This is a genomic window from Halomicrobium urmianum (genome assembly GCF_020217425.1).
In the GTDB taxonomy this organism is placed as follows: domain Archaea; phylum Halobacteriota; class Halobacteria; order Halobacteriales; family Haloarculaceae; genus Halomicrobium; species Halomicrobium urmianum.
Genome location: NZ_CP084090.1, coordinates 1,289,408 through 1,398,378 on the forward strand (window position 1 = coordinate 1,289,408; position 108,971 = coordinate 1,398,378).

Consider the following 108,971-nt stretch of genomic DNA (forward strand, 5'->3'; position numbering starts at 1 on the left):
CTAGCGACCGTCCTTCATCTTAAAAGCGGAAATAGCGCGACGACACTACCGCCCGCGTCAGACCGGCTCCCCGAACGCGTACACCGTGTTGTGACTGGTGATCTCGCAGTCGACCATGTCACCTACCGCCAGCCCGCGCTCCTCGGCGTCGGCGATCACGACCTGGCGGTAGGCCTCGTCGTAGCCCACCAGCGACTCCTCGGTGCCGTCCTCGACGAGCAGGACCTCGCTCTCCCGGCCGATCATGGACTCGTAGGCCTCGCCGGTGACCTCCATCTTGCAGTCGGTCATGGCCTTCGAGCGGTCCTTCTTGGTCTGGCCGCCCAGCCCCTTCATGTCGGCGGCGTCGGTGCCGGGGCGCTTCGAGAAGCGCGTGACGTTGATCTTCTCGGGGCGGGTCTCCCGCAGCAGGGCCATCGACTGCTGGAAGTCGCGGTCGGTCTCGCTGGGGAAGCCGACGATGAAGTCCGTCGACAGCGTCCAGTAGTCGAGGCGGTCGTCGAACGTCTCGACGACCTCGACGTACTCCTCGACGGCGTGCTGGCGGCGCATGTCGGCGAGGACGTCGTCGCTGCCGGACTGGACGGGCGCGTGCAGGAAGTTGTACAGCTCGTCGTGCTCGGCGAAGACCTCCGCGAGTTCCTCGCGGACGCCGTGGACGCCCTTGGGGTTGGCCATGCCGACGCGGACCCGGAACTCGCCGTCGACCTCGGTGCAGATCCGGTCCAGAAGTTCGGGAAGGAGGCTCTCGCCCTGGTTGCGGTCCCAGCCGTAGACGCCGGTGTCCTGACCGGTGATCCGGATCTCCTTCGCGCCGGCGTGGACCAGCGCCCGGGCCTTCTCGACGTTCTCCTCGACCGAGGGCGACTCGATCCGGCCGGTGGCGTGCTTGGTGATGCAGTACGAGCAGTCGCTCATGCACCCGCGTCCGATGGGGAGGATGCCGACGACGCCGTCGAGAACGGTCTCGGTGTCGGGCGTCACGGTCGGGCACTCCCCGTTGAGGACGTGCTGGGGGACGTCGTCCCAGTGGAGGATCTCGGCGTCGACGCCCTCGTCGCGGAACTGCTCGCCCTGGGCCAGCGCCATGCAGCCGGTGATCACCAGGTCAGCGGGCGTCTCCTCATCCAGCTCTTTGGCCCGCCGGAGCATGTTGCGCTCCGTCTTCTCGACGACGGTGCAGGTGTTGAGGATGGCCACGTCGGCCTCCTCGGGACCGTCGGCCGGGTGGTGACCCCCGTCGCGGAGCGCCTGCTCGATCTCCTGGCTCTCCCCGCGGTTGGAGGTGCACCCGTACGTCTCGATGTGGTAGCGGGCCATTGCCGTGCCTAGGCGTTGTCGCTCGCGGCCAAAAGCGCGACGGATCGGAGCGACCCGCGGGGCCTTCGCTCCACCGGCCGGGGACTATCGGACGTTCTCCAGAGCGCGAACGGTGTCAGACATCAGCCAGGCGTCCTCGTTGGTCTCGTCCTCGATGCTCAGCGCGAAGAACGAGTCGCGGCCGCCGTCGACGGTGATCTGGAAGCTACGACTCCTGAGCTCTGCGGTCTCGGGAGTGCCCGGTCCGGAAGTGGTCACGTTCCCACTCCGAGTCTGAGAGGGAAAACTCGCACGATCGGAATTCCGACGGTAGAAAACTTCTCGCTGCCACCTGGCGACTATCCGAAGGAGCGTTTCCGGCGACCGGACGCCGCCGGCCGCTACCGGACGGTGTAGCCGCCGTCGATCAGCAGCGAGGCGCCGGTGACGTACCACGACGCCTCGCTGGCGAGGTACACCACCAGCGGCGCGACGTCCTCGGGGCGGGCCATCTCCGACAGCAGCATCTCGTCGGTCCACAGCGCCTCGAGTTCGGGGTCCTCGGCCAGCGCCTCGTCGACGGGGTCGGTGCGGACGTACCCCGGCGCGACGGCGTTGACCCGGACGTCGTGCTCGGCCCACTCGGAGGCCAGCTGGCGGGTGAAGGCGTCGACGGCTCCCTTCGAGGCGTTGTAGGCGACCTGATGCTGGGGGTAGTTCGCGACCCGCGCCGACATCGAGGAGAGGGTGACGACGCTCCCGGCGCCGCCGCGGCCGTCGCCGGGGTTCTCGATCATCACGCGGCCCGCGTGCTTCGCACACCGGAAGGCGCCAGTGACGTTCACGTCGAGCACGCGCTGGAACTGCTCGACAGTCATCTCCTCGGCGGGCGCGTGGATCGTGATCCCGGCGTTGTTGACGAGGACGTCCAGCCCGCCCAGGTCCGCGACGGTCGCTTCGACCAGCGCCTCGACCTGCGCCTCGTCGGTGACGTCGACCTCGTAGGCGCGCACGTCGGCACCCGTGTCGGCGGCGATTTCGTCGGCCGCTCGCCGCCCGCTCTCGGCGTCCCGGTTGCCGATGGCGACGTCCGCGCCCGCCTCCGCGAGCGCCTGCGCGATGGCCCGCCCGATCCCCCGGTTCCCGCCGGTGACGACGGCCACGTCGCCGTCCAGCCGGAATCGGTCGAGGACCGTCACCGGTCGCCCTCCGCGCCGTCGGCCGCCGGGTCCGCCGCTCCCGACTCGCCGCCCGCCCGCAGGGAAGCCAGGCTCGGTTCGCCGGCGTCGCGCCACTCGCGGACGATGGTCGCGCCGCTGGATGCCCCGATCCGGTCGGCACCGGCGCGGAACATGGCGGCCGCCCGCTCCCAGGTGCCGATCCCGCCGCTGGCCTTGACCGGGCGGAACTGCGCGAGCGCCTCGACGTCGCCGACGGTCGCGCCGCCCTCCGAGAATCCGGTCGCAGTCTTGCAGTAGGCGGCGTCGGCCTCCGCGGCGAGTTCGCCGATCCGGTCGAGTTCGGTGTCCGACAGCAGCGGGGCCTCGACGATCACCTTCACTGGGATCGGGACGGCGGCGACCACCTCGGCGATCTCCGTCCGGACGGCGTCGTCTTCGCCGGCCTTCAGCCGGCCGACGTTGGCGACGAGGTCGACTTCCCCCGCGCCGTCCTCCCAGGCCTGGCGGGCCGCCTCGCAGGCGACCTCGGGCGTCCCCTGGCCGTGCGGGAAGTCGATCACGGTCACCAGCGGGACGTCGGAGTGTTGCTCAGCCTGGGCAACGTAGCAGGGCGGGACACACGCGCGCATCCCGAGGTCGGCCGCCTCGTCCAGCGCCTGCCGGACGTCCGTCCAGCGCGTCGTCGGGCCCAGCACCGTGTGTTCGATCCGCTCGGGGACGGTCTCCATGCGCTGCTCCACGCGCGGTCGCAACGTAAACGTCCCGCCGGGGCTCCGCACGGACCGGTGGCGTCCCGCTCCGGCGGTTGCATTCGCGCCGGATTCGTCGCAGAGAGCGTCTGACGCTCTGCGGATCACCCGGAAGCTTTTTTCCCGGGTCGAAGCCACGTTCGTCCACATGCTCGTGCTCCCGTCGGGTTTCGCGCTGCCGCCGCTGCCGTACCTCGCCATCCTCGTGGGAGTGGTGCTCCTGGTGGCGGGGTTCTTGGTCGCGGTCGAGCCGCCCGTCTCGCAGACGACGGCCGTGGCGCTGGCCCCCTGGATAGCCGTCGGCGGGGCGCTGCACGCCTTCTACCAGCTGGACGCGTACCCGCCGGCCGCGGAGCCGCTCTTTGGCACGCCGGCGGTCTACCTGACCACGTTCGTCGTGACCGGGCTCGCCTGGCTGTTCGTGATGGCCGTCGACGTGCTGGGTCGGCGGGCCGACAACGTCGACCGGAACTTCGGGCTCGTCGGGACGGGCGTGCTGACGGTCCTGTTCGTGGTGGCGGTCTGGCGGGGCAGCAAGGGCGGCGGCGTCGAGCCGCTGTGGCCCGCCGTCGCGGTCGTGGCCGCGACGTTCCAGACCGTCCTGATCGTCGCCGGGATCAGCCTCTGGCGGACGCCCATCTTCTACCGGACCCGCTACGTCGGCCCGGTAGTCGTGTTCGCCCACGCGCTGGACGGCATCTCGACGGCGATCGGCATCGACGTCCTGGGCGTCACCGAGCGCTCGCCGCTTCCCCGGCTGATCATGGACGTCGCGGCGCAACTCCCCACCGCCGAGACCGCCGGCGTCGGGTGGCTGTTCGTCGTCGTGAAGCTGTTCGTGGTGACGGCCGTGGTCGTCGGCTTCAACCGCTACGTCGACGAGGAGCCCGTCGAGGCGACGCTGGTGCTCTCGCTGATTACCGCGGTCGGCCTCGGCCCGGCGACGAACAACCTCTTCCTGTTCCTGACGACGGCGGTCTAGGCGGGACGCCGGTCGCCGCCTCGACTACGCAAGTTCGCCGCCTCGACTACGCGGGTTCGGCGAGTCGGACCGCCTCCAGGCTCACCTCCTCGTGGCCGTCCGCCGCCGCCCGTTCCCGCGCCGCTTCGACCGCCGGTCCCGGACGTTTGAGCGCGCCTTCGACCACGTACGTCTCCACGCCCGCGTCCGTCCTCAGCAGGACCTCGAGCTCTGGCATACGCGAACGTTCACCACGACAGACAATAGCTATTCGGGTGGGTGCGGGCCGACGCCCCCTGGCGGTCACGGCGGGCCGCTCACAGGTAGCCGAGGTCCTGTAGCTGATCGCGGACGTCGGTGGCCGACCGCTCGGCCGTCGCCCCCTCGTAGCGGTGGCGCTCGGAGACGTCCGGTTCGTTGGCGTCGCGAGACGGCGCAGCGTCGTCGAGCACGTCCTTCACGTCGAGGACGCTCTCGACGCGCTCGACGATCTCCGGGTCGTCGCTGGCCAGCGTGGCGGCGTGGGTGTGGTCGCCGCCCTGCAGCCCGTGGTCGGAGACGCAGACGAGCGTGTCGCCCTCGCCGATCTGCGTGGCGACCTCGTTGGTCCAGCGGGCGGCCTGCTCGTAGTGGCGCCGTTGATAGCCCGCCTCCTCGACCACCGGGGCGATGTGACCGATCGTGTCGAGGTAGCCCAGCCAGGCGAAGACCACGTCGTACCGACGCTGGACGGCCTGTCGGACGACGCCGATCTTCTTGCCGGCCTGGCCGGCGACGACCTCGTCGAGGCGGTGGATCGGGACCGTCGGCTCGTGGCTCTCGCCGTCGTCGCCCTCCTCGATGCTGAGGTAGCCCGACAGCTGCGCGCCCCGGTCGAACGCCAGCCCGAGGTCGCGGTCGGCCTCGGTCCGGTAGTTCGGGACGGCCAGCGAGAGCGAGCGTCGACCGTCGAACAGCGTCTCCAGCCCATGCTCGTCGTAGTAGTCGGCCGTCTTGCTCTCGCGCTCGACGCCCAGGTTCGTCAGCAGCCGGCCGACGCCCTGCTGCATCGAGTCGGGGACGAAGCTGCTGCCGACGTCGGTGATAGCGTCGACGAGGGGGTTCTCCCACTCGGTGCCCTCGTCGGCGGAGAGGGCCCGGATACCGGTCTCCTCCGGCGGTCGGCCGGTGACGATGCTCGGCCACACTTCGTTGGTGTGGGGCTTCTCGAGGATCGGGTTGTCGAAGGTGTCGATCTCCGTGACGGCGGTCCCGAAGGCGTCGGTCAGTTCGTACGCGTCCAGCAGTTCTGCGTCCAGTGCATCCCAGCCGAGCACGACCAGCGTCATATCCCATCATGGAGTCAGCGTAGCATCATGACACCGATCCTAGTAATCTTCCCGAAGCCACGTCGTCACGACGTGGTACGTTCGTACGGCCGAAGCGGAGCGACGGGATGGCTTTAGGTGGCCAGGCGGCGACCACACGGACATGGCCAAGCAGCCACACCTCCTGGTCGAACCGGGCGATCTGACCGATCTCGCGCTCGTTCCGGGCGATCCCGACCGCGTCGATCGGATCGCGGGCCTCTGTGACGACAGCGAGACGGTCGCCGAGAACCGGGAGTACAAGGTCGTCAACGCCACCTACGAGGGGCGCGAGCTGACGATCTGTTCGACGGGCATCGGCGCGCCCTCGGCGGCTATCGCCGTCGAGGAACTCGCCGCGGTCGGCGTGGAGACGTTCGTCCGCGTCGGCACGACGGGCGCCCTGCAGGAGGGCATCGAGATCGGCGACATGGTGGTCGCCACCGCTGCCGCCAAGGACGAGGGCACCACGAAGCGCTACGAGGCCGCCGAGTACCCCGCCGTCGCCGACTACGAGGTGCTCTCGGCGCTCGTGGACTCGGCGGAACGTGCGGCCCAGGGGGCCGCAGACGGAGCGAGCGGCGACGCCGCGAGCAGCCGAGAGAACGTCCACGTCGGCCCCGTCGCCACGGACGACGCCTTCTACGCCGAGGACGAGGCCTACTTCGAGGACCGCGAGGCCGCCGGCCTGCTGGCCGTCGAGATGGAGGCCGCGGCCGTCTTCTCGCTGGCCCGCCGGAAGGGCCTGCGCGCCGGCGCCATCTGTACCGTCGACGGCAACCTCGTCGAGGGCACCCAGAAGGGCGAGACGGAGGACGAAGAGCTCCCGGAGAAGGCGAAGAACAACGTCGAGCGCGCGATCCAGCTGACGCTGGACGCGACGACGGCGCTGTAGCGGACCCACGAGCGGGCCGGCCGCGCCCCCGGATTTAAGCCGCCCGTCCGGCAAGCGAGGGGTATGCGCGACCGGGCGCGGGCGGCCCTGCGGCGGCTTCGGCGACTCGAACGCCGCGAGGGGCGGGACCTGCGGGCGTGGCTGGAGACGACCAGCGCCGTCGTCCACGTCTCCGCGCTCCTGTTCGTCCCGCTGCTCGTCGCCCTGGTCACGTACCTCTCGACGCAGCTGGAGGCGCTGTCCTTCCTGCTGTTCCCGCCGCTGGCGGCCGGCAGCTACACACTCTTTACCGATCCCAAGGGGCAGTACGCCTCGCCGGTCCGCTTCGTCGGCGGCCTGACCGTCGGCGCCGTCTGCGGGCTGCTCGCCGCGACGGCGTCGGACGTCCTGCTACCCGGCGCGTCGGCCGGGGCGCTGGAGGCGATCCCCTTCGAGGCCGCGCTGGCGACGCTGCTGGCCGGGGCCGTCACCTGGCTGTTCTCTGTCGAGGAGCCCTCGGCCTACTCGGCCGCGCTGCTGGGGCTGCTGGTGCCCCGCGGCCAGCGGACGGCCTTCGTCGCGAGCGTCCTGGCCGCGTCGCTGCTGGTGGCGGCCGTGTTCATCCTCTGGCGGCGCCACTTCTACGAGCGCCGGGCGCAGTTCCTCTATCACTCGCTGCACGGCGACGACCACGTCCTCGTGCCGATGTGGGGCGACCGGGCGGACGCGACGGCGATGCTGGCCGCGCGGCTGGCGGCCGCCCACGACGCCGGCAAGGTCGTGCTGCTGGACCTCGCCGAGAGCCCCGAGCGAGCGCGTGCCGAGCGGACCCGCCTCGCCGCCGACAGTGACGTCCGGCTCCCGACAGACGTCGAGGGCGAACCGGCCGCGGAGGGCGACGACGGGGTCGCCGCGGCGGTCGAGGCCATCGAGGAGCGGGCCCGCCGGATCGAGACGAAGGCGGGCGTCCCCTGTCAGGTGGTCGTCGCCGACGCCGGCGGCGACGTGAGCGCGACGATCCGCGAGGCCGCTGACCGGACGAACTGCGACCTCGTCGCCGCGCCCTACGAGAGCCGCCACGGGAAGCTCTCCGGGTGGATCCGCGACCTGTTCCGGGCCGACGTGGACGTGCTGGTCCACCGGTCGACCGGGGACCGCCGCCGCTGGAAGCGAATCCTCGTGCCGGTCCGCTCCACGAGCGACGTCGCCCACAGCATGGTCGACTTCGCCCAGCGGCTGGCCGGGCAGTCCGGCCGCGTCAGCGTCGCCACCTGCGTCCGATCCGACGCGAGCCGGCGGCGGGCGGAGAACATGCTCGCCGACCTCGTCGACCCCTTCGACGCGCCGATCGAGACTCGCGTCGCCCGCGCGTCGATCGAGTCGTTCCTCGCCGACGAGGCCGACCGCTACGACCTGGTGTTCATGGGCGCGAGCCGCGACCGCAGCGCCGCCTCGCGGCTGATCGCGCCGCCGACCTTCGAGCGGATCAGGGACCTCGACGCCGACGTCGCCGTCGTCGACCGCGGGTGAGGACGGCCATTCAGGCCGTCGTCGACAGGCGGTGACGGGGGCCGCTCACTCCCGGAGGATGCGGTCGGCGATGGACTCGGAGTCGTCCTCGCCCAGCGCCGACTGGACCAGCAGGTGGCTGCCGATGACGGCCGGGCTGATGACCGAGTCCGCGCCCGCCCGCCGGAGCTTCTCGACGTTCTCGCGGTCGGTCGCCGCCGCGACGACGCGTACCTCGGGGTTGAGCTGCCGGGCCGTCAGGATGGCCAGCGCGTCCTGAGCGTCGTCGTTAGTCGCGGTCACGACCGCCCGAGCGCGCTCGATACCGGCCCGTAGCTGGGGCTCCTCGTCGCTGGGATCGTCCGTCAGGACCGGGATGTCGCGGCTCTGGAGCCGCGAGGCCCGCTCCTGGCTGTCCGTGACGACCACGAACTCCACGTCGGCCAGTTCGTCGATGATCGGTTCCGTCAGGTCGCCGTAGCCGAGGACCAGCAGGTGGTCCTCGAGCAGGTCGAGTTGGGTTTCGGTCATGGTTCCGAGCGCTCGCGTGATGCGGCTCTGGATCGCCGGGCCGAGCACCGACCCCAGCGCCAGGGCGAAGCTCGCGGTGCCGATGACGACCGCCGACGTGGCGAACAGCCGAGCCGACTGCGACTGCGCCGCGATGTCCCCGTAGCCCACTGTGCTCGACGTCACGACGGCGAAGTACAGGGCGTCCGTGAGCGTCTCGATCCCCCCGAAGCTCTCCCGGAGCGCGTACGAGCCCACTGTGATGTAGATCTGCCCGCCGGCGAGCGCTGCGATCGCCGCCAGCTGCGTCGTCGAGACGTCCCACCGCCGATCGAACAGCCGGCGGTTCATCAGGACCGTCGGCAGCGACACGATCGACAGGACGACCAGCGGCGCTGACACGGGGAGCGGCTGTCCGACGCCCGGAACGGCGACACTGGGCTGCAGGAGTCCCTGGACCGCCGTCAGTGGGAGCAACAGGATAGTCGCGTACCAGGCCGCGCGCAGCCGCCGCCGGAGGCCGTAGACGCTGGACAGCAGCAGAAAGCCCGTCAGCGTCCCCGTGAACCCGACCGTCCGCTCGACCGCGGTGGGCAGGTACGGCGCCAGCGGCCCGGACACCGTCGCGGCGCTGATGTTCGCCACGCCCGTCGCGAACGACAGCACCGCGACCAGCGTCGGCAACAGCAGCGTCGCCCTGACGCCGAACCAGTCCCGCGGCCCCTTCATGCACGCCGGCAGGCGATACTCCGAGTAAAACTTGGCGTCTCGGCTAGGGGATGTAACTGGTGCCAACAGGACGACTGTCGTTACTGTGAACGACCAGAAAGCCCCTGCTGTCGTCGGGCGCTTCACGCCCGACTGCTCGGGAGACCTCCGGTCTCCCGGTGGCTGAACTCGGGGGGCTCGCTGCGCTCCTCACTACGTTGCGGTGCTTACATCGCCCGCCGTCCTCAGAAGCGCGAAGCGAGTCGCAGCCCGTGAGCGAGCGGGGCTTTCCGGTTCTCCTCGATGGCTGCAACGACGTTCCTTTCTAGCCCCGATACTCCTCGAACCAGTCGACGGCGAAGTCGACCAGTTCGCGCTGGCTCACCAGCTTCGCGGTCGCCTGCCCGACCGCCCCCTCGGTCAGCCCGACGTCGCGCCCGAAGTCGGCGCCGAGGTCGGCGAAGTCCCCGTCGTCCCACTCGACGTCCTCGTACTCGGTCCAGACGCGCTCGCCGTCGCGAGTGACCGGCGCACCGACCGTTTCGGTCTCGGTCGGACAGTCGGCGCGGTACTCGGCGAGGTGGAGCGAGGTGCAGGTGTCGTGGTCGGTCCCCAGCATGAGGACGTCGGCGTCGAGGTCGTAGAGGGTCGCAAGCGGGGAGTCCTCGCCGAGGGCGTGGTCGAGCGAGTGGTCGGCGACGACGCGCTCGGCCTCCGCGCCGCGGGCGGCGAAGGAGACCTGCGGGTGGTCGCTGCGGACGGCGCCGGGATAGGAGCGGAAGCACTCTGCAATCGCGCCCATCCCTCGCGTCGGCGTGGCCTCGGGGCGGAAGGCGGGCATCGACGCGCGGATCTCGTCGAGCCAGTCGTCCGGGACGGGCGGGCTCGACCAGCCCGCCGGGTCGCAGAGCTGTGGCGAGTGAGTCGGCATCGCGAGCGTCCCCGACTCCGTCACGGCTGAGAGGAGCGCGTCGACGGCGGCCTGCTCGCGGCCGGGGACCCAGCCCAGCGACGAGAGCGACGCGTGGACGAGCAGGGCGTCGCCGGCTTCGACGCCCAGGTCGCGCAGGTCCGACGCGATGCGCCCGGCGGTGACCGGCTCGTCGGTCCGGTCGACCACGTCGTCGTCGGTCATGGCCCTACCTGTGTAACGGCCGGCATGTGTCTTCCGGTCCCTTGACAGTGTCACAGCGGGACAGCGCGGAAGCCCACCCCTTTAGGGATGGGAGGAAGCACATAAACTTGAAGCGACTTCGTGTCATATAATTTAATATGTCCCGCAGGCGCAGAAGCCGTCGGTGGGACGGGCTGTCCGTCAGCCAGCCCCGAAGTCGGGAATAATGAACGCACCACTCCGATTCCCACCCGAAAGCCACCTGAGAAAGCCCCTTCTTAGAAAGGACGGAGCGTGGGGCTTTCGTGCGGGAGCGCGAAGTGTGGGAGTCCACCGACAAGCCCACGAGTGTACTCGTGGGTAGCTGGCAGGCGGAGACTGGTACTCTTTTTGCCCCTGCCGGTCGGAGAAGGCCACATGACGAGCAAACAGGAGACCTACGAGCGCATCGTCGAGAGCGGCGTCACCGCAGTCCTCCGGGGCATCGACGAGGACGACATCGTGCCCGTCGCGAAGGCCATCCACGAGGGCGGCGTCACCGCACTGGAGGTCACCGCAGACGGCAAGCGCGCGAGCGAGAAGATCGCGGCCATCGACCGCGAACTGGCGGACACCGACGCCGTCGTCGGCGCGGGCACGGTCATGGACGCCGCGGCCGCCCGCAACGTCGTCGAGGCCGGCGCGCAGTTCGTCCTGGCGCCGAACCTCAACGAGGACGTGATCGAGGTGTGCAACCGCGCGGGCGTCGTCTGCGTCCCGGGCGTCATGACACCGACGGAGGCCGACCGCGCGATGGCCGCCGGCGCGGACATGCTGAAGATGTTCCCCGCGTCGACGGTCGGCCCGGGCCACATCGGCGCGATCCAGGGCCCGCTGGGCGACGTGCCGATCATGCCCACCGGCGGCGTCTCGACCGACAACGTCGCCGACTACTTCGATGCCGGTGCCGTCGCAGTGGGCGCGGGCTCCGCGCTCGTGGACTACGACGCGATCGAGCAGGAGGACTGGGACGGCGTCCGCGAGTCCGCCGCGGAGTTCGTCGCGGCCGTCGAGGCGGCGCGCGAGTAGCTCACGCCGCCGCTGTATCGTCGGACGGGCGCTCGACGCACGGAGACACCGGGAGCCGCCACGGACCGGCGGGCGACGGCGTCACTCCCCAGCCAGCGCCGCGTTCGCGGCCGCGATAGCCTCTTCACACGTCGCCGAGGCCGGCTCGACGAGGTCACGGCGGAACTCCGCTCCGAGTACCCCTGCCGGAGACAGAGCCGTCGCTCGTCGGCCCAGTATTCGACGTGCTCGCCGGAGTCGCCCTGCCGCTCGAGGAACCCGGTCGCTGCGGCCACCGGTGCCGGGCACGCGGTCGGGGCCGTCGACTCGGAGACGGCGATCAGGTCCAACGCCGCGTCCCGGAGCTGGTAGTCGGCGAGCGTGTCGAGCACCGCCACCGGCAGCAGGTAGCGACCGCGCTGGTCCACGTCCACCTCCCGCACCTCGCCGGCGCCGACCTAGTCGACTACGACCGGCAGGCACGGACGGTTCGACTCACCGAGGCCGCGGAGCGACTGGAATCGATGGTGGCGCCGCTGCTGGCGTAGGGGCCGCCGCCGTCCGGAGTTGGTGACGTCGTCGACCGTCACGAAAGCGACCGAGCGGGTTCAATGCCCCGCCTCCTGGGGGTTCAGTTCGGTCCCGTAGTGCTCGGCGTGGTCGGTGTACTGCCCCCGACGACTACTCCTCGGGGAGCAGGCGGTCGACGACTTCCTCGGGGTCGAACCGTTCGAGGTCGTCGTAGTCCTGCCCGGTCCCAAGGAAGAGAATCGGCTTGCCCGTCACGTGGGCGATCGAGATGGCCGCGCCGCCCTGCGGGTCGGCGTCGGCCTTCGTGAGGACGGCGCCGTCGATCTCGGCGGCGTCGTCGAACTCGCGGGCGCGGTTGACCGCGTCCTGGCCGGCGACGGACTCGTCGACGAAGATCGTCATGTCCGGATCGATGACCCGGTCGATCTTCTCCAGTTGCGCCATCAGGTCGTCGGAGGTGTGGAGGCGACCGGCGGTGTCGCCCAGCACGACGTCGACGTCGTTGGCCTCGGCGTACTCGACGGCGTCGTAGAGCACGGCGGCCGGATCCGAGCCCTGCTCGTGAGAGATCAGGGTCTGGTCGAGGTTGTCCGCGTGCTTCTGGAGCTGCTCGTTGGCGCCGGCCCGGTACGTGTCGCCGTTGGCCAGCACCGTCGAGATACCCTTGTTCTCCAGGCGCTCCGAGAGCTTCGCGATGGTCGTGGTCTTGCCGACGCCGTTGACGCCGGTGAACACGATGGTGACCGGCTTGTCCGCGTCGGAGATGCGCTCCTCGAAGTCGAACTGGCCGACGCTGATCACGTCGTACAGCGCCTCCCGGAGCGCGTCCTGAACGAGGTTGCCGGTGCTCTCCAGCCGACGACGGGTGTCGCCCACGAGGTTCTCCTTCACGCCGTCGAGGATCTCCTGGGCGACCCCCATCTCGACGTCGCTGGACAGCAGCGCTAGCTCGAGGTCGTCGAGGTGCTTCTCGAGGTCCTCCTCGTCGATGACGGACTTGCCCGTCGCGAGGACCTTGGCGCGCCCGAGGACGCCACGGCCGCCGTCGTCCTCGTCCTCGTCTTCCTCGTCGGCGTCGTCGGACTCGGCGTCGACCGTGTCCGGTTCCGTCTCGTCGGCGTCCGCCTCGCCGGCGTCCGCTTCCGCTGTCTCCGACGCAGCGGCGTCCTCGACGCCCGGCTCGGCCGCTTCGTCGGCCGCCGCCTCGGACGACTCGGCTTCGGGAGTCGGCTCCGCCTCGGGCTCGACCGTCTCGGCCGCAGCGCCGGCCTCGACGTCGGCCGCTCTGGACTCGGCTTCGGGTGTCTCAGCGGCGGCTTCCTCGTCAGCGGCGGCTTCCTCGGCAGCCGCCTCCTCCTCGGCAGCCTCGGCGGCCTCCTCGTCCACGTCCTCCTCGACGTCGGACGTGAACCTGCCGAGCTTGTCTTTCAGTCCGTCGAACATGTAGCCCCCTTACTCGTCGCCCTGCTCTTCCTGCTGCATCATCTGCTGCATCTGCTGCTGCTGCATCTGCTGGGCCTGCTGCTCCAGCTGCTCCTTCTCGGACTCCAGCTCCGCGATCTGGGACTGGAGCTCCTCGATCCGGTCGTCGATGGTGTCCTTCTTGGTCTCGAGGCTGTCGACGGCGCCGTCCTGGTCGCGCTCGGCGGAGTAGCCGCCGCCCAGCGAGACGACGATCTCGTCGATGTCGGCGATCTCGGCGCGGGCGTAGGCGTCGCCGCCCAGCGGCACCTGCACCGTCGCGCCGGACTCGAGGGTGTCGATGGCCTCGATGGCCTCGTCGATGTCGGTCTGCTCCTCGCGGAGTCCCTCGATCTCCTCCTCGACGGCCTCCTGCTCCTGCTCGATCTGCTCGATCTCCTGTGCGACCTGCTGCATCTGGCCGCCACCGCCGCCACCACCGAGGCTCATGCTGCCACCTCCTCGACCTCGATCTGCGTGCGCTTGAGGTTGTGCCGGGAGCCGAACTCGGCGTAGGCGCGCTCCTCGGCCACGTCCTCGTTCGGTGCCTCGATGCCGGTCTCGAATGCCTGCCAGCCCTCTCGAGCCTTGAACGAACCCGTCACAGTATACTCGGTCATGTGTTCCCGTGCGTCTGGGGCAGGGAAGTATCTTCCGTCTCCCGGTCTCCCGCCCGCTCGCCCGCTTCGCGGCGATAGCGCGATTGACAGCGCCGATCAGCGCTCTGTCTGGTCGTCTCGTGCACTGTGCCCGCCGTAGTGATTTCTCTGCGTCGGGTGGCGAGAGCAACGGCGAGGACAGCCGTGCACGTGGGTCGGTGATGGGAACGGACGGAGTCGGGAGCGGGCGGCCGGTTCGAGGGCCGCGGGGAGACTGTCTCCGACGAGCACGGCACCGACGACGACAGCGGTATGAGAGAGACTACGCGGATCTGGTCGATCCGCTCGAGCGGGTCCGGAAAGCGACCGCCGGGTCAATCGATGTAGCCCAGCGCGTCCTCGATGCGGCCCAGTTCCGGTCCGGTCGTGTCCCGGCCGACGACGTAACCGCTGTCGTTGGCCAGCAGGCCCGAACCGACGAGCGGCGCGCCGTAGTTGACCGTCCCGATGTCCGCGGGGACGCCCAGTAGCTCCTCGAGGGCGTCGAGTTCGGGGTCGGTGGCCTTGGGGTGACAGAGCACGCCGCGGTCGGTCGCGACGGCGGCGGTCCCTACTGTCTCGACGTCGGCCAGCGTCCCGCGCTCGACGGGGACTTCGAGAGCGTCCTCGACGGCCTGGACGGCCTCCCGCGAGAGGTCGGCGTGGACGTACGCCCCCGCGTCGTTGCAGAGGACGACGTTGCCGGCGGCGTTGATCCGCCCCGGCAGTTCGTAGACCGGCAGGTCCACGGCCGCAGCGATGCGCTCGCGCTCCGTCTCGCGGACGCGACTGGAGACCAGCAGGCCGTTGTCGTTGCCGACCGCTAGCGCGCCGACGGTGCCGGACCCGCCGATGGTCGTGGGGACGACCGGGACCTCCAGTTCCGCCTCGAGGTCCGCGGCGAGGTCGTCCTCGACGTCGGGACGGACCAGCAGGCACTGGTCGGTCGCGCGCGCGAAGACGCCGACGTACGCCGAACCGGAGAAGGCCGCGCGGAGCAAGATTCTACGCCGTCTCTGCCTCGACGATGCTCTCGCCCTCTTCGTCGAAGCGGGCGGCCCGGACGCGGAGCTTCCGCGGCGGGTTCGAGCGGCCCTGCTCCCAGATCGTCTCGTTGATCGAGGGGTCCAGGCGCACGGCGTCCTCGTCGACTGCGAAGTGCTTGGCTAGGTGCTCGCGGACGATGGACATCGCCTTGTCTGCCCGCTCCTGGCTCGGTGCCGCGTTCGCGTCGCGGAGCGGAACCGTGACGACCCGCTCCTCGAAGTCGCTCGCGCTCATTATTCGTCCGTGCTGCTACGCCGCCAGTTGCGACGCTTGGGGTTGCGCTGCGTTTCGCGGTCCGTCTTGAGGATGACCCACGCCGGGACTCGGCTGTTCTGGTTGTCGAGTTTCGCGAGGCGCTGTTTCTTGGCCTTCGACTTCTTACCCATGGTGTAGGTGACTTCCGCGGCGGGGCATAAATGGGTTTCTTTTGGGTACGAGGCCCGCCCTTCGGGCGCGCCTCGGTAATGCGAGCGGGAGCCGAACGGATGCCGCTCGTTATCAACCGCTGGAATCGGGGCCCGAGAGTTATACCGGGAGAGCCGAGAGGGGAGAGAGATGAGGCGGCGGACGCTGCTCCGGTCGCTCGGTGCGGGCGCGGCCGCGTTCGGAGCGGGCTGTCTGGGATTCGGCGGGGAGGTCCTCGTCAGCGTCCAGAAGAGCGTGCGCGTGCCCGCCGGCGGCGGCTGGTCCCGGGAGCTACCGGACGTGTCCGACCAAGGCGGAGCGATTTCCTACGAGGCCACGTCCGAGGACGGGTCGTTCGACGTCTACCTCTTCCGGGAGGCGGAGTTCCGGTATTACGACGAGTACGTGACGGGGCGCGACCCGGAGCGGACGCCGAAGGGCCTGCAGCAGTTCAGCAAAGTCGCCGTGGAAGCCGACGGCGGCGTCTACGAGGCCGCGACCGAGAACGACGGGGCGCGGGAGCCGCTGGACACCGAGGGACCGTACCACTTCGTCGTCGACCACTCGAATTACCGGCTGGGACGACGGATGGACGACCACGCGGAGCGGCTGTCGGCGTTCGTCGACCTCGAACTCGTCGAGCAGCGGATCGGGCTCTAGACGAACGCCAGCGGGACCATCGCGAGGACGCCGGCTGCGACGCCCGCCGTCAGCTCGCGGCGACCGCCACCGGGGAGATCTCGGCCCTGTTCCAGCGCCTCCGGGAGGAACTCCGTAGCGACGAGGTAGACCATCGCGCCGGCCGCGAAGCCGAAGCCCAGCGGGAGGAACTCGCGAGCCAGCGAGACGAACGCATAAGCGATCACGGCGCCGATCGGCTGAGGCAGCGAGGAGAAGACGGCCCACCACACCATCCGCCACTCGCTGACGCCCATCGATCGCAGCGGGATGGAGACGGCCACGCCCTCGGGGACGTTGTGAATCGAGATGGCGACCGTCATGAACGCGGCGAGCACCGGAATCGAGACCCCGAGCGTCTCGACCGTCTCGGCACCCCCCAGACCGAGTTCCGCGAAGGAGACGCCCACCGCGACGCCCTCGGGGAAGCTGTGGACCGTCAGCACGCCCAGGATCAGCAGGAGCTTCCTGAAGTCCGCGCGCTCGTACTGCTCGGGATGGTGATCGATCCCCTCCGCGACCTCGTGTCCGACCGCGACGAGAGCGATGCCGGCGAGCGCGCCCGGCACCAGTAGCCAGGTCGACCCGTAAGCCAGCCCCTCCTGGACCAGCCCGAACAGCGACGCCGCGAGCATGATGCCCGACGCGACCCCCCAGAGTGCGACGTTCCACCGGTCCGAGAACTCATCGACGACGAAGAAGGGCATCGCCCCGAGCCCCGTCGCCAGCGCGGTGACCAGCCCCGCGACGAAGACTATCGAGAGGTACTCGATCGAGGCCATACCGGCGCTTGGCGGCGGCCGCAAGTAAGAGTTATCACTAACCTGATTACTTTCGGTCAGCCTAGATCGGTCGCGGAGCGCGTGCACGGACGGTGGCTGCGGCGTCAGCTGGGCAGAAGTGATACGCGAATTTCATTATCTCCCGGCCGCCGGCGTAGCGCGCAGTCAGTTCTCGCCGTCGAGCGGAATCCGCTCCAGCGCCGTGTACTCGGGTCCCTCGCTCCGCAGCACGCTCTCGGTCAGCCGGATCTCGTCGACCCACAGCGTCCCGACCTCGGGGTGGCGCTCCTCGACGACCTCCTGAACCAGCTCCTTGCCGCCGGCGTGCTCCATCCGGGCGAGGGTGGCGTGCGGCGTGAAGTCGTGGTCCTCCGGATCGAAGCCCATCGCCGTGGTGCGGTCCTCGATGGCCTCGTGGAGGCGGGTCAGCTGCTCGCTCCCGTCCTCGACGCCGAGCCACACCACGCTGATGTAGTCCAGGCTCGGGAACACGCCCAGCCCGGCGAAGCGGGCCTCGAAGGGGTCGACGCCGGCGTCATCGACCGCCGACGCCAGTTCCGTCGCGAGGTCGTCGGCGCGGTCCGGGTCGGTGTCCCCGAGGAACTTCATCGTCACGTGGGCCTGCTCCGGGTCCGTGAAGTTCAGCCCCGACGCGTCGGTCAGCATGTCCTGCACCGCGGCGACCTCCTCGGCGAGGCCGTCGAGGTCGACGCTGACGAACAGTCGCTTGCCCATAGCGGCGGTCCGGGCGCTAGCGTCTTGAGTGTTCGACACCGGCCGGCTTTTTTCCGGACCGCCGGGGAAACATTCATCGACGACCCGGCAGGCGGCGACGAACACGGATCCGAGCGGCCGTGAGCGTGACGTAGCCCTTATTCGGCTGCCCCAACAAGGGGCGTTCATGACTGACCGAGAGCGCGACGACCACGAGTTCTCCTCGGGGCAGGGGTTCGACGACCCCTACGAGGGGTTCGACCTCGAGACGCCCGAACTGTCCGTGGACACGGACAAGGTCGATCCCGTCGACTCGCGGGTCCTCACGGACATGCTCGACGAGGACAGCGTCGCCACCGAGGAGGTCGACGCCGAGCAACTGATCGACGTCGGCGTCTCCTACGTGCACATCAACCGCCACGAGCAGGCCGCGGACACCTTCGAGCGGGCCGCCCGCTTCGCGGAGGACGACCGGCTCGAACAGGAGGCCTGGACTAACAAGGGCGCGGCCCACGCCGAGATGGAGGAGTGGGACGCCGCCGTCGGCGCGTACAGGGAGGCGCTGAACGTCGCCGAGGAGTCCGACCACGCCGCCACGGCCGAGACGAACCTCGCCTACGCCCTCTGGGAGTCCGGCCGCACCGAACAGGCCCTGGAGCACGCCGAGCGGGCCGTCGAGATCGACCCCCGCTTCGCCGAGGGCTGGTACAACCGCGGATTCTTCCTGCTGGAGCGCGGCCTGGCCGAAGACGCCGTCAACGCCTTCGACAACGCCATCCGCCTGGGCTTCCGGAACGCGGACATCCTGGAGGAGAAGGCCCGCGCGCTGGAGGAGATGGGCGAGTACGACCGCGCCGAGGAAGTCGCCGAGGAGGCCGAGGAGCTGCGCGAGGAGGCCGAAGAGCAGCTGCTGGAATGATACTCAACGAGCGCGAGACCGAGGAGGGGCTGCTCGTCTCCGTCTGCGACCCCGACGTGATGGGCGAGACCTTCGAGAGCGGCGCGGTCTCGCTGACCGTCGACGAGGAGTTCTACGGCGGCGAGGAGGCCGACGAGCAGGCGGTCGTCGAGAGCCTCGCGAAGTGCACGACGGCCAACCTCGTCGGCGAGGAGAGCGTCGCCCTGGCCATCGAACACGGATTCGTCGACGAGGAGAACGTCCTCGACCTCGGCGGGACCCGCCACGCGCAACTGCTCTGGATGTGAGCGCCGCTCCCGCGACGTCGACCGCCACTCCGGCGACGGCCACCCGACGTGGGAGCTACTCGATTCGCAGCGAGCTCAGGTTCCAGCCGCCGGTGAGGACCACCAGCCGCAGCGTGTGCAGGCCGGCGGGGAGTTCGACGGTCGTCCCGGCGGTCTCCCAGTCGTACCACCCGCCGGTGGCGTCGAACGTGACGGCCTTCAGCGGCGTCCGGTCGACCACGACGCCGAACGTGCCGCCGCCGTAGTCGGCCTCCGCGGCGACCCGGGCGCTGACCTCGTACTCGCCGGCGCGCTCGACCTCGACGTCGTAGGCGAGCCACTCGTCGCTGGCGAGCCAGCCGACCCCGCCCTCTTCGGCGATGGGGCCGTCTTCGTTCTCGCGGACGTAGCGGTACTCGTGATAGCTCCCGCCGGGGACCCGCCCGGGGACCCCGTGGCGCTCCCGACCGGGGCGCTCGTCGCCGCCGCCCCGCTCGGTCCGGTCGTCCGACGGCTCCGACGGGCCGGTCTCGCTGACGCTCCCCCCGCCCTCCCGACCGGTCGAACCCACCATCGTGGGTTTTTCTCATCAGTAATCGACAATACTTTTTCGGTCTAGTGGGTAATGCTACGGTCGCGGCCGGAGGATATTTCGGCCGTCGCCTCCGACGCCCCGGCATGTACTCGCGGGATCATCTGTTGCTCTCGATCGCCGTCGGCGCCGTGGCGACCCGTCTACTCGACCTCCCAGTGCCCTGGTGGGTAGCGATCGGCATCGCCGCCGTCGTGGGCGTCGGCATCGACGTCGATCACTTCCTCGTGGCGCGGCTGACCACCGGCGAGTGGGCGGCCGTGCGACGGGCGCTGGCGAACCCGCGGGCCGTCTTCGTCGATCAGGATGCCCTCTTCGAGCCCGGCGAAATCTGGCCGATCCAGCGGCTCTGTAGCCACGTGGCGCTGGCGGGACCGCTGGTCGGTGGCACCTGGCTGGTCGACGCCGGCCTGGGAGTCCTGATCGCGGTAGTCCTGTACGCACACCTCCTCTCGGACCTGCTCTGGGACGTCGCTCGGCTCGACGTCTATCGAGAGCGACACGTGGCGTACGCTCGCGAACGGAGAGACTGATCCCCCACCCGGCACCGCCGGACCGCACCAGATCCGCGGTGCCGCCGGGAGCGCAGCAGGTGTTGTGCCCGTGAGGGGGTCGCCGTCGGTCGGGTTTCCCTGATAACTCCCGGCACCCCACCGGGAGATGCCGCTACCCTCGCATAAGCATTGTGCTAGTTTTTCATTATCGATATCGCCAGGATGTTTTGGCGAACCGAAATAATGTTCCCCGTCGAGCCCCTCCCCATACGTAATGGGACAGAGCGAACGGGACGGGCTAGACGTGGAGCGCATCCGCGAGGACTTCCCGATCCTCCAGCGGGAGTTCCGGGGCGAGCAGGTGGCCTACCTCGACAACGCGGCGACGAGCCAGACGCCGGACCAGGTCGTCGACGCCATCGCTCACTACTACCGGCAGACGAACGCGAACGTCCACCGCGGGCTCCATCACCTCAGCCAGGAGGCCTCCATCGCCTACGAGGAGGCCCACGACCGCGTCGCCGAGTTCGTTGGTGCGGAGGGCCGCGAGGAGGTCGTGTTCACCAAGAACACCACGGAGGCGATCAACACCGTCGCCTACGCCTGGGGGCTGGCCGAACTGGGCCCCGGCGACGAGGTCGTCCTGACGGAGATGGACCACCACGCCACGCTTGTCACCTGGCAGCAGATCGCGAGGAAGACCGGCGCGGAGGTGAAGTTCGCCCGCGTCGACGATGACGGCTACCTCGACGTGGACCACCTCCGGGAGCTCGTCACCGACGACACCGAACTGGTGGGCGTCCCCCACGTCTCGAACACGCTCGGGACGATCGCGCCCGTCGAGGAGATCGGCGAGATCGCCCACGGCCACGGGGCGCTGTACTTCGTCGACGGCGCCCAGTCGGTGCCGCACATGCCCGTCGACGTCCAGGCGATGGACGCCGACTTCTTCGCCTTCTCCGGGCACAAGATGTGCGGCCCGACCGGCATCGGCGTCCTCTACGGGAAAGAGCACCTGCTGGCGGAGATGCAGCCGTACCTCTACGGCGGCATGATGATCGAGAAGGTCACCTTCGAGGAGTCGACCTGGCACGAGCTGCCGTGGAAGTTCGAGGCCGGCACGCCGCCCATCGCCCAGGGCATCGCGCTGGCGGAGGCCTGCGACTACCTCGACGACATCGGCATGGAGCGGGTCCAGCGCCACGGCGAGCGCCTGGCCGAGTACGCCCACGACCGCCTCTCGGAGTTCGACGACGTCACCATCCTCGGCCCGCCGGCCGACGACCGGGCCGCGCTGGTCTCCTTTAACCTCGATACCGTCCACGCCCACGACGCCTCCGAGATCCTCAACGACTACGCCGTCGCCGTCCGCGCCGGCGACCACTGCACCCAGCCGCTGCACGACAAGCTCGGCGTTCCCGCCTCCACCCGCGCCTCGTTCTACATCTACAACACGGAGGAAGAGGTCGACAGGCTCGTCGCCGCCCTCGACGAGGCCCGCCAGCTGTTCGCCTGACCGCGAGCGAAGTCCGTTCCTGCGTTTCCGTACCGATTCCGGGCCAGTTGCGGCCGTCTCCGTCGCATTTATGTGATTATGTATCAAACCCCACTGGCCGGAGCAAGTATGTCAGAGCAAAGCACAGAGGACTTCCTGATCCTCCGGTCGCTGGATGACCCGATCACCGAGGAGGAACTACGAGCGGCGGGCGAGGAGTCGGGGGAGGCCCTGAAAGCACTCCGCGATGACGGGGTCGACATCGAGTGGGTCGAGTCGGAGGTACTCACCGACGAGGACGGACGGGTGACGGGGACGTTCTGCCACTACCGCGCCGAGGACGAGGACGCGATCCGGGAACACGCCGACCGGGCCGGCCTCCCCGCCACTCGCATCGACCGCCGCGGCGAGCCGCTGGACGGCGAGTGACGCGGCGAGCGCCAGCCCACCACGAGCCGTCCGTGCCCGGTACGTGAGTGTCTGAGGACTGTCAGTAACGATGTGGCGGTCGACGACGCGCTCAGGACAGGGTGATATCGAGGACCGGAGACAGCAGGTCGGACGGTTCACCTGGATCCTGAAGGCGGGGTTCGGGACGATCCTGGCCGCCTTCCCGCTGACCGCCGCCGGCAGCCTGCCGGCCAACCTTGACGGCGTCGCCAGCCCCGTCGAGGCGGTCCTGCTGCCGCTGATCTTCGTCGGCGTGGGACTGCTGCTGTTCGGACCGGCACGCACCTTCGCATCACGCACCTGAACCTCGTCCGGCAACTGGCGATCGGGACGACTAGTGGTCGAGCAACGGCCAGGCACGTAGAACGGGGAGCCCGTCGGGAGTGCCGTCAGTACTCGCCCGTGGGCGCGACGTCGCCCTGGTCGATCGGATCGTCGAGGTCGCCCATGATGGCCTCCAGCATGTCCGTCACGGTGACCATGCCGACGACCTCGCCGTCCTCGATGACGAGCGCGAGCTCCTGGTTCTCAGCCTGGAACTGGTCGACGGCGTCGCTGACGTCGACGTCGGGCGAGAGGGTCATCGGCGGCGCGGCCAGCGCCGCGAAGTCGACGTCGCCTTCGGTCAGCGCCTCCCGCTGGCCGCCCAGAACCGGCGTGTAAACGATGCCCTCGAACTCGGTCAGCTCCTCGCCGATCAGCGGGTAGCGCGTGTGGGGGTTCTCGGCCATCCGCCGGAAGTTCTCCTCGGGGTCGACCGCCGTCGAGAGTGCGACGATCTCCTCCGACGGGAGCATCACCTCGCGGACGGGCTGTTCGCCGACGGCCAGCGCGTTCAGCACCTCCTCGCGGCGCTCCTCGGAGACGTCGCCCTCCTCGAGGACCGACCCGACCCGGTTCCGGAGATCGGCGCGGGACTCGATGACGTCCTCCTCGGTCTCCAGCCACGCGCCGGTCATCTCGACGCCCATCAGCCGCAGCGTCCACTTGGCGACGGCGTCGCCCAGCGTGATGACCGGCGAGATCAGCCAGTGAAACCAGTACAGCGGCGTCGCACCGTACCGGCACACCGTCCGGGAGCGCTCGACGCCGAGGTACGTCGGCGTCTGCTCGCCGTGGGTCAGGTGGACGAGGTTGATCAGCAGGAAGGCCAGGATGCCGCCGGAGCCGATCGAGGCCAGCACCGTGTTCGCGAACAGCGGCTCGAAAATGGCTGCCAGCGCCGGTTCGGCCACGATACCGACCGCGATGCTGGAGGCCGTGATCCCGACCTGGCAGGTGGTGAGGTATATCTCCAGGTCCTGGGTCATCTCCCAGGCGCGCTCCAGCGCCCCGTCGGCGTCGCCGACGAACTCCGCCTCGGTGTACTGTCTGGCGCGAGTCAGCGCGAACTCGATGGCGACGAAGAAGGCGTTCGCCAGGATGAGCCCCACGCCCGCTGCGATCCGTACCGCCACCTCGAGTGTGTTCATCGTACGGGGGTTGTCGGCGGACCGTCAAATGAGCGGCGGAACCTGTCGCTCGGCTCGGCGCTATAGCAGCAACTGAAACTGTCTACACAGAGTCACTGCGTCCAATTTCTACGTTAGTCGGCCGTGCCCCACTGCCACTGTGCCAGTTCGAACTTCTCCTGAACGCGGTCGAGGGGCTCCTCGAGGGCGGCGCCGCTGGAGTGGGGATGCTCCCGGGCGAGCCGGTGGGCCCGCCGGAGCCAGTCCCGGGCGGCCTCGTAGCGGTCGGCGCTGTCGTCGTGGTCCTCGCCGAGGTCGTCGCCGGCGCGCTCGCACTCCTCGGCGGCCGCGACCAGCGCGTCGATGAGGTTGCCGACGACCCAGGCCAGCTGGAAGCGCAGCGCCTCGGGGTCGGGACCGACCGCACCGGCCCAGTCGGCGGCCAGCGCGGCCCGGTACCGGTCCAGCGCGTCCTCCCAGGCCGCGACGGCCTCGGCCGGGTCGTCGGTGTCGAGCCCGACGTGGCAGGCGTCCTCCGCCTCGTCGAACAGGTCGGCCGCGACCGCCTCCAGGTCGGCCGACAGGTCCTCGATCGTCCCGGCGAGGTCGCTGTCCGCGGAGGCGTCCGCCTCGCTGTCACCGAGCGCCTCGCGCGCGGCGTCGATCCGGTCGGCGGCCTCGACTGCGACCTCGAACGCCGCGTCGTAGTCACCGCTCGCCCTCGCCTTGCGGGCGTCCTCGAGCAGCTCGGCCACGCGGTCGGTCCAGGTGACCACCTGCAGGTTCTCCAGTTCGTCCTCGATGGGCTCGATGGCTGCCTCCATCAGCTCGGTGGGCGCCGCGTCGTCGTGGGTCGCGCAGTGGTGGGCCTTCGAGAGGCGCATCTGAGCGCGCTGGACGTCGCCGGTCGGGTCCTCGCCCGCCCGGATCGTCTCGCGGGCCTCGGCCATGGCCTCGCGAGCGCCGGCCAGCGTCCCCTCGAGGTCGGCCCACGCGGACCCGACGCGAGAGACGTACGACGCCAGCGCCTCGGCCCGGTCGGCGTCGACCGGCGAGAACCGGACTGACTCGTCGGCCGTCCTGACGTGCAGCGTCGAGCTGAGCAGCCCGTCGCGCAGCTCGGCGCCGGTGACCGCCGCCAGCCGGTAGGTGATCTCCGGCGACTCGGGCTCGCCGCCCAGCAGGAAGTGGATACGCCGGTTCGTGGCCACGGCGTAGGCGTGGCTGCCGTCCTCGGGTTCGATAGTCGTCGTGCGATCGTCGGTAGCGTGCTCGATCCCCTCGGCGCTGGCCGCCGCGGCCTGGACGGCCTCACCCTCCGCGAGCAGCGGTGCCAGCCGGTCGGCGTCGACCTCCGCCGCCGTCGACCCGGAACCGAACGCGTTTGCGATGTCGACTCTGTTTAGCATGACCAGCCCCCGGTATCAATTGGCACACTGACTCAATTATAAGCTTCGATGAGGTCGAAACCAAGGCCCACGAGCTGCCCCGGAACCCTTTTGCCCCGCACTCGCCTATTTCGGTCTACGATGGGCATCGGCGGCTCCGACATGTACCGACAGCAGATTCTCGACCACTACAAGAACCCGCGCAACTCCGGGGAGCTGGAGGACCCCACCTTCACGCACATCGGGGAGAACCCCATGTGCGGCGACGAGATCGAGATGGACGTCCGCCTCGACGACGACGAGGAGACCATCGAGCGGGTGGCCTTCCGCGGCGACGGCTGCGCCATCTCGCAGGCCTCCGCCTCCATGCTCTCCAAGAAGCTCCACGGCATGAGCGTCGACGAGCTCGAGGAGCTGGACCGGGACGACGTCGTCGACATGCTCGGCGTCGACATCTCCCCCATGCGGATCAAGTGCGCGGTACTGGCCGAGAAAGTGGCACAGGACGGCGCGGAGATCTACTTCGGCGAGAAGGACCTCGACAAGACATCGACAGAGGACGACGAAGAGACGCCCGACGAAGCGTAGCGGCTGTCTTCTGCGGTGCTGTCTCTGCGGTTCCAAGCATACCGCGAGCGAACGAAGTGAGCGAGCGGTTTCACCGCAAGCGCGCCGGAGGCGCGCTTGCGGGTGTTTTTCGCGCACGTTTTTGCAAGGGGGGTTCCCGCAGCGAGCGCAGCGAGCGAGGAACCCCCCGCAGTAAAAAGGTGATAGGCCAGGAACACGTGCCGCGGCTGGTCGGCCAGCACCTCGCAGCCCCGACACCACCTTTTTTCCCGTCGGGTGCGCTCCTGGCGTCGCGCACCACTCGGGCAAAAACGTGGGCGAAAAAGCGGACACTCGCTTCGCTCGTGTCCGGACTCTATGCCAGGAACACGTGCCGCGGCTGGTCGGCCAGCACCTCGCGGCCCCACTCGACGGTCTCGCGGAACTCGTCGCTGCGGAAGAACGCCATGGCGTCCTCCTTCGAGTCCCACTGGCTGGCGATGAACATGTCGGTCTCGTCCTCGCGGTTGGCCAGCAGCGTGGTCTCGCGGTGGCCGTCCATCTCGGTGAGCATGCCGCCGACCTCGCGGAAGGTGTCGACGAACTCCTCGCGGTAGTCGGGCTCGACGGCGTAGAACATGCCCATAGTGCCGAAGCCGTCACCGGCGTCGGGGCGGCCGACGACCTCGGGGAGGTCGGTCAGGAACCCGGCGGCGGTGTCCGCGGCGTCCTGCGTCTCCCAGAGGCTGACCACGGCGGTCCGGTCGCCGTCGACGGCCCCGTAGACGGCAGTCTTGACGTGGGTGTCGTAGTGGTCGAAGTTCCCCCGGAGGTCGGTCACCTCCTCGAACAGGTCGTCCGGGTCGGCCTCGGAGTACAGCGCCAGCGCGTACACGTCCTCGCCGTGGGGCTGGCCGGCGTAGACGTCCTCCTCGGCGAGCTGCTCGCGGATAGCGTCGGCGTCGCGGTCGCCGGTCCCGGCGGCGTCACTGCCGTCTGGCGCGGCCGCGTCCCCGCCCGCGTCGTCCGCGGCCAGCGGCCCGCCGTAGCGCTCGTCGACACCGGGCAGGTCGCCGAGGAAGCCCGCGGCCGTCTCGGCGGCCTCCTTCGCGGTCCAGACGCTGACGGCAGCGGCCCGGCCGTCGCTGGCGCGGACGCCGGTCAGCACGTGGCGGTCGTAGTGGTCGAAGTTCTCGCGCAGGCCAGAGATCTCGTCGGCCAGCTCCTCGGCGTCGGCGTCGGAGTAGAAGACCAGCCCGTAGTCGCCGGGGTCGTAGTCGGCGCCGGGGCGGACGCCCAGCGTCGCGAGGCGCTCGGTGGCGTCGTCGACGTCCCGGAAGTCGCCGCCGCCGACCGGCGGACGGCCGCCGGAGGACGCCGAATCGTCGCCGTCGTCGTCCGCTTCGTCGCTGCCCTCGTCGGCGGCTCCGCCGTCGTCGCCGGCGGCCTCGCCGCCGTGGGGGTGGTCGCCCTCGGCGGCGGAGCCGGGGTGGGCGCCGCCCGCGTGGCCGGCGTCGGCGGCGTGGCCGTCCGCGGCGGTCGCGCCGGCGGTGGACGCCGCGGCCGGGGACGACCGCTCCTCGCCCTCACCGGTGGGCACGCGATCACCGGCCAGCACGGCCGGCAGGTCCTCGGGCGGGAAGCGCCGGCCCACGTAGAAGGGGCCGAACTCGGCGTACTTCGAGGAGGAGGGGTCGAACCGCATCCGCGTCAGCAGATCCTTGATGTCGGTCACGTCGTCGGCCCACAGCGTGATGCCCCACTCCCAGTCGTCCAGCCCGGTCGAGCCGGCGATCATCTGCTTGACCTTGCCGCCGTACTCGCGGCCGATCTCGCCGTGGCGCTTGATGTGCTCGGCCCGCTCCTCGAAGGGCAGGTCGTACCAGTTCTGGTCGGGCTGGCGGCGCTTGTCCATCGGGTAGAAGCAGACGAACTCCTCGTCCGGCACGTCCGGGTGGAGCCGGGCCTGGATGTACTGGGCCAGCCCGGAGTCCTCGTCGAGGTCGCCCTCGAAGTACTCCCGGGACTTCTCGGTGTAGCCCGACGCCTCCGTGACGGAGACGTAGGACTCCGTCCGTTCCGTGAAGCGGGCGAACTCGGTCCGCTCGAAGCGCCGCTCGGCGGCGTCCAGGTCGGCCATCGTCGGCCGGAGGTGCAGGACCATGAGGTCGGCGTCGGCCCCGAGGACGGTGTAGACGGCCGACTGGCCCTCGTCCGCGTCCTCGACGGCCTCGTGGGACCGCAGGTACTCGACGCCCTCTGCGAGGGCGCGTTCGCGCTCGCGGTCCGGGGCCGCCCGCCAGGCGTCCCAGTCGACGGACCGCAGGTCGTGGAGGACGTACCAGCCTTCCTCCGTCTGCGGCGGCTCTCGTTGCATGCGTTACCCTTGCGGACGCCGCGTTAGGAAAGTTGCCTTTCCGGGCTATAGTAGCAATCGAGCGCAGTGACACACTCGAGGGGTACCCGGGGTGCCCCTCGATGTGTGAATAGTTTCAATTTCTACTATCCGCGCTACAGCGGCCGGATCACGGAGACCGCGTAGCGATCGACGGGGTGCCCCTCAGACGCCCCAGGGGAAGGTGTCGGGCGCCTCCGTCCGGTAGGGCTCCATGTGCATCGGGTGCAGCGCCGAGGACTCCTGGACGTGGAGGTAGGCGTCGTAGCGCTCCGGCAGGTCCGTCGGGACGTAGTTGCCCAGCTCGCGCTTGGGGTGGTACACGACGCCGATGGCGCGGTGGCCGCGCTCGCGGGCCAGCGGTTCGGGGTCGTCGACGTCGTCGAACAGCAGGTAGGAGTCGCCGACGCCGGCGCGGTCGAAGACGTCCTCGTAGCTGGTGTCCTGCGCGCGCGGGACCGTCATCTCCTCCATCGGCGCGTCCCAGGCGTCGCCGGCGACGACGGAGCCGTGGTGGGTGCCGAAGCCCACGAGGAGGACGTCGTCCGCCCCGTGGCGCTCGCGGGCCAGCTGGCCGACGTTGAGCCGCCCGCGATCGACCATGTCCGTCGCCCGCGCGTCGCCGACGTGGGTGTTGTGCGCCCAGACGACGGCCGTGCCGTCGATCTCGGGCCGGTCCAGCAGGCGGTCGACCGTCTCCATCATGTGCTCGTCGCGGACGTTCCAGGACTCCTCGTCGGCCGAGACCATCGCACGGTAGTACGCCTCGGCGTTCTTCGCGACCAGCGCGTTCTGCTCGGCGTCGAACTCCGCCTCGGGGCCGTCGGCGTCGTAGCTCCGGGCCCGCTCCCGGACGTCCGTCAGCACGTCGAGCACCTCGGCCTCGCAGTTCTCGGGGACCAGTCGCGTCTCCCGGGCGTACTCGCGGGCGTCCTCGCCGTAGGGCTCGAAGCAGTGGTAGGCGTCCCGGGCGCGCTCGGCGCCCTCGAGGTCGACGCCCTCGAGGTAGTCGACGACGGCGTCCATCGACTCGAACAGGTTGTAGACGTCGATCCCGTAGAATCCGGTCTGGTCGCCGAGGTCCCGGCCATCGTTGTGCTCGCGGAGCCACTCGACGAACTCGGCGACCTCCCAGTTGGCCCACATCCAGGTCGGCCAGCGGTCGAACTCGTGTAGGACCTCCCGCGTCTCGTCGGGCGCGTCGTCGTACCCCCGGACGTGGCGGTTGACGGCGAAGCAGTCGGTCCAGTCGCCCTCGACGCCGACGAACGCGACGTCGGTCTCGCGGATCAGCCGCGCGGTCAGCCGCGCCCGCCAGCGGTAGAACTCGCTCGTGCCGTGAGAGGCCTCGCCGATCAGGACGTACGACCGGTCCGCCGCGGCCTCGACGATCGGGTCGAGGTCGGCCGGCTCCGCCAGGCCCCGTGCGTTCCGCCGGACCGCGTCGACGGCCTCGTCCAGCCCCTCCTCGCGTCGGTTGCCGCGCTGGAGCGAACTCATCGGTCGACGGTAGCCCGCTGCCCGACAAGAGGGCGCGGCAAGCTATGGCAAGTCGGGAGGCGGGTGGGCGGGAGGGGCGAATCAGTCCGCGTCGCTCCGGTCGAGGGCGACCCTCCGGGTCTCGTAGTTCTCGAGGAAGGCGGCGTTCCCGCCGACGCTGACGACCTCGTCGCCGCGGTCGACGAGCAGCGAGTGCTCGACGGGGAAGTCGTTGGTCGCCGGTTCGACGAGGCCCTGCCTGGTGTCGACGACCGTTCCCGAGAGCGTGTCCCACTCGTCGCCGTCGACCGGCCGGGCCGTGGCCTCGACGGCGAGGGACTCGCCCTCGCGCAGGCGCAGCGTGGCGTCGAGGACGGCGTGACGGAAGTTGTCGTAGACGGCCGGCAGCGGTCGGGGATCGGCGACGTACGTCTCGGCCCCCATCGGCCAGTAGTTCCCCATGAACGAGCCGACCAGCACCGGCACGATCTGCTCCTGGCCGAAGGCGATGGCCTCCTGGTCGGACTTCGTCCGGGTGACCATCTCGACCGGCGCGACCACGCCGTAAGTGGCGTCGACGGTCAGCAGCAGGGGCGTCGGGTACTCCCAGGCCCGCGCGACCGTCGCGATGCCGTCGACGTCAGGCGACTCGTCGGTCGGCGCGTCGACCACGAGCACTCGGGAGACGACCCCGCGGTCGACGGCGGCCCGGAGGTCGGGAGCCAGCTCCTCCAGGTGGGCGTGGGGGATCGAGAGCGTGATCTCCGTCTCCGCGCGGGCGACGAACGCCGAGATGCGATCGAGCATCGTCGGCCGCGACTTGACGACGTCGAACTCCCTGACGTCGGGGTCGACCCGGGCGAACCGGTCGTCCAGCGCCGACTCGATGGCCGAGAGGTCCCCGGTCAGCGCGTCGATGGCCTCTTCGGGCGGGCGGGCGCGGATCTCCGTCGGGACCGCGTGGTCGGCGACGTCGACAAAGCCGCGCTCCTCCAGGCGCTCGCTGATGCTGTAGACGTACCGCTTCGATACCCCCGTCGCGTCGGCGACCTCCGCCGCCGTCCCCGACCCCCGCTCGAGGATCGACAGGTAGGTCTCCACCGCCTTCTCGGAGAACCCCAGTCGTTCGAGTCGCTCTACGAGCGTCGCGTCGTCCATCATCTTGTACCGATCGGTCGTTAGCAATTAATGGTACGTCTCGGATCGGCCCGCGGTCGCGATGCCGCCGGGCCCGGTTCGAACCGCGGCGGGGACACCGGGGAAACGGCGCGGCGGTCGACGCCGGCCGCGAGACCTCGGGGCCGTCGTGGCAGACAGCTCCGGTCGTGCGCCTACTCGCCGGCGTAGCTCAGGTCGCCCTGCTTGGTGAGCCAGTAGGGCGCCCAGTGGACCTGGTAGGCTTCGGAGCCCTGCTCGGGGACGTCCCACTCGTCGTTCGTCAGGAACGTCTGATCCTGCTTCTCCATCACGGTGATGATCGGCAGGTCGACGTTGGTCACCCAGGCGAGTTCCGTGATGATCTCCTGGGTGAGCTCGTCGTCGGTGGTCTGGGAGAGCTCCTCCAGGCGGTCGCTGGGGTTGACGGTCATCTCGTTGCCGTCCATGTCCGGCACGGTCACGTCACCCTCGGACCCGCCCTGTGCCTCTACCAGCGACGGGTAGTTGAACGGCACCGTGTTGTGCTGGAGCAGCTGCTGCTGCAGCGAGAAGTAGGGGAACGCCGCCTGGGCGCCGCCGGGGATCCAGGCGCCGGCCGTCAGCACGAAGTCGCCGTTGGGCCAGGCCGTGCTGGCCAGCGAGTCGAAGCTCCGCGCGTCGACCGTGGCGTCGAAGCCGAACGAGGCGAGCTGGTCGACGATGGTCTCCGTCGCCGTCACCCAGTCGCTCCAGCCCTGTGGGGCGCTGACGGGGAGCTTGACCGCGTTGCCGTCCGGATCCTGCCAGGTACCGTTGTTCTTCGAGTAGCCGGCCTCCTCGAGGACGGCCGTCGCCTCGTCGGTCATCGACTCGTCGACGCCGTACGCGTTGAAGTCGCTCATGGCGTCGCCGAGCCACCGCTCCTGGTCGGCGGAGGGAATGGCCACCGGCAGCGGCGGAACCGTCTTCAGCGTGTTCCCGACGTTGTTTACGACCTGTTCGCGGTTGATCACGTACTGGATAGCCTGTCGCACCGCGCGGTCGCCGGCGTGCTCGTGGTCGTGGTTGGGGACGAGCCCGTACCCCCACTTCCCGGGGATGGTCTCCATCTGGACGCTGTCGGGCATCTGATCGACCACCTCGGGGGAGGCGAACAGCGTGTGCACGGAGTCGATCTCCATGTTGATCAGCGCCTGGTGGGTCTGCTGGTTGCCATCGATGTACCGGAACGCGAACTCGCTGAAGTTGATGTTCCCCGAGTCGGGGTGGTCGTCGCGGCGGGTAGTGAGCAGCTGCTGCTGGCCGGCCCGCTCCAGCGAGAACGGTCCCGAGGCGACGACGTCCTGGTAGGCGAACTCCTGAAGCTGTCGAGCGGCCTCGTCGTTGCCCTCGTTCTCCATGACCTCCAGGTACTCGCCGAAGATGTCGGCCTTCTGCTGGACCCAGTTGTCCGTCAGCGCGTCGTACTCGACGATGGTCGGGTTGACGTCGCCGTCGATGTTGAGCACGACCGTCTTGTCGTCCGGCGTGTCGATGCTCGACACGTAGTTCCACAGCGAGCCGCCGGTCAGCTGGTTGAGCCGGAGCTGGACCGCGAGGTCCTCGCTCGTGACGTCGTCGCCGTTGTCCCAGGTCAGGTCCTCCCGGATCGCCATCTCGAAGGTGTCGCCGGTGAACTCCCAGTCCTGGATGGCGTGGGGCGTCATCTCCCCTTTCGCGTAGTTGAACTTCACGAACTCGTCGAAGAGGACGTTGAACGCGACCGCGGAGTAGCTGTTGGGGTTCTGCTCGTTGAACTGGACGTTCGCCGGGACCAGATTCGCCCAGCCGAGGTGCGTGACGTCGTGGACCTGCTGGCTCCCGCCGTCGCCGCCGTCTCCGTCCGATCCGTTACCGCCGTCCGACCCGTCGGACCCGTCACCGCCGTCGGACCCGTCACCGTCGTCGCCGCCACCGCCGTCTCCGCCACAGCCGGCGAGGGCGGCCACACCCGACGCGCCCGCGAGTCGCACGAACTGGCGGCGGTTGAGGAGGTCTCGGTATCGGTCATATGTCATGGTCTACCACGGTTCGAGGATTGAGGAGATAGATAATAAAAATTTGGTCCATATTTGCGTCGTCACCCGCGACCTGTGAGAGCAGATCGCTCACGTCCGATTCAGTTGTACGCCGTTTACCGGGTGCGAGAGCCCTGTTCCGAGATGCGATCCGTTTCGTGACCAGTCGGCTGAGACACTGCTGTTCGAATCGCGAAAATCGAGTTCAACACAGACAGAACCTTCTATAGCCGGGACGGCGAACGATCAGGCATGACAGACCGCGCGTGGTGGAAGGAGGCCGTCGTCTATCAGGTCTACCCGCGGAGCTTCAACGACACGGACGGCGACGGGGTCGGGGACCTCCCCGGCGTCGTCGAGAAGGTCGACTACCTCGACGAGCTGGGCGTCGACGTCGTCTGGCTCAACCCGGTCTACGAGTCGCCGATGGCCGACAACGGCTACGACATCGCCGACTACCGGTCGATCCACCCCGAGTTCGGGGACATGAACGTCTGGGAGCGGCTACTGGACGAACTGCACGACCGTGACATGCGGCTCATCATGGACCTCGTGGTCAACCACACCTCCGACGAGCACGAGTGGTTCCGGCGCTCGCGGGAGGGCGAGGACCCCTACGACGACTACTACTACTGGGCGGACGGCACGCCGCCGGGCGAGGGCGACGCGGGCGACAGTGCTGACGCAGACGGGGCCGCCGGCCAGCCCCCGAATAACTGGGAGTCGTTCTTCGAGGCCTCCGCCTGGACCTACGACGAGGAGCGCGGCCAGTACTACCTCCACCTGTTCGACCGGAAGCAACCGGACCTCGACTGGCGCAACCCCGAGGTCCGCGAGGCAGTCTACGACATGATGACCTGGTGGCTGGAGAAGGGCATCGACGGCTTCCGGATGGACGTGATCAACCTCATCTCAAAGACCGAGGGGCTGCCCGACGGCGACCCCGACGCCGGGATGACCGGCGCCGAGCACTTCGTCAGCGGTCCCCGCTTCCAGGAGTACCTCGACGAGATGGTCGACCGCACCGTCGGGAACTACGACGTGATGACCGTCGGCGAGATGGTCGGCGTCGACGCCGCGGAGGCCCGCGAGTACGTCGGCGAGAGCGGCCTCTCGATGCTGATCCACTTCGAGCACATGACCGTCGACACCGGCGACGGCGGCAAGTGGGACGTCACCGACCTCGACCTGCTCGAACTCAAGGACGTCGTCACCGACTGGCAGGAGCAACTGGCCGACGAGGGCTGGAACTGCCTGTACCTCAGCAACCACGACCAGCCGCGCGCCGTCTCGCGGTTCGGCGACGACGGGGAGTACCGCCGCGAGTCCGCGAAGATGCTCGCCACGTTCCTGTTCACCCTGCAGGGCACGCCCTTCGTCTTCCAGGGGCAGGAGATCGGGATGACCAACGCGACGTTCGAGTCGCGCGAAGACGTCCGCGACGTCGAGGCGGCGAACTTCGTCGACCGGGCGCTGGCCTCCGGCGAGTACGATAGCTACGACGAGGTCCGCCCGCTGATCGAGTCCCGGAGCCGCGACAATGCCCGGACGCCCATGCAGTGGACCGACGGCGAGAACGCCGGCTTCACCGAAGGCGACCCCTGGATCCACGTCAACGAGAACCGCGACGAGGTCAACGTCGCGGCGGCCCGCGCCGATCCGGACTCCGTCTGGCACTACTACCGGAAGCTGATCGACCTCCGCGAGGAGCGGGACGTGTTCGTCTACGGCGACTACGAACTGCTGTTGCCCGACCACCCCGACGTGTTCGCCTACCGGCGGACCCTCGAAGACGATGCCCTGCTCGTCGCCTGCAACTTCTCCGGCGAGGAACAGGCCGTCTCGCTGCCCGCCCCCGACGGCCGCGTCGGCCGGGTGATCGGCAACTACCCCGAGGCGGACGAGTCGCCCGGCGACGCCACCCTCCGGCCGTACGAGGCGCGCGTCTGGGAGCGCTGATCCGGCGTCCCCGGGCCGCTCACTCGCGCCGGAACTCGTCGGCGTAGTCGCGCACGTAGTCCCGGATCGTCCGGGGCGGCCGGTTGAGGAGGCGCTCGACGTCGCCTGTCACGCGGTCTGCCAGCCCCAGTCGTGCCGTCGTGTAGACGCCGACCATCAGCAGGGCGAACCCGAGCGGCCGGCCGCTGGCGTATTCCCGTCGGATGAAGGCGGGTATCGAGGGGTCGCCGTAGGTGATCCGACGCCCGAGCGCGTCCGAGAAGGCGGCCGCCACCTCGTCGTAGGTCAGCGCCTCGGGACCGGTCAGGTCGTACGCGACGTTCCGGTGGCCCCGCTCCGTCAGGACGGCCGCACCGACGGCGCCGACGTCGCGGGCGTCGACGAAGCTGGTCGCCCCGTCGCCGGCCGGCACGGATATCTCGTCGCGCTCGACGACGTCCCGGGCGTGGACCTCGTGCAGGTTCTGCGCGAAGAAGGAGGCCCGCAGGAACGCGTGATCGACCGCCGCGTCCGCGAGGTGGCGCTCGATCCGGTGGTGGGGGATCAGGGGATTCCGCTCCGCGCCCAGCGTCGAGAGGTAGGCGACCCGCCCGACGCCGACGCGGGCGGCGGCGTCCGCGAAGTCCGTCAGGCGGCCCCGGGCCACGCCCGGCGGACGGACGAGGAAGAGTCCGTCGACGCCCTCCAGCGCGGAGCCCCACGTCTCAGGCCGCTCGAAGTCGAATGCGACGGGTCGGGCGCCTCCCGAGAGCGCGTCGCCGGCGCCGTCGGGGTCGCGGGTCCCGGCCAGCGCCGTCGCCCCGCGGTCGACCAGTTCCGTGACGACGTGCCGGCCGACGGTGCCCGTCGCGGCCGTGACGAGGACCGTCTCGGCCATCGGTCACCGCCCTCCCGTCCGTAGCGGTCGGACGGGCCGCCCGGGGCAGTCGCTCCGCACTGTCGCGCCGAACTCCGTGGTACCCATGTCACCCCGTAGGGCGCGAGCCGTGAAATGCGTGAAGCTTCGCGGGGCCGAAGCATCGAGCCGCTCTCCGGGGGTCGCCGACCGCGACGCCCGAGTCCCGCCCGGCAGCTATAGCCCCGCCCGCTCGAAGGCCTCGTCCAGAGACTCTTTCGTCCGCCGCGCCGCCGCCTCGTCGTCCATCGCCTCGACCTCGTCGCTGAACGGTTCGACCGTCACCGCGCCCTCGTAGCCGATCCGGTCGAGGTGCCCCAGGAACGCCTCGACGTCGATCACGCCGGTCTCGGCGGGGAGGCGCCGCTCCGTGTCGATCTGCTCCTCCCGGGGGATCCCCTCGGGCGCGTCGTTGAGGTGGACGTCGACGACGTCGTCCCGGTCCAGCGACTCGAGCGCGTCGATCGATCCGCCGGCGGCGTACCAGTGCCAGCTGTCGAGCTGGAGTCCCACGGTGTCGGGGTCGACGGCGTCGCACAGCTCCAGCATCCCCTCGGCGGTGTGGACGAAGTCGTGCTCGTGGCCCTCGCGCAGGGTCTCCGGCCCGAGGAACTCCAGGCCGAGTTCGAGGCCGTGGTCAGCCAGGATCCCGGCCGGTCGCTCCAGGCGCTCCCGGTGGAACCGGAAGTTGTCCTCGAAGTCGCGCTCGTCGCTGAACGACCAGATGAACTGGGTCGCGCAGTCGCAGCCGATCGCCGCGAGGTCGGACGCGACGGTCTCCAGCGCGTCGACGTCGTCCTCGTACTCGTCCTCGTCGGCCGTGACCGCGACCGGGAGCCCGGCGCTGCCCGTCCGCAGGCCGTGTTCGTCGAGCACCGCGCGGTACTCGTCGGGCCCGTGCTCGGTGAGGTAGTCGAGGTCGACCTGAATCGCGTCGAAGCCCGCGTCAGCGGCGAGTTCGGCCGCCTCGGGGAACGGGCGGTCGATGCCGATGTCGCCGGGACCGAGTGAGGTGTACATCGATCCACACCACGGCGTGGTGCCTGTTGCATCTTGCCATTCGTAGCCCGTCGCGTGATCGGACCGGCGACGGGATGGACTGGCAACGGAGACTGGTGACTGGAGAGACTGGCGACGGGAGGGACTGGCGGCGGGGACCGAGCAGAAACCGTGTCGGTCCCGGCCGAATTGTCCGGTGACGGGAGCGTTTTGACTGAACGTCCAGTCAGCCGCGGTATGGCCGATCGCTTCCAGTTCTATCCCCTCTACCTGACGCGGTTCGTCGCGAGTCTCGGCTACATCACGCTACTGACGCTGTTGCCGACGTACATCGAGGCCCTGGGCGCGACGGGCGTCGTGGCCGGCCTGTTCGTCACGGCCCTGGGGGTCGGCCGGACGGTAGCCATCCTCCCGCTGGGCTGGGCGGCCGACCGCTACGACAAGCGCGCTATCCTACTGTTCTCGCTGCTGCTCAGCGGCGTCTCCTACGGCCTCTTTACCCTCGTTGACTCGTCGCTCGGGTTCATCGTCGCCCGGACGCTCCAGGGTCTGGGCATGGTCGGCACCGGGATGGTGAGCCTCGCGCTGGTCGGCGACCTCGCGGCGGCCGACGACCGGGCCAACCAGATCGGGAAGTACAACTCCTGGCGGATGGCCGCCGGCGTCATCGGCACGCTCGGCGCGGGCGTCCTCTACGACTACTACGGGTTCGACCCCATCTTCGCCGTCCTCGTGGTGCTGTTCGCGCTGGCGCTCGTCGGCGTCTGGTGGCTCGTCGACAGCGACGACACGACGGTCACCTCCTTCGCCTTCTTCGACCTGGCGCTGAACGACCGGATCCTCACGGTCACGAGCTTCCGGGCGCAGTACGCCGTCTCCGTGACGCTGGTCCGCAACTGGATGCCCATCTTCGTCGGCGTCGCCGTGGCGCGGGGCGGGCTGGCGCTTTCCGCCACCGCCGTCGGCGTCGTCGTCGCCACCGAGAAGTTCACCAACATGCTCGGCCAGCCGTTCGCAGGCCGGCTCTCGGACCGCTACGGCCGCGGCCTGTTCATGGCGGTGGGCGGCGGCGCCTACGGGCTGGTCGCGCTGGCCATCCCGCTAGCGCCCGCCGCGGGCGAGGCGCTGGGGCTCGCCGCGACGCTCCCCGTCCTCGGGACGATGCCGGCCGCCTTCTTCGTCGCCGTCGCGCTCAACGGGCTGCTCGGGCTGGCCGACAGCCTCCGCGAGCCGGCCAGCATGGCGCTGTTCGCCGACGAGGGGAAGGGCAGCGGCATCACCAGTAGCTTCGGCATCCGCGGGCTGGTCTGGCGGCCCGGCGCACTGATCGCGCCGCTCGTGGGCGGGTACCTGATGGACACCGCCGGCATGAACTGGGTGTTCGTCCTCGCGGGCGTCACCGCGCTGACCGGCGTCGCGACGTTCCTCGGCATCGTCTCGAAGCGGTACGGCCCGCGGGAACTCGCGCGCTGGTAGTCGCCCGGGGGACCGCGGGAGAGGCCAGGACGACCGTCCGGCGGCTGGCGGGACTACGTGCTGCGGAACAGGTCGTGGTAGAACTCGAGGATGTCGTACTCGTCGACCGTGCCGTCGCCGTTGTAGTCGTGCTGACTGGCGTTCGACCTGATCTCGTCCGACTCGTACCGGTCGGCGAACGCCCGCATGTCGTCGATGTCGTGGTCGCCGTCGCCGTCGACGTCCTCGACGAGGTCGTCGCCGTCGAGGTCGCCCGCGGGTCCGGACGGCTCGTCCGCCGACTCCTCGCCGGTCGAATCGCCGTCGGCCGAAGGTGAGTCGGCCGACGCACCGTCGGGCGCGAGCAAGTCCTTGACCGTGTCGCCCATGTACTGATCGCCGGTCAACAGGGTCCACTCGGCCGGCCGCTCCGAGACGAGTTCCGGGACCTCCTGGTCGGGGTCGTAGGGGTTGGTGAATCCCTCGCCTTCGAAGTCGCGCTCGAACATGCGCGGCGCCCAGATCGGGTCGAAGTTCCGGGCCGTCGAGTGGACGGGCCGGGTGGAGAGCCACTCGGCGACGTGCTTGCCGTAGTCGGGGTCGTGCTCCGCCCAGTTGGCCTCGCGAGCGCCCTCCATGGTGATCGCGCCGCCGACGGCCACGGAGGCGTCCGGATCGAATCCCCAGGAGGTCAGGACGACGGGGGCGACGTCGTAGGCGGGCGTCTGGTCGTCGTAGGACACGTCGCCGTCGTAGTTGACCGGGACGAGGAAGTCGTCGTAGTCCTCGGGCGTGGTCGGTCCGTGAGCCGGGTAGAGTTGCAGCGTGTACCCGATGTTCTCGCCGTCGAACTCCTCGATGACCGCGCCGAAGGTCGCCTGCGAGTACCGCGGTGATCCCATCAGCGTCAGGTTGTCAGCGTGGTTCCGGATGGCGTCGACCCACGGCTGGGCCGCGTCCAGCCACTCGTTCCACCAGTCGACCAGCGCCTGGCCGCTGACTCCGTAGTTAGAGTTGCCGTGCGGCGTGTGAAACGGCTCGAAGACGACGTGGTCGCGGTCCGCGTACCGCTCGGCGACGACGTCCCAGAACAGCTGGACCTCCTCGCTCAGCGTCTCGTCCGTCCACGCCCGGTTCGTGTCGCGGTGGTAGCTGACGAGCGCGTACGCGCCCTCCTCGGCGCACTTCCGGACCGTCGGGTCGAGGTAGGCCCGGACCTGGGCCTCGTCGAAGGCGACCGGCTCCGGGTTCCCGTCCGACTCGTGTTCAGCGATGTCGAAGGCCTTGACGGGCAGTCGGATCACGTTCGCGTGCCAGCCCCGCTCGGCGTCGGTCGCCAAGTCGATCACCTGCTCCGTGTTCTCGCCCCGGGCCTGCGCGGTCACGTCGATCCGCTTCGGGTCCGCGATTGCGACCCCGTGCAGTTCCACCTTCTGGCCGTCGGGATCGACGATCTCGTTCCCGTCCCGCTCGAGGCCGCGGCGGCGATTCCCCGTCGTGGTCTGCGGCGGCGCTGCCCGCCGCGCCGGCACCCAGTCCCACCGCGAGCGCGCCCGCGCCGGCGGCCGTCCGCATGAAGTGCCGCCGAGACGCAGTGGCTCGCTCCCGGGTTCGCATCCGATCCGTATCGCCAGTCCGTTCGATGTCGTCTGCCATGGTATCGATCTCCCTCCCTTGATCCCCAGTCCGTCCCTGGAAGGTTACCAGAACAATCCACTCCAGTACTAAATAACTAGTTGCGATTCGGAAACATATCTCCCGTTCCGATTCAGGTCAGTGACTGATACCGCCGAAGAAGCGGGTATCAGTCCGTTTTCCGGGACCGACGGCAGGAGGACGATCACATATTATTTTTTATACGTGTGGCTCGCAACGATCGAGGGGTGTATCGGCTTCCGGCCGGTCAGTGCTCGACAGACGCGGATCGTCCGGGCCGGGTCCCGTCGGTCCGGGCGATCTCGAGCACCGTCATCAGGTCCGTCCGGGAGACGAGGCCGGCGAGTCGGCCGTCGGTGTCGGTCACGAGCACCCGACCGACCCCCTCGCGCTGGAGCGCCGACAGCGCCTCGGTCGCCTCGGCGTCGCGGGGGACCGTGACGAGGTCCGTCGACATCACGTCCGCGACTGCGGCCCCGTCGCGGGCTCCTGGGGACCGCTCCTGGACGTCCTCCAGCGTGACGACGCCCGCCAGTTCGCTGCCCGCGAGCACGGGGTAGCCGGTGTGGCGCTCGCGGAGCATCCGGTCCAGCAGCTCGTCTAGCGGGGTCTCCGGCGCGACCGTGTCCAGCTCCGCGGCGGGCGTCATGATCTCGCCGACGGTCAGCCCCTCAAAGGCCGCCTCAACGAGGACCTGCCGGGTCTCGCCGGAGGCGGCGATGAAGATGAAGAAGGCGATCAGGACCCAGAAGAGGTTGAAGGCGAGGACGCCCGCCAGACCGAGCAGCACGGCGAAGCCCTTCCCGACGGCGGCGGCGATCTGCGTCGCCTCCAGCCGCGAGCGGTTGCGCGACAGCAGCGCCCGCAGCACGCGGCCCCCGTCCATCGGGAACCCCGGCAGCATGTTGAACGCGGCCAGCGCCACGTTCAGAATCGCCAGGTAGCCGAAGACGAACAGCGCGGCGGGCGCGGTGGGCGGCAGCGCGACGACGGCCGCGTAGCCCGCCAGCCCGAGGGCCACGCTGACGGCCGGCCCGGCGACGGCGATGACCAGTTCGTGCCGCCAGTCGTCGGGCATCTCGGCGAACTGCGCGAGGCCGCCGAGGAACCACAGCGTGATCGACTCGATCGCCAGGCCGTACCGCCGCGCCACCAGCGAGTGGCCCAGTTCGTGTAGCAGGACGCTGACGAACAGGCCGAGGGCGGCGGCCGTCCCGAGTAGCCACGGTTGAGCCCCGCCGGTCAGCGCTGCGGCGTCGATACCCGCGTCGAAGAGCCCGTTGAGCAGCTCCGCCGTCGGTCCCACCTGCGCGCCGATGAGGTAGGCCAGCACCGGCAACACGAGCAGGAACGACGCGCCGAGCTTGATCGGGATGCCGAACAGCGATCCGATGCGGACACTGGCCATGTTCGGGTATAGGGGCCCGAGCCCTATACGGACTGTTGTATAGTAGAAATTGAAACTATTTACACATCGAGGGGCACCCGGGGTGCCCCTCGAGTGTGTCAGTGCGTTCGATTTCTACTATAGCTCAGCACCGGTACGACAGCCTGTCCTCGGCGGACGAACCGGAAGACGGCGACGACAGTCCGTATCAGCCACCGCCTCGCGTCCGAAGGCGATACTGGTCCGCTCCCGGCCGTAACTGTCGGGTCGGGAACAGCTCTTTCCCGCTGGCGACCGAACCCTCGCGCGTGTACGACCGCGTGCTCTACCCGACCGACGGCAGCGACGGCGCGGAGGTCGCCACGGCCCACGCAATCGAGGTCGCCCGCAGGTTCGAGGCCCCGCTGCACGTCCTGTACGTCGTCGACGTCTCGGCCGCCCAGTCGACCGACGCCTATGACAGGGTGCCGCTGGACGCGACCGTCGAGGCCCTGGAGGGCGCCGGCGAGGAGATCGTCGACCGCGTCCGCGAGCGGGCCGCCGAGGCCGGCCTCGCGGTCGACGCCTCCGTCGTCGAGGGGATGCCCGCCAGCGCTATCGTCGGGTTCGCCGAGGCCGACGACGTCATCGTGATGGGGACCCACGGCCGCACCGGCCTCGACCGGTACCTCATCGGCAGCACGACCGAGAAGGTCGTCCGGACGGCCGACGTGCCGGTGGTGACCGTCCCGATGACGGAGACGCAGGCGCCCGACGACGCCCCCGGTGTGGGGGACGGGGACGCGGTCTGAGACGGGCGGCGACGGGAGCGCGGTGCGGTCCGGCGTTCCACGTGAGCCGCCGACCGCCGCGACCCGGCGTCTGACGATCGTCTGACGCCGATCGATCAGTCCGGCCGCCGTCACCCGATTTTCACTTCCGGGCCGGCAGGCAGACATATATACTCGTCAGTCTCCTGTGGTCGACCATGATCGAGACGCTGCGGCGGACCGTCACTGGCTGTTACCCGTTCAGGTCGGGGCAGTTCCGCGAGTGCCGGCGGTGCGGGACGACCGTCGACGACGACCGGGACTGTCCGGCCTGCGGGTCGTCGGACATCGTGCAGTACGACCTCTGAACGGTCCTCGTGCCACAGTCAGCGCGTCCGAACGCCCGGCAGCGGCGAGTCCGGAGCCCTACGAGAACGACGGGAGGACCTCCTCCTCGTAGAGGTCGAACAGCGCCGCCTGATCGTCGCCGATCTGGTGGACGTAGACGTGGTCGTACCCCGCGTCGACGGCCTCCTGGATGCTGTCGATGTGCTGTTGAGCGTCCGGGCCGGTCATCGTCGACCCCTCGGCGATGTCCTCCTCGTCGACCATCTCCACCGCCTGCTCGAAGTGCGCGGGCGACGGTAGCTCGGCGCTGAGTTCCCCCGGCAGGCTCGTGTTGGGCCACTGCTCGTGGACGGTCGAGATCGCCTCGTCCTCGCTGTCGGCGACGCAGGCCGACAGCTGGCAGAGCCGCGGCCCCTCGCCCCCGTTGTCCTCCCACGTCTCGACGGTGTCCTGCGGCCCGACCGACCAGAAGCCGTCGCCGAAGTCGGCCGCGGCCGTCGCCGCCTTCGCCCCGTAGGCCGACACGCAGATGGGCGGCTCCTCCTCGGGGAGCGTGAACAGCTTCGCGTTCTCGACGGTGTAGTGTTTCCCGTGGTGGGAGACGTTCTCCCCGCTCCAGAGCTTTCGGATCACCTCGACCGCCTCCTCGAGCATCTCCAGGCGGACCTCGTGCTCGGGCCAGTGGTCGCCCAGCACGTGCTCGTTGAGGTTCTCGCCGGTGCCGACGCCGGCGAAGAACGTCCGGCCGTCGAACATCGCCGCCGCCGTCGCGGCCGCCTGCGCGTAGATCGCCGGGTGGATCCGGATGATCGGCGCCGAGACGCCCACGCCGACGTCGACGTCGTCAGTCGCCGCCGCGACGCCGCCCAGCGTCGACCAGACGAACGGCGCGTTCCCCTGCGCGCTGACCCACGGGTGGAAGTGGTCCGAGGCGGAGACGAAGTCGAAGCCCACCTCCTCCGCCCGCGCGGCGTGCTCGACCAGGTCGTTCGGGCTGTGCTCCTCGCTGGAGAGAGTGTATCCGATCTGGGGCATTGATGACTCCGGGGCGGTCTGGCGGCCGCCGACTCCCTCCGCTTCACGTGTCAGCAAGGTAATTCTATTGCCGGCGTGAGCGGGGTGCTTGTGGGGCGGGCGTGTGGTGACGGACAGGCCCGCCCTCGCCGAGTGAGTCACCCGCAACGGTATTGGTTACGCAGCCAATCGGCTGTAATCGGAATGGGGGTGCCCTCCGCCCGGCGGAGTCCCACCGCGTTGATCGCAGTCAACGTCTTCCTGATCGCGATCATCGCCGCTGGGCTCGGATTCCGGGTCGCCAGCGGGGCGGAGCTGTCGGGCGCGTGCCTCGCCAGCGTGGCCACCGGCGTCCCCGCCCACGTCGCCTTCGCCGTCGGCGCCTATCGGCTCGGCCGCTCGGAGGTCACACCGGAGTCCTATCCTCGGATCGTCCGGTGGACGCTCGTCGGCGCGGGACTGCTCGCCGCGCTCGTCGGCGTCTTCGCGGTCACGCTGCACGAGTCGTGGGTCGCGGTGGCCGGGACGATCAGGTGGGCGGTGGGGATCGGCGGCGGCGCTGGCTTCTTCGCCGGCTTCGTCAGCGCTCGCCTGACCGAGCAGCGCCTCGCGGCCGAGCGTGCCTCCGTCCGCGCCGAGGAGGCCAGGCGGCGACAGGAGTCGCTGGAGTACCTCAACGCGCTCCTCCGTCACGAGGTCCTGAACGCGGCGACCGTCGTCTCGGGGCGGACGGCACACCTCCAGTCGCAGTCCGAGGACGACGACCTCGCCGAGCACCTCGCGGCCATCAGGCGCCAGGCCGACGACATGGCCGCGACCGTCGACGACGTCCGCACCCTGATTCAGGCGAGCACGGACGCGGCGGACCTCGAACCGATCGACGCCGTACCGATCGTCGAGGAGCAGCTCCGGACGCTCGACGAGCAGTACGACCGCCTCCGGACGGAGTCGGACCTGCCGGCGACGGCGGTCGTGCGCGCCGACGACCTCCTCGGGCGGCTCTTCGAGGAGCTGTTCCGGAACTGTATCGAGCACGCCGACGCCGCCCCCGTCCGCCTCACCGTCACGGGCCGGACGACCGACGAGCACCTCGTCGTCGAGGTGGCCGACGACGGGCCGGGGATTCCGCCCGACCTGCGCGAGGGGTTGTTCGCGCAGGGCGTCGATCGGCTGGACGAGAAGAGCCGGCTGGGAGCGGCCATCGTCGGCCAGCTGACCGAGACGTACGGTGGGGACGTCGAACTGACCGAGACTGGCCCGGACGGGACGGTCGTCACGGTCCGGTTGCCACTGGCGACGCCGCGGACGGGGAGCGGCGGAAGCCGGTCGACGACGGCGGACGACGGTCGCGAGTAGCTGCGAAAGCCTGTTTTGCCTCGGGGCGCTGGTCCACGACAATGAGCGACAGCGACTCTGGTGGTCCCAAGCAGGTCTCCGACCCGGAGTACCACAGCGAGAACCACACGGCCGCCCAGACGTGTGGCTGGACCGCCAACGCCGTCCGGGGGGAGGGCAAGTGCTACAAGTACATCTTCTATGGGATCGAGTCGCACAGGTGCATCCAGATGACGCCCGTCGTGAAGTGCAACGAGCGGTGCGTCTTCTGCTGGCGGGACCACGCCGGCCACGCCTACGAACTGGACGGCGTCGAGTGGGACGACCCGGCCGCGGTCGCCGAGGCCTCGCTGGACCTCCAGAAGCGGCTCCTCTCGGGGTTCGGCGGCAACGACGAGGTGCCCGACCAGGTGTTCGAGGAGGCCATGGAGCCGCGCCACGTCGCCATCTCGCTGGACGGCGAACCCACGCTCTACCCCTACCTGCCGGAGCTCATCGAGGAGTTCCACGACCGCGACATCACCACCTTCCTCGTCTCGAACGGCACCAACCCCGACGTGCTCGCCGACTGTGACCCGACGCAGCTGTACGTCTCCGTCGACGCCCCCGACCGCAAGACGTTCGACTCGACCGTCAAGGCCGTCGAGGACGGCGCCTGGGACTCGCTGATCGACACGCTAGACGTCCTCGCCGAGAAGGAGGAGACACGCACCGTAATCCGGACGACGCTGGTCAAGGGCCACAACATGCACCACCCCGCGTGGTACGCGGCGATGTGCGACCGCGCGAACGCCGACTTCGTCGAGATGAAGGCCTACATGCACGTCGGACACTCGCGGGGCCGGCTGGACCGGGACTCGATGCCCAGTCACGACGAGGTCCGCGCGTTCACCGAGGACGTCCAGCAGTTCCTGCCCGACCACGACGTCATCAAGGAGGTCGAGGAGTCCCACGTCGCGGTGCTCGCGCGCGACGAGGAGACTTGGGTCCCGAAGCTGGAGAAGGGCAGCGAGTTCTGGGAGCGGGATCCGGTGGTTAGTTACTGAGTGCGAGGTTCCGACCGACGGGAGGCCTCGGACAGAGCGAGCGGGAGCGACCGCAGGGAGCGACACGCGAGCCGCGAGGTTCCGACCGCGGGGAGGAACCTCGGACAGAGCGAGCGGGAGCGACCGCAGGGAGCGACACGCGAGCCGCGAGGACCTCGGACGGTGACGAGTGAATCGTATCTTAACCTATGTGTTTTAGTGACAGAATCGTTGTAATGTGCTAGAATGGGATCCTCGTCGCCCTCAGAATCGCCACTTCGTACTCGGGCCCAGCGGCAGGAATTCGTTGCCGATATCGGTCGGCTGGCCCTGGAGGCGGGCGACTTCGAGCGGCTACTGGACGAGGTCGTGGTGGGGATTGCGGCGGGGCTGGACGTCCCGCTGAGTCAGGCACTGGAACTGCGGCCCGACGGCGACGAAGCGCTCCTCAGACGCGGCGCGGGCTGGGACGACGGGCTCGTCGGCACCGCCGCCGTCCCGACGGAGGGGTCGACGGCGGGACGGGCCCTCGAGACCGGCGAACCGGTCGCCGTCGACGACCTGCGCGCGGACGAGCGGTCCGCCGCGGCCGGGGCGCTCACGGATCGCGACGTCGTCGCCGCCGTCAGCGTCGTCGTCGGCCCGAGGGACGACCCGTGGGGCGTCCTGGAGGCGTACGCGACCGAGGATGGGGCGTTCGCAGACGCCGACGTGGCCTTCCTCCGGAGCGTCGCGAACGCCCTGGCGGCGGCCGTCGAGACCGACCGCGTCCGGGACGACCGCGACCGGGAGCTGGAGCGCTACGAGCGCCTCGTCGACCGGCTCCCGGTCGGCGTCTACCGCAACACGCCCGGCCACGACGGGGAGTTCGTCGAGGTCAACGACGCGATGCTGTCGATCTTCGACGCCGACAGCGAGTCTGAGCTGCTGGACTGCGACGTCAGCGCGCTCTACCCCGACCCCGAGCAGCGCAGCGAGTTCAGCGAGCGGCTCGAGCGCGAAGGGGTCGTCGAGGACGTGGAACTAAAGCAGGAGACCCTCGACGGACGGCCGATCTGGATATCGGTGACCGCGATCCGGACCGAGGAGGACGGCGAGGTCTACTTCGACGGCATCGTTCGCGACGTCACCGAGCGCAAGCGCACCCAGCAGCGACTGGCGGAGGAGCGCGACACGTTCGCCGAGGGGCCGGCGGTCGTCTTCCGGTGGAAGAACGAGGAGGGGTGGCCGGTCGAGTACGTCTCCGAGAACGTCGAGGACGTGTTCGGCTACGCGCCGGCGGAGCTGGAGTCCGGCGACGTCCCGTACACGGACCTGCTCCTCGAGGGGGAGATCGACCGGATCGCCGCCGAGGTCGCCGAACACAGCGACGAGACGACCGAGCGGTTCAGCCACGAGCCCTACCGCGTCCGGACGAAGGACGGCGAGGTCCGCTGGGTGAAGGACACCACGAAGGTCGTCCGCGACGAGGCCGGCGAGATCACCCACTACATGGGGTACCTAGTCGACATCACCGAGCGCACGGTCCGGGAGCGGGAGCTGGAGGAGTCCGAGCAGCGCTACCGCACGCTGATCGATCACTTCCCCAACGGCGCCGTCGCCCTGGTCGACGAGGACCTCCGCTACCGGACCGTGGGCGGCGAACCGGAGCGGATCGCGGACCTGACCGCCGACGAACTGGAAGGGGAGCCGGTCGCCGAAGCGGTGTCGCCGGAGCTGGCGGCCGAACTCGTCCCCCGCTACGAGGCCGCCCTCGAAGGGACAGCCGACTCGTTCGAAGCGGAACTGGACGGGCGGTGCTTCCAGTTTCAGGTCGTGCCCGTCCGCGACGGGGACGGCGAGGTCTTCGCCGCGCTCGGCACCTCGCAGGACGTCACCGAACGGACGAAGCACGAGCGGATGCTGACCAAGTACGAGGCCATCGTCGAGACGATCGACGACGGCATCTACGTGAAAGACGAGGACGGCCGGTTCACGATCGTCAACGAGGCCTACGCCGAGATGACCGGCTACGACCGCGAGGAGCTGATCGGCGAGCACGCCTCCATGGTAGTCGACGAGTCGACCATCCAGCGGTCGCGGGCGACGTTGGACAGCGGCGACGGGAACCGGGTCATGGAGGCCGACATCGAGACGGCCGGCGGCGACCGGTTGCCGGCCGAGGCGACGTTCGCGACGCTGGAGACGGGCGACGGCGAGTCGGAGGAGATCGGCGTGGTGCGGGACGTGAGCGAACGCAAGGAGCGCGAGCGCGAACTGGAGCGCTACGAGACCATCGTCGAGGCCGTCAACGACGGCGTGTACGTGGTCGACGAGGACGGCCGGTTCACGATGGTCAACGACTCGTACGCCGAGATGACCGGCTACGACCGCGAGGAGCTGATCGGCGAGCACGTCACGACGGTCGTCGACCGGGACGTCGCCGAGGCGGCCCGCGGGGTCGAGGCCGAGATGCGCGACGGGCGCTTCGACGGGACGCCGATCGAGGCCGAACTCGAGACGAGGGACGGCGACCGGGTCCCCGCGGAGGCGACGTTCGCGATACTGGAGACCGGCGACGGCGGGGAGCAGCGCGTCGGCGTCGTGCGAGACGTCACCGACCGACGGGAGTACGAGCGCCGGCTCGAGGCGTCCAACGAGCGACTCGAACAGTTCGCGTACGCCGCCTCCCACGACCTCCAGGAGCCCCTTCGGATGGTCTCCAGCTACCTCCAGCTGATCGAGCGCCGCTACGCCGACGAGCTGGACGACGAGGGCCGGGAGTTCCTGGCGTTCGCGGTCGACGGCGCCGACCGCATGCGGGAGATGATCGAGGGACTGCTCGAGTACTCCCGCATCGAGACCCGGGGCGAGCCGTTCGAGCCCGTCGACCTCGACGACGTGCTCGCGGAGGTCCGCGACGACCTGCAGATCCGGATCGAGGAGACGAACGCCGAGATCGACGCCGAGTCGCTGCCGACCGTCGAGGGCGACCGCGGCCAGCTTCGACAGGTGCTCCAGAACCTGATCGACAACGCCATCGAGTACTCCGGCGACGCGCCGCCCAGGATCCACGTCGGCGCAGAGCGGAACGGAAGCGAGTGGGCAATCTCGGTCAGCGACAGGGGGATCGGCATCGATCCGGACGACGCCGACCGCGTCTTCGAGGTGTTCCAGCGCCTCCACACCCACGAGGAACACGAGGGCACCGGCATCGGCCTCGCGCTGTGTCGCCGCATCGTCGAGCGCCACGGCGTCCAACCGAGCGAAGCGAGGCTGGGCTCGGAGGACGAACAGAGCGAGTCCCGCGGCGTCCGCGCGAACGGGGTGAGCGCGGGCTCGACAGACGGGCGAAGCGAGTCTGTCGGCGGCGACATCCGGATCGACTCCGAACCCGGCGAGGGGACGACGGTCACCTTCACGCTGCCAGCGGCGGACGGCGACCGGTGACGGTCCCCGCTGTCGGCCCCCACGGCTTCGCAGAACCGGCCGAGAACGACCAAAACGCAGGAGTTATCCTCCGGACGACACTAGTTACGGGCACCTCTATGGACGCGACGTCAGCCAGTCGTCGTCGGGCCGCGCCAGCGAAGGCATGACGGCGGGCCCGGACCTGCCGGTCGTTCTCGTCGCGGTCGCGCTCCCGTTCACAGCCGTGGCGCTGGTTCCGACGGCCTACCGCCTGCTCGGGACGCAGACCGGCTATCTCGGCGCGGCCGTCGCCGCTGCCTGCTTCGCCTTGCTGGCGACCCAGTACGGCGCGACTGGCACCGTCGGGCTGGAGTGGGTCCCGTCGCTGGGGATCGGCCTCCGGTTCCGCGTCGACGGCTGGGGACTGCTCTTCGCGCTGCTGGCCAGCGGCATCGGCGTCCTCGTGTTCACCTACTCGGCCGGCTACCTGCACGGCGGGCGGGAACTCGTCCGCTACTACGGCGCCCTGCTGGCCTTCATGGGCTCGATCCTGGGCGTCGCGCTGGCGGCGGACCTGGTCGCGCTGTTCCTGTTCTGGGAGCTGACCAGCGTCGCCTCGTTCGTCCTGATCGGCTACCACGACGACGACCCCGAGTCGCGGTACGCCGCGCGGATGGCGATGTTCGTCACCGTCGGCGGCGGCCTGTTCCTGCTCGTGGCCCTCCTGTTGCTGTGGCAGGCCTCGGGCGCGGCGTTCGGGTCACCCACGCTCTCGCTGACGGCGATGCTGGAGAACGCCGACGCGATGCGGGCAGCCCTCCGCGAGCGAGGGGCGTTCGTCCCGGTCCTCGCCCTGGTCGCCGTCGGCGCGGGGTCGAAGTCCGCGCAGGTGCCGCTGCACTTCTGGCTGCCCAACGCGATGGCCGCGCCGACGCCCGTCTCCGCCTTCCTGCACTCCGCGACGATGGTGAAGGTCGGCGTCTACTTCCTCGGCCGGGTCCGCCCGCTGCTCTCCAGCCCCGAGTGGACGCTGCTGTTCGCCACGGTCGGGCTGGTGACCATGACGGTCACCGCGGTGCTGGCCGTCGCCGCGACCGACGTCAAGGAGCTGCTGGCCTACTCGACGGCGAGCCACCTCGGACTGATGGTCGCCGCGTTCGGGTTCACGACGGCCTACGGCGCGGCCGGCGGTACGTTTCACCTGCTCAATCACGCCGCGTTCAAGGCCGCCCTGTTTCTCGTGGCCGGTATCGTGGCCCACGAGGCCGGCACGCGGCGGATCAACGACCTCGGCGGCCTCTGGCGGGACCTCCCGATCACGGCCGCCATCACCGCGGTCGCGGCGCTCGGGATGGCGGGCATCCCCTTCTTCAACGGCTTCTACTCCAAGGAGCTGGTCTTCGCAGCGGCCTACGAGGCGGCCAGCGAACTCGGCGGCCTCGCTTGGGCGTTCCCCGTCCTCGCGACGCTGGCCAGCGTGTTCACGGTGCTGTACTCGCTTCGCTTCCTCGCGATGTTCGTCGGCGAGAAGCCGACCGCGCTGGGCGAGGTCCACCGGCCGCCGCTCGCGATGCTCGTTCCGCCGGCCGTCCTCGCCGTCGTCGCCGGGACGATCGGGATCGCGCCCGAAATCGCCGTCGGCCCGGTGATCGAACCGGCCATCGCGGCCGTCGGCGGCGGGCCCGGGGACCCACACTATGTGGTTCCGACGGAACTGTCCCCCGCGGTGGCGATGACGGCCGTCGCCATCGGCGGCGGCGCGGCGGCCTACCCGTCGTACGACCGCCTCCACCGCGGGATCCGGGGAGCGGTCGCCGGCGCGCCGCCCGCGCGGGCGAACTGGTGGTACGACCGCGCGCTCGACGGCGTCGACCGGCTCGGGGCGGCGTCGGTCCCGCGGATCCAGAACGGCCTGCTGCGGACCTACGTGGGCTGGTTCGTCGGGCCGGCCTGCGGGCTCGCACTGCTGGGCTACGCCGCGACCGGGCTGGCACTGCCCGCGGTCGACCTGATCAGCGTCTCCCCGACCGTACTGCTGGTGTTGCTGGTGGCCGTCATCGCGGCCGGCACGGCGACCACGGGCCCGTCGCACGTGACGGGCGTCCTGCTGCTCTCCGTGCTGGGGTTCATGCTCGCCATCTTCTACATCCTGGCCAGCGCGCCCGACCTCGCGCTGACGCAGCTGGTCGTCGAGACGCTGACGCTGGTGATCTTCCTGCTCGTGATCGAGGAACTGCCGGCCTACTACCGCGAGGTTGAGGAGTCGATCGCGGTCAGGGACGTCGTCCTCTCGCTGGGCGTGGGCACCACCGTCTTCGTGACCGTCCTCCTGACGGCCGGGCGGACCGAGTCCGCGCTCGCTGGCTACTTCACCGAGCAGGCGATCCCGGAGGGCGGCGGGCACAACGTCGTGAACGTGATCCTCACGGACTTCCGCGCGTTCGACACGCTCGGGGAGTCGGCGGTGATCATCGTCGCCGCGATCGCGATCCTGACGCTCGTCCTGACCCGAGACAGGGGTGAGTCGCCGTGAGCACGGTCATCACCCGGACGACGACGCGGGCCGTCGTCCCGCTGATCGTCGTCGTCGCCGTCTCGCTGTTCGTCCAGGGGCACAACCTGCCCGGCGGCGGGTTCATCGGCGGCGTCCTCACGGCCGTCGCGTTCGTGCTGATCTACATCACCTACGGACTGGACTTCCTCGAGCTGGCGCTGCTGGGCAGCGTCGCCGAGACCGGCGGGGACCCGTTCGAGGACCGCATCGTCGACGCCTACCGGCGGCTGTTCGTGTTCGGCCTAGCGCTGGCCGTCGGCAGCGGCCTGACCGCGATGGCCTTCGGCTTCCCCTTCCTCAGCCAGTCGTTCGTGATCTACCACGACGTGCCGCTGTACCACGAGATCGAACTCGCCAGCGCGCTCGCCTTCGACCTCGGCATCTACTGCGTGGTCGTCGGCGGCCTGCTAACGATCCTCTCGGTGGTGGGATCGGAATGACGCTCGTACTCGCCACGCTGCTGGGACTGTTGTTCGCCTTCGGCACCTACCTGCTGTTGCGCCGTGACCTCGTGTGGGTGATCTGGGGACTGGCCATCGTCAGCCAGGCGGCCAACGCCTACCTGCTGACGGTCGCCGGGATCGCCGTTCCGGGCGTCGAGTCCGTCCCCGTCCTCGGTCACGGGGCCGAGGGAGCGGTCCCGGAGACGGCCGACCCGCTCGTCCAGGCGCTGGTGCTGACGGCCATCGTCATCAGCTTCGGGATGACCGCCTTCGCGCTGGTGGTCACCTACCGCGTCTACGAGGAGCACGACACCATCGACGTGTTCGAGATCGGGGGTGAGCGCTGATGGCGGCCGACGCGCTCGCCGTCGCGCCGCTTCTGGTCCCGCTGCTCGCGGCCACCGCGGCGCTGCTGACGCGGCGCTGGCCCGTGATCCGGACGTCGGTCAGCGTGGCCGGCGTCGTCGCGTACGCCGGCGTCGTCGCGCTGGTCGCGTGGCGGGTCGTCGTCGCCCCGGACGCCCCCGGGGCCGTGGCCTACCAGGTCGGCGACTGGCCGGCGCCGTTCGGCATCACGCTGGTCGTCGACGCGCTGTCGGCGTTCGTGCTCGTCCTGACCGCGGCCGTCGCCCTGCCGGCGATGCTGTCCTCGGTCCGGTACCTCCTGCCGGAGGACGAGGACGTCTACTACCACCCGCTGTACCACTTCCTGCTGGTGGGCATCACCGGCGCCCTGCTGACGGGCGACCTGTTCAACCTGTTCGTCTGGTTCGAGGTGCTGCTGATGGCGACCTACGTCCTCGTCTCGTTCTACGGCGGCGTCGCGCACACGCGGGCGACGCTGTGGTTCCTGGTGCTCAACATCGTCGCCAGTGCGGTCATGCTCGTCGCTATCGGCGGCCTGTACGCGACGACGGGGACGCTCAACATGGCCGACATGGCCCGGCGGCTGGCCCGGCCGGCGGCCTCCGGCGTCGCCGTGGGGCCGGTCGTCGGGCTGTCGGCGCTCCTGTTCGCCGTCTTCGCGCTGAAGGCCGGCCTCGTTCCCTTCCAGTTCTGGGTCCCCAGCGCCTACACGGCAGCGCCGCTGCCGGCCACCGCGCTGCTGGCCGGCGCCGTCAAGAAGGTGGGCGTCTACGCCATCCTGCGGCTGTACTTCACCGTCCTGTCCCCGGCGAGCGTCCCCGTGAGCCTGCCGGGCGTCGCAGGCGACTCGCCGCTGGCCTTCCTCGGGCCCGTGCTGCTGCTCATGGCTGCCGCGAGCGTCGTCTTCGGCGGTCTGGGCGCGATCCGGGGCCGCTCCGTCGAGGAGGTGCTGGCCTACTCCAGCATCGGCCAGGTCGGGTTCATCGCGATCCCAGTGGCCATCGCCGCGCTCGTCCCGTCGCCGGCCCGGGAGCTGGCCGTCGCCGCCGGGCTGGTGTACGCGCTGAACCACACGCTCGCGAAGGGGATGCTGTTCCTGGCCGCGGCGACCGTCCGGAGCGCGGCGGGCACGAGCCGGCTGTCGGAACTGGGCGGCCTCGCCGGCCGGTTCCCGGCGCTGTCCAGCGCGTTCATGGTCGGCGCGCTGGCGCTGATCGGGATCCCGCCGCTGTCGGGCTTCTTCGGCAAGTTCCTCGTGTTCGACGCGGCCGTCCGGGCCGACCGCTCGCTGACGCTCGCGGTGCTGGTCGGCGGGTCGCTTTTGACCATCGCCTACACGACCCGGGCCTGGCTCCGCGGGTTCTGGGGGGAGCGGACGGCCGCGGTGGAGACGGCGGTCCGCGACCCGGCACAGGTCGCCGTCGTCGTCGCCATGGCGCTGGCCGTGGCGGCCGTCGGCGTCGGCTTCGAGGTGGTCTTCGCGTTCGCGGAGGCCGCGGCCGAGGCGGCGACCGACACCGACGCGTACGTGGAGGTCGTCGCTCCGACCGGAGGTGTCGAGGAATGAAGACGCGCACCTGGCCGGTGTTCGGCGTCGCGCTCGGGGCGCTGCTCGTGTTCGTCCGGGGCGTCCAGCCGACCGCCGAGGCGCTCGCCGGCCAGTTCCTGTTCGGACTGGCCATCGGACTGCCCATCGCGTACCTGTTCCGGCGGTTCTACCCCGACCGGATCGACCCGGTCCGCGGCGTCCGGGCGCTCCCGTACGTGGCGCTGTACCTCCTCGCCTTCGGCCGCGAGGTCGTCGTCGCCAACCTCGACCTCGCGTACCGGGCGCTCGCGCCGGACCCGCCGCTGGCCCCTGAGGTCATCTACGTCCCGCTGCGGGTCGAGACGGAACTGGGGATCACCAGCATCGCCAACACCGTCACGCTCACGCCCGGAACGGTCGCGCTGGACTACGACGACGACCGCAACGCCATCTACGTCCACGTGATCGACGAGCGGGACCTGTCCGACGTCGTGGCCGCCATCCGCGAGTGGGAGGACTATGCGCTCGTGGCGCTGAACGAACGGCGCCGCCCGGGCGACGAGGCCGGCGACGTCATCGTCACGGGAGGTGAGGAGAGTGGCGACTGAGGCGCCGGCCCCGGTGCTCGAACTGGCGGTCCAGGGTGCGCTGCTGCTGATCGCCGGACTCTGCGTCCTCTGTGCCTACCGCGTCGTCGCGGGGCCGACCATCCCGGACCGCGTCGTCGGCCTCGACGCCATCGCGACGAACGTCGTCGCCATCGCCGTCCTCTTCGCCGTCCTGACCGGCCGGCCGCTGTTCGTCACGGTGTCGCTCGTACTCGCGATCATCGGGTTCATCGCGACCGTCACGGTCGCGAAGTTCGTCGTCGAGGGAGACATCATCGAGTAACCATGGCCGCCACGCTCACCACCTGGATCGAGATCGCACTGATCGCCGTCGGCGCGTTCTTCCTGACCGTCGGGACCATCGGACTCCTGCGGTTCCCGAACGTATACAACCGGATGCACGCGACGAGCAAGCCGACGACGCTCGGGACCGCCACCATCTTCCTCGCCGGGTTCGTCCACTTCGGCCCCGGCACCGGCCTGCCCGCGCTGGTCGGCATCGCCTTCCTGTTCCTGACGGTCCCGACCGGCGCGCACATGATCGCCCGCTCGGCCAAGCGGATGGGCATCCCCTTCGAGTCCAACGTCACCTGGCCCGAACTGCCGGGGACGCCGGAGGACGACGAGGAGTGACAAGGCCCCGAACGGATTCGGCACAAGAGCCGTGGGTGGCACGGTCGAACGTCCACCCGTCGGCCCGCGGCCGGCGAGCGGTGACCTGCGTTCCGGTCTGCCTTCCTTTTTCCACTTCTGGAACGTGTGCCACTTCCGTTATCCTTATCCCCCGAGGCGAGCAATCGCCGGGTATGGCAGAGACAGCGCGGGGCGTCGGGTACGCCGAGCTTGCGACGCTGAAACTGCTCGCGGTCGAGGGGGCCCTCGACCGCGAGCGCAAGGTCTCCTGTGCCGACCTGGCCGACAGCCTCGATGCCTCGAACCAGACCGCCTCCAGGCGCCTCCAGCGCCTGGAGGAGGCCGGACTGGTCGAGCGCGACATCGTGAGCGACGGCCAGCTGGTGTCGATCACCGGGACGGGCGAGCAGCGACTCCAGCGCGAGTACGCCGACTACCGGCGGATCTTCGAGGGGGCGTCCGGCGTCGACCTGACTGGCGTGGTCACCTCGGGCATGGGCGAGGGACGGCACTACATCACCCTCCCGGGATACATGGAGCAGTTCATCGACAAGCTCGGCTACGAGCCCTTCGCCGGGACGCTGAACGTCGACCTCGTCGGCGAGAGCGTCCGCAGGCGGGCGCGGCTGGGCGCCGTCGAGCCGGTCACCATCGAGGGGTGGGAGGACGACGAGCGCACCTACGGGCCGGCCTACTGCTACCCCGCCTCCGTCGTCGCGGGCGACGGCGAGTACGAGCCCGCTCACGTCGTCGCGCCCGAGCGGACCCACCACGGCGAGGACCAGCTGGAGATCATCGCGCCGGAGAAGCTCCGCGAAGTGCTCGGGCTGGCCGACGGCGACGAGGTGACCATCCATGTCGAGGAGTAGCGACCGCGCCGCCGGCGCCGTCGAGGACGCCGTCGCCGCGTTCGGCCGGGGGCGACCGGTGCTGGTCCACGACGCCGCCGACCGCGAGGGCGAGACGGACCTGATCTACCCCGCCGACGCCGTCGAACCGGCGGACGTCGCGCGCATGCGCAACGACGCCGGCGGCCTGGTCTGCGTTGCACTCCCCGACGAGGTGGCCGCGACCTACGACCTCCCGTTCGTCCGCGGGGAACTCGACCACCCCGCCGCCGACGGGCACGACGTCGACTACGACGAGCGCTCGTCCTTTTCGATCACGGTCAACCACCGCGACACCTTCACCGGCATCACCGACGAGGACCGCTCGCAGACCATCACGGCGCTGGCGGACGCCGCCGCGGACGGCCGGGACGCCGCGGGCGACGAGGGGCCCGGCGCAGACGACTTCGCGGCGTCGTTCCGCTCGCCCGGCCACGTCCACCTCCTCCGGGCCGCGCCCGGCGGACTCGCCGACCGCCGCGGCCACACGGAGCTCGGTCTCGCCCTGGCGGACGCGGCGGACCGCCCGCCCGCGGTCGTCGTCTGCGAGATGCTCGACGACGAGTCCGGCGAGGCGCTCTCGCCCGGCGCTGCGAAGGCCTACGCCGACCGCGAGGGCCTGGCCTACGTCGAGGGCGCGGCGCTGGTCGAGCGGTTCGAGTAGCGGCCGGTCGCCTCCCCCGACGCCAGACGCCACTCGACCAGCCGCGACCACGTCGTAACGATAACGTTACGCGTGACGATTATGGAAACCGTTTTGTACGGCCTGTCCCTCCCTCCGATAGATGAACGCAGGCGCCAGCGAGACGGCTGCGAGGCCGAGCGAGGCGAGGCCTCGGGCAGGGCGAGCGGGAGCGACCTCGGAAACGCGAGCGGTGAAACCGCAAGCGGCGCGGCCCGCGCGACGGTCGACGGCGGGCCCGCCCCGGACGGGAGGTGAGTCGTCCCGATGATCCAGGCGACGCTGTTCCAGCTCGACAACTACGGTCCCTGGACGACGACGCCGGCCCCGCGGCGCGAGATGGACCTCCAGACGCTCCAGTCGCGCCTCTACGCCGACGTCGCGTCCGCCGTCGGCCGGCACGACGGCTACGCCTTCTACACGCGGGGCGACAACATCGTCGCCTTCACCGGCGGGATGGACCGCGAGGACCACCGCGCCCTCCAGCGCACAGTTCGAAACCGCTATCCCGTCACGCTCAGCGCCGGTATCGGGGGCAGCGAGACACCCCAGGCGGCCGTCGCCGACGCGACCGAGCGCCTCCAGGCCGCCGGCAGCGCCCAGGACGCCGACCGGACCGAAGTGCTCCGCGGCGACCCGGTCGACGCCGGCGGCGAGTTCCACGTCGCCCACTACGACGTCGTCGACGCGACGGGCCGGTACACCGACAGCCGGGACGCTTTCGGCACCTACCTGACCGTCTCGCGGGTCTACGCCGCCGTCGCCGAGAAGCTCTACCGCGAGGACGACGCGCTGGCCTTCTTCGTCGGGGGCGACAACGTGATCGCCGTCTGCCCGGCGCTCTCGCGGTCGACCTACCGGGACCACGTCGACGCCGTCGCGGAGGAGACGGGCGTCGAGCTACGCGTCGGCGTCGGCGCCGGCACCCGCGCCGTCGAGGCCGGATCGACCGCGAAGGAGGCGCTCGAACTGGCCCGCGAGGACGATGTGAGCGTCGTCTCTGGCACCGACGAGGCCGTCGAGGCGCGGACGTGAACCGGTAGAATCGAAACCGTGAGGTGGCCGCCGTCGATAGGGTCGGCGATGTGAGCCACGCGAGCGAGGCGTCGACGGCCGATCGCTCTCCCGCGCCGGCAGGGAGGGGACCGGCGTGGTAGCGGGACGGCTCGGTCGGCTGGCGCGGTTCGACGCGCTCGCCGCCGTCGCGGTGCTGTGGTTCCTCGGGAAGTTCGTCCGCTACGCCCTCCCGCCGCTGTTCGGCACCATCGGCGACACCTACGGCGTCTCGCGGGCGGCGCTGGGCGGCGTGTTCACCGCGTTCATGCTCGTCTACGCGCTCATGCAGTTCCCGTCCGGGCTGCTGGCCGACCGGTTCGGGTCGGTCCGCGTGCTCGCCGCCGGTGGAGTGGTAGCGGCCGCGGGCGCGCTGGTGCTCGTCGTCGACTCCCCCTTCCCTGTGCTCGTCGGTGCCGTCGCGCTCATGGGGCTGGGGACGGGCACGTACAAGACCGTCGCCGTCGAACTGCTCTCCCGCGCGTATCCGGCGCGCCGCGGGCGGACGCTGGGGATCTTCGACACCTTCGGTACCTTCGGCGGCGTCGCCGCGCCGGCCGCGGTGGTGGCCGTCACCGCGCTGCCGCCCGTCCTGGGAGCGCCCTGGCGGACGCTGTTCCTGCTGGCCGGCGTCGCGACGGTCGGACTGGCCGCGGCGGTCGTCGCGCGTGTACCACGGCGGCTGCCCGAACCGGACTCGGCGCCCGGGGCACCGGACCGCGACGGCGCTGACGCTCCGAACCCGGGTGCGGACGGCGACGCCGCCCCCGGCTCCGCGGGCGCTTCGCTTCGGACCTACCTCGACCTCTTTCGCGACGTCCGCTTCTCGGCGTTCGTCGCCGTGACCGTCTGCTTCGGGTTCGCCTACAACGGCGCCGTCGCCTTCCTGCCGCTGTACCTCACCGGCGAGACGGCCGTCTCCGAGGCGACTGCGAACCTCCTCTTCTCCGTGCTCTTCCTCGTGACCTTCGTCCAGTTGGTGACCGGCGAGGCCAGCGACCGGGTCGGCCCGCTGCCGGTGCTGGCCGCCGCGCTCGCGCTCGCGACGGCCGGCCTCGTCGCGGTGCTGGCCCTCTCGTCGACGGGCGGGCCGCTCGCGCTGGGGGCCGCCGTCGTCGCGCTCGGCCTCGGCTCCCACGGGTTCCGCCCGGTCCGCGGCGCCTACCTGATGGCCGTCCTCCCCGACGACGTCGCCGGCGGCGGGCTGGGCGCGGTTCGGACGCTGCTGATGGGCGCCGGCGCCGTCGGGCCGAGCGTCGTCGGCTACGTCTCCGAGGCCGTCGGCTTCCGTGCCGCCTTCGGCCTGCTGGCCGCGGCGCTGGTCGCCGCGCTCGCGCTGACGGTGCTGCTGTGGGCGCTGGAGCGGTGACGCGGCGCGGGCGGTATCGCTGACGCCGCCGCGGACGCGGCTCAGTGCAGGTACGGGTCGGCCGGCAGCACGCCGTCCTCGAAGGTCATCGGCCGCAGCTCCCCGACCGTGACGTCGTCCCGGTCGGCCAGTTCCCGCGCGACGGGCTCGGAGACGACCAGCTCCCCGGGCTCCATCGTGTTCGGGACGCGGGCGATCCGTAGCTCGCCGGGGTCGGGCGTCCCCGTCGTCGATGGCGCCAGCAGGACGGCCGTCTCGTCGTCCGGCGCGACGAGGGGGAGCTTCGCCCGCCGCAGTTCCCCGCTGGTGGCGATGTTGAGGTACGTGTCCGCCAGGTCGACCTCGGCAGCTAGGTCGCGGTGGACCATATCGGCCAGTCCCACCCCCAACGCGTTGCCGTGCGAGGGCGGCGTCAGCGAGCGCACGTAGATGCGCGTGTAGTCGGGTGACTCGGGCTCGTCCTCGCCGCGGAAGTACGTGCGCCCGATGACGTTGGTGTCGAGGCCGGTGCCGCTGACCTCCTTGCCCATCTCGTCGACGATCAGCAGGTCCAGGTCGTCGACGGGCAGCGTCGGCAGCTCCTCGTAGGCCCGGTCGCGCAGTTCGGGCTCGCGGTCGAGAATCGCCCCGGTCGGCACGCCCTCGACGTGGGTCGCCCGGTCCGCGGCGTTCTCGATCAGCGCGAGGCCGCCGAGAATCGGTAGCTCCTCGAAGAGGATCGCCGCCCGCTCGCGGATCTCCTCGCCCATGTCCCCCGCCAGCGCCGCGTTGTGCATCGTCTCCGCCCCCTCCTGTTTCCCCATCCCGATCACGGCCATCTTGCAGAGGCCGGACTCCACCTCGTCGGAGAAGTCGGTGTGGGGCTTGACCCGGTTTGCCAGCAGTACGCCGTCGGCCTCGCTGGCGATCCGGTCGGCGTAGATCGGACGCCCCTCGCGCTCGCCCACTTCGACGACGTCCATGCTCGCCCGGATCGGACAGCCGATCGACGCCTCGGTGACCCCCAGGTCTGCCAGCACCTCGCGTTGGCCCTCGGCGGTCGCCCCGCCGTGGCTCCCCATCGACGGGAAGACGAACGGCTCGTACCCCCGCTCCTGCAGTTCGGCGACGGCGCCCGCGAGCATCTCGGGGACGTCGCGGATGCCTCGGCTCCCGGCCGTGACGGCGACGCTGGCTCCCACCGGGAGCGACTCCAGCGCCGGCAGGCCGGCCACCGCCTCGCGGCCCGCGGCACGGACGTCCGCGATGGAATCTGCGTCCCACTCGACCCTGGCCGGAGCTACCCGCGGGAGGTCCGCCGCCGTGGCGTCGTTGGCCTGCGCCAGGTGCTCCGGGTCGGGCACGTCGAGCGAAATCTCGGTCATAGCCGGTCTAGCGCGCGATAGAATATGAAGGTCCGCGTCGGCCCCGGGGCTCCGCCGCGGCCGCGATCGGGTCACCCGCCATCGAGCAGGTCCAGCGCGTCGACGAGCGTCGATTCGCTCCCGAACCCGCCGGCCTTGGTGACCAGCGGCGTCCCGGCGGCGGGGCCGTCGAGCAGGCGGCCGACGGGGACGCCGTCCTCGACGGCCCGGCCGGTCAGTCGGACGCCGGTCGCGCCGAGTTCCCGGAGGACGTCGACGGCCACGTCGCCGCCCGTCGCCAGGAGCCCCGAAGGCGATCCCTCGTCGACGGCGACGCCAGCCGCCGCCGCGAGCGTGCCTGCGATCCGTTCGCGGACGGCGTCGTCTCCCAGTCCGCGCTCGGCGCCGGCCGAGAGGGCGCGCTCGACGGCGTCGCGGTCGGTCGCCGCCGTCAGAACGGCCGCCTCGCCGCGGCGGAGGCGGTCGGCGGCCGCGCTCCCGGCGCGAGTCGCCTCGTCCCCGCCCGCGAGGGCGGCGGCCCCGTCGAGTTCGATCACGGTGTCGCCGGGGACCCGCGCCAGCTGGGCCAGCGTCGTCTCGTTGACGCTGCCGACGACGCCCAGCGGCGCGCCCGGACCGATGGATCGCTCGTCGCGGTCGTCCGCGCTGCTCGCGTGTCGGTCACTTCGCTCACTCCCGCTCGCCCTGTTCGCGGACTCCCTGCGGTCGTCCGCGCTGCTCGCGACCTCGCTGCTCGCACCCGGGACGCGGACGCGCTCGGCGAGACCGCCGCTGCCGACGTACAGCGCGTCGAACTCGCTCCCGGCGGCCGCGATGGCTTCCAGGTGGTCCGCCGTCGTCGCGTCGCAGACCAGGATCGGCGGGCGGTCGGTCGCGGCGACGGCCTCGCCGACAACCGCGGCGACCCGGTCGCTGCCCGCCGCGACGGCGTCCAGCGGGACGGCCTCGACGGGGTGGGCGGCGTCGGCGAACAGGTCGGCGAGCGACGAACTCGTCGGTCCCGTCGGGTCGTCGGCGTGCTCCGTCTCTGCGACGGGGGTCCCGCGGACGCGGTGGACGCCGCCCTCGGTCGTCCTACCGGTGGCGGGGAAGGCCGGGGCGACCAGGGCGACGGCGGCGCCGGAGGCGGACAGCGCCGCCTCGACTTCTGGGACGAGGTTGCCCCGGAGCGTCGAGTCGACCTTCTTGTAGACGACGCGCGCGGGCGCGGCCGTCACCGCGTTCGCGACGGCGTCGCGGGCCGCCGACGGGTCGGCGTACCGGCTGTCCGCGTTGATGGCGACGACGGGTTCGTCGAGGGCGCCGGCGCTCCCCGCGGCCGACGGGTCGACGACAACGGCCGTACCGTAGCCCCGGGCGGCGAAGCCCTGGGCCGTGTCCATCGCCCCCGTCAGGTCGTCGGCGACGACGGCCACCGAGTGCATACACGCTCATCAGCGGCCGGGGACAAAACTGCGGCGGCGACCGGGGACTACAAGGCACCGACGGGCCAAGCGGGGTCCATGAGCGAGACCCGGTGCTGGCTCGTCGAGCGCGACTACTGGGACAAGAACCTCGTGACGCTCGTGTACGCGACCCCGGACGGGGAGTACCAGCACACCCAGCAGCGGTCGACCCAGATGCTGCGCCAGAAGCCGACGACCGCCGCCGTCGACGTGGCCGAGGACGACCTCGAACCCGTCCCCGAGGAGGATCGGGAGCGCTACGCCGCGGAGGCCGCGCGCATCGCCGAGCGGCACGACCCCGACGAGGAGGTGTAAGCGACTGCCGCGACGAGGGGGGCGACGGTGGCGAGAGCCGCCAGAGAGTCCGAGCAGCGGGCGTCTCGGCCCGGTTCGTTCCAGTCCAAGAAGGATTATACGTCGGGACGGTAAAGACCTCGCCAATGAGTGCAATCGAACTCGACGGGGTGACGAAGCGGTACGGGGACGTCACCGCCCTCGAGGACGTCGACCTCACGGTCGAAGACGGCGAGATCTTCGGCTTCCTGGGTCCCAATGGGGCGGGCAAGTCGACGACGATCAACGTGCTGCTCGACTTCGTGCGCCCGACTTCGGGGACCGCTCGGGTGCTGGGATACGACGTCCGCGAGGGGTCCCAGCGGATCCGCGACCGGACGGGCTTCCTCCCCGAGGGGTACGACGTCTACGATCGGCTGAGCGGCCGCAAGCACGTCGAGTTCGTGATCGACTCCAAGGACGCCGACGACGACCCGATGGTCCTGCTGGACCGGGTCGGACTGGACGCCGAGGACGCCCGCCGGAAGGCCGGCGACTACTCGAAGGGGATGGCCCAGCGCCTCGTGCTCGCGATGGCGCTGGTCGACCAGCCGGACCTGCTGATCCTCGACGAGCCCTCCACCGGACTGGACCCCAACGGGGCCCGCCGGATGCGCGAGATCATCCGCGAGGAGGCCGAGCGCGGCGCGACGGTCTTCTTCTCCTCGCACATCCTCGGCCAGGTCGAGGCCGTCTGCGACACCGTGGGCATCCTCCAGGACGGGCAGGTCATCGCCAAGGACAGCGTCGAGGGACTGCGCGACGCCGCCGACACCGGCACGACGCTCGTCGTGACCGTCGCGGGGCCGCTCGACGCCGCCGTCGACGCGGTCGAACCCCTCGGACCGGTCTCGGCCGTGGCGACGGCGGGCGAGGACCGCCTCCGGGTCACCTGCGACGGCGACGCGAAGATGACCGTCCTGAGCGCCCTGGAAGAGGCCGGGGTCGAGGTGTCCGACTTCGAGACGGAGGAGGCCTCGCTGGACGACGTCTTCGCCGCCTACGTCGACCGCACTGAGGTGGAAGCATGAGCGCCGACGACGCGACTGCGAGCCTCCGCCAGGCAGTCGCGCCCATCGACGAGCGCCTCCAGGGGTTCGACTGGTACCCCATCGCGAAGAAGGAGTTCGCAGACACGATCCGCTCCCGGGCGCTGGTGATCCTGGCGGTCGTCTTCGCCGTCCTGTTCGTCGTCCCGCCGATCATCGCGCTGTACACCGACTTCGGGAGCGCACAGAGCATCTCCGCCGTGCTGATCGCCGGCCGCCTGCGCATCATGTCCGTCGTCGTCCCCATCGCCGCCATCGCGCTGGGGTACGCGGCCATCTCCGGTGAGCGGGAGTCGGGCTCGATGAAGCTACTGCTATCCCTGCCCTACGACCGGCTCGACGTCGTGATCGGGAAGTTCGTCGGCCGGTCGGCAGTGTTGCTCGTCCCCCTGCTCGGGGCGCTCGTCCTCCAGTACGCCGTCGTCATTCCGGAACTCGCCGGGGCCGATGCGAACGTCCAGGCGGAGTCGCTGCTGGCGTTCTTCGCGCTGACGATGCTGCTCGGCGTCGTCTTCGTCGGTGCCGCCGTCGGCATCTCCGCGGGCACCTCGACGACGCGGCGCTCGCTGGCCGTGGTCGGCGGGCTGTGGATCTACTTCTTCGCCCTCTGGAACAGCGCCGCCCGCGGGACGGGCTCGCTGCTCCGGGAGTACACCGACGTCGAGTCGCTGACGACGATCAAGGCCGAGCTGGCGGTGAAGCTGCTCAACCCCACGCAGGCCTACCAGACGCTGGTCCAGTCCCTGTCCGGGAACGCCGAGCACGCCGCGCGCGCGCAGATGTTCGGCGGACTGCGCAGCCAGGTCGTCGCCCAGGAGCTTCAGGGATCGGTCCCGTTCTACCTCTCCGACGGCGCGGCCGTCGCCGTGCTCCTGTTCTGGATGCTCGTGCCGCTGTACCTGGGATACCAGGTGTTCGAGCGGTCGGACATGTAGCTACCACTCGGCGACGCTGCCGTCCTCGTGGCGCCAGACGGGGTTGTGCCAGTCGACGGTCTTCTCGGCCTGCTCGCGGACGTGGTCCTCGTCGATCTCGATGCCCAGGCCCGGATCGCTTGGAATCCCGACGTAGCCGTCGCGGTACTCGAAGACGGAGGGGTCGGCGAGGTAATCCAGGACGTCCGTCGTCTCGTTGTAGTGGATGTTGAGGCTCTGCTCCTGGACGAGCGCGTTGGGCGAGCAGGCGTCGACCTGCACGCAGGCGGCCAGCGCGATGGGTCCGAGCGGGCAGTGGGGCGCCAGCGCCACGTCGTAGGCCTCGGCCATGGACGCGATCTTGTTGACCTCGGTGATGCCGCCGGCGTGGGAGAGGTCGGGCTGGATCACGTCCACCGCGCCGTCCTCGAGGACGTCCCGGAAGTCCCACCGCGAGTACATGCGCTCGCCCGTCGCGATGGGGATCGTGGTGTGCGCGGCGATCTCCGGCAGGGCGTCGTTGTGCTCGGGGAGGACGGGCTCCTCAACGAACATCGGCTCGTGGGGTTCCAGCGCGGCGGCGAGGCGCTTGGCCATGGGTTTCGTCGCGCGGCCGTGGAAGTCGACGCCGACGTCGACCTCGTCGCCCACCGCCTCGCGGACCTCGCACAGTCGGTCGACCGCCGCCTGCACGCTGGCGGGGTCGTCGATCCGTTCGAGTTCGGAGACGGCGTTCATCTTGAGGGCGGTGAAGCCCGCATCGACCTTCTGGCGGGCCTCGTCGGCGACCTCGCTGGGGCGGTCGCCGCCGATCCACTGGTAGACGCGGACGCGGTTCCGCGCGTTGCCGCCCAGTAGCTCGTGGACGGGCGCGCCCAGCTGCTTGCCCTTGATGTCCCACAGCGCCTGGTCGACGCCCGCGATAGCGCTCATCAGGACGGGACCGCCGCGGTAGAACCCGCCGCGGTACATCGTCTGCCAGTGGTCCTCGATGTCCGTCGGGTCCTCGCCCAGCAGGTAGTTGTCCATCAGCTCCTCGACGGCGGCCCGGACGGTCTTCGCGCGGCCCTCCACGACGGGCTCGCCCCAGCCGACGGTGCCGTCGGCCGTCTCCACCCGGAGGAACAGCCACCGCGGCGGGACCTCGAACAGTTCGTAATCGGCGATGCGAGTCATTATCACGTCACAAATGCGCGAGCGCGGATAGGCCTTCCTGAAGGTCCAGAGGCCCCCGCGGGCCCCGGAGTGGCGGCCCCGCACTGGTCGGACGCGGCCGTCGGGCCCGCTCTCTTACCCGTGGCGTGGGTCCCGGAGCGCTTTGACGGCGGTAGGCCGCCGTCGGCTGCGGTCGCACCGCCTCGTGCGGGATCGTTTGCCGCCGATTATTCCGGCACGACTGGATTAATATACATGTTAGCATTTAGTAAATATATGGAAAACAGACGACGGGTACCTGGTAGCGGGTCGGAGAGGGACGGCTGTGGGCGTCGCACGTTCCTCCGGACGGTCGGCGGCCTCGGTGCCGTCGGCGGGGCAGTGGCCGGCGGGGCGTCGACCGGGGCCGCGCATCACGTCGAAGACATCGACCTGGAACCCGAGGGGGCCACGCTGATTCCCGGCGAGACGACCGAGTTCACCGTCCACTGGGTGTCGGGCCACGGGTCGCAGGCGTACTTCGTGTTCGCCATTCAGATCGACGGCGAGTGGCGCGAGATCGACAGGGCCGAACAGAGCGCGCTCAGCACCGGGGAACACGTCCACCCCCAGAAGGAACTGACCGTCCCCGGAGACGTGCCAGAGGGCGAGTACACGCTGCGCGTGAGCGCGTCCGAGGCCTACCACCGCTCTCCCTATCCGGGCGAAAAGAGCTACCCCATCCTCGCCGCCGACGCCGGCGTCACCGTCGCTGACGCGGTCTCCGTCGAGCGCAAGCGCGGGCTGATCGACACGATCCGAGCAAACGCCGGCGGGATTCTCACGCAGGATGTCGCAAACCCGCTGGACGCACGGGCGGACGATCTGCTAGACGACGTCGAGGTGGCGCTCTCTGGCGGGCCGACGGCCCCGCAGTACGAGGAAGCGCTCAGCCGGATGATCAACGCCGAGCTAGCGGCGGAGTCCGCCGTGTCGATCGCTCGAGACCCAGCGAGGAAGTTGAGCGAGTCGATCACCGAACTCGTAACGCTGCTCGCCTTCGCCAAGCTAGCGAAGGGACTGGTACGAGTGGGGGGACGCGCCGGAGCAGTGGTGGCCAGCAAGTTCGACGACGTAATAGCCTACGTGAGCCGTGGAATCAGTCGGTTGTCCGGAAAGCCGATCCTTCCCGTCAACGCTCGACGACGGTTCGACGAGATCGTCACCAATGCGAGCCGGCGGGTCGGGAACTTACTGGACGAGCATCAGAACGGATTCACCGACGCCGGGAAGAAGATCGTCTCGGGGTCAGCCAAAATCAACGAGGCGCTGGACATCCTCACCGGACCGATTGTCGACGCTCTCTCGACGATCAAGGAATCCACGGAAGTGGCACTTACCGTGTTGTATTACAAACAGTATCTCACGCAGTCACGGCAGACGAACGAGGACGGAGAAGTGACCCGGCCACGCGGAGTAGACGAGAGCATCAACCAGCGGACGGACGAACTCTCACAGGCCATCGCGTCGAACGATCTCGGAGAGGAGGGAGGATCCGACAGAGAGCGGGCACGTCGGAAGCGGGTTTCGGCATTCGAGGACAGACGGGACGCGTTCATGTCGAAGATGAGTATAGTCGACGAGATACAGGACACCGGATCTCTCGCGGTCATTGCCGCTGCCGGCTTCTCGATCATGCTGTACATGGTGTCAGTCGTCGTCTCCGCGACCGGTATCGGCATCATCGGCGCGGCGACACTCGCGGGTATCGCGTCGAAGCTCTCGACCGTCGCATCGCTCATCTCCTTCTTTATAATCACAGTCACTGGGTTCGCGATAGCGGTCGGCTACGACTTCCTTCAGGAGAGGATGCGGGACTACGAGGAGACGGTGAACTACATCGTCAACTACGAGCGCGTCGGGAGTGACCTGCCGTGAGCGTGAGCGCGTTACAGGAACTGAAAGAACAGATCACTGCCGGTCAGCGGGCGGCAGCGCTGGCTGCGGTCGACGACTTGCTGGCATCGTTCGACTCAGATCGCCGAACCGCGGCCAGAGACGACGCCCTCGCAACAGTCGTCAGATACAACGCCGCGCCCGAATCCGAACCGGCAGCGGTAGCGGACAGGTACACGGAAACGGCCACCGAACTCGAACAGACGCGCATCGAATTGCACGAGGCGTTGCTCGGATATCTCGGCGAAGAAACGACTGCGAGTACCGTCGTCGACAAGATCGAGGAGACTATATCGTCCTACGAGACGTTACAGACCGAACGCGAGGCGCTGACGGAACACGCGGACTCGGTCTCACTCGGCCCAGTGCTTCACATGTACGGAGTCGAAGACGCGCGCGTCCCGTACGGAGGTTCGACCGGCGTCGGAACGGAACTGGAGAACGTCGGCGACTCCAGCGTGACAGACGTCGATCTGCAGACGAGCGGCGACCAGATCGTTACCACATCGGTTTCGCCGGACACCGTCGAAACGGTCGCTCCCGAGTCGAAGGAAGCGATCGGGCTCTCGCTGACCGGTGCAGCGACCGGTCAGGGGCGGTTACGACTGTCCGCCGACGGGGCGGAGGCGCGAGAATCGACTGAGATCGGCGTCGAGGTCCTCGACAAGATCGACTACCTCAGGCGGGTAGATTCGATCGCGAACCGAGTCCTCACCGACGCCGAGAAACGGATCGAAGAGCGCTCGCCCGATCGGGCCGACGAGTTCAAGAACCGCATCGAGACCGCTCGAACGTGGCTCGACCGAACGATAGAACGGGCAGAGAACGGCGAAATAGGCGAGGCACAGGTGGACAACCGGATCGAAACTGCCACCTACTGGCTCGTCGCCCTCCTCAAGGTCGCGTCGGATCGAGAGATGGACGCGATCAGCGACGCAGCCCTCGCCGAGTACACCGCGCTCATCAAAGAGGCACTAGATCTATTGGAAGAGAGCAAGGAAGCGAAGATGTAGTCATGCCGGCCCACCCGCCCGAAGTGGACGTACCCGACGATGTCTTCTTCTGGCGGTTCAAGAACCAGACGCGTCTGGGCCACGCGCTGGTCGCGCTCGGCGGCGTCGCCGTCTGGATCGCCGTGTACACGTACTGGTTAGATGCCACCTGGGGAACCCCCCAGTTGATGATCGTCGAGACGGGCGAAGCGGCCGCTGCACGACGTGACGCGATGCGGATGGCGACCACGGCCTGCATGGCCTGGTTCAGTCTGACGTTCATGGTCGGCAAGGGCGGACCGTTCCTCAACACAGTGACCTATCCGATCGTCCTGATCGTCACTGGTCCCTGGGCGGCCGCTCTGGTCGTTTACGGAACGACGCCCGGGAGCATCTCCGGCGGGTCGCCGATATCCGCGAGATTCGTGGTAGACGGGTTCGCGATGTTCCTTCCAGGTGCTCTGCTGACGATAGCCCTCGTGGGCGGGTTCCTGCTCGTCATCTATTTCGTGACGGGGACAGGTCCGGCGTGGGAGGAGAAACACATGCCCGACGCCTGGCACGATCTCGAACTCGAAAATCCCGAGAAGTGGGAGTAGCGAGGGCCGTCGATCCGAGCGCACGGCGACCGCTCGGCCGGGCCGAAAGCATAACCGCGCGAGCGCCGTATCGCCCGGACGACCGTGATGGTGTTCACCCACGTGCTGGTCGGCCTGCTGGTCGCGGTCCTGGCAGCAGGCGGTGCGCCGAGCGGGCCCTTGCTGCTGGCCGGCGCGGTCGGCGGCCTCCTGCCCGACCTCGACATGGTGGCGGCCCACCGGCGGACGCTGCACTTCCCGGTGGGCTACCCGGTCGCTGCGGCCCTCGCCGGCATCGCGTGGGCGGCGACCGGAACGCCAGCCGTCCTGCTCGCCGCCGTCCTCCTCGCGGCGGCGGCCGTCCACAGCCTGATGGACCCCTTCGGTGCGGGACTGGAACTGCGGCCCTGGAACCGGGACAGCCAACGGGCCGTGTACAACCACGCCCTCGGGCGGTGGCACCGACCGCGGCGGGTCGTCTACGACGGATCGCCCGGCGACGCGGCGCTGTGCGTGGGACTGGCGGCCGCCGCCGCGGCGGTGGGCGGGCCGACCGTCCGTCCCGCCGCCGTCGCGCTGGCCGGCCTGGGCGTCGGCTACGCGCTGGTGCGCCGCCGACTCGCCGACGTCATTCCCGAGGAGTTCCAGTCGCTGTCGCCCTATCTGAAGCACCTGCTGGCCCGGGGCTGGCGGGCGATCCGGGGGCGGACGGGAAAGCACGAACTTTAACCCCGTGCGCGGCCGGGGGTGAACCATGACCGACGCGGACGGGGCGAACGTCCTCTTCGTCGTGCTGGACACGGTCAGGAAGGACCACCTGTCCGTCTACGGCTACGACGAGCCGACCACGCCCCACCTCGCCGAGTTCGCCGAGGAGGCCGCCGTCTACGACCAGGCCGTCGCGCCGGCCCCGTGGACGCTGCCCGTCCACGCCTCCCTGTTCACCGGGCTGTACCCCTCCGAGCACGGGGCCACGCAGGAGAACCCCTACCTGGAGGGGGCGACGACGCTGGCCGAGTCGCTGTCGGCGGCGGGCTACGACACCGCCTGCTACTCCTCGAACGCCTGGATCACGCCCTACACGAACCTCACCGCCGGGTTCGACGACCAGGACAACTTCTTCCAGGTCATGCCCGGGGACTTGCTCTCGGGGCCGCTGGCCCGCGCCTGGAAGGCGATGAACGACAGCGACGCCCTCCGGGGGATCGCCGACCGTCTCGTCCAGCTGGGTAACAAGGTCCACGAGCACCTCGCCGAGGAGGGCGGCGGCGACACCAAGACGCCGCAGGTGATCGACCGGACGATGGACTTCGTCGACGACTCCGACCAGTTCTTCGCGTTCGTGAACCTGATGGACGCCCACCTCCCCTACCACCCGCCGGAGGAGTACGCCGAGGAGTTCGCTCCGGGCGTCGACTCCACGGAGGTGTGCCAGAACTCCAAGGAGTACAACTGCGGCGCTCGCGACATCGACGACGAGGAGTGGGAGGACATCGTCGGCCTCTACGACGCCGAGATCCGGCACATCGACGATCAACTGGACCGCCTGTTCTCGCATCTCAAGGAGACCGGACAGTGGGAGGACACCATGGTCGTGGTCTGCGCCGACCACGGCGAGCTCCACGGCGAGCACGACCTCTACGGCCACGAGTTCTGCATCTACGACCCGCTCGTCAACGTCCCGCTGATGGTCAAACACCCCGAGATGGACGAGGGCCGGGACGACGAGACCACCGTCGAGCTCGTGGACCTCTACCACACCGTGCTGGACGCGACGGGCGCGACCGGGCGGGGCCGCGCGCTCGACGAGCGCCGGTCGCTGCTCTCCGCGGACTACCGCGACTTCGCCGAGCCCGCCGCCGAGGGAGCCGACGTCGGCCGCGGCGAGGTGGGCTTCGTCGAGTACCACCAGCCCGTCGTCGAACTGCGCCAGCTGGAGGGCAAGGCCAGCGCGGCCGGCATCGACCTCGACACCGACTCCCGGTTCTACTCCCGGATGGGCGCCGCGCGCACCCCCGAGGGGAAGTACATACACAACACGCGCATCCCCGACGAGGCCTACCGGGTCGACGAGGACCCCGACGAGCGCGATGACCTCGCGGGCTCGGACGACCCGCTGCTGGCCGACCTCCGGGACGCTCTCTTCGCCTTCGTCGACGAGGTCGACGCCGACTGGCCGGACGAGGCCGACGGCGCCGACGGCGAGGTGCTCGACGAGATGGACGAGACGGCCAAGGACCGCCTGCAGGACCTGGGCTACATCGACTGAAGCCGTGACCGAGGAGCCGTCCGGGCTGCTGGCGCTGCTCGATCGCAAGACCGTCGCCCAGATCGCCCTGGGCTTTCTGGTCGCCGTCGTCGTCCTCGGGCTGTTCGCCGTCGGGATCGGCGTCGACGAGATCCGAGCGGCGCTGTCCGGCGCACAGCTGGAGTGGCTGGTGCTGGGCTGTCTCTCGACGCTGCTGTGTCTCACCGCGTGGGGGAAGGCCTGGCAGATCGTCCTCCGCGTCGCGGGCGTCGAGGAGTCCTTTCGCCGGCTGGCGGTCACCTACTACGCGGCGACGTTCGCCAACTACGTGACGCCGCTGGGCCAGGCCGGCGGCGAGCCCTTCATCGCCTACGTCCTCTCGCGGGACACCGACGCCAGCTACGAGGGCGCGCTCGCGTCGGTCGTCACGGCGGACCTGCTGAACATGCTGCCGTTCGTGACCTTCTCCGGCGTGGGCTTCGCCGCGCTGGTCTACCAGTCGTCGCTGCCGGCGGCGTTAGAGCCGCTGGCGGCCGGTCTGATGGGGCTCGCGGTCGGCGTCCCCGCCCTGGCCGCGGTCGGGTGGCGCTACCGGTTCTCGCTGGGCCGGCTCGCGCTCCGGCTGGCCGCGCCCGTCGCGCGCCGGACGAAGCGGCTGGGCCTCGAGGGCCTGCGCGAGCGCCTGCGGGAGCTGAACGACGCCTTCCAGCGCATCGCGCAGGACCGCCGGGCGCTGGTCTCGGTGCTGGCCTTCGCCTACCTCGGGTGGCTCTTCTTCGCCCTCCCGCTGTACTTCGCGGGCCTGACGATCGGTCGGGACCTCGACCTGCTGCTGGTGCTGTTCATCGTCCCCGCGAGCACGCTCGCCGGCCTGGTCCCCTCGCCGGGCGGCCTCGGCGGCGTCGAGGCGGCCATGATCGCCCTGCTGGTGGGTCTGCTCGGCGTGACCACCGCCACCGGTTACGCCGTCGCGCTGATCTACCGGCTGGCCAGCTACTGGTTCGCGCTGGGGCTGGGCGGAGTCGCCGCGCTGTACGTCATCGCGCGGAACTGACCGGCGTGGCGGCCGTCGGCCACCGAGGTCCGGCCGGGACGTACCAGCGGCCGCCGGCAGTCGTGACGTCTCAGACCCGGAACCTATTGGCCTCGCGGCCGGACGCTGTGATATGGTACAACTCGACAACGTCGACCGGGGGATCCTCCACGAGCTTCAGGTCGACGCACGCAACCGGACGGCCCAGGAGATCGCCGACAAAGTCGACGTCTCCGCGAGCACGGTCCGCAACCGGATCAAGGAGCTAGAGGACGGCGGCGTCATCGAGGGGTATCACCCGAAGATCGACTACGAGGCCGCCGATCTCCCGCTCCAGATCATGTTCGTCTGCTCGGCCCCGCCGAACGAGCGATCCGAGATGGTCGAGCAGATCCTCGACGTCCGCGGGATCGTCGACGTCCGGGAGACGCTAACCGGCAGCCGGAACCTCTACGTCGAGGCCGTCGGGACCGGGACGAGAGACACCGTCCGCATCACCGACGCGCTCCACGAGACCGGCCTCTCCATCGAGAGCTCCGAGATCATCCGCCAGCGCCGGGTCCAGCCGTTCAACCACTTCTTCTTCACCGACCCCTACGCCAGCGGAGAGAGCGAGGACGGGACGGAGGACGAGTGAGCGATCGGTCGCCCAGCGACGCCGGTTGCGGAAAGCGAAGTTTCGCGCCGTCAGATGCGGCTTCTCACATCGACCGCTGTGGGATCCATGATCAGACTGTCGTCAACTGTCACATCTCGAAGCCGTGATATATTTTACAAATAACACTTATCCGCACAAGCGCCCACCGTTCTGATATGGCAAACAGGGACTCTGAGGCGGACGCACCGGAGATAGACGTCGGTGGTGACCGACAGGACGGTCTCTTCGACGTCCTGTCCGACCCCCAGCGTCGCTTCGCGCTCCAGTACCTCCGGGGCGCGAGCGGGTCCGTCACGGTGGGCGAGCTGGTGACCGAGCTCGTCGCGTGGGAGGTCGGGCGGCCGGTGAGCGAGCGGACGAGCGTCGACAGGAGCGCGGTCGAGATCGCGCTGGTACACACGCACCTCCCGAAGCTGGCAGAGGCGGGGCTCGTCTCGTACGACGCCGCCGAGGGATCGGTGGCTCTCGCGGACCGCACCGACGAGGTCCGTGCGCAGCTCGAAGTGATGGCGACGGATTGACGCTTCGCGACGCGTGTGACCGCCGCTCGGTCGCGGACGGCGTCCCGGCCGCGCACGGCGGCGGGACTGGCGAGTCGCTTATCTGGCCCCACGCCGAACGCCGCCGCGTGACGATGAGCGTCATCGGCGAGTTCGCGGTGCCCGCCAGCGCGGTCGCGATGCACCGGACGCTGGCGGCCGCACCGGAGATGACTGTCGAGATCGAGCGCGTCGTGGCCCACGAGGGCGGGACGCTCACGCCGTACTTCTGGATCCGCGGCGGCGACGCCGACGCGTTCGAGGCGGCCATCCGCGAGGATCCGTCCGTCTCGGACGCGACGAGACTCGACGTCCACGAGGGCGGGACGCTCTATCGGGCGAAGTGGCCGCCCGACGTCGAGTCCGTCGGCCACGCCTACCTCCAGACCGGCGCGACCATCCTCGAGGCGACCGGCCGCGACGACGAGTGGGAACTGCGCCTGCGATTCGACACCCACCGGGACGTCGCGGAGTTCCGCGAGTACTGCGCGGACCACGGCGTCGCCTTCGACGTCGAGCGCGTCTACAACCCCTCTGCGCCGAAGGCGGGCGGCCAGTTCGGGCTCACGCCCAAGCAGCGCGAGGCGCTGGTCACCGCGCTGGAGAACGGCTTCTACGAGGTGCCCCAGAATGCGACGATGGACGACGTGGCGGACGCCATCGGCGTCAGCCAGCAGGCCGTCTCGAAGCGCCTCCGGCGGGCCCACGGCAACCTCGTCGGCAACGTCCTCACCGTCGAGGAGATCGCGTCCGGCGACTGACTGCGACGCGGTACTTAAATTGGTTGTATATATCACCCGTCCTCTCATCGGGGTGGCGCTACTCGGTGGCACCAGAGATGGGGACGGCGAACCGACGGTGCCACCGGACGGAACAGACGGCGACGACCGACGGGGGAGATGACCCGACAAGCGCGGCCGACGCACGGCCAGTTCGGTCCAGCCGACCATGACGCGCGACTTCCGCGACTGGCTCTCGTGCCCGGAGTGCGGCGAGGACGGGGACGTCTCCGCACTCGCGTACAAGACGGACCTCGTGCTCGAGTGCCGCAACTGCGAGTGCACCTCGGAGTTCGTCATCGGTGAGGACGCCCCGCTGCGTGACGTGGAAGTCGAGGAAGCAGACGGAATCGATTGCGACTGAACGCCGGCGAAGCGACCGCTCGCGAGTGACCGGGGTCCGACCTCGGCGCCGGGAATCCGCAAAGTACGTGTCCTGGTCTCGTCAACGCGGTCGCATGCGCATTCCCCGCAGACGAGCGGTCGCCCTCCTCGCCGGCGCTGCCCTCCCCGCGATCGCCGGATGTACGGAGGACGGCGCGGCCACGGACGAGGTGATGACGACCGACGCCGCGACCGACGACGCGACCGAACGGACGAGCGACTCGGCCCTGCGAGTCACCGTCTCGGGCCCCGACGGCGAGCGGACCTTCTTCGACGGGACGGACGTAGCCGACGTCGGCGAGGCGGAACGCGCCCGGAGCGGCGGCTACCGGCTTCTGGTCGAACTGGACGACGAGGGCACGGCGAACGCCAGTGCGGCGTTCCGCGCGGTCGGCGGCGACGACGCGCCCGACGAGACGACGGTCGTCGTCGCGTTCGAGGGCGAAGAGAAGGGGTCGTTCGGCGTCCGCGAGGACCTCGCCCGGGAGATCGCGTCGGGCGAGTGGAACGGGGAGTTCGTCCTGACGTTCGCGAACGAGTCCGAGGCCGAGGCCGCCCGGGAGACGCTCGTCGAGGACTGAACCGCCTGCCGCTACGGCTCCTACCGCAACCCCCGCTCGCGCTCCCACGCCCGCACCAGCCGCGTCAGCGTCTCGTTGACCGGCACCGGCTCGTCGGCCCGCTCGACGACCGCGCCGTTGATCGCGTCTATCTCCGTCCGACGGCCCCGTTGCAGGTCCTGTCGCATCGAGGAGACGTTGTCGGCGGTGTCGGTGGCGACGCGCTCGACGGCCGCGACGGCCTCGTCGTCGGAGAGGTCGATCCCGTGGGCGCGGGCGACCCGGGCCGCCTCCCGCGCGGCAGCGCGGGCGAGGTCGTTCGCGGGCCCGTCGAGCAGCGCGCCGTTGGGCAGGTCAGCGAGCGCCGTCGCCACGTTGATCCCGGCGTTGACCGCCAGCTTCGCCCACAGTCGGCGGGGCACGTCGTCGGCGACGGTCGTCTCGATACCCGCGTCGTCGAACGCCGCGCCGACGCGCTCGGCCGCCGCGCTCTCGCCGCCCTCGTGCGGGCCCAGCGTCACCTCGCCGACGCCGGTGCACTCGACGCGACCGGGGTCCGCCAGGCGGGCGCCGTAGGTGCAGGTGCCCCCCAGCACGGGGCAGTCGAGTGCGGCCGCCAGGCGCTCCTCGTTGCCGAGCCCGTTCTGGACGGAGAGGCAGGCGTCGAGGTCGCAGTCGGCCAGCGCGGCGGCGGCCGCGTCGGTGTCGGAGGCCTTGACCGCGACGACGGCGAGGTCCCAGTCGGTCGTGCCGCCGTCGCCGTCCGCGACGGCGGTGACGGCCTCGGGCCGGACGCGGGCCTCGACCGCCCCCGTGATCCGGAGCCCGTCCTCGCGGACTCGGGCGACGTGGGGGTCCCGGCCGACCAGCGTCACGTCGCGGTCGCGGGCGAGCAGGCCGCCCAGCAGGCTGCCGAGGCTGCCGGCGCCGAAGACGAGGACGTCCATGGCCGAGCGTGGTCAGCGCGGCGGAAAAGCGCGTCGGGCTCAGGAGAACAGGCTGGTGTGGACGGGCGCGTAGTCGTTGCCGTCGTCGTCGTCATCGTCGTCGACGGTGTCGGAGATGGCGTTCCCGGAGAGGCCCACCTCGAGGAAGTCGGACAGCGGCGGGCCGACCTTGTCGGGTTCGACGAGGAAGGCGTCGTGGCCGTAGTCGGAGTCGACGACGTGGTGGGCGGTGTCGGTGCCCGTCTCGCGGAAGGCCTCGGCCAGCGCCTCGGACTGCTCGGTGGTGAAGTGCCAGTCGCCGGTAAAGGAGACCAGCAGGGCCTCGCCGTCGAACGCCGCGAGCGCGTCCGCGTCGGACTCGAAGCCGGACGACAGGTCGTAGTTGTCCATCGCGCGGGTCAGGTAGAGGTAGCTGTTGGCGTCGAACCGCTCGACGAACTTCGTCGAGTTGTAGTCGAGGAACGACTCGACGTCCCGATAGGGGAAGAAGCGCCCGGCGGGGTCGGTGGGGAACTCCCGCTCGAACTCGCGGGTGGCCGCGCGGCGACCGAACCGCCGCTCCATCGAGGACTTCGAGAAGTACATCACGTGGCCGAGCTGGCGGGCCAGCGCGAGGCCGTCGTCCGGCTGGCCGTCGTCCTCGCCGTAGTAGTGGCCGTCGTTCCAGTTCGGATCCGTGGTGATGGCGCGGCGGGCGACGGAGTCGAGCGCGAGGCACTGCGCGTCCAGGCGCGCCGCGGCGGCGACGGACGCCACCTTCTCGACGTGGTCGGGGTGGCGCTTGACCCACTCGAGGGCGTTCATGCCGCCGACGCTGCCGCCGACGACGGCGTGGAGGTGGGGAACGCCCAGTTCGTCGAGGACGAGCCGCTGGGCCTCAGTCCAGTCGGTGACCGTCACCGGCGGGAACTCCGTGGCGTAGGGCTCGCCGGTCTCGGGGTTCTCGGTGGCGGGCCCGCTCGTGCCGTAGCAGGACCCGGGGACGTTCACGCAGACGACGAAGTACTCGTTCGTGTCGACGGCCTTCCCCGGGCCGACGATGTCGTCCCACCAGGCGAACGCCTGGTCCGAGTCCTGGAAGCGGCCCTGCGAGGCGACGTGGGCGCTGCCGGTCAGCGCGTGGCAGACGAGGACGGCGTTGTCCCCGTCGAACTCGCCGTAGGTCTCGTAGGCGACCTCCAGATCCGGGACGGTCTCGCCGCACTCGAACTCGAACTCGCCCAGCGAGAGCGTCTCGTTGTCTACCTCCATCGCGTCACCCCCGCGTTCGCGGCGTCCGCAGCGAGTCGCCCCTGCGACCCGTCTCCCGCGTGAGACTGCCCGCGACAGCCCATGCTAGCTCGCCTCCTCGATGGCCCGGTCGAGATCGGCGACGACGTCCTCGGTGTCCTCGATGCCGACCGAGCAGCGGATCAGGTCCGGCGTGACGCCGCTGGCGCGCTGTTCCTCCTCGGAGAGCTGCGCGTGGGTCGTCGATGCCGGGTGGATGATCAGCGTCTTCGCGTCGCCGATGTTGGCGAGGAACTGCGCGAGGTCGGTGCGCTCGCACAGCTCGCGGCCGGCGTCGTAGCCGCCTTCGAGACCGAAGGTGACGATGCCGCCGTAGCCGCCCGAGAGGTACTCCGACGCGTTGTCGTGGGTCTCGTGCGACTCGAGTCCGGGGTAGGTGACCCACGCCACGTCCGGGTGGTCCTCCAGGAACTCCGCGACGGCCATGGCGTTCTCGCAGTGTTGCTCCATCCGCAGCTTGAGCGTCTCGCTGCCCTGCAGCGTCGCCCAGGCGTCGAACGGCTTCTGGCCGTCGCCCAGCGACCGGACCCCCCGCTGGCGGGCGGCGACGGCGAACGCGCGGTCGCCGAAGCGGTCGGCGAAGGTGACCCCGTCGAAGGCCTCGTTGGGCGCGCCCAGTTCGGGGAACGTCTCGGGGTGCTCGCTCCACGGGAAGCTTCCCCCGTCGACGAGGACGCCGCCGACCGTCGTGCCGGAGCCGTGGATCCACTTCGTCGTCGACTCCCAGACGACGTCCGCGCCGTGCTCCAGCGGGTTGCAGAGGTAGGGCGTCCCGAAGGTGTTGTCGACGAAGACGGGCACGCCGCGCTCGTGGGCCACCTCCGCGATGGCCTCGAAGTCCGGCGTCACCAGCGACGGGTTCCCGATGGTCTCGAAGTGGACGTAGGCGGTGTCCTCGTCGATGGCCTCGGCGTAGGCCTGGGGGTCGAGCGTGTCCACGAAGCGGGGCTCGATGCCGCGGCGGCTGGCCATGTTCGAGAGGTAGGAGTGGGTGCCGCCGTAGATGGAGGCCGCGCTCACGACGTTGTCGCCCGCGCTCGCGAGGACGGAGGTGCCCGCGTCCAGCGCCGCCATCCCGGAGCCGGTGGCGACGGCGGCGGTCCCGGATTCGAGGGAGGCGAGGCGACGCTCCAGCATCGAGACCGTCGGGTTGTCGAACCGCGAGTAGACGTTGCCCTCCTGATCGAGCGCGTAGAGGTCGGCCGCGGTGTCGGCGTCCTCGAAGACGTACGACGTGGTCTGATAGATCGGCGGGGCGCGCGCCCCTGTCGCCGGATCCGGCTCCTCTTGCCCGGCGTGGACGCAGCGCGTCCCGAATCCGTACGGATCAGTCATGTACGACACTCATATATCTCCACACGTCTATAACCACCAGTTACGGCAAAACTCGCTGCTGACGTCTGCGCGCGTCGTTCGCGGCGCGGTCCGGAACGCAACGACGGCGACGCGAGCGACGGCTACCTTTAAGCCGTCACGTCTCCGACACTCGCCCATCATCGGTGCGATCGATCCGTCCTCCGAACGGTTACACTTCCCGCGTGAGCCATGAGTGACGACTCGTCGTTCGAGACCGACGGCCGCCGCGACTACCCGCGGGTTCTGGCCGCACTCGTCTGTCTGCTGGCCGTCGTCGTCGCCGCGACGGCCGTCCCCGCCCTCGCCCCCCAGGGGACGACCACCCCGGCCGAGTCGCTGGTGCCCCAGCCCCCGGACGTCGGCGACGGCGGCGGCGCGGGCAGCGGCGCGGGCGGCCTCGGCGCGCTGAATCCCGGTTCGCAGACAGGCGTCGGCGGCGACCTCGGCGGCCAGAGCGCCATGCGCTCCCAGAGCGCCGACACCCACTTCGTCGTCCAGTCGACCAGCGCGAGCTACTGGCGGACCGGCGCCTACGACGTCTACGAGGGCGACGGGTGGGCCCGGAGCGGCGAGCCGACGCCGACCGACGGCGACCTGGGGATCGCCGACGGGCGCGGCGAGGAGGTCCACTACCGCGTCCGGCTGAACCGGTCGGCGACGGCGCTACCGACGGTCTGGCGGCCGAGCGAGGTGTCCCGCGACGACGTCCTTCTCACCGACGCCGGCGCCGTCCGGGCCGAGGCGGCGCTACCGGGCGGGACGACCTACGACGGCGTCAGCTACTCCCCGGAGCGGGACCCCGACGCGCTCCGGACCGCGGGGACGGACTATCCCGAGGGGATTCGAGAGCGGTACACACAGCTCCCCGCCGAGACAGACGGACGGCTGAAGCCCTTCACGGACCAGCTGACGGCGGACGCCGACAACCCCTACGAGACGGCCCGGACGATAGAGAACTGGCTGGAGGGGAACAAGGAGTACTCGCTGGGGGTGGACGAGCCCGGCGGCGACGACGTCGCCGGCCAGTTCGTCTTCGACATGGAGGCGGGGTACTGCGAGTACTACGCCACGTCGATGGCGACCATGCTGCGCACGCAGGACGTCCCCGCCCGCTACGTCGTCGGGTACTCGACCGGCGAGCGGACGGCCGAGGACACCTACACCGTCCGCGGGATGAACGCCCACGCCTGGGTCGAGGTGTACTTCCCCGACCGGGGCTGGGTCCGCTTCGACCCGACGCCCGGCCAGGAGCGCCTCGAACAGGAACGGGAATCCTACCAGGAACAGCGCAGCGGCGACTACGAGGCCACGGAGACCGGTAGTCCCGGCGAGGAGTTCAGCACGAACGCGAGCGACGCGAACGGAACGCCCGGTGCGGCCGGCGACGGGGACGGCGAGATCGACGAGTCCGGCGACGGCAGCGACGACGCGACGGACGGGAGCGACCGCGAGCGGAGCGTCGGGGAGTACACGGTTCGGCTCAACCGCTCCGCCGCGCCGGGCGCGCCGGTGACCGTCAGCGTGACGCGGAACGGGCTGCCCGTCGGGGGCGCCGAGGTCACGTTCAACGGCGAGCGCGTCGGCGTGACCGACGAGGACGGACAGGTGGTCGGCGAGGTACCGTACGCGGAGACGCTACGCGTCGACGTCGACGAGTCGGCGGACCCGCAACTCGTGGACGTCGACGCCGCGCAGTCGACCGACCTGCTGTACGCGCCCCGGCAGGGGACGGCGGACGCGGACGATTCCACGTTCGACGTGCCGACGAACGCGACGCTCTCGGTCGACGGAGACGCCGTCACCGGCGGCGAGGTGACCGTCACCGCGACGGTCGACGGCGTCCCCGTCCGCCGCGCCGCGCTACTCGTCGACGGGGAGCGGGTCGGCCGGACGGACGCCGGCGGGCAGGCAGCGGTGGCCCTCCCCGACGAGACCGGGAACGTGACGGTGCGGGTCGAGCGCGACCCCGTCGCCGGCGAGCGGACGCTGCGGCTGGCGGCGCTGAACGTCAGCGTGACGCCGACGGCGCCGCTCGCTCTCCCGGGAACCGGCGTCGTCGTCGAGGCGACCCTCGGCGGCGATCCGGTTCCGGGCGCGACCGTCACGGTCGACGGCGAGCGGGTCGGCGGGACGGCCGTGGACGGGACGGCGACCGCCCGCCTCCCGCTCGCGGGCGCCGCCGACGTCGCCGTCGAGCGCCACGGTCAGCGGGCCGAGCAGACGGTTGGCGGGCTCTTCGTCAACCTCGCCGCGCCCGTCCTCGCCGCGCTGGCTGTCCTGGGCGGCGCGGCCCTGCTGGCGCGGCGCTCCGGGATCGATCCGGCGACGATCGACCGGACACTCCGGCGCCTCCCGGACATGCTCGCGACGGCGCTCGTGGCGCTGGGGGCCGTCGCCGACCGGGCCGTCGGGCGCCTGTGGGCGCGGGCCCGCCTGACCGCCGCTCACCTGCGGTCGCTCGCGGCCGGCCGGCGCTCGCCCGGGGAGCTGCTCGCCGCGCTGCGGGACTGGCTGACGGCGCGCCGCGCCGAGGTCCGGAGCGCAGCGGCCGGGGCGACGGCCGCCGCGACCGGCGACGCCGGTCCCGAAGGGTCCCACGCGACCGTCCGCGACGCGTGGGCCGAGTTCCTCGAGAGCGTCTCGCTCCGGCGCCCACGCATCCGCACGCCCGCGGCCATCGGGAACCACGCCGTCGAGCGCGACGACCTGCCCGCGGACGCCGTCTGGACGCTCGTCGACGCCTTCCGCGCCGTCGAGTACGGCGACCGCAATCCCGACGAGCGCGTCGCCGAGGTGCGCGAGGCCGTCGCCGAGATCCGGCGAACCGTCCAGCGGCGCGAGGGCGACGGCGAGGGCGGGACCGGAAGCACCGCCGGCGACGCCGAGGGCGTCGACGAGTCGCCGGCGGGCGCCGACGCGGGGGTGGCCGACTGATGCGGACGCGCGTGGCCCTGTTCGGGACGCTGGGGGCCGTCACGACGCTCGCGGCGGCCGTCCTCCTGTTCGCGCCCGACCTCGCCCTGGGGCTGCCGGCGGTCGAGGCGCTGGCCCGGTCGTTCTCCGGGGATAATCGGCGGACTGCGCTGCTTCTGGGCAGCGTGCTCGTCGGCCTGTACCTGACGTGGGCCTCCCGGACCGCCGCCCGCACTGACCCGACGGATCGGGACCCGGACGCGTTCGACGAGGCGGTCGCGGCACCGCCCGAGGACGCCACCGCGCGACGCGGTCGGGCGGTCGCCGGCGACCTGGACGAACTGGTCGACGCCGCTGCCGACGGCGACCGGGGCGCCGTCGTGGCCGTCCGCCAGCGCCTGCGCGAGGTGGCCGCGACGGCGCACGCCCGGGCGACCGGCGCCGAGCGCGACGAGGCGCGGACCGCGGTCCGCGACGGCCGGTGGACCGACGACCGCACCGCGGCGGCGTTCCTGGCCGACGGCGACCCGGACCACCCCGTCTGGTCGCGCCTGCTGCTGTGGCTGGATCCCGGGCGGGAGCGCCGCCGCCGGATCGAGCGGACCGTGGCCGCGACGGAGCGACTGGCCGCCTCGGTGCGGGCGCCCGGCGGGGACGGGACAGCCCGCGGGACGGCGAACGGCGCAGTCGACGGCGAGGAGGAGGTCGCCGGATGACGGCGCGCCGCGTCCGCCGGTGGGGGATGGCGCTGGTCGGGACGCTGACGCTGGTGAGCGTCGCGCTGCTGACCGCGGAGCCGTTCCTGCTGGCCGCGACGGCCGTCCCGCTCGCGTACGTCCTCCACGGCGCGCTCGCGCGCGTGCCGCCCGAGGTCGACCTGCGGGCCCGACGCCGAGTCGAGACGGCGGAGCCGACGCCCGGCGAGCCCGTCCGCGTGACGCTGACCGTCGAGAACGCCGGCGACCGGGCGCTGACCGACGTCCGCGTCGTCGACGGCGTCCCCGAGGAACTGGTCGTCGTCGACGGGTCGCCGCGGGGCTGCCGGTCGCTCCGGCCGGGCGAGTCCGCCGAGGTCACCTACGAACTCGTCGCCAAGCGCGGGAGCTACGCCTTCGGGGACCCCGTCGTCCGCCTGCGGCCGCTGGCGGCCACGGCGGTCGCGACCGCCGAGGTCGCGGCCGGGGGAGCGACCTCGCTGACCAGCGCGACGGCCGTCGACGAGGCACCGCCCTCGGACGCGACGCTGCCGCGGGCGGGCACCCAGCCGAGCGACGGCGGCGGCAGCGGCGTCGAGTTCCACGCCACCCGCGAGTACCAGCACGGCGACCCCGTCAACCGGATCGACTGGCGGCGGTACGCCAAGGCCGGCGAGCTGACGACTGTCGAGTACCGGCGGGAGCAGTCCGTCCGGACCGTCCTCGTGGTCGACGCGCGCCCGGTCGCGCGCGTCGCGCCCGAACCCGGCTACCCGACCGGCGCGGAACTGGCCGCCTACGCCGCCGAGCGCACGCTGGCCGCCCTCGGCCGGGGGAGCGCCGTCGCCAGCGTCGCCGCCGTCGGCCTCGCCGACGAGGACGTGCCCGGCGGCCGCGGCCCGGACGGCCTCGCGTGGGTCGACGCGGCCGGTGCCGCCGACCCCCGCGCCGCCCGCCTGTTCGACGGCGTCGGGAACGCCGCGACGCGGAGCGCGAGGGGCGCTGAGCGCGAGCGGGACGGCCCAGCGGCCGCGGCGGACGCCACACCGGACGCGACGACGGGCGCGGACGACGCGACCGGTACGGCGGCCGCGGGCGACGAGGTGACCGCCGCCGCGGACGGGGGAGAGACGGACCTCGACGACGCGACCGAGGCGCTGCTGGCCCGTCTGCCGCCGACCGCGCAGGTGGTCGTTTACTCGCCCCTGCTGGACGACTGGCCGGTCGGCCTCGTCGGGAGCCTCGCCGCGCGCGGGTACCCGACGACGGTCGTCAGCCCGGACGTGGCGCGGGGCGAGACGGTCGGCCAGCGGGTCGCCGCCGCGGAGCGGGCGTTCCGGCTGGAAGCGGTCAAACTGGCCGGCGCGAGCGCCGTCGACTGGGATCTCGACCGGCCCGTCGACGTCGCCCTCCGGTCGTCGGGGGTGGTCCAGTGACCGACCTCGATCCGGCGGACGGCGCGCGGCCGACCCGGGCGAGTACGGCCGTCGCGGTGACCGTCGCCGTCGCGGCCGCGGCGGCGCTGGTCCTGCAGGCGGGCGTCGCGACGCCGGCCGCGCTCGGGGCCACCGGGGCGGTCCTGATGGCGCTGCTGGTCCGCGCCGTTGGCCACGACCGACGGGCGGCGGGATCGACCGTCGCCTCGCTGCTGGTGCTCCCCGTCGGCGCCGGCATCGCCGCGGCGACGGCCGGGACGCTGCTCGTCCTCTCGGGGACGCTGTTCCCGGTCCCGTCCGCCGAGCAGTTGCCCGGCACGGCCGTTCGGATGGTCGCCCAGGCGATGGTCGTCGTCGGCGGCGTGACCGCCGTGTTCGGGGCCGGCCTGACCGCGGTCGGCCGGCCGCAGCGGGCCGATGTCGAGCGGGCCGCGGGCGTGGCGCTGACGACGACGCTCGTCCCGCTCGGGCTCGGCCTCGCCGGCGTCGTCACCGGGACGCTCGCCCTCGCGGCCGAGACGGGTCAGGACGCCGGTATCGGCGGCGTCGGCGGCGTCGCGAGCACCGCCGTCGGGTTCATCGGGACGGTGCTGTACCCGGCCCCCGTCCGCCCGCACCTCGCTACCGCCCTCGCGCTGGTCGGGGCGGCGACGTACCTGTCCGCGAAGGCCGTCGCCGCGCTGCCGGTCACCGAACTCGTCGCCGACCGGGAGACGGCCGCGGCGGTCGAGCGCGGCCAGGAGCGGCTGGCCGAGGTCGGACTGGCCGCGATGGCGCCCGTCCCCGTCGTCGGCCTGCTCGAGTTCGCGCTGGGGGCCGACGGGATGGCCTCGCTGCTGCCCGGGGTCGCGTTCGACCTGCTGACCGTCGTCACGACCGCCCGCGGGCTCCGGTCGCTGGCGCTGTGGACGGTGCTAGTCGGGCTGGCCGTCCTCGCGGTCGTGGCCGCCCTCCGGTGGGCCGCGCGGACCTCGGGAGAGCGCGTCGGTGGCGTCGTCGCGCCGCTGGCCGTCGGGACCGCCGCGGCGCTAGTCGCGGCCGCCGTCGCCGGACCCACAGTCGACGGCGCCGTCCAGTGGGTCGCGGGGACCCTCCCCGGGGCCATCGGCGAGCAGTTCGACCTGGTCGCCGGCCGGGTGGTCGAGGTCGTCGGCGCGCGCGCCATCGCGCTCGCCGCCGTCGGGACGGCGGGGCTGGCGACCGCCGTCGTGCTTGCCGCGCTCTGGTTCGTGATGTCCCTCGGCTACGTCGACGACCGCACCGCGGGCGTCACCGTCGCCAGCGGCAACCTCTTCGCCGCCGCGGCCTTCGCCGGCGTCCTCGCGGTCGATCCGGCCGTCGTCCTCGGCGCGCTGGTCGCCGCCGTCCTCGTCTGGGACGTCGGCGAGTTCGGCGCCACGCTCGGCGAGGAGGTCGGCCGACACGCGGACACTCGGAGGACGGAACTGGTCCACGCCGGGGGCACGCTCGCCGTCGGCGGTGTCGGCGCCGGGGTGGCCCTCCTGCTCGCCGACGTCGGCGGCGACGCGGTCGCCGTCTCCGGCGGCACGGTCGCCCTAGGCCTGCTGGCCGTTCTGATCGGGTTCGTGTCGCTCGTCGTGGCGCTCCAGTAGCGGACCGGGGCGCGACAGACGTTTCTCCGGCCGAACCGTATGTCCGGTGACATGGATCGGAACCAGGCCGAATCGGACCGGGCAGAGTCGGATCCGACCGAGTCCGGCGCGTCGGACGCCGGTCGGACCGAGACCGATCCCGAGGCGTCCGATTCAGAGTCGTTCGATCCGACGACGCAGGAGGCGCGCGAGATCGGGCGCGACATGGTAGACGACAGTTCGGGCCTGGGATCGGTCGTCGCGCACCTCTATCGCGGCGAGGTGGACCGCGCGGTCAACTGGCGGGCCCGGCTGGACTCGACGACCAACTGGGCGGTGACGATCATCGGCGCCATCCTGGCCTACGCCTTCTCCAGCGACGAGATCGCCCACTCGATCATCCTCGTGGCGATGGCCATCGGGATCGTCTTCCTGTGGATCGAGGCCCGACGGTTCCAGCACTACGACATCTGGCGCTCGCGGGTGCGCTCCATGCAGGAGAACCTGTTCGCCGAGGCCCTGGACCCCTCACAGGGCGTCGAGCAGCGCGACTGGCGCCGCCGGCTCAGTGAGGACTACCGGCGGCCGGGGACGAAGATGCCGCTCCACTACGCGCTCGCCCACCGGCTCCGCCGGGTGTACCTGCCGCTCCTGCTCGGCCTCCTGCTCGTCTGGCTGTTCCGCCTGCACGGCGCCGACGGGCCGCTGGTGGCCGCGGCCAGCATCAGCGAGACGCCCGGCTGGATCGTCCTGAGCGCGGTCGGCGTCGCCTACGCCGCCCTCCTGGCGCTGGCGCTCGTGCCGGACGCCGCTGCTCCGACCGAGACCGGCGGCGACGTTGACCGGGGCGACCTCGATCACGACTGACGTGGCGGCGACGTACCATTTGCTACCGTTCGCTGGCATCTGCTACCATCAACTGGTATTAAATACCGTACAGCGGTCGACGGGCGAACTGCCCGCCGTCAGGGCGAGACGGCGGGCACCTCGACGCGGTCGAGAACGTCGGCGACCACGTCGGCGGGGTCGACCTCGCGGACGCTGGCGTCTGCCGTCAGGACGAGCCGGTGGGCGAACACGTCCTCCGCGACGCGGGCGACGTCCTCCGGGACGGCGTAGTCCCGGCCCTCGATCACGGCGCGGGCGCGGGCGGCCTCGAACAGCCGCTGGACGCCGCGGGGCGAGACGCCGACGTCGACCCGCTCGTCCCGCCGGGTGGCGCGCCCGAGCTCGACCACGTAGTCACGGACCTTGCCGTCGACCCGGACGGACTCGGCGACCCGCTGGAGGTCGGCGATGCGATCCCCCTCGACGACGGTCGTCACGCCGGGCGCCTGCGCGGTGCGGTCGGCCCGCCGGTCGATCAGCTCCCGCTCGCCGTCGAAGTCGGGGTAGCCCATCGCCGTCTTCACGACGAAGCGGTCGCGCTGGGCCTCCGGCAGCCCGAAGGTGCCCTCCTGCTCGACGGGGTTCTGCGTCGCGATGACGAAGAACGGTTCGGGCAGGTCGTGGGTCTCGCCGTCGACGGTGACCTGTCCCTCGCCCATCGCCTCCAGCAGGGCCGCCTGGGTCTTCGGCGGCGCGCGGTTGATCTCGTCGGCGAGGACGACGTTCGCGAAGATGGGGCCCGGCGCGAACTCGAAGGTCCCCGCCCCCTCGTCGTAGACGTTCGAGCCCGTGATGTCGGCCGGCAGCAGGTCCGGCGTGAACTGGATCCGCCGGAAGGACAGGTCCAGCGCGTCGGCGAAGCTCCGGGCTGTCAGCGTCTTCCCCGTCCCGGGGACGTCCTCCAGGAGGACGTGGCCCCGGGCGAGGATCCCGGTGAGGACGGCTTCGAGGAACTCGTCGTCCGCGATGACCGCGCTCCCGACCGCGTCGAGGATCTCGTCGCACGCCTCGGCGGCCGTCTCGTGATCCATACCTGGGCCTGGGTGGCCTCGGTCTAATAGCCTGCGCCTGGCGGGAGTTCAGTGTGAGCCCGGCATCGGCGGGCGGACGCGAAAAACCGACTGCCCCGGCCCGGTGGGCGGTCCGGGCTCGGGGTGTTCGGACGGAGAACCGGCTACGGACGGGGCGCGTGGCCGATCAGTCCTTCCCGGCGAAGTGGCCCTGTTCGTTGCGCTCCTGCTCCTGCGCCGAGTGCGTGCCGCCGCGCGATCGAGCTTCCTGCGTCAGCCCTCGTGTGTTGCCCCGCTGGCTACTGCTTCCCTGGGTGCTGCTCTGCTGGTCGCTGCTCTGGTTCTGCTGTCCGCTGCTCTGCTGCTGGCCTCGCTGCTGGTACTGCTGGCCGCCCTGCTGGCTCTGTGTCGACTGCTGTCCGCCGCGGCTGCGGCCCTGCTGGCCGCCGAACCGCTGACCGCTCTGCTGCTGGCGGCCCTGCTGTCGGCCTCGCTGCTGGTACTGCTGGCCGCCCTGCTGGCCCGTGAACTGGCCCTGCTGGTCGCGCTGCTGACTCTGTGCCGAGTGGCGGCCACCGCGGGAGCGACCCCGCTGACTCCCCTGCTGCTGGCCGTAGTGGCCGCCCTGCTGCTGGCCGTAGTGGCCGCCCTGCTGCTGGCCGTACTGGCTGCCCTGCTGCTGGCCGTACTGGCCGCCCTGCTGTTGGCTTCGCTGCTGTTGACCTCCCTGGTGGCCCGTGAACTGGCCCTGCTGGTCGCGCTGCTGACTCTGGGCCGAGTGCTGTCCGCCGCGGCTGCGGCCCTGCTGGCCGCCGAACCGCTGACCGCTCTGCTGCTGGCGGCCCTGCTGCTGACCTCGCTGCTGGCCGCCCTGCTGATACTGCTGGCCGCCCTGCTGACCCGTGAACTGGCCCTGCTGGTCGCGCTGCTGGCTCTGCGCCGAGTGGCGGCCGCCCCGTGAGCGACCCTGTTGACTCCCGCGCTGCTGACCGCCCTGCTGTTGGCTATACTGGCCGCCTTGCTGGCCGTAGCCCTGTTGCTGGCCGCCCTGGTGGCCCGTGAACTGGCCCTGCTGATCGCGCTGCTGACTCTGTGCCGAGTGCTGTCCGCCGCGGCTGCGGCCCTGCTGCTGGTTCCGTCGTCCGCTCTGTCCGCCCCGGTTCTGGTTCTGGTTGCGTCGTGGCATGGTGATAGTCGTGACTCTAATGAGTCACCTGACTGCTCCGCGGCCCTTCGGGGGCCGTGTGGGGGTAGCCACCAAGCGGGGGAGATGCTTCTGCTTGCCTCTGCAGGCCAGACGACATGTTGCGGCCCGGTCTGGATCGGCCCGGGTCGTGCGGTCCGAACACTGAGCGGAGCGATCGATGCAAGCGAGGAGAACGGGTCGCTGCCGCCGCGTGACCGGCGATGTCGGACCCCCGGACGTGGAACGCGACTCACCCGGCCCGCCGACCGCGTCGGTGCGACGGACGGGGTGCAGTGAGGTAGTGTTTAGTTAGAAGCATTGTGCCAGCGAGCGAAACTCTGGAGCCAGTTTTCGGCTGTGTCCGGTTCGACGTGGCTGAAGCAATTCGAGAACGACGACGTTCGGCGCTTGAGTTCTCGAAAAATCCGTTCGACAGCATTCCGATTTCCGTGGCGAGATATCTGAAATCGAAGGCCTGCTCGTTGGAGTGCAGTTTGGAGGTGTTGGGCGCCATCAACGAGAAATTCGGCTGTTTCGACGTCGTGTTTCTGCTGGAGTTCGCGGAAAAATATTTCGGTGAGAGCGGTGGTCGTCGTCGAAAAAAGCCGGACGTGAAGCAGCTCGTTCGTGGCAGGATCGCCAGCGGTGTACAGCCAGAATTGCTGATCGTTGATCCGAATCACCGTTTCGTCGATCGCGATCTGATTCGGCGATTTCCCTGATTCTGGCTGTAAATCGGCTTTCTGCACCCAATCGTGGATCGCTTTCCGCGATCGATCGACACCCAGACTGGCGAGTAAATCGACGGTATTCGACAGCGATAGCCCCGCAACGTGCGATCGAATACCCAGCATCATCGCCGGCTCGGGTGTCCGCTCGCGCTCCACAAAACCCAAATCAATCCAGTCGCTACTACCACTGAGGCGGGCGATTTCTGGCATGGACACCAAGAAATTCACCCGCCTCACTTTTCACGCTTAACTAAACACGACCGCGGACCCGTCAACCGTACTGCTGTCTGAACAGCCCCGCGAGCAGGTACAGGTGGACTGCAGCCCCGGCCAGCGCGAGCGCCCGTCCGGCGACCGCCGCGAGGCCGACCGCCGTGGTCAGACCCGCGACTTCGACGAGCAGTCCCGCGGCGACGAGCCCGATGGCCGCGAGCGCGGTGCGGTCACCGGCGCCGCGGAACCGGCCGACCGCCGGGGGGTAGAACTGGTAGCTCACGCCGACGATCGACAGCCCCAGCAGCCCGAGGACGTTGAGCCGGTAGTGGGCCGCGGCGAGGGCCGGATCGACGCCGGCGACGGCGAACGAGACGCCCAGCAGCGCGGCGAGGACGCCCGTACCGGCGCCAGCGAGGACGCCGTAGAACCCGACGCGGTCGTTGTCAGAGCGGACGAACAGCAGCGCGTAGCCCGCGGCGAACCCCACGACGGCGACCGCCTCGACGGCTGCACCGATGCGGAACAGGGGGCCTGCGGGCAACCCCACGGCGAGTAGCGCCGGGCCGATCGCTCCCGCCGACAGGACCACCGCCGCAAGCCGCCGCGACGGCGCGACCGCGAGGAAGCGCGGCAGGAGCCGGAAGCCGACGGCGAACAGCACCAGCGCGGCCCCGCCGGCAGCCAGCAGGTGCGTCGCGCGGGGCGGATACCCGTCCAGCAGGGCGGGGACGGGCCCGCGTCCGCCGAGCACGCCGTACGAACCGAGCGCGAGGTAAGCGAGCGCGACGGGGACGACGGCGTTGGCGATCCTGTCGGTCGGCCGCAGGTGGGCCTTCGACTCGCCGGTGCCCGTCTCGCGGCCGGTGAGGTTGTCCCGAATCGTCCACAGCAGCGTCCCGAGGAAGACGGCGACGCCGGCGGTCCAGAGGACGGCCCCGGCGAGCCCGGCGAGCGGCGCGGAAAACGCGGCGTCGACGGCCAGCAGCGCCGCGGCCGGGACCGTCAGCGCGAACTGGACCGGTAGCCAGCGGGCCGTCGCCAGCGTCCGGTCGAAGTACGTCGGCAGGAGGGAGTAGGCTTTGCCGAAGATCGTGTGGAAGACGAACCCGAGGACGCCGAGGGCGACGGCCGCGCGGCGACCGGCGCCCGCGAGGGCGGCGGCCTGCCAGCAGAGCAGGAACGCCGCTCCGGCCAGGACGAACCGCCGCGACCAGCGCGACGTGCGCTGCTGCGTCGTCTCGGTGCCGTCTGCGCCGTTCTCGGTCTCCGTGCTGGATCGAGTCGCCATCGTGTCGACGGGGTCGCCCGTACCCGTGGAGACGAGCGACTGCCCCGTCAACCTTCGGCCGAACTGGCGTCTGCGAGGCCGACCGGACTACCGCGTCGCGGCCCGGGCGTCTGCGACGCCGACCTCCTCGTCGGTGAGGTAACACTGCGGGTCGGGCGCGAACAGGTCGTCGTGGACCGTCAGCGCGCGGAGCCGGGAGCCGCCGCGGCAGACGTCCTGATACTGGCAGTCGGCGCACTTCCCCGTCAGCCGGTCGTCGCGGTCCCGGAGGTCCCGCAGGACGGGATTGGACTCGTCCTCCCAGATCGCCCCGAACGGGCGGTCGCGGACGTTGCCCAGCGAGTAGCCCTGCCAGAACTGCGTGGGGTGGACGTTGCCCTGGTAGTCGACGTTGGCGACGCGCTCGCCGGCGGGGTCACCGCCGTTGACCCGGAGGTACTGGTAGATGCGCTCGGCCTGCTCCGTCCCGAGGTGCTCGCGGGCGTACTCGACGAGGAAGCCCGCGTCGGCGTAGTTGCCCACCAGCAGCGTCTCGATCTCCTCGCCGCGGTCGTGGTACTCGCGGGTCATGTCGCAGACCCGCTCGACGGCTTCGCGGCGCTCCTCGGGCGTGAGATCGGCGTCGAGGATCTCCGTCCCGCGGCCGCCGTAGTCGAGGTGGTAGAAGCAGAAGCGATCCAGCCCGACGTCGGTCAGCAGGTCGACGACGCCCTCCAGGTCCGGCGCGTTGTGGTCGGTGATGGTGTAGCGCAGCCCCGTCTTGAGGCCGGCGTCGAGGCAGTTCTCGATGCCGCGGACGGCGGCGTCGAACGCGCCCTCCTCGCCGCGGAAGGCGTCGTTTCGCTCGGGCAGGCCGTCGACGGAGACGCCGGCGTACTGGAGGCCGGCGTCCCGCAGGTCGGCGGCGCGCTCCTCGGTGATCAGCGTCCCGTTGGTCGAGAGCACCGGTCGCAGCCCCAGGTCAGCGGCGTGGGCGATCAGTTCCTCGAGGTCGTCCCGCACCAGCGGCTCGCCCCCGGAGAAGAGGACGACGGGTGCGCCGTAGTCGGCCAGCTCCGAGAGCAGGGTCTTGCCCTCCTCGGTCGACAGCTCCCCGGGCGCCGTCTCGGTGTCGGCGGAGGCGTAGCAGTGCTGACAGTAGAGGTTGCACTGCCTGGTGACGTTCCAGACGACGACGGGCCGGCGCTGCTTCTCCTCGGTGATCTGGGGCTTGCCCGACTCCTCGGCGGCGTCGTACCGGAGCCCGTCGCCCTCCGCGTCGAGGTCGCACAGGAGCTTGCTGACGGAGATCATCGCTCGGCCAGCGCACGCGCTTCGGTCGTGCGCCGGGTCACCTCCGTCGCGGGGCAGAGCCACAGCGTCGTCGCGGCGTGACCGAACAGCTTCTCGGCCTGCTCGACGGCGATCTCCTCGGTCGGCGCGGTCACGCTGCCGGCGTGGGTCAGCGGGTCGCCGTCGCGGCTCGCGTGTCGCTCCCTGCGGTCGCTCCCGCTCGCTCTGTCCGAGGCCTCCCTGCGGTCGGCCTCTCGGACGAACACTTCCCACTCCAGGGCGGTCGAGGACCGCTGCGCGTCGACCTTGTGGTCCAGCTCGGTCGCGTCCTCTGTCATACCTCGGCTTACCCCTCGCGCCTTCAAACCCCCGCCGGGCGTTCCCATCGGTTGAGAATCCGCTGGAGGGGTTTCACGGGGGCCGTCGTAGGACCGGCCATGCGACCGCCCGCCGACACGAGCGAGCGCCCCTTCGTCCTCATCTGGGAGGTCACCCAGGCCTGCGAGCTGGCCTGCGAGCACTGCCGGGCCGACGCCCAGCCATCGCGCCACCCGCGCGAGCTCTCCACCGAGGAGGGCAAGGCCCTGCTCGACCGCGCCGCGGACTTTGGCGACGGCCAGCTGGTCGTCCTCTCCGGCGGCGACCCGATGAAGCGGCCCGACCTCGTCGAACTGGTCGACCACGGCACCGACGCCGGGCTGTCGATGACGCTCACGCCCAGCGGCACGGACGGGCTGACCGGCGACGCCATCGACGACCTCGCCGACGCCGGCCTGCGCCGGATGGCGCTGAGCCTCGACGGCTCGACGGCCGAGCGCCACGACGCCTTCCGCGGCGAGGCGGGCAGCTTCGACGCGACGCTGCGGGCCGCCCGCCAGGCGACGGAGGCCGGACTGCCGCTGCAGATCAACACCACCGTCTGCGCCCAGACGGTCGACGACCTCCCCGCGATCGCCGACCGCGTCGCCGACCTCGGGGCGGTGCTGTGGAGCGTCTTCTTCCTCGTCCCCGTCGGCCGCGGTGCCGTCCTCGACCCCATCTCGCCCGAGCGGGCCGAGGACGTCATGGACTGGCTCCACGAGGTCCGCGAGGAGCGGCCGTTCGGGATCAAGACGACCGAAGCGCCGCACTTCCGCCGCGTGGGACTCCAGCGCCGTCGCGGCGAGGCGGCGGACGGCGGCGACGGCGGCGGCACGAAGCGCCGCGCCGGCATCGTCGCCGGCGACGGCTTCGCCTTCGTCAGCCACACCGGCGAGATCTATCCCTCCGGCTTCCTGCCGAAGTCCGCCGGCGACGTCCGCGACGACGACCTGATCGAGGTCTACCGCGACTCCGATCTGTTCACCGCACTGCGGGACCGCGACCGCCTCCGCGGGAAGTGCGGGTCCTGCGAGTTCCGCGAGGTCTGTGGCGGCAGCCGCTCGCGGGCCTATGCCACGACCGGCGATCCGCTGGCCAGCGACCCGCTGTGTCCCTACGTGCCCGAGGGGTACGACGGGCCGATGCCGTGGGATACGAGGGTCCGACCGGAGGGAGGACCCTCGTGACTGGCGAGCGGGAGTGAGCGGAGCGAACGACACGCGAGCGACGTGATCCGCGGCCGCGGCGACGCCGTCCCGCAGCGAGACGGAGTGAGTGGCCCGTTCTGCCGGTTTCGAACGTTTCCAGTCGCTGAGAATCCGCGGATCCGGTTTATACGTCGTCGTCGAATCTGCTCGTATGAGTCGAGAGACGCACACGAGACGCACAGTCCTCCGCGCGGGCGCCGGCGCCGTCGCCGGCGGCGCCGCGCTGAGCGCCCCCTCGTCAGCGACCGCTCAGCAGAGCTTCGACGGCTGGTTCGACGACGTCGGGAACTACGACGGCGTGGTCGACGAGACGGGGAGCGACGAGGTCACCATCGAGGTGGGCGCCGAGGCCAACGGCGGTAGCTACGGCTTCGGCCCCGCCGCGGTCCGCGTCGACCCCGGGACGACGGTGACCTGGGAGTGGGTCGCCGGTAGCCACAACGTCGTCGACGAGGCCGGGAACTTCGAGAGCGAGCTCACCGACGAGGCGGGGTTCACCTTCTCGCAGACGTTCGACGAGGCCGGCGTCGTCAAGTACGCCTGCACCCCCCACAGGGCGATGGGGATGAAAGGCGCGGTCGTCGTCGGCGACGCGGGCGGCGGCGGGGGCGGCTCCGGGTCGGCCGAAGCGGCTGGCGGCGGGAGCGCCGGCGGCGGCGCGAGCGACGGGCTGTCGACCGCGGACTGGAGCGCCGTCGGGGTCGCGCTGGCGATGGTCGTCGGCCTGCTCTCGCCGCTGGGACGTGCGGCCATGCGGAACGGCGGCGACGACCGGCGCGAGCGGGGCGCGCGATGACGCGTCCCGGCCGGCGGGCAGCGGCGCGCGACCGAGCGCGGGTCCGGCCGCCGGGCGGGCGATCCGACGGCCGGCGTCCGGGAGCGCGGTCGCGGGCGTGATCTCCCACGTCTCCGGCGCGGAGTTCGCCGTCGTCGTGACGAAGACGCTCACGCTCGTCCTCGGGGGCCTAATCACGTACCACTCCTACCAGGCCTACCGCCGGACCGCGGCGCGGCAGCTCGGGGCGCTGGCGCTCGGGTTCGCCATCGTGACCGTCGGCGCGGTGCTGGGCGGTACGTTCCACCTGATCGTCAGCCGCTACTTCGACGTCCCGCTGACCGTCCCGATCCTCTTCGAGAGCGCGCTGACCGCGACCGGCCTCACCGTCGTCCTCTACTCGCTGTACGTGCGTCGGTAGCGGCGGGCGGGGGGAGCATTCGCCTTCAAATGGCATAGGATGGTATCAAATGCCAGCAAATACCAGAAGGTGCCAGTAAATACCAGTAGACACCAGCAGTGACTACCGGTCCCGGAGGCCACGAGCAGGTGTGGTCTCCCGGCCTCGCTGCCGTTTCTCACCCCCGAACGCCGAGCAGGTCGCCCTTCACGAGGCCGCCGTGTCGGACCACGATCAGTGCCAGGTTCGCTGCGAACAGCGCGACACCCGCGGCGAGGAGGGCGCCGCCGGCGCGGCTGGCCCACGGGACGGGCACGGCGAGGCCGGACGATCCGCTAGCGACGAGGAGTGCCCCGCCGACGACCAGCAGGGCGAGTTCGACGCGGGCGATCCGGCCGTCGTAGAGGTCGTCGATCAGCGGGACGTCCTCCAGTCCCAGCAGGTCGCTGTACTCGCGGACCCACACCAGGAACGGGACGACGTGGTAGAGCGTGCCGGCGACGACGAACCCGACGAGGCCGGCGAGCAGCCAGGGGCCGGCGGCCGGATGGCCGTACAGCGCTCCGAGGGGCTCGACCCACCAGCCGATCAGGGCACTGGCGGCCCAGGCGACGGCGAACGCCGCGACGACGCCGTAGCGGACCAGCATCGGGTTCCACTCGACGCGCGTCGTCCGGAGCCGGTTGACCACGACGAGGCCCACCCCCGCGATCGAGGCCGCCACGAGGACGCCCCCGACGCGGGCGAGCGCGGCCGCCGAGAGGAGCCGACCCAGCGCCAGCAGGCCGACGCCGACCGGGTACGCGACGGTCTCGGCGTCCCGGAAGCGCCGCTCGACCGGCCCCAGCTCCGTCTGGGTGAACATCGTCGCGAGCTGGTAGAGCGCGCCCGCGACGGTCGCCAGCACGGCCCCGAAGACGGCCAGCGTCGCGTGCGCCCGGAGCGCGCCGACGTGGCCGACGCCGGCGACCGGCAGCACGCCGCCGGTCAGGTCCGCCGCCAGGACCGGACCGAGCAGCGCCACCGCGACGAAGCAGGCCAGCGCGACGGCGAAGTGCCGCTCCGTGACGCCGGCGTCCTCGACCGCCGCGAGCGTCCGCCCGAGGTTGTAGGCGAACGTCCAGACCCCGACGGCGGCGACCCCGCCGGCCACGGGCGCCAGCGCGAGCCGTCCGGTCAGGAACGCCGCCGCGATCCCGGCGAACCCGGGCGCCGCGAGCCACAGTTGCCAGACGGCCAGCCGCCGGGAGTGGAGCCCGACGCCCGACCACACGGGGACGAACTGGGTCATCGCGCCCATGATGGTCACGCAGACCCAGCCCGCCAGCAGGAGGTGGACGGCGGCCAGGTAGCCGGTCCGGCCGGCCGGCCCGGCCACGAGGACGACCGCGCCCGCCAGCAGGAACCCCAGCGCTGCCAGGAAGTGCGCCAGCGGGACCGCCGTCGGCGGCCCCTGCTCAGCGTCGACGTCCGCCGGTATCGCACCCATACGAGACGGATGGGACCCGACGGCGCTGGGTCTGTGGCCGAACGTGTTCGGGGAAACCGTCGGTCGCGTCGGGACCGTATGCTCGTCCATGCAGGAGACCGCACGCGAGGTCCTCCGGGAGACCGCAGCGCCGGACGACGCGCCCGTCGAGACGCTCGACGTCAGGAACGCGGGGCCGCCCGAGCCGCTTCGACAGACCCTGGAGACGCTCCCGGACCTCGGCGACGACGTCGCGCTCGTCCAGTTCAACGACCGCGCTCCGCAGCACCTCTACCCGAAGCTCGACGACCGCGGGTACGCCCACGAGACGGTCGAGCGGGCGGACGCGACCGTCACAGTAATCTGGACAGAGCCGTGACTGGCGTGGACGTGACCGAGACCGACGCGGTCGGCGAGGCCGAGCGAAGCGAGGCCTCGGAACCGACGAGCGGGAGCGACGACGAAATGGCCGCCATCCGGGCCCGCGCCGAGTCGATCCGCGACGAGGAGGTGGCGCGGGCGCTGTCGCAGCTGGCCGCGGACGACGAACTGACGCCCGAGCGGCGCGCGGAGATCGAGCGGCTCGCCGACCGCATCGTCGAGCAACTGCTCGCGGTCCCCGCGGAGACGCTCGCGGCCGCGGCGGACGACGAGGTCGCCGAGACGGCCCGCGAGCTGTTCGGCGACTAGTCAGCCCGTCGCGAGCACGACCAGCGCTCGCGCGGCGGTCACTCCTTGGGAAGCGTCGCGACGTACTTGCCCTCCTCGCGGCGCTCGCAGGCGTATCCCTCCGCGTCGAAGGCGTCGACCTCCGCCTGGAACTCGTAGAACAGCGGCTTCGGCTCGTGGTCGTTGACGATCTCCAGCGCCTCGCCGCTGTCCAGCGTCTCGAAGGCCGTGTGGATCATCGGGTGGCGCTCCGGCGGCGGCACGTCGCGCAGGTCGAGTTTGGTTGCTGCCATGCGGGCGGAGCTACCGCCCCGCAGAGAGAGGGGGTTGTCCCGAATTTGTTCGGCCACTCGGTCGCCGTCGGCGTTCGCCCTCGGTCACTCCGACTCGAACTCGCCCCGTTTCAGCCCGCGTCGCACGGGCTCGTGGGCGGCCTCGCCGGGCGGCGGCGAGGTAACCAGCGTCGCCTGCAGTTCGGTCTCCGCGCGGACGCCTCGCTTCTCGCCGGCGGGGACCACCACCACCGAGCCCGGTTCGACCTCGCGGTCGGCGTCGCCCTCCCGCACCACGCCCTCGCCCTCGTGGACCGTGATCGCAACGTCGCTGTCGGGCGCGTGGACGGGGATGAACTGGCCCGGGCGGAAGTAGCCCATGACCACCTTCTGCTCGTCTGACTCGTGGATCACGTTCGCGCGGAAGCGGTCGTCGTCGAAGCCTCGCTCGCTCTCGAAGTCGGTCGCGACCATACCGGAGGGTCGGACCGGCGTCGGCTCCCCCTTGTCCCGAACCTGTTCGGGACCACCCATAGCGCCGCTGGACGCGTAGCCCGAGGCATGAACGTCCCCCGTCCGTTCGGCTCCGACGACGGCGACGAGACGATCTTCGACGACTACGACGAGTTTCGACCCGAGCACGAGCCCGAACCCGGCCCGTTCCTGGCCGGCCACGACGTGCTCGAGGACCGCGAGCACGCCGCGATTCACCGCCTCGCCCGGTCCCGCTTCGAGGACAACGGCGTCTACGACATGACCTTCGGCTACAACCTGGCGCGGCTGAACCTCGACCGGCGCCACGACGAGGCCGGCTTCCGTTATGCGCGCGAGTCCGACGACCCCTCGGTCCTGCGCGCGGAGTTCACCCCGACGACGGAGTTCTGCCCGCAGAGCGACACCCTGACGGTGGCCGCGTTCCGCGCGTGGAACGACGACCCCTCGGTCCACGAGTTCGACCTCGTCAGCGTCCGCGTGTCCCCGATGCATCACCGCGACGTGGCCATCAACGGCCAGCTGGAGCGGCTCGAGGCGCAGTTCCTGGAGACGGGCGAGGTGACGGCCGACGCCGTCGGCGGCGACCCGACGGGCGGCTCCGACGACGCGCCCGACGTCGGCGGAACGCCGTTCTGAGCCGCTACTGTCCCGTTCTCACCCGTTGCTTGCCGAGTGCCGTCCGAACGTGTTCCGGACAACGTTCAGTGAGGGGCCTCTCGAACCCACCCGCACCATGGCTGTAGCAGGCACGCTGGCGACGACGGCCGTCATGGCGATTCTCGCGGTAGCCGTCGTCGCGTCGCTGGTACGGATCGAGGACTGGCGGGACTACGCGCCGACCGTCGGCGGCGGGGGCCGCCAGACGACGGTGGGACACGGCGAGAAGCTGTCGGGGCCGGTCAGGTGGCTCACGACGGTCGACCACAAGGACATCGGGCTCATGTACGGCGTCTTCGCCGTCCTCGCGTTCGCGTGGGGCGGCATCGCCGTGGTCCTGATGCGGCTGGAACTGATCACGCCGCCGAGCGACCTGCTGACGACGACGACGTACAACGCGCTGCTGACGAGCCACGGGATCACGATGCTGTTCCTGTTCGGCACGCCGATCCTGGCGGCCTTTGGCAACTACGTCCTCCCGCTTTTGATCGGGGCCGACGACATGGCGTTCCCGCGGATCAACGCCATCGCCTTCTGGCTGCTCCCGCCGGGCGCGGCGCTGATCTGGAGCGGCTTCTTCCTGCCCGCCGTCGAGCCGGCGCAGACCGCCTGGACGATGTACACGCCGCTGTCGGTCGAGCAGCCCTCGCGGGGCATCGACCTGATGCTTTTGGGCCTGCACCTGACCGGTGTCGCCGCGACGATGGGCGCGATCAACTTCATCGCGACCGTCTTCACCGAGCGCGGCGAGGACGTCACCTGGGCGAACCTCGACATCTTCTCGTGGACGATCCTGGTCCAGTCCGGCCAGATCCTGTTCTCGTTCCCGCTTCTGGGCAGCGCGCTCGTGATGCTCCTGCTGGACCGCAACGTCGGGACCTCCTTCTTCGCCGTCGACACCGGCGGGACGCTGATCTGGCAGCACCTGTTCTGGTTCTTCGGCCACCCCGAGGTGTACATCCTCGTGCTCCCGCCGATGGGGCTGGTCAGCTACATCCTCCCGAAGTTCGCGGGGCGGAAGCTGTTCGGCTTCAAGTTCGTCGTCTACTCGACGCTGGCGCTGGGCGTGCTGGCCTTCGGCGTGTGGGCCCACCACATGTTCGCGACGGGCATGGACCCACGCCTGCGGGCGAGCTTCATGGCCGTCTCGATCGCCATCGCGATCCCCAGCGCCGTCAAGACGTTCAACTGGATCGCCACGATGTGGAACGGCAGCCTCCGGCTGACCGCGCCCTTCCTCTTCTGCGTCGGCTTCGTCGGTAACTTCATCATCGGCGGCGTCACCGGCGTCTTCGAGGCGGCCATCCCCGTCGACCTGGTGCTGCACGACACCTACCACGTCGTCGCGCACTTCCACTACGTCATCATGGGCGGCATCGCCTTCGCCGTCTTCGCCGGCATCTACTACTGGTTCCCGCTGTACGCCGGGCGCTGGTACCAGCGGACGCTCGCGAGGTGGCACTTCTGGCTGAGCATGGCCGGGACCAACCTCACCTTCTTCCCGATGATCCTGCTGGGCTATGCGGGGATGCCCCGCCGGTACGCGGGCTACGCCGTCGACGTCGGGCCCGTCGAACTGTTCGCCGGCCTCCACCAGCTGGCGACGCTCGGCCTCCTGTTGCTCGTGGTCGGGCAGCTCCTGTTCGTCTGGAACCTCGTGACCTCCTGGCTCGAGGGCCCCCGCGTCACGAGCGCCGACCCGTGGGACCTCGACGACCACCCGACCGCCGCCCGCGAGTGGGAGTGGTTCCGCCGGGAGCGGCTCCCGCGGGTCGCGGACGGCGGTGAGCGATCCGGAGGATCGCGAGCTACGTCAGAACCCCGTTCTGACGGCGGTGAGACGAGCGAAGCGAGCCGATCATCGTCAGAGTGAAACGCTGACGGCAGTGAGGCGAGCGACGCCGAGTAGAATCCTGCCGTTTCTCGTCCGCGCTTTCGCTACCGGGAAGTGCGCTGTAGCGTACCGGAGAAATCGGGGGCAGTCTACGCGTGACTGATCCGGATGTGCCACTCGTCCTCGGCGATCTGCTCCGTCTCGTGGTCGAATCCGCGGTTGCCGAGTACCTCGTACAGCGGTTCGGGCTCGAAGCTATTGACCAGCTCCAGCGTCTCGCCTTCCTCCAGTTCGGAGAGGGCAGCCATGATGTCGCCGAACGGTTCGCCGTCGATCTTTCGCGCGTCGAGGACCTGCGTCGACATGCCCGACTGTAGGCGCGGGATCCGCGTAGCGGTTCGGTCGAACAGGTTCGGGTCGCCGGGGTGGGATCGCCCCACGGCGGCGTCGTGGCCGGCCCCTCAGATCCGTTCGAGCCGCTGCCCGTACGACTCCAGAGCGCGCCGGGCACGTCTGATCTCGGCCCCGCGGCGGTCGCAGGCCTCCCGTTCCAGCCGTCGAAGTTTCTGGCACAGCCGACGACAGGTGCCGGGATCGGCCGGGATATCGTGTTCCAGCGCCCACACCGTCGCGGCCACGTCGTCGAGGCGGTCCTCCAGCCCGCTGTCCGGCGGCGTCTCGATGGCGGCGAGCAGCCGCCTGTTGGCGTCCACGAGCGGTGAACAACCCATGCGCGGACGTCGGGCCGGACCGGCCGAAGGCGTTCACCCACAGAACTGCGGGGGTCGACCCCGCACTCTCCCCGACCGTCGCAGCCTCGGGGATTTGGGCACGTCAAGCCCCGCAGTTCCGCGGGTCGACGCTGACGGCCCTCCGGCGACAACCACCTCGCAAGATGCACGTCAGCGACGTCACAGAGTTGGTCGGCGAGACTCCGCTCGTGGATCTGGACGCGTTCGCGCCGAACCTGCTGGGCAAGGTCGAAGCGGCGAATCCGGGCGGATCAGTCAAGGACCGCATCGCGGTGGCCATGCTCGACCGCGCCGAGGAGGCCGGGGCGCTGGGCCCCGAGACGACCGTCGTCGAGCCGACGAGCGGCAACACCGGCATCGGGCTGGCGACGGCCGCGGCCGCCCGCGGGTACGACCTCGTGCTGACGATGCCCGAGTCGATGAGCGAGGAGCGCCGCCGCCTGCTGCGGGCGCTGGGCGCGGCCCTCGAACTGACGCCCGCCGACGGCGGCATGGACGGGGCCATCGAGGCCGCGGAGGCCATCGTCGACGAGCGCGAGGACGCCGTCACCCTCCAGCAGTTCGAGAACCCCGCGAACCCGCGGATCCACCGCGAGACGACCGGACCGGAGATCTGGGCGGCCACCGGCGGCGAGGTCGACGCCGTCGTCGCCGGCGTGGGCACCGGCGGCACGATCACGGGCGTCTCGGAGCACCTGCAGGAGGACCGGGAGGCCGACGTCCGATCGGTCGCCGTCGAGCCGGCCGGCTCGCCGGTCCTCTCCGGGGGCGAACCCGGCAGCCACTCGATCCAGGGCATCGGCGCCGGCTTCGTCCCCGAGGTCCTCCGGACGGAGCTGCTCGACGAGGTGATCGCGGTCGAGGACGACGAGGCCGTCGACGCCGCCCGCCGTCTGGGTCGGGAGGAGGGCGTCCTCGCGGGCATCTCCGCCGGCGCCGCCGTCGCCGCCGCCGAGCGGGTCGCCGCCGACGCCCCCGACGACACCGTGGTCGTGATCCTCCCCGACACGGGCGAGCGGTACCTCTCGACGGACCTGTTCGCCGACGCCTGACGGATATCGGGACGCCTGACGGGTCGGCCGGCGTGCCCTCACCGCGCCGGCTACCCGTTTTCGACTCGATCGCCCGGTCGTCCGACCGCTGGCCGAACGTGTTCGCATAGGGATCGAAGGCCCCGGGCGTCGTACCCCTTCATATGGCGGTCACCATGGAGATAGCGGTCGACGACCCGGGGTCGTGTCCGGTGGCGCGGGCCTCCGAGAGCGCGGGCGACGTCACGTCCGTCAGGCGGGCCTCGATCGCCGGCGACGGACCGGTCACCGAGGAGTTCACGGCCGCCGCCGACGCGCCCGTCGACGACGAGGACCTCGAGCGGATGGCCACGGCCGGTGACGAGGCGGTCTACCGCTTCGAGCGCGAACCCGGACCCGCCTGCGTCTGCCAGTCCATCGAGGAGCTGGCGGGCCCCGTCTCGGACGTCCGCGCGGCCGACGGCGGGCTCGTCGTGACGGCCCGCGTCGACGACGTCGAGACGGTCCGCGCGGTCGTCGACCGCCTCCGCGAGTCCTTCGATGGCGTCCGGATCTGTCGCCTCCGCTCGCTCGACGAGACCCTCGCCGGCGACGGCCTCGCTCCCGACGGGCTCCTCACCGAGCGCCAGCAGGAAGTGCTGGAGACGGCCCACGAGCTTGGCTACTTCGAGTACCCGAAGGGGGCCAACGCCGGCGAGGTGGCCGACGAACTCGGCATCTCCCGGTCGACGCTGGCCGAACACCTCGCCGCGGCCCAGGGGAAACTGCTCGGGACGATGCTGGACTCGGGCGACCGAGGGCGGGCGTAGCTTCTGGCGCCCGATACGCCCGACCGAACGCGTTCGGCACCTTCGCTATCCCCGTCGGACACCGACTCACGGCTATGTCCGACGTCTCCCACGACGAGGTCGAACCGATCACCGACCGCGTCCACGACAACTCTTGGTCAGCTAACCTTGAGCAGCCCGAACACGGCGAGGACCGCGCCCTCGTGCTCTCGCAGGCCGTCGGGGCCGTCGAGCACACGGCCGCCGGCAACCACGTCAATCTCGTGACCCACGAGGCCCACGGGGATCCCGAGTCGTACCTCTATCCGCGCCTCGACGACGCGTTCGGCGACGCCGTCGACTACGAGTACGTCAGCCAGTGCGGCTGCGGCGGCCACGTTACTCGAGTGCACGTGGACTGACCGCTGACCGTCTCCGCCGTCGCGGTCGGGTCCGATGCCGGTGGTTACAAGCCCCGTCCGCGCGGACCGTCCGGTATGGAACCGGACCAGTTCGTCGACGCCGTGCGCGAGGACAATGACACCGCCCTCTCGCGGCTGGGGTCGTCCAAGGCACTGTACGCCCTCACCGAGGGCGAGATGGAGGACGACGTCGTGCGCGCCCGCGCCGCCGACCTGGCCGGCTACGGCGCCGAGGTCTTCGAGGACTGGGTCGCCGAGGCCGACGCCGACGTCTACCGCGAGGCGATCGACCTCCTCGGGGACCAGCGCGACGAGGCCGACCCCGACCGCGAACTCGGCGACCGGCCGCAGATGTACGACGCGCTGGCCGCCCTCGACGGCGAGGACGAGCGCCTCGGCGGCTTCGTCGCCTGGACGCTCGTCTACGGCAGCACGTTCGACCAGCTGACCGGCTACTTCACCGGACAGGCGGACCCGCAGACCGCGAGCACGTTTCGCGAGATGAGCAGCGACGTCGACGAACTCCGTGAGGGCGCCTTCGACGCGCTGGCGGAGGCCGACCAGGACGCCGCCCGCTCCGCCGCCGAGGACGTGATCGAGGCCGCCTACGACGAGTACTTCGAGACGCTCGAGGACCTCGGCGTCAACCCCAAGCCCGTCTGCTGATCGGCGCTGCGACGCTTCCCCCGCGCTCTCGTTCCCCGACCGCTGCGCGCCGGTGGTCCGCGCGTAGACGCCCGCCACCGCTGCCGCGTCACCGCCGCGTCTGCCGATCGGACTGCGTCCCTCGGCCGGCGTTCGCCCCCTGACCGGGCGACGGCTGTCCGCCCTGATTCGCTGGCTGTCCGCCCTGGTTCAGCGGCTGTTCGGCCTGGCCCGCCTGCGGGAATCCGGTCTGATTCACCGGCTGTCCCTGCTGCGGCGACCCGACCCGGCCCGCGCCCTGCGGCTGCTGGGGCTGTACCCCCTGGACGCCGCTGACGTTCGGCGTGACCCCGTCGGGCAGGATGTACCACAGCCGGTCGTGCGGGACGTAGGCGACCTGCTCCGGGTCGCCCCCGTAGCGGTCGCGCTCCTCGTCCGGATCGTGCTTCTGGTCGTAGATCATGACGCCGTACTCGGTGAGCTCGTAGCCCTCGCAGGAGAACGCGGTCCCGTCGGTGCAGATGACCTGCATGTCGCCTCGTTGGAACGCCGCGCTGAAAGGGGTGTTTCCGGGTCACGCGGACGGGTCCGAGCAGGGCCGCCGGACGAACGCGCGGGAACTCGAGATAGCGGAGAGCGATGTATCCCCGGCTGGCGGCGTCGCGCCCCTCGACGCCGGAGGACGAACGGTCGCCCGGATCGGGGCCTCTTTCTCCGTGGTCCGGACCGATAATCGGAGGATCGACGCGGTGGGTCGTCAGGCGGGACCGAGCGCTTTCGTCGGCCACCGTTCGACCGGGAGCGCACGCCTCAAGTCCGTCGAGCCCTACGTTCGATCGATGAGTGATTCGGGCCCGCTGTCCGTCGATCGCCCCGACGTCGACCGGGACTTCCGCGTGGACGCGCCCTTCGAGCCCGCCGGCGACCAGCCGGAGGCCATCGAGCAACTGGCCGACGGCTTCCGGCGGGGGATGGACAAGCAGACGCTGCTGGGCGTGACGGGGTCGGGCAAGACCAACACCGTCTCGTGGCTGATCGAGGAGATCCAGAAGCCGACCCTCGTGATCGCCCACAACAAGACGCTGGCCGCGCAGCTCTACGAGGAGTTCCGGAACCTGTTTCCGGACAACGCGGTGGAGTACTTCGTCAGCTACTACGACTACTACCAGCCGGAGGCCTACGTCGAGCAGACGGACAAGTACATCGAGAAGGACGCCTCGATCAACGACGAGATCGACCGCCTCCGACACTCGGCCACGCGCTCGCTGCTGACCCGTGACGACGTGATCGTCGTGGCGAGCGTCTCCGCTATCTACGGGCTGGGTGACCCGCGCAACTACGTCGACATGAGCCTGCGCATCGAGCAGGGCCAGCGGATCGAGCGCGACGAGTTGCTCGGGCGGCTGGTCGACCTGAACTACGAGCGCAACGACGTCGACTTCACGCAGGGCACGTTCCGCGTGCGCGGCGACACGATCGAGATCTACCCGATGTACGGCCGCTACGCCGTCCGGGTGGACATGTGGGGCGACGAGATCGAACGGATGGTCAAGGTCGACCCCCTGGAGGGCGAGGTCGTCGGCGAGGAGCCCGCCGTCCTGCTGCACCCGGCGGAGCACTACTCCATCCCGGAGGAGCGCCTCCAGCGGGCCATCGACGAGATCGAGCGGCTGAAGGAGGAGCGGGTGAGCTACTTCGAGCGCAAGGGCGACGCCGTCGCCGCCCAGCGCATCGACGAGCGGACCACCTTCGACCTGGAGATGATGCGCGAGACGGGGTACTGCTCGGGCATCGAGAACTACTCCGTCCACCTCTCGGATCGAGACTCCGGCGACGCGCCGTACACCCTGATCGACTACTTCCCCGACGACTTCCTCACCGTCGTCGACGAGTCCCACCAGACCATCCCGCAGATCAAGGGCCAGTACGAGGGCGACAAGTCGCGGAAGGACAGCCTCGTCGAGAACGGCTTCCGCCTCCCCACGGCGTACGACAACCGGCCGCTCACCTTCGAGGAGTTCGAGGCGAAGACCGACCAGACGCTGTACGTCTCCGCGACGCCGGCCGACTACGAGCGCGAGGCGTCGGACCAGATCGTCGAGCAGATCGTCCGCCCGACCCACCTCGTCGACCCGAAGGTGGCGGTCGCCGACGCCACCGGGCAGGTCGAGGACCTGCTGGGTCGCATCGAGGAGACGCCCGACGACGAGCGCATCCTCGTGACGACGCTGACCAAGCGCATGGCCGAGGACCTCACCGAGTACCTCGAGGAGGCCGGCGTCGACGTCGCCTACATGCACGACGAGACCGACACGCTGGAGCGTCACGAACTGATCCGCTCGCTCCGCCTGGGCGAAATTCAGGTGCTCGTCGGCATCAACCTCCTCCGCGAGGGACTGGACATCCCCGAGGTCTCCCTCGTGGCCATCCTCGACGCCGACCAGGAGGGGTTCCTCCGCAGCGAGACCACGCTCGTCCAGACGATGGGTCGCGCGGCCCGCAACGTCAACGGCGAGGTCGTCCTCTACGCCGACGACACCAGCGACGCCATGCAGTCGGCCATCGAGGAGACCCGACGCCGCCGGGAGATCCAGCGCGAGTACAACGAGGAGCACGGCTACGAGCCGGCCACCATCGAGAAGGAGATCGGCGAGACCTCCCTGCCCGGCGCCGAGACCGACACCTCCGACGTGGCCGGCGAGGGCCCGTCCGACGCCGACGAGGCCGCCCGCCGGATCGAGCGCCTCGAAGAGCGGATGCGCGAGGCCGCAGACAACCTGGAGTTCGAACTCGCGGCCGACATCCGCGACCGCATCCGCGAGCTGCGCGAGGAGTTCGACCTCGGCGGCGGCGAGGACGACGACGGCGTCCCCGCGCCGACCGAGGGATTCTGACCGGTTCCGCCGCCGTCAGCCGCTCCAGCCGCTTGAGCCGCTACAGGTCGTTCTAAGCTGCCCCCAACCGCTTCGACGGTGCTCCCGCTCAGTCGCGGGCGTAGCTGTCACCGCTCCGTTTGATATAGCTGTACGGGATTTATCGCGGCGTACTCGTGGATTCCGTCGGTCCTGCGGGAACTGGTTCGGAATGGCGCGGCACGGGCCGAAACGAACTGGAACGGCCGGTCATCGCCACTCGATTAGACACCCGGACGGCTCTGATCCCACGCACAATCGTCAGCATTCAGTGACGGTTTCGAGAACGGTCGGGTGTGACCGACCGAACGCGCCGCCGCGTGCTGGCGGGGCTGGCCGCGACGACCGGCCTCTCCGGGTGCGTGGTCACCGGTGAGGGCCGGACAGTCGAGGAGACGAACACGACCACCCACGAGGCAGGGGAGAGCCTCGTCATCGATGGGCGAGCCGGCGACGTCACCGTCGAGGGCACCGACCGGGACGACGTCGAAGTCCGGGCCACGAAGCGCGCCGCCTCGGAGGACGATCTCGACGACGTCTCCCTGTCCGTCGACCGATCGGACGGGCGTCTCGAGCTCTCCGTCGAGCGCGAGGACTCCTGGTTCCGGTTCGGTGCCGCACCCCGGATGGACCTGCACGTGACTGTGCCGGCCGACATCCGCGCCGAGCGGATCGACGTCGCGAGCGGTGACGTCGAACTGGCGGGCGTTCACGGTCCGACGACGGTGGACACGAGCAGCGGCGGCGTCCGCGTGCGCGACGTCGACGGCGACGTCACGGTCGACACCTCCAGCGGCGACGCCGAGGTGATCGACGCCGCCGGGGACGTCACGGTCGAGGCGTCGAGCGGCGACCTGACGGTGACGAACCCCGGGGGTGACGTCGACGCGAGCGCGTCCAGCGGTGACGCGTCGATCCGGTTTCCGGCCGAATCCGGTGCGACTCTCTCCGTCGAGACCAGCAGCGGCGGCATCGATACCACGGGATTCGACGCCTCGACGGACGGATCGACCCTGACGACCACCGTCGGCGACGGCTCCCGCACCGTCGACGTTTCGACCGCCTCCGGAGACGTCGAGATCGACGTCAGCGGCGATTGAAGCGTCGCCGTCCGGGAGTTGATCGGCTGGGCCATGCCCGCGATGAACCACATCCGGCTATATCGAATGCGGTGTGGCGGCCGCAGGTCGGAACTGGACTATCCGCTGACTACCGACGCAGCTGCGCGAGTGGTCGTATCTGAAGCTGATCGAACCAGAGGCTCTTTGTCCAGTCCGTCCGTGCCGCCGGCCGTGCGTTCCGACCGATCCAGACTGGCGCTGGCCCTCGGCGCCCTCGCCGTCTCTCCTGCCGCGACGCTCGTGGGCAGCGACGCCACCGTGAACGTCCTCCTTCCCCTTGCGGCCGCCGGACCGGTCCTTGCCGGCGTCGGGGCCGCGGTCGTCGACCGGTCGCGGGGACTGTGCGACGACCGCTCGGACCGCGCCGGCTTCCTGGCGCTCGTGGCCGGCGCCGGCGCGCTGTGGGGCTTCGCCGTCGCCGGGGCCCACCTCGTGCTGGTCGAGTCCACCGGCCTCCCCGCGCTGGCGGTGCTGTTGCTGCTGTTCGGAAGCCTCGCGGGTGCGGCCTCCTTCTGCTGGATCGCCGCCGTCGCCGGCCCGTTCTACGCGGCGACGCTGCTGGCACTGCCGCCGGGCGAGCGGCGCGGCGAGGCCGATTCCCGATAGCTTACTCCCGGTATCAGCGCCGAACACGACCGGTTCGCCGAAGGCCTCCGCGTTTCGATTGGTCGGCGAACCTGTCCATCGGCGGGTGCGTCGCGAGCGGCTGCACCAGCGGCCGTCGTCACCGCGGACGTACAGCGGTATCAGGAGACCGCGGTCCGGAGCCGATGCCTGCTCGATGTACCTGCGTGCACGCGCGGGCCGGACACTCGGCAGCGCGGTCGTCCGTGACTACAGTAGAATTGAACGCAATGACGCACTCGAGGGGCACTCGGGGTGCCCTTCGATGTGTAAATAGTTTCAATTTCTACTATAGCTCTCGCTACCGAGAGCAGGCCCGCTCCGTCCCCCGGTCACGGCGTCTCCGCGCTGCGGGCCGACGGGCCGGGTTCGCGCGTTAGGGCTGTTCACTATAGCAATATCTGGTTTATAATCGCTGGAACACCGCTCGCTGACCGGACGGTCCCGAACGACGGAACCCTCCCCGTCGCGTTCACTCGACGGGGATCTCGACGAGAGCCATGCCGCCGCCGACGGCCTCGTCGAGGGCCTCCCGGATCTCCCCGGGCGATTCCGGGCGGTACGCGTCGATGCCGAAACTCTCGGCGAAGGTGGTGAGGTCGGGGTTGCTCAGCCCGGTCCCCGTCGAGTCGCCGGTGTGGTCGAGCTGCTTCTCAGAGATGAGGCCGTAGTCGTCGTCCCGGAAGACGACGACGGCGTACGAACAGCCCAGCCTGGTGGCGGTCTCGATCTCGGCGGCGTTCATCAGGAAGCCGCCGTCGCCGGTCGCGGCGACGACGTTCCCGTCGACGGCGAGGTCGGCCGCGAGCGCGCCCGGGACGGCGATGCCCATGGCCGCGAGGCCGTTCGAGACGACGCAGGTGTTGGGCTCGTAGGCGGGGTAGTTCGCGGCGACGGCCATCTTGTGGCTGCCGACGTCGGAGACGAGCACGTCCTCGTCGGCCATGACATCGCGCAGGACGGGGAGGACGCCCTCCTCGGTGAACGGCGGTTCGTCGGCCGGTTCCCGATCGACGTCGGCCAGCACGCGTTCGCGGTAGTCGCCGTACCAGTCCGTTTCCGTCCCGAACGCGCCGTCCTCGGCGCGGTCCGTCAGCGCCTGCAGCGTCCGGCCGACGTCGGCGACGACCTCGACCTCGGAGTTGTAGGCGGCGTACACCTCCGCGGGCTCGGAGTCGACGTGGACGATCGGTCCGTCATGGTCCCAGTCGGCGG

General features: G+C 70.5%; 113 protein-coding genes (2 of these 113 running past the window's edge). 66 read left to right on the top strand and 47 right to left on the bottom strand.

From position 1 onward, the window contains the following. Positions 1-4 carry the 3' end of an ABC transporter permease gene (locus tag LCY71_RS06165; RefSeq protein ID WP_225335484.1) on the top strand. 1,136 nt of this gene lie to the left of the window's left edge, so only the last 4 of its 1,140 coding nucleotides appear in the window; the start codon falls outside the window, past its left edge; the stop codon is at positions 2-4. 53 nt (positions 5-57) lie between these two features. Here LCY71_RS06165 and LCY71_RS06170 read toward each other — a convergent pair whose 3' ends face one another. The 4 genes from LCY71_RS06170 to deoC form a co-directional block, all read right to left on the bottom strand. Continuing rightward, complete coding sequence (locus LCY71_RS06170; RefSeq protein ID WP_225335485.1) at positions 58-1,320, bottom strand: tRNA (N(6)-L-threonylcarbamoyladenosine(37)-C(2))-methylthiotransferase; 1,263 nt, start codon at positions 1,318-1,320, stop codon at positions 58-60. Between the two features lie 84 nt (positions 1,321-1,404). Continuing rightward, positions 1,405-1,578, bottom strand: a complete 174-nt coding sequence (locus LCY71_RS06175) for a hypothetical protein (RefSeq protein WP_225335486.1) — start codon at positions 1,576-1,578, stop codon at positions 1,405-1,407. A 122-nt stretch (positions 1,579-1,700) separates the two neighbouring features. Further along, entirely contained in the window at positions 1,701-2,498 is a 798-nt protein-coding gene (locus LCY71_RS06180; RefSeq protein ID WP_225335487.1) for an SDR family NAD(P)-dependent oxidoreductase, read from the bottom strand. Further along, on the bottom strand, positions 2,495-3,208 hold the full coding sequence (gene deoC / locus LCY71_RS06185) for a deoxyribose-phosphate aldolase (RefSeq protein ID WP_225335488.1): 714 nt from the start codon (positions 3,206-3,208) through the stop codon (positions 2,495-2,497). The genes LCY71_RS06180 and deoC overlap by 4 nt, the downstream gene beginning before the upstream one ends. A 169-nt stretch (positions 3,209-3,377) precedes the next feature. Between deoC and LCY71_RS06190 the strand changes: the two genes are divergently transcribed. Continuing rightward, positions 3,378-4,211 carry a DUF63 family protein gene (locus LCY71_RS06190; protein ID WP_225335489.1) on the top strand — a complete coding sequence of 278 codons (834 nt, stop codon included), beginning with the start codon at positions 3,378-3,380 and terminating at the stop codon, positions 4,209-4,211. 46 nt (positions 4,212-4,257) lie between these two features. On the opposite strand, the gene LCY71_RS06195 is transcribed toward LCY71_RS06190, so the two are convergent. After that, complete coding sequence (locus LCY71_RS06195; protein WP_225335490.1) at positions 4,258-4,428, bottom strand: hypothetical protein; 171 nt, start codon at positions 4,426-4,428, stop codon at positions 4,258-4,260. Positions 4,429-4,507: 79 nt separating this feature from the next. Then, positions 4,508-5,518 (bottom strand): alkaline phosphatase family protein, encoded by a 1,011-nt coding sequence (locus LCY71_RS06200; RefSeq protein WP_225335491.1) that lies wholly within the window; start codon positions 5,516-5,518, stop codon positions 4,508-4,510. A 142-nt stretch (positions 5,519-5,660) separates the two neighbouring features. Between LCY71_RS06200 and LCY71_RS06205 the strand changes: the two genes are divergently transcribed. Beyond that, the gene (locus LCY71_RS06205; RefSeq protein WP_225335492.1) at positions 5,661-6,431 is read left to right on the top strand and encodes a nucleoside phosphorylase; all 771 of its coding nucleotides are present in this window, start codon (positions 5,661-5,663) and stop codon (positions 6,429-6,431) included. Positions 6,432-6,494: 63 nt separating this feature from the next. Continuing rightward, on the top strand, positions 6,495-7,940 hold the full coding sequence (locus LCY71_RS06210; protein ID WP_225335493.1) for an HPP family protein: 1,446 nt from the start codon (positions 6,495-6,497) through the stop codon (positions 7,938-7,940). Positions 7,941-7,985: 45 nt separating this feature from the next. Here the strand turns inward: LCY71_RS06210 and LCY71_RS06215 are convergent, their stop codons facing one another. After that, the gene (locus LCY71_RS06215; RefSeq protein ID WP_225335494.1) at positions 7,986-9,158 is read right to left on the bottom strand and encodes an NAD-binding protein; all 1,173 of its coding nucleotides are present in this window, start codon (positions 9,156-9,158) and stop codon (positions 7,986-7,988) included. Positions 9,159-9,462: 304 nt separating this feature from the next. Continuing rightward, the gene (locus tag LCY71_RS06220) at positions 9,463-10,272 is read right to left on the bottom strand and encodes an AAC(3) family N-acetyltransferase (protein ID WP_225335495.1); all 810 of its coding nucleotides are present in this window, start codon (positions 10,270-10,272) and stop codon (positions 9,463-9,465) included. Between the two features lie 396 nt (positions 10,273-10,668). On the opposite strand from LCY71_RS06220, the gene LCY71_RS06225 reads away from it, so the two are divergent. Beyond that, positions 10,669-11,319, top strand: a complete 651-nt coding sequence (locus tag LCY71_RS06225) for a bifunctional 4-hydroxy-2-oxoglutarate aldolase/2-dehydro-3-deoxy-phosphogluconate aldolase (protein ID WP_225335496.1) — start codon at positions 10,669-10,671, stop codon at positions 11,317-11,319. Between the two features lie 224 nt (positions 11,320-11,543). Further along, the gene (locus LCY71_RS06230) at positions 11,544-11,846 is read left to right on the top strand and encodes a DUF7344 domain-containing protein (protein ID WP_225335497.1); all 303 of its coding nucleotides are present in this window, start codon (positions 11,544-11,546) and stop codon (positions 11,844-11,846) included. Between the two features lie 133 nt (positions 11,847-11,979). On the opposite strand, the gene ftsY is transcribed toward LCY71_RS06230, so the two are convergent. The 6 genes from ftsY to LCY71_RS06260 form a co-directional block, all read right to left on the bottom strand. Beyond that, positions 11,980-13,272 (bottom strand): signal recognition particle-docking protein FtsY, encoded by a 1,293-nt coding sequence (gene ftsY, locus LCY71_RS06235; protein WP_225335498.1) that lies wholly within the window; start codon positions 13,270-13,272, stop codon positions 11,980-11,982. Positions 13,273-13,281: 9 nt separating this feature from the next. Then, positions 13,282-13,740, bottom strand: coding sequence for a prefoldin subunit alpha (gene pfdA, locus LCY71_RS06240; protein WP_225335499.1), 459 nt, complete (start codon positions 13,738-13,740; stop codon positions 13,282-13,284). Continuing rightward, positions 13,737-13,910 (bottom strand): 50S ribosomal protein L18Ae, encoded by a 174-nt coding sequence (gene rpl18a, locus LCY71_RS06245; RefSeq protein WP_225335500.1) that lies wholly within the window; start codon positions 13,908-13,910, stop codon positions 13,737-13,739. The genes pfdA and rpl18a overlap by 4 nt, the downstream gene beginning before the upstream one ends. 353 nt (positions 13,911-14,263) lie before the next feature. Then, positions 14,264-14,929 carry a translation initiation factor IF-6 gene (locus LCY71_RS06250; RefSeq protein ID WP_225335501.1) on the bottom strand — a complete coding sequence of 222 codons (666 nt, stop codon included), beginning with the start codon at positions 14,927-14,929 and terminating at the stop codon, positions 14,264-14,266. Positions 14,930-14,933: 4 nt separating this feature from the next. Further along, on the bottom strand, positions 14,934-15,209 hold the full coding sequence (locus LCY71_RS06255) for a 50S ribosomal protein L31e (RefSeq protein ID WP_225335502.1): 276 nt from the start codon (positions 15,207-15,209) through the stop codon (positions 14,934-14,936). Beyond that, positions 15,209-15,361, bottom strand: a complete 153-nt coding sequence (locus tag LCY71_RS06260) for a 50S ribosomal protein L39e (RefSeq protein ID WP_225335503.1) — start codon at positions 15,359-15,361, stop codon at positions 15,209-15,211. Before LCY71_RS06260 ends, LCY71_RS06255 begins: the two co-directional genes overlap by 1 nt. A 169-nt stretch (positions 15,362-15,530) precedes the next feature. Between LCY71_RS06260 and LCY71_RS06265 the strand changes: the two genes are divergently transcribed. After that, positions 15,531-16,040 (top strand): hypothetical protein, encoded by a 510-nt coding sequence (locus LCY71_RS06265; RefSeq protein WP_225335504.1) that lies wholly within the window; start codon positions 15,531-15,533, stop codon positions 16,038-16,040. Here LCY71_RS06265 and LCY71_RS06270 read toward each other — a convergent pair. Further along, positions 16,037-16,840 (bottom strand): ZIP family metal transporter, encoded by an 804-nt coding sequence (locus LCY71_RS06270; RefSeq protein ID WP_225335505.1) that lies wholly within the window; start codon positions 16,838-16,840, stop codon positions 16,037-16,039. The genes LCY71_RS06265 and LCY71_RS06270 overlap by 4 nt on opposite strands. Positions 16,841-17,005: 165 nt before the next feature. Then, positions 17,006-17,575 (bottom strand): RNA 2',3'-cyclic phosphodiesterase, encoded by a 570-nt coding sequence (thpR, locus tag LCY71_RS06275; protein ID WP_225335506.1) that lies wholly within the window; start codon positions 17,573-17,575, stop codon positions 17,006-17,008. A 166-nt stretch (positions 17,576-17,741) separates the two neighbouring features. On the opposite strand from thpR, the gene LCY71_RS06280 reads away from it, so the two are divergent. Next, positions 17,742-18,473 (top strand): tetratricopeptide repeat protein, encoded by a 732-nt coding sequence (locus LCY71_RS06280; protein WP_225335507.1) that lies wholly within the window; start codon positions 17,742-17,744, stop codon positions 18,471-18,473. Then, positions 18,470-18,760: a DUF424 domain-containing protein gene (locus LCY71_RS06285; RefSeq protein ID WP_225335508.1), complete on the top strand. Its 291-nt coding sequence runs from the start codon at positions 18,470-18,472 to the stop codon at positions 18,758-18,760. The genes LCY71_RS06280 and LCY71_RS06285 overlap by 4 nt, the downstream gene beginning before the upstream one ends. Positions 18,761-18,815: 55 nt before the next feature. Here LCY71_RS06285 and LCY71_RS06290 read toward each other — a convergent pair whose 3' ends face one another. After that, positions 18,816-19,313 carry a carbohydrate-binding protein gene (locus tag LCY71_RS06290; protein ID WP_225335509.1) on the bottom strand — a complete coding sequence of 166 codons (498 nt, stop codon included), beginning with the start codon at positions 19,311-19,313 and terminating at the stop codon, positions 18,816-18,818. Between the two features lie 104 nt (positions 19,314-19,417). On the opposite strand from LCY71_RS06290, the gene LCY71_RS06295 reads away from it, so the two are divergent. The 4 genes from LCY71_RS06295 (at position 19,418) to LCY71_RS06310 (ending at position 22,074) form a co-directional block, all read left to right on the top strand. Beyond that, a complete protein-coding gene (locus tag LCY71_RS06295) occupies positions 19,418-19,864 on the top strand; it encodes a hypothetical protein (RefSeq protein ID WP_225335510.1) in 447 nt (148 codons plus the stop codon). A 235-nt stretch (positions 19,865-20,099) separates the two neighbouring features. After that, positions 20,100-21,341: an aminotransferase class V-fold PLP-dependent enzyme gene (locus tag LCY71_RS06300; protein WP_225335511.1), complete on the top strand. Its 1,242-nt coding sequence runs from the start codon at positions 20,100-20,102 to the stop codon at positions 21,339-21,341. Between the two features lie 108 nt (positions 21,342-21,449). Next, the gene (locus tag LCY71_RS06305) at positions 21,450-21,749 is read left to right on the top strand and encodes a DUF4242 domain-containing protein (RefSeq protein ID WP_225335512.1); all 300 of its coding nucleotides are present in this window, start codon (positions 21,450-21,452) and stop codon (positions 21,747-21,749) included. 70 nt (positions 21,750-21,819) lie between these two features. Next, a complete protein-coding gene (locus tag LCY71_RS06310) occupies positions 21,820-22,074 on the top strand; it encodes a hypothetical protein (RefSeq protein ID WP_225335513.1) in 255 nt (84 codons plus the stop codon). 85 nt (positions 22,075-22,159) lie between these two features. Here LCY71_RS06310 and LCY71_RS06315 read toward each other — a convergent pair whose 3' ends face one another. After that, positions 22,160-23,242 (bottom strand): CNNM domain-containing protein, encoded by a 1,083-nt coding sequence (locus LCY71_RS06315; protein ID WP_225335514.1) that lies wholly within the window; start codon positions 23,240-23,242, stop codon positions 22,160-22,162. Positions 23,243-23,355: 113 nt separating this feature from the next. Then, entirely contained in the window at positions 23,356-24,630 is a 1,275-nt protein-coding gene (locus tag LCY71_RS06320; protein WP_225335515.1) for a hypothetical protein, read from the bottom strand. Between the two features lie 120 nt (positions 24,631-24,750). Between LCY71_RS06320 and sufU the strand changes: the two genes are divergently transcribed. Then, the gene (gene sufU, locus LCY71_RS06325) at positions 24,751-25,197 is read left to right on the top strand and encodes a Fe-S cluster assembly sulfur transfer protein SufU (RefSeq protein ID WP_225335516.1); all 447 of its coding nucleotides are present in this window, start codon (positions 24,751-24,753) and stop codon (positions 25,195-25,197) included. Between the two features lie 334 nt (positions 25,198-25,531). Here the strand turns inward: sufU and LCY71_RS06330 are convergent, their stop codons facing one another. From LCY71_RS06330 to LCY71_RS06345, 4 genes are all read right to left on the bottom strand, one after another. Continuing rightward, entirely contained in the window at positions 25,532-27,532 is a 2,001-nt protein-coding gene (locus tag LCY71_RS06330) for a heme-binding protein (RefSeq protein ID WP_225335517.1), read from the bottom strand. 183 nt (positions 27,533-27,715) lie between these two features. Further along, positions 27,716-29,050 (bottom strand): erythromycin esterase family protein, encoded by a 1,335-nt coding sequence (locus LCY71_RS06335; protein ID WP_225335518.1) that lies wholly within the window; start codon positions 29,048-29,050, stop codon positions 27,716-27,718. Positions 29,051-29,131: 81 nt separating this feature from the next. Next, positions 29,132-30,187 carry a TrmB family transcriptional regulator sugar-binding domain-containing protein gene (locus tag LCY71_RS06340; protein WP_225335885.1) on the bottom strand — a complete coding sequence of 352 codons (1,056 nt, stop codon included), beginning with the start codon at positions 30,185-30,187 and terminating at the stop codon, positions 29,132-29,134. A 173-nt stretch (positions 30,188-30,360) separates the two neighbouring features. Further along, on the bottom strand, positions 30,361-32,223 hold the full coding sequence (locus LCY71_RS06345) for an ABC transporter substrate-binding protein (RefSeq protein ID WP_225335519.1): 1,863 nt from the start codon (positions 32,221-32,223) through the stop codon (positions 30,361-30,363). Positions 32,224-32,475: 252 nt separating this feature from the next. On the opposite strand from LCY71_RS06345, the gene LCY71_RS06350 reads away from it, so the two are divergent. Beyond that, positions 32,476-34,182 carry a glycoside hydrolase family 13 protein gene (locus tag LCY71_RS06350; protein ID WP_225335520.1) on the top strand — a complete coding sequence of 569 codons (1,707 nt, stop codon included), beginning with the start codon at positions 32,476-32,478 and terminating at the stop codon, positions 34,180-34,182. Between the two features lie 19 nt (positions 34,183-34,201). Here LCY71_RS06350 and LCY71_RS06355 read toward each other — a convergent pair whose 3' ends face one another. Next, positions 34,202-35,059: an SDR family oxidoreductase gene (locus LCY71_RS06355; RefSeq protein WP_225335521.1), complete on the bottom strand. Its 858-nt coding sequence runs from the start codon at positions 35,057-35,059 to the stop codon at positions 34,202-34,204. Between the two features lie 195 nt (positions 35,060-35,254). After that, a complete protein-coding gene (locus LCY71_RS06360) occupies positions 35,255-36,097 on the bottom strand; it encodes a sugar phosphate isomerase/epimerase family protein (RefSeq protein ID WP_225335522.1) in 843 nt (280 codons plus the stop codon). Between the two features lie 216 nt (positions 36,098-36,313). Between LCY71_RS06360 and LCY71_RS06365 the strand changes: the two genes are divergently transcribed. Continuing rightward, positions 36,314-37,552, top strand: a complete 1,239-nt coding sequence (locus tag LCY71_RS06365; RefSeq protein ID WP_225335523.1) for an MFS transporter — start codon at positions 36,314-36,316, stop codon at positions 37,550-37,552. Between the two features lie 53 nt (positions 37,553-37,605). On the opposite strand, the gene LCY71_RS06370 is transcribed toward LCY71_RS06365, so the two are convergent. Both LCY71_RS06370 and LCY71_RS06375 read right to left on the bottom strand, forming a co-directional pair. Beyond that, positions 37,606-39,063 (bottom strand): glycoside hydrolase family 5 protein, encoded by a 1,458-nt coding sequence (locus LCY71_RS06370; protein WP_225335524.1) that lies wholly within the window; start codon positions 39,061-39,063, stop codon positions 37,606-37,608. Positions 39,064-39,434: 371 nt separating this feature from the next. Further along, entirely contained in the window at positions 39,435-40,595 is a 1,161-nt protein-coding gene (locus LCY71_RS06375; RefSeq protein WP_225335525.1) for a CBS domain-containing protein, read from the bottom strand. Between the two features lie 287 nt (positions 40,596-40,882). Between LCY71_RS06375 and LCY71_RS06380 the strand changes: the two genes are divergently transcribed. Together LCY71_RS06380 and LCY71_RS06385 are read left to right on the top strand one after the other, a co-directional pair. Beyond that, complete coding sequence (locus LCY71_RS06380; RefSeq protein WP_225335526.1) at positions 40,883-41,365, top strand: universal stress protein; 483 nt, start codon at positions 40,883-40,885, stop codon at positions 41,363-41,365. A gap of 176 nt (positions 41,366-41,541) precedes the next feature. Next, positions 41,542-41,691, top strand: coding sequence for a hypothetical protein (locus LCY71_RS06385; protein WP_225335527.1), 150 nt, complete (start codon positions 41,542-41,544; stop codon positions 41,689-41,691). A gap of 58 nt (positions 41,692-41,749) precedes the next feature. Here the strand turns inward: LCY71_RS06385 and LCY71_RS06390 are convergent, their stop codons facing one another. After that, positions 41,750-42,706: a TIGR03557 family F420-dependent LLM class oxidoreductase gene (locus tag LCY71_RS06390; protein WP_225335528.1), complete on the bottom strand. Its 957-nt coding sequence runs from the start codon at positions 42,704-42,706 to the stop codon at positions 41,750-41,752. Between the two features lie 183 nt (positions 42,707-42,889). On the opposite strand from LCY71_RS06390, the gene LCY71_RS06395 reads away from it, so the two are divergent. From LCY71_RS06395 to LCY71_RS06465, 15 genes are all read left to right on the top strand, one after another. Further along, the gene (locus LCY71_RS06395; RefSeq protein WP_225335529.1) at positions 42,890-44,041 is read left to right on the top strand and encodes a sensor histidine kinase; all 1,152 of its coding nucleotides are present in this window, start codon (positions 42,890-42,892) and stop codon (positions 44,039-44,041) included. Positions 44,042-44,082: 41 nt separating this feature from the next. Next, positions 44,083-45,066: a 4-demethylwyosine synthase TYW1 gene (gene twy1 / locus LCY71_RS06400; protein WP_225335530.1), complete on the top strand. Its 984-nt coding sequence runs from the start codon at positions 44,083-44,085 to the stop codon at positions 45,064-45,066. Between the two features lie 225 nt (positions 45,067-45,291). Beyond that, on the top strand, positions 45,292-48,474 hold the full coding sequence (locus tag LCY71_RS06405) for a PAS domain S-box protein (protein ID WP_225335531.1): 3,183 nt from the start codon (positions 45,292-45,294) through the stop codon (positions 48,472-48,474). A 145-nt stretch (positions 48,475-48,619) separates the two neighbouring features. Then, complete coding sequence (gene mbhE / locus LCY71_RS06410) at positions 48,620-50,968, top strand: hydrogen gas-evolving membrane-bound hydrogenase subunit E (RefSeq protein WP_225335532.1); 2,349 nt, start codon at positions 48,620-48,622, stop codon at positions 50,966-50,968. Next, positions 50,965-51,429 (top strand): MnhB domain-containing protein, encoded by a 465-nt coding sequence (locus LCY71_RS06415; RefSeq protein ID WP_225335533.1) that lies wholly within the window; start codon positions 50,965-50,967, stop codon positions 51,427-51,429. Before mbhE ends, LCY71_RS06415 begins: the two co-directional genes overlap by 4 nt. After that, positions 51,426-51,779 (top strand): sodium:proton antiporter, encoded by a 354-nt coding sequence (locus LCY71_RS06420; RefSeq protein ID WP_225335534.1) that lies wholly within the window; start codon positions 51,426-51,428, stop codon positions 51,777-51,779. The genes LCY71_RS06415 and LCY71_RS06420 overlap by 4 nt, the downstream gene beginning before the upstream one ends. Further along, positions 51,779-53,365 carry a complex I subunit 5 family protein gene (locus LCY71_RS06425; RefSeq protein ID WP_225335535.1) on the top strand — a complete coding sequence of 529 codons (1,587 nt, stop codon included), beginning with the start codon at positions 51,779-51,781 and terminating at the stop codon, positions 53,363-53,365. Before LCY71_RS06420 ends, LCY71_RS06425 begins: the two co-directional genes overlap by 1 nt. Further along, a complete protein-coding gene (locus tag LCY71_RS06430) occupies positions 53,362-53,934 on the top strand; it encodes a Na+/H+ antiporter subunit E (RefSeq protein ID WP_225335536.1) in 573 nt (190 codons plus the stop codon). The genes LCY71_RS06425 and LCY71_RS06430 overlap by 4 nt, the downstream gene beginning before the upstream one ends. Next, positions 53,924-54,217: an MrpF/PhaF family protein gene (locus tag LCY71_RS06435; RefSeq protein ID WP_225335537.1), complete on the top strand. Its 294-nt coding sequence runs from the start codon at positions 53,924-53,926 to the stop codon at positions 54,215-54,217. The genes LCY71_RS06430 and LCY71_RS06435 overlap by 11 nt, the downstream gene beginning before the upstream one ends. A 2-nt stretch (positions 54,218-54,219) precedes the next feature. After that, the gene (gene mnhG / locus LCY71_RS06440; protein WP_225335538.1) at positions 54,220-54,567 is read left to right on the top strand and encodes a monovalent cation/H(+) antiporter subunit G; all 348 of its coding nucleotides are present in this window, start codon (positions 54,220-54,222) and stop codon (positions 54,565-54,567) included. Positions 54,568-54,740: 173 nt separating this feature from the next. After that, positions 54,741-55,436, top strand: a complete 696-nt coding sequence (locus LCY71_RS06445; RefSeq protein ID WP_225335539.1) for a DUF120 domain-containing protein — start codon at positions 54,741-54,743, stop codon at positions 55,434-55,436. Beyond that, entirely contained in the window at positions 55,423-56,118 is a 696-nt protein-coding gene (gene ribB / locus LCY71_RS06450) for a 3,4-dihydroxy-2-butanone-4-phosphate synthase (protein ID WP_225335540.1), read from the top strand. Before LCY71_RS06445 ends, ribB begins: the two co-directional genes overlap by 14 nt. Before the next feature lie 81 nt (positions 56,119-56,199). Beyond that, complete coding sequence (locus tag LCY71_RS06455; RefSeq protein ID WP_225335541.1) at positions 56,200-56,394, top strand: hypothetical protein; 195 nt, start codon at positions 56,200-56,202, stop codon at positions 56,392-56,394. Positions 56,395-56,403: 9 nt separating this feature from the next. Further along, positions 56,404-57,171, top strand: coding sequence for a GTP cyclohydrolase IIa (locus LCY71_RS06460; protein ID WP_225335542.1), 768 nt, complete (start codon positions 56,404-56,406; stop codon positions 57,169-57,171). Between the two features lie 115 nt (positions 57,172-57,286). Next, a complete protein-coding gene (locus LCY71_RS06465) occupies positions 57,287-58,558 on the top strand; it encodes an MFS transporter (protein WP_225335543.1) in 1,272 nt (423 codons plus the stop codon). A 41-nt stretch (positions 58,559-58,599) separates the two neighbouring features. On the opposite strand, the gene LCY71_RS06470 is transcribed toward LCY71_RS06465, so the two are convergent. Together LCY71_RS06470 and LCY71_RS06475 are read right to left on the bottom strand one after the other, a co-directional pair. Beyond that, on the bottom strand, positions 58,600-59,913 hold the full coding sequence (locus tag LCY71_RS06470; protein ID WP_373325157.1) for a nickel pincer cofactor-dependent isomerase, group 22: 1,314 nt from the start codon (positions 59,911-59,913) through the stop codon (positions 58,600-58,602). An 80-nt stretch (positions 59,914-59,993) separates the two neighbouring features. Next, on the bottom strand, positions 59,994-61,346 hold the full coding sequence (locus LCY71_RS06475; protein ID WP_225335545.1) for a four-carbon acid sugar kinase family protein: 1,353 nt from the start codon (positions 61,344-61,346) through the stop codon (positions 59,994-59,996). Between the two features lie 78 nt (positions 61,347-61,424). On the opposite strand from LCY71_RS06475, the gene LCY71_RS06480 reads away from it, so the two are divergent. From LCY71_RS06480 to LCY71_RS06490, 3 genes are all read left to right on the top strand, one after another. Continuing rightward, positions 61,425-61,682: a DUF7967 family protein gene (locus LCY71_RS06480; protein WP_225335546.1), complete on the top strand. Its 258-nt coding sequence runs from the start codon at positions 61,425-61,427 to the stop codon at positions 61,680-61,682. A gap of 125 nt (positions 61,683-61,807) precedes the next feature. Further along, positions 61,808-62,731, top strand: a complete 924-nt coding sequence (locus LCY71_RS06485; RefSeq protein WP_225335547.1) for an ABC transporter ATP-binding protein — start codon at positions 61,808-61,810, stop codon at positions 62,729-62,731. Further along, a complete protein-coding gene (locus tag LCY71_RS06490) occupies positions 62,728-63,684 on the top strand; it encodes an ABC transporter permease (RefSeq protein ID WP_225335548.1) in 957 nt (318 codons plus the stop codon). Before LCY71_RS06485 ends, LCY71_RS06490 begins: the two co-directional genes overlap by 4 nt. Here the strand turns inward: LCY71_RS06490 and dgoD are convergent, their stop codons facing one another. Then, positions 63,685-64,839, bottom strand: coding sequence for a galactonate dehydratase (gene dgoD, locus LCY71_RS06495; protein WP_225335549.1), 1,155 nt, complete (start codon positions 64,837-64,839; stop codon positions 63,685-63,687). It lies immediately after the preceding gene. A 255-nt stretch (positions 64,840-65,094) separates the two neighbouring features. On the opposite strand from dgoD, the gene LCY71_RS06500 reads away from it, so the two are divergent. The 11 genes from LCY71_RS06500 to LCY71_RS06550 all read left to right on the top strand — a co-directional run bounded on the left by LCY71_RS06500 (position 65,095) and on the right by LCY71_RS06550 (position 74,545). Beyond that, positions 65,095-66,735: a hypothetical protein gene (locus LCY71_RS06500; protein WP_225335550.1), complete on the top strand. Its 1,641-nt coding sequence runs from the start codon at positions 65,095-65,097 to the stop codon at positions 66,733-66,735. 2 nt (positions 66,736-66,737) lie between these two features. Beyond that, positions 66,738-67,766 carry a hypothetical protein gene (locus tag LCY71_RS06505; RefSeq protein WP_225335551.1) on the top strand — a complete coding sequence of 343 codons (1,029 nt, stop codon included), beginning with the start codon at positions 66,738-66,740 and terminating at the stop codon, positions 67,764-67,766. Positions 67,767-67,768: 2 nt separating this feature from the next. Further along, the gene (locus tag LCY71_RS06510) at positions 67,769-68,344 is read left to right on the top strand and encodes a hypothetical protein (RefSeq protein WP_225335552.1); all 576 of its coding nucleotides are present in this window, start codon (positions 67,769-67,771) and stop codon (positions 68,342-68,344) included. A gap of 87 nt (positions 68,345-68,431) precedes the next feature. Further along, positions 68,432-69,052 carry a metal-dependent hydrolase gene (locus tag LCY71_RS06515; protein ID WP_225335553.1) on the top strand — a complete coding sequence of 207 codons (621 nt, stop codon included), beginning with the start codon at positions 68,432-68,434 and terminating at the stop codon, positions 69,050-69,052. Positions 69,053-69,077: 25 nt separating this feature from the next. Then, positions 69,078-70,592 carry a sulfatase gene (locus LCY71_RS06520; protein WP_225335554.1) on the top strand — a complete coding sequence of 505 codons (1,515 nt, stop codon included), beginning with the start codon at positions 69,078-69,080 and terminating at the stop codon, positions 70,590-70,592. 4 nt (positions 70,593-70,596) lie between these two features. Next, complete coding sequence (locus LCY71_RS06525) at positions 70,597-71,625, top strand: lysylphosphatidylglycerol synthase transmembrane domain-containing protein (RefSeq protein WP_225335555.1); 1,029 nt, start codon at positions 70,597-70,599, stop codon at positions 71,623-71,625. A 112-nt stretch (positions 71,626-71,737) separates the two neighbouring features. Continuing rightward, positions 71,738-72,241: an Lrp/AsnC family transcriptional regulator gene (locus LCY71_RS06530; RefSeq protein WP_225335556.1), complete on the top strand. Its 504-nt coding sequence runs from the start codon at positions 71,738-71,740 to the stop codon at positions 72,239-72,241. A gap of 176 nt (positions 72,242-72,417) precedes the next feature. Beyond that, the gene (locus LCY71_RS06535) at positions 72,418-72,783 is read left to right on the top strand and encodes a DUF7344 domain-containing protein (RefSeq protein WP_225335557.1); all 366 of its coding nucleotides are present in this window, start codon (positions 72,418-72,420) and stop codon (positions 72,781-72,783) included. Then, positions 72,780-73,562 carry a helix-turn-helix domain-containing protein gene (locus LCY71_RS06540; RefSeq protein ID WP_225335558.1) on the top strand — a complete coding sequence of 261 codons (783 nt, stop codon included), beginning with the start codon at positions 72,780-72,782 and terminating at the stop codon, positions 73,560-73,562. The genes LCY71_RS06535 and LCY71_RS06540 overlap by 4 nt, the downstream gene beginning before the upstream one ends. Before the next feature lie 187 nt (positions 73,563-73,749). Then, on the top strand, positions 73,750-73,944 hold the full coding sequence (locus tag LCY71_RS06545) for a hypothetical protein (RefSeq protein ID WP_225335559.1): 195 nt from the start codon (positions 73,750-73,752) through the stop codon (positions 73,942-73,944). 94 nt (positions 73,945-74,038) lie between these two features. Beyond that, a complete protein-coding gene (locus LCY71_RS06550) occupies positions 74,039-74,545 on the top strand; it encodes a preprotein translocase subunit SecD family protein (RefSeq protein ID WP_225335560.1) in 507 nt (168 codons plus the stop codon). A gap of 20 nt (positions 74,546-74,565) precedes the next feature. Here the strand turns inward: LCY71_RS06550 and LCY71_RS06555 are convergent, their stop codons facing one another. The 3 genes from LCY71_RS06555 to LCY71_RS06565 form a co-directional block, all read right to left on the bottom strand. After that, positions 74,566-75,471, bottom strand: a complete 906-nt coding sequence (locus LCY71_RS06555; protein ID WP_225335561.1) for a ketopantoate reductase family protein — start codon at positions 75,469-75,471, stop codon at positions 74,566-74,568. Between the two features lie 39 nt (positions 75,472-75,510). Further along, complete coding sequence (gene metX / locus LCY71_RS06560) at positions 75,511-76,722, bottom strand: homoserine O-acetyltransferase MetX (RefSeq protein ID WP_225335562.1); 1,212 nt, start codon at positions 76,720-76,722, stop codon at positions 75,511-75,513. An 84-nt stretch (positions 76,723-76,806) separates the two neighbouring features. After that, positions 76,807-78,096: an O-acetylhomoserine aminocarboxypropyltransferase/cysteine synthase family protein gene (locus LCY71_RS06565; protein WP_225335563.1), complete on the bottom strand. Its 1,290-nt coding sequence runs from the start codon at positions 78,094-78,096 to the stop codon at positions 76,807-76,809. Positions 78,097-78,306: 210 nt separating this feature from the next. Here LCY71_RS06565 and LCY71_RS06570 point away from each other — a divergent pair, with 210 nt between their 5' ends. The 5 genes from LCY71_RS06570 (at position 78,307) to LCY71_RS06590 (ending at position 85,620) form a co-directional block, all read left to right on the top strand. After that, positions 78,307-81,051 (top strand): transglutaminase TgpA family protein, encoded by a 2,745-nt coding sequence (locus LCY71_RS06570; protein ID WP_225335564.1) that lies wholly within the window; start codon positions 78,307-78,309, stop codon positions 81,049-81,051. After that, positions 81,051-81,746, top strand: coding sequence for a DUF7269 family protein (locus tag LCY71_RS06575; RefSeq protein WP_225335565.1), 696 nt, complete (start codon positions 81,051-81,053; stop codon positions 81,744-81,746). Before LCY71_RS06570 ends, LCY71_RS06575 begins: the two co-directional genes overlap by 1 nt. Continuing rightward, positions 81,743-83,161: a DUF58 domain-containing protein gene (locus LCY71_RS06580; RefSeq protein ID WP_225335566.1), complete on the top strand. Its 1,419-nt coding sequence runs from the start codon at positions 81,743-81,745 to the stop codon at positions 83,159-83,161. The genes LCY71_RS06575 and LCY71_RS06580 overlap by 4 nt, the downstream gene beginning before the upstream one ends. Next, entirely contained in the window at positions 83,158-84,774 is a 1,617-nt protein-coding gene (locus LCY71_RS06585; protein ID WP_225335567.1) for a DUF7519 family protein, read from the top strand. Before LCY71_RS06580 ends, LCY71_RS06585 begins: the two co-directional genes overlap by 4 nt. Before the next feature lie 204 nt (positions 84,775-84,978). Next, entirely contained in the window at positions 84,979-85,620 is a 642-nt protein-coding gene (locus tag LCY71_RS06590; protein WP_373325158.1) for a DUF2270 domain-containing protein, read from the top strand. Positions 85,621-85,718: 98 nt separating this feature from the next. Here the strand turns inward: LCY71_RS06590 and LCY71_RS06595 are convergent, their stop codons facing one another. The 6 genes from LCY71_RS06595 to LCY71_RS06620 all read right to left on the bottom strand — a co-directional run bounded on the left by LCY71_RS06595 (position 85,719) and on the right by LCY71_RS06620 (position 91,682). Beyond that, positions 85,719-86,672 (bottom strand): AAA family ATPase, encoded by a 954-nt coding sequence (locus tag LCY71_RS06595; protein WP_225335569.1) that lies wholly within the window; start codon positions 86,670-86,672, stop codon positions 85,719-85,721. A 166-nt stretch (positions 86,673-86,838) separates the two neighbouring features. Beyond that, positions 86,839-87,837: a hypothetical protein gene (locus tag LCY71_RS06600; RefSeq protein ID WP_225335570.1), complete on the bottom strand. Its 999-nt coding sequence runs from the start codon at positions 87,835-87,837 to the stop codon at positions 86,839-86,841. A gap of 305 nt (positions 87,838-88,142) precedes the next feature. Then, positions 88,143-88,778 (bottom strand): IS6 family transposase, encoded by a 636-nt coding sequence (locus LCY71_RS06605; protein WP_225335571.1) that lies wholly within the window; start codon positions 88,776-88,778, stop codon positions 88,143-88,145. Positions 88,779-88,839: 61 nt separating this feature from the next. Beyond that, positions 88,840-90,072 (bottom strand): hypothetical protein, encoded by a 1,233-nt coding sequence (locus LCY71_RS06610; protein WP_225335572.1) that lies wholly within the window; start codon positions 90,070-90,072, stop codon positions 88,840-88,842. Positions 90,073-90,159: 87 nt separating this feature from the next. Then, entirely contained in the window at positions 90,160-91,365 is a 1,206-nt protein-coding gene (locus tag LCY71_RS06615; RefSeq protein ID WP_225335573.1) for a TIGR04347 family pseudo-SAM/SPASM protein, read from the bottom strand. Beyond that, positions 91,362-91,682, bottom strand: a complete 321-nt coding sequence (locus tag LCY71_RS06620; protein ID WP_225335574.1) for an Htur_1727 family rSAM-partnered candidate RiPP — start codon at positions 91,680-91,682, stop codon at positions 91,362-91,364. Before LCY71_RS06620 ends, LCY71_RS06615 begins: the two co-directional genes overlap by 4 nt. Positions 91,683-91,781: 99 nt before the next feature. On the opposite strand from LCY71_RS06620, the gene LCY71_RS06625 reads away from it, so the two are divergent. From LCY71_RS06625 to LCY71_RS06635, 3 genes are all read left to right on the top strand, one after another. Beyond that, the gene (locus LCY71_RS06625; protein WP_225335575.1) at positions 91,782-92,891 is read left to right on the top strand and encodes a radical SAM/SPASM domain-containing protein; all 1,110 of its coding nucleotides are present in this window, start codon (positions 91,782-91,784) and stop codon (positions 92,889-92,891) included. Positions 92,892-93,063: 172 nt separating this feature from the next. Next, positions 93,064-93,708 (top strand): halocyanin domain-containing protein, encoded by a 645-nt coding sequence (locus tag LCY71_RS06630; RefSeq protein ID WP_225335576.1) that lies wholly within the window; start codon positions 93,064-93,066, stop codon positions 93,706-93,708. Positions 93,709-93,808: 100 nt separating this feature from the next. Beyond that, positions 93,809-94,108: a DUF7521 family protein gene (locus LCY71_RS06635; protein WP_225335886.1), complete on the top strand. Its 300-nt coding sequence runs from the start codon at positions 93,809-93,811 to the stop codon at positions 94,106-94,108. 157 nt (positions 94,109-94,265) lie between these two features. Here LCY71_RS06635 and LCY71_RS06640 read toward each other — a convergent pair whose 3' ends face one another. Next, entirely contained in the window at positions 94,266-95,576 is a 1,311-nt protein-coding gene (locus tag LCY71_RS06640) for a hypothetical protein (RefSeq protein ID WP_225335577.1), read from the bottom strand. A gap of 88 nt (positions 95,577-95,664) precedes the next feature. On the opposite strand from LCY71_RS06640, the gene LCY71_RS06645 reads away from it, so the two are divergent. Then, positions 95,665-95,934 carry a DUF2249 domain-containing protein gene (locus tag LCY71_RS06645; protein ID WP_225335578.1) on the top strand — a complete coding sequence of 90 codons (270 nt, stop codon included), beginning with the start codon at positions 95,665-95,667 and terminating at the stop codon, positions 95,932-95,934. 11 nt (positions 95,935-95,945) lie between these two features. Beyond that, a complete protein-coding gene (locus tag LCY71_RS06650) occupies positions 95,946-96,245 on the top strand; it encodes a glutamyl-tRNA reductase (protein WP_225335579.1) in 300 nt (99 codons plus the stop codon). A 38-nt stretch (positions 96,246-96,283) separates the two neighbouring features. Here the strand turns inward: LCY71_RS06650 and LCY71_RS06655 are convergent, their stop codons facing one another. Beyond that, positions 96,284-96,517 (bottom strand): DUF2249 domain-containing protein, encoded by a 234-nt coding sequence (locus LCY71_RS06655; RefSeq protein WP_225335580.1) that lies wholly within the window; start codon positions 96,515-96,517, stop codon positions 96,284-96,286. A gap of 84 nt (positions 96,518-96,601) precedes the next feature. Further along, positions 96,602-96,970 carry a cupin domain-containing protein gene (locus tag LCY71_RS06660; protein ID WP_225335887.1) on the bottom strand — a complete coding sequence of 123 codons (369 nt, stop codon included), beginning with the start codon at positions 96,968-96,970 and terminating at the stop codon, positions 96,602-96,604. Positions 96,971-97,057: 87 nt separating this feature from the next. Between LCY71_RS06660 and LCY71_RS06665 the strand changes: the two genes are divergently transcribed. Then, on the top strand, positions 97,058-97,627 hold the full coding sequence (locus tag LCY71_RS06665) for a DUF7998 family protein (RefSeq protein ID WP_225335581.1): 570 nt from the start codon (positions 97,058-97,060) through the stop codon (positions 97,625-97,627). A 133-nt stretch (positions 97,628-97,760) separates the two neighbouring features. Further along, positions 97,761-99,521 carry a cbb3-type cytochrome c oxidase subunit I gene (locus LCY71_RS06670; protein WP_373325159.1) on the top strand — a complete coding sequence of 587 codons (1,761 nt, stop codon included), beginning with the start codon at positions 97,761-97,763 and terminating at the stop codon, positions 99,519-99,521. A 110-nt stretch (positions 99,522-99,631) separates the two neighbouring features. On the opposite strand, the gene LCY71_RS06675 is transcribed toward LCY71_RS06670, so the two are convergent. Then, positions 99,632-99,847 carry a DUF2249 domain-containing protein gene (locus tag LCY71_RS06675; RefSeq protein ID WP_225335583.1) on the bottom strand — a complete coding sequence of 72 codons (216 nt, stop codon included), beginning with the start codon at positions 99,845-99,847 and terminating at the stop codon, positions 99,632-99,634. Positions 99,848-99,943: 96 nt separating this feature from the next. After that, positions 99,944-100,213 (bottom strand): DUF7553 family protein, encoded by a 270-nt coding sequence (locus tag LCY71_RS06680; protein WP_225335584.1) that lies wholly within the window; start codon positions 100,211-100,213, stop codon positions 99,944-99,946. A gap of 164 nt (positions 100,214-100,377) precedes the next feature. On the opposite strand from LCY71_RS06680, the gene cysK reads away from it, so the two are divergent. The 4 genes from cysK (at position 100,378) to LCY71_RS06700 (ending at position 103,120) form a co-directional block, all read left to right on the top strand. Beyond that, the gene (cysK, locus tag LCY71_RS06685) at positions 100,378-101,286 is read left to right on the top strand and encodes a cysteine synthase A (protein WP_225335585.1); all 909 of its coding nucleotides are present in this window, start codon (positions 100,378-100,380) and stop codon (positions 101,284-101,286) included. 143 nt (positions 101,287-101,429) lie between these two features. Then, positions 101,430-102,074 carry a helix-turn-helix domain-containing protein gene (locus tag LCY71_RS06690; RefSeq protein WP_225335586.1) on the top strand — a complete coding sequence of 215 codons (645 nt, stop codon included), beginning with the start codon at positions 101,430-101,432 and terminating at the stop codon, positions 102,072-102,074. 74 nt (positions 102,075-102,148) lie between these two features. Then, positions 102,149-102,454, top strand: coding sequence for a CGCGG family putative rSAM-modified RiPP protein (locus LCY71_RS06695; RefSeq protein WP_225335587.1), 306 nt, complete (start codon positions 102,149-102,151; stop codon positions 102,452-102,454). 75 nt (positions 102,455-102,529) lie between these two features. After that, a complete protein-coding gene (locus tag LCY71_RS06700) occupies positions 102,530-103,120 on the top strand; it encodes a rubrerythrin family protein (RefSeq protein WP_225335588.1) in 591 nt (196 codons plus the stop codon). A gap of 88 nt (positions 103,121-103,208) precedes the next feature. Here LCY71_RS06700 and LCY71_RS06705 read toward each other — a convergent pair whose 3' ends face one another. Further along, positions 103,209-103,631, bottom strand: coding sequence for a hypothetical protein (locus tag LCY71_RS06705; protein WP_225335589.1), 423 nt, complete (start codon positions 103,629-103,631; stop codon positions 103,209-103,211). Positions 103,632-103,938: 307 nt separating this feature from the next. Here LCY71_RS06705 and uvrB point away from each other — a divergent pair, with 307 nt between their 5' ends. The 3 genes from uvrB (at position 103,939) to LCY71_RS06720 (ending at position 107,738) form a co-directional block, all read left to right on the top strand. Next, on the top strand, positions 103,939-105,993 hold the full coding sequence (uvrB, locus tag LCY71_RS06710) for an excinuclease ABC subunit UvrB (protein ID WP_225335590.1): 2,055 nt from the start codon (positions 103,939-103,941) through the stop codon (positions 105,991-105,993). Between the two features lie 314 nt (positions 105,994-106,307). Next, positions 106,308-107,111: a DUF4097 family beta strand repeat-containing protein gene (locus tag LCY71_RS06715; protein ID WP_225335591.1), complete on the top strand. Its 804-nt coding sequence runs from the start codon at positions 106,308-106,310 to the stop codon at positions 107,109-107,111. A gap of 192 nt (positions 107,112-107,303) precedes the next feature. Further along, positions 107,304-107,738, top strand: a complete 435-nt coding sequence (locus tag LCY71_RS06720) for a hypothetical protein (RefSeq protein ID WP_225335592.1) — start codon at positions 107,304-107,306, stop codon at positions 107,736-107,738. A 490-nt stretch (positions 107,739-108,228) separates the two neighbouring features. On the opposite strand, the gene LCY71_RS06725 is transcribed toward LCY71_RS06720, so the two are convergent. Further along, a protein-coding gene (locus LCY71_RS06725) for an acetolactate synthase large subunit (protein ID WP_225335593.1) crosses the window boundary here: on the bottom strand, positions 108,229-108,971 show its final stretch. Its footprint extends 832 nt past the window's final position; only the last 743 of its 1,575 coding nucleotides appear in the window; the start codon falls outside the window, past its right edge; it ends in the stop codon at positions 108,229-108,231.

What these genes read in the sequence shown, in the direction of transcription:
- LCY71_RS06170 (WP_225335485.1), bottom strand. Translation starts at nt 1,320, where the DNA reads ATGGCCCGCTACCACATCGAGACGTACGGGTGCACCTCCAACCGCGGG.
- deoC (WP_225335488.1), bottom strand. Translation starts at nt 3,208, where the DNA reads ATGGAGACCGTCCCCGAGCGGATCGAACACACGGTGCTGGGCCCGACG.
- LCY71_RS06190 (WP_225335489.1), top strand. Translation starts at nt 3,378, where the DNA reads ATGCTCGTGCTCCCGTCGGGTTTCGCGCTGCCGCCGCTGCCGTACCTC.
- LCY71_RS06195 (WP_225335490.1), bottom strand. Translation starts at nt 4,428, where the DNA reads ATGCCAGAGCTCGAGGTCCTGCTGAGGACGGACGCGGGCGTGGAGACG.
- LCY71_RS06200 (WP_225335491.1), bottom strand. Translation starts at nt 5,518, where the DNA reads ATGACGCTGGTCGTGCTCGGCTGGGATGCACTGGACGCAGAACTGCTG.
- LCY71_RS06205 (WP_225335492.1), top strand. Translation starts at nt 5,661, where the DNA reads ATGGCCAAGCAGCCACACCTCCTGGTCGAACCGGGCGATCTGACCGAT.
- LCY71_RS06210 (WP_225335493.1), top strand. Translation starts at nt 6,495, where the DNA reads ATGCGCGACCGGGCGCGGGCGGCCCTGCGGCGGCTTCGGCGACTCGAA.
- LCY71_RS06215 (WP_225335494.1), bottom strand. Translation starts at nt 9,158, where the DNA reads ATGAAGGGGCCGCGGGACTGGTTCGGCGTCAGGGCGACGCTGCTGTTG.
- LCY71_RS06220 (WP_225335495.1), bottom strand. Translation starts at nt 10,272, where the DNA reads ATGACCGACGACGACGTGGTCGACCGGACCGACGAGCCGGTCACCGCC.
- LCY71_RS06225 (WP_225335496.1), top strand. Translation starts at nt 10,669, where the DNA reads ATGACGAGCAAACAGGAGACCTACGAGCGCATCGTCGAGAGCGGCGTC.
- ftsY (WP_225335498.1), bottom strand. Translation starts at nt 13,272, where the DNA reads ATGTTCGACGGACTGAAAGACAAGCTCGGCAGGTTCACGTCCGACGTC.
- pfdA (WP_225335499.1), bottom strand. Translation starts at nt 13,740, where the DNA reads ATGAGCCTCGGTGGTGGCGGCGGTGGCGGCCAGATGCAGCAGGTCGCA.
- rpl18a (WP_225335500.1), bottom strand. Translation starts at nt 13,910, where the DNA reads ATGACCGAGTATACTGTGACGGGTTCGTTCAAGGCTCGAGAGGGCTGG.
- LCY71_RS06255 (WP_225335502.1), bottom strand. Translation starts at nt 15,209, where the DNA reads ATGAGCGCGAGCGACTTCGAGGAGCGGGTCGTCACGGTTCCGCTCCGC.
- LCY71_RS06260 (WP_225335503.1), bottom strand. Translation starts at nt 15,361, where the DNA reads ATGGGTAAGAAGTCGAAGGCCAAGAAACAGCGCCTCGCGAAACTCGAC.
- LCY71_RS06265 (WP_225335504.1), top strand. Translation starts at nt 15,531, where the DNA reads ATGAGGCGGCGGACGCTGCTCCGGTCGCTCGGTGCGGGCGCGGCCGCG.
- LCY71_RS06270 (WP_225335505.1), bottom strand. Translation starts at nt 16,840, where the DNA reads ATGGCCTCGATCGAGTACCTCTCGATAGTCTTCGTCGCGGGGCTGGTC.
- thpR (WP_225335506.1), bottom strand. Translation starts at nt 17,575, where the DNA reads ATGGGCAAGCGACTGTTCGTCAGCGTCGACCTCGACGGCCTCGCCGAG.
- LCY71_RS06280 (WP_225335507.1), top strand. Translation starts at nt 17,742, where the DNA reads ATGACTGACCGAGAGCGCGACGACCACGAGTTCTCCTCGGGGCAGGGG.
- LCY71_RS06285 (WP_225335508.1), top strand. Translation starts at nt 18,470, where the DNA reads ATGATACTCAACGAGCGCGAGACCGAGGAGGGGCTGCTCGTCTCCGTC.
- LCY71_RS06290 (WP_225335509.1), bottom strand. Translation starts at nt 19,313, where the DNA reads ATGGTGGGTTCGACCGGTCGGGAGGGCGGGGGGAGCGTCAGCGAGACC.
- LCY71_RS06295 (WP_225335510.1), top strand. Translation starts at nt 19,418, where the DNA reads ATGTACTCGCGGGATCATCTGTTGCTCTCGATCGCCGTCGGCGCCGTG.
- LCY71_RS06300 (WP_225335511.1), top strand. Translation starts at nt 20,100, where the DNA reads ATGGGACAGAGCGAACGGGACGGGCTAGACGTGGAGCGCATCCGCGAG.
- LCY71_RS06305 (WP_225335512.1), top strand. Translation starts at nt 21,450, where the DNA reads ATGTCAGAGCAAAGCACAGAGGACTTCCTGATCCTCCGGTCGCTGGAT.
- LCY71_RS06310 (WP_225335513.1), top strand. Translation starts at nt 21,820, where the DNA reads ATGTGGCGGTCGACGACGCGCTCAGGACAGGGTGATATCGAGGACCGG.
- LCY71_RS06315 (WP_225335514.1), bottom strand. Translation starts at nt 23,242, where the DNA reads ATGAACACACTCGAGGTGGCGGTACGGATCGCAGCGGGCGTGGGGCTC.
- LCY71_RS06320 (WP_225335515.1), bottom strand. Translation starts at nt 24,630, where the DNA reads ATGCTAAACAGAGTCGACATCGCAAACGCGTTCGGTTCCGGGTCGACG.
- sufU (WP_225335516.1), top strand. Translation starts at nt 24,751, where the DNA reads ATGGGCATCGGCGGCTCCGACATGTACCGACAGCAGATTCTCGACCAC.
- LCY71_RS06330 (WP_225335517.1), bottom strand. Translation starts at nt 27,532, where the DNA reads ATGCAACGAGAGCCGCCGCAGACGGAGGAAGGCTGGTACGTCCTCCAC.
- LCY71_RS06335 (WP_225335518.1), bottom strand. Translation starts at nt 29,050, where the DNA reads ATGAGTTCGCTCCAGCGCGGCAACCGACGCGAGGAGGGGCTGGACGAG.
- LCY71_RS06340 (WP_225335885.1), bottom strand. Translation starts at nt 30,187, where the DNA reads ATGGACGACGCGACGCTCGTAGAGCGACTCGAACGACTGGGGTTCTCC.
- LCY71_RS06345 (WP_225335519.1), bottom strand. Translation starts at nt 32,223, where the DNA reads ATGACATATGACCGATACCGAGACCTCCTCAACCGCCGCCAGTTCGTG.
- LCY71_RS06350 (WP_225335520.1), top strand. Translation starts at nt 32,476, where the DNA reads ATGACAGACCGCGCGTGGTGGAAGGAGGCCGTCGTCTATCAGGTCTAC.
- LCY71_RS06355 (WP_225335521.1), bottom strand. Translation starts at nt 35,059, where the DNA reads ATGGCCGAGACGGTCCTCGTCACGGCCGCGACGGGCACCGTCGGCCGG.
- LCY71_RS06360 (WP_225335522.1), bottom strand. Translation starts at nt 36,097, where the DNA reads ATGTACACCTCACTCGGTCCCGGCGACATCGGCATCGACCGCCCGTTC.
- LCY71_RS06365 (WP_225335523.1), top strand. Translation starts at nt 36,314, where the DNA reads ATGGCCGATCGCTTCCAGTTCTATCCCCTCTACCTGACGCGGTTCGTC.
- LCY71_RS06375 (WP_225335525.1), bottom strand. Translation starts at nt 40,595, where the DNA reads ATGGCCAGTGTCCGCATCGGATCGCTGTTCGGCATCCCGATCAAGCTC.
- LCY71_RS06385 (WP_225335527.1), top strand. Translation starts at nt 41,542, where the DNA reads ATGATCGAGACGCTGCGGCGGACCGTCACTGGCTGTTACCCGTTCAGG.
- LCY71_RS06390 (WP_225335528.1), bottom strand. Translation starts at nt 42,706, where the DNA reads ATGCCCCAGATCGGATACACTCTCTCCAGCGAGGAGCACAGCCCGAAC.
- LCY71_RS06395 (WP_225335529.1), top strand. Translation starts at nt 42,890, where the DNA reads ATGGGGGTGCCCTCCGCCCGGCGGAGTCCCACCGCGTTGATCGCAGTC.
- twy1 (WP_225335530.1), top strand. Translation starts at nt 44,083, where the DNA reads ATGAGCGACAGCGACTCTGGTGGTCCCAAGCAGGTCTCCGACCCGGAG.
- LCY71_RS06405 (WP_225335531.1), top strand. Translation starts at nt 45,292, where the DNA reads ATGGGATCCTCGTCGCCCTCAGAATCGCCACTTCGTACTCGGGCCCAG.
- mbhE (WP_225335532.1), top strand. Translation starts at nt 48,620, where the DNA reads ATGACGGCGGGCCCGGACCTGCCGGTCGTTCTCGTCGCGGTCGCGCTC.
- LCY71_RS06420 (WP_225335534.1), top strand. Translation starts at nt 51,426, where the DNA reads ATGACGCTCGTACTCGCCACGCTGCTGGGACTGTTGTTCGCCTTCGGC.
- LCY71_RS06425 (WP_225335535.1), top strand. Translation starts at nt 51,779, where the DNA reads ATGGCGGCCGACGCGCTCGCCGTCGCGCCGCTTCTGGTCCCGCTGCTC.
- LCY71_RS06430 (WP_225335536.1), top strand. Translation starts at nt 53,362, where the DNA reads ATGAAGACGCGCACCTGGCCGGTGTTCGGCGTCGCGCTCGGGGCGCTG.
- mnhG (WP_225335538.1), top strand. Translation starts at nt 54,220, where the DNA reads ATGGCCGCCACGCTCACCACCTGGATCGAGATCGCACTGATCGCCGTC.
- LCY71_RS06445 (WP_225335539.1), top strand. Translation starts at nt 54,741, where the DNA reads ATGGCAGAGACAGCGCGGGGCGTCGGGTACGCCGAGCTTGCGACGCTG.
- ribB (WP_225335540.1), top strand. Translation starts at nt 55,423, where the DNA reads ATGTCGAGGAGTAGCGACCGCGCCGCCGGCGCCGTCGAGGACGCCGTC.
- LCY71_RS06455 (WP_225335541.1), top strand. Translation starts at nt 56,200, where the DNA reads ATGGAAACCGTTTTGTACGGCCTGTCCCTCCCTCCGATAGATGAACGC.
- LCY71_RS06460 (WP_225335542.1), top strand. Translation starts at nt 56,404, where the DNA reads ATGATCCAGGCGACGCTGTTCCAGCTCGACAACTACGGTCCCTGGACG.
- LCY71_RS06475 (WP_225335545.1), bottom strand. Translation starts at nt 61,346, where the DNA reads ATGCACTCGGTGGCCGTCGTCGCCGACGACCTGACGGGGGCGATGGAC.
- LCY71_RS06480 (WP_225335546.1), top strand. Translation starts at nt 61,425, where the DNA reads ATGAGCGAGACCCGGTGCTGGCTCGTCGAGCGCGACTACTGGGACAAG.
- LCY71_RS06485 (WP_225335547.1), top strand. Translation starts at nt 61,808, where the DNA reads ATGAGTGCAATCGAACTCGACGGGGTGACGAAGCGGTACGGGGACGTC.
- LCY71_RS06490 (WP_225335548.1), top strand. Translation starts at nt 62,728, where the DNA reads ATGAGCGCCGACGACGCGACTGCGAGCCTCCGCCAGGCAGTCGCGCCC.
- dgoD (WP_225335549.1), bottom strand. Translation starts at nt 64,839, where the DNA reads ATGACTCGCATCGCCGATTACGAACTGTTCGAGGTCCCGCCGCGGTGG.
- LCY71_RS06500 (WP_225335550.1), top strand. Translation starts at nt 65,095, where the DNA reads ATGGAAAACAGACGACGGGTACCTGGTAGCGGGTCGGAGAGGGACGGC.
- LCY71_RS06510 (WP_225335552.1), top strand. Translation starts at nt 67,769, where the DNA reads ATGCCGGCCCACCCGCCCGAAGTGGACGTACCCGACGATGTCTTCTTC.
- LCY71_RS06515 (WP_225335553.1), top strand. Translation starts at nt 68,432, where the DNA reads ATGGTGTTCACCCACGTGCTGGTCGGCCTGCTGGTCGCGGTCCTGGCA.
- LCY71_RS06520 (WP_225335554.1), top strand. Translation starts at nt 69,078, where the DNA reads ATGACCGACGCGGACGGGGCGAACGTCCTCTTCGTCGTGCTGGACACG.
- LCY71_RS06530 (WP_225335556.1), top strand. Translation starts at nt 71,738, where the DNA reads ATGGTACAACTCGACAACGTCGACCGGGGGATCCTCCACGAGCTTCAG.
- LCY71_RS06535 (WP_225335557.1), top strand. Translation starts at nt 72,418, where the DNA reads ATGGCAAACAGGGACTCTGAGGCGGACGCACCGGAGATAGACGTCGGT.
- LCY71_RS06545 (WP_225335559.1), top strand. Translation starts at nt 73,750, where the DNA reads ATGACGCGCGACTTCCGCGACTGGCTCTCGTGCCCGGAGTGCGGCGAG.
- LCY71_RS06550 (WP_225335560.1), top strand. Translation starts at nt 74,039, where the DNA reads ATGCGCATTCCCCGCAGACGAGCGGTCGCCCTCCTCGCCGGCGCTGCC.
- LCY71_RS06555 (WP_225335561.1), bottom strand. Translation starts at nt 75,471, where the DNA reads ATGGACGTCCTCGTCTTCGGCGCCGGCAGCCTCGGCAGCCTGCTGGGC.
- metX (WP_225335562.1), bottom strand. Translation starts at nt 76,722, where the DNA reads ATGGAGGTAGACAACGAGACGCTCTCGCTGGGCGAGTTCGAGTTCGAG.
- LCY71_RS06565 (WP_225335563.1), bottom strand. Translation starts at nt 78,096, where the DNA reads ATGACTGATCCGTACGGATTCGGGACGCGCTGCGTCCACGCCGGGCAA.
- LCY71_RS06570 (WP_225335564.1), top strand. Translation starts at nt 78,307, where the DNA reads ATGAGTGACGACTCGTCGTTCGAGACCGACGGCCGCCGCGACTACCCG.
- LCY71_RS06575 (WP_225335565.1), top strand. Translation starts at nt 81,051, where the DNA reads ATGCGGACGCGCGTGGCCCTGTTCGGGACGCTGGGGGCCGTCACGACG.
- LCY71_RS06580 (WP_225335566.1), top strand. Translation starts at nt 81,743, where the DNA reads ATGACGGCGCGCCGCGTCCGCCGGTGGGGGATGGCGCTGGTCGGGACG.
- LCY71_RS06590 (WP_373325158.1), top strand. Translation starts at nt 84,979, where the DNA reads ATGGTAGACGACAGTTCGGGCCTGGGATCGGTCGTCGCGCACCTCTAT.
- LCY71_RS06595 (WP_225335569.1), bottom strand. Translation starts at nt 86,672, where the DNA reads ATGGATCACGAGACGGCCGCCGAGGCGTGCGACGAGATCCTCGACGCG.
- LCY71_RS06600 (WP_225335570.1), bottom strand. Translation starts at nt 87,837, where the DNA reads ATGCCACGACGCAACCAGAACCAGAACCGGGGCGGACAGAGCGGACGA.
- LCY71_RS06605 (WP_225335571.1), bottom strand. Translation starts at nt 88,778, where the DNA reads ATGCCAGAAATCGCCCGCCTCAGTGGTAGTAGCGACTGGATTGATTTG.
- LCY71_RS06610 (WP_225335572.1), bottom strand. Translation starts at nt 90,072, where the DNA reads ATGGCGACTCGATCCAGCACGGAGACCGAGAACGGCGCAGACGGCACC.
- LCY71_RS06615 (WP_225335573.1), bottom strand. Translation starts at nt 91,365, where the DNA reads ATGATCTCCGTCAGCAAGCTCCTGTGCGACCTCGACGCGGAGGGCGAC.
- LCY71_RS06620 (WP_225335574.1), bottom strand. Translation starts at nt 91,682, where the DNA reads ATGACAGAGGACGCGACCGAGCTGGACCACAAGGTCGACGCGCAGCGG.
- LCY71_RS06625 (WP_225335575.1), top strand. Translation starts at nt 91,782, where the DNA reads ATGCGACCGCCCGCCGACACGAGCGAGCGCCCCTTCGTCCTCATCTGG.
- LCY71_RS06630 (WP_225335576.1), top strand. Translation starts at nt 93,064, where the DNA reads ATGAGTCGAGAGACGCACACGAGACGCACAGTCCTCCGCGCGGGCGCC.
- LCY71_RS06640 (WP_225335577.1), bottom strand. Translation starts at nt 95,576, where the DNA reads ATGGGTGCGATACCGGCGGACGTCGACGCTGAGCAGGGGCCGCCGACG.
- LCY71_RS06645 (WP_225335578.1), top strand. Translation starts at nt 95,665, where the DNA reads ATGCAGGAGACCGCACGCGAGGTCCTCCGGGAGACCGCAGCGCCGGAC.
- LCY71_RS06655 (WP_225335580.1), bottom strand. Translation starts at nt 96,517, where the DNA reads ATGGCAGCAACCAAACTCGACCTGCGCGACGTGCCGCCGCCGGAGCGC.
- LCY71_RS06660 (WP_225335887.1), bottom strand. Translation starts at nt 96,970, where the DNA reads ATGGTCGCGACCGACTTCGAGAGCGAGCGAGGCTTCGACGACGACCGC.
- LCY71_RS06665 (WP_225335581.1), top strand. Translation starts at nt 97,058, where the DNA reads ATGAACGTCCCCCGTCCGTTCGGCTCCGACGACGGCGACGAGACGATC.
- LCY71_RS06670 (WP_373325159.1), top strand. Translation starts at nt 97,761, where the DNA reads ATGGCGATTCTCGCGGTAGCCGTCGTCGCGTCGCTGGTACGGATCGAG.
- LCY71_RS06675 (WP_225335583.1), bottom strand. Translation starts at nt 99,847, where the DNA reads ATGTCGACGCAGGTCCTCGACGCGCGAAAGATCGACGGCGAACCGTTC.
- LCY71_RS06680 (WP_225335584.1), bottom strand. Translation starts at nt 100,213, where the DNA reads ATGGGTTGTTCACCGCTCGTGGACGCCAACAGGCGGCTGCTCGCCGCC.
- cysK (WP_225335585.1), top strand. Translation starts at nt 100,378, where the DNA reads ATGCACGTCAGCGACGTCACAGAGTTGGTCGGCGAGACTCCGCTCGTG.
- LCY71_RS06690 (WP_225335586.1), top strand. Translation starts at nt 101,430, where the DNA reads ATGGCGGTCACCATGGAGATAGCGGTCGACGACCCGGGGTCGTGTCCG.
- LCY71_RS06695 (WP_225335587.1), top strand. Translation starts at nt 102,149, where the DNA reads ATGTCCGACGTCTCCCACGACGAGGTCGAACCGATCACCGACCGCGTC.
- LCY71_RS06700 (WP_225335588.1), top strand. Translation starts at nt 102,530, where the DNA reads ATGGAACCGGACCAGTTCGTCGACGCCGTGCGCGAGGACAATGACACC.
- LCY71_RS06705 (WP_225335589.1), bottom strand. Translation starts at nt 103,631, where the DNA reads ATGCAGGTCATCTGCACCGACGGGACCGCGTTCTCCTGCGAGGGCTAC.
- uvrB (WP_225335590.1), top strand. Translation starts at nt 103,939, where the DNA reads ATGAGTGATTCGGGCCCGCTGTCCGTCGATCGCCCCGACGTCGACCGG.